The sequence below is a fragment of the Rhodococcus sp. MT28 genome (assembly GCF_058792695.1).
The window spans coordinates 57,672-173,014 of sequence record NZ_JBXAFD010000008.1 but is presented as its reverse complement, the minus strand read 5'-3'; the positions used below and the strand labels follow the sequence as shown (position 1 = coordinate 173,014).

The following is a 115,343-nucleotide window of genomic DNA, read 5'->3' as shown; positions in this document are numbered from 1 at the left end:
TCCTCGGTTCGCGCTCGCGACTCATCCTCGCAATGGCCGGCGAGCACCGTCCCGCGCATTGCCCGAAAGTATCACGATGCCGTCGACGAACGCCCAGATCCAGATTCCGATCGCAAATGGAATTCCGATGAGGAACGCCGACATGAACAGCGCGAAGAACATGCCGAGCAGTTGGCACAATCCGATGCCGACACTTCCGATATAGAGGCGCCCGACTCCACAGATTCCGAAGAAGCCCAGCAAGATCTGCAACAGTCCAGCGGTGGCCTTCGACTTGTCGGAATACGGTTCCCCGGTTACCGGGTGCCGACCGTACGGGGCGTAGGGATCTCCGAACCCGTACATCGATGGAGGCGGCAATGGCTGCTGATATCCGTACGGATTGGGCGCGCCGTAGACCGGTCCCTGACCCTCGGGGAATCCCCCCTGCGAATAGGGACCTGTCACGGCTTGTCTTTCTTCGACAGCTTCACCGCGTCCGACGACTCATCCGACGCTGCCGTGGAGGCGCTTGCCTCACTGGAAGCGGATTCAGCAGCATCGGATTCAGAATCTTCAGCATCGGCCTTCGCCGAATCAGTTTCGGTAACTGGCGCCGCGACTCCTGCTTCGCCGGCAGCTACCGCAGCGACGTAGTCCTTCGACTTCAAATCAGCCGGATCCTCACGACCCTTCTTCGCCAGGAAGAAGTAGGCCAGTGCGGCGAAGAACACGATCCCCGAAGTGAATGTGTTGACGCGAATGCCGGCGATCTCATAGGCGAAATCGTCGCGCATCAGTTCGACGACGAACCGGCCCAGGCAATAGCCCGCGACGTACAGAGCAAACAGACGTCCGTGGCCGATCTTGAATCGGCGGTCGACGAGGACCAGCAGGATCACGATCAGGACGTTCCACACAGCTTCGTAGAGGAACGTCGGGTGAACGACCCGAATGACTTCTCCGTTGGAGACACCTGCCAGTTGATCGAGCTGGCCGGAAGAGTTCACACGCTCGAAGATCTCGAGGCCCCACGGGACGGTGGTCTCGCGACCGTACAACTCCTGGTTGAAGTAGTTGCCGATACGACCGATGGCCTGCGCGAGCAAGATTCCGGGCGCAATCGCATCACCGAGCGCGGACACCGGAATGCCGCGTCGACGGCAGCCGATCCACGCACCGATGCCGCCGAGGAACACTGCTCCCCAGATTCCGAGGCCTCCCTGCCACACCTTGAGTGCGTCGAGTGGCTGACCGTTCTCGCCGAAATAGGCGGGCCAGTCGGTCAAAACGTGGTAGAGCCTGCCACCGATCAGACCGAAGGGAACGGCCCAGATCGCGATGTCGAGAACGGTCCCCTTCTCGCCGCCGCGGGCGACCCAACGACGATCTCCCCACACGATCGCGACGATGATGCCGAGGATGATGAAGAGCGCGTAGGCGCGAAGCGCCACCGGTCCGACGTACCAGACGCCTTGGGGCGGGCTGGGGATATAGGCCAGCAGGTCCACAGTTGAGGTCACGACGCCACGGTAGCCGAGCGGACGCCCTCGGCGAGTTCTTCGGTGAGCGAGCGAACCGCTCCCAGGCCGTTCTCGACCGCGGAGACCAGAGCCGAGCCGACGATGACGGCATCGGCGTATGCCGCGATTTCGGCAGCCTGTGCGCCGGAGCGAACTCCCAATCCGACGCCGACGGGAATGTCGGAATGCGCGCGGATTCGTGCGGTCAGTTCCGGAGCCATCGAAGACACGGCGTCGCGAGCGCCGGTGACACCCATCGTCGAGGCCGCGTAGATGAATCCACTACTCGCATCGAGTGTCATCGCGAGTCGTTCTTCCGTCGAGGACGGAGCGACAAGGAAGATCCGGTCGAGGTGGTGCTCCTCGGATGCTTCCATCCAGGCGCCGGCTTCTTCCGGAATGAGGTTGGGGGTGATCAGTCCGAGCCCGCCGGCGGAAGCGAGGTCTCGTGCGAACTTGTCGACGCCGTACTGCAGTACCGGGTTCCAGTAGGTCATCACGACGGCCTTGCCGCCGACCGAACTGATCTGCTCGATCACGGTGAAGATGTCGCGAAGGCGAACGCCGTTGGTGAGTGCGGTTTCGGCTGCACGCTGGATGGTCGGACCGTCCATGACCGGATCGGAATACGCGACACCGACTTCGATGATGTCGCAGCCGCCGTCGACCATCGCCTTGAACACGTCGATCGATTCGGGAACGGTCGGATAACCGGCAGGCAGGTAACCGACGAGGGCGGCACGCTTGTCAGCCTTGCACGCGGCAAAGGTGGGTGCGAGGCGTGATGGTCGTTCGCTCACTTGTCCGAGCCTTCCGTGTTGTCGTTCTCGTCTGCTGCATCATCCGGAGCGGCTGCCTGACCTGAGGCGCCGTCGAAAAGACCGAACCAGCTTGCGGCGGTGTCCATGTCCTTGTCACCGCGACCGGAGAGATTGACGACGATGATCGCGCCCTCACCGAGTTCTTTGCCCAGTCGGAGTGCGCCGGCGACGGCGTGGGCCGATTCGATGGCCGGGATGATGCCCTCGCGGCGCGAGAGCAGCAGCAGCGCATCCATGGCTTCACTGTCGGTGACGGGTTCGTAGGTCGCACGCCCGATATCGCTCAGGTAAGCGTGCTCGGGTCCGACGCCCGGGTAGTCCAGACCAGCAGAGATCGAGTGCGATTCGATGGTCTGACCGTCTTCGTCCTGGAGCAGGTAGGAGTAGGCACCCTGGAATGCGCCAGGTGTACCGCCGGCGAACGTTGCTGCATGCCTTCCGGTTTCGACACCGTCGCCGGCTGCTTCGTAGCCAACCAGCCGTACCGACAGATCGTCGATGAACGGGTGGAAGATTCCGATTGCGTTGGAGCCGCCTCCGACGCAGGCTGTGACTGCATCGGGCAGGCGGCCGGTCAGTGCCTGAACCTGGACGCGTGTTTCGAGGCCGACCACTCGCTGGAAGTCCCGAACGATGGTGGGGAACGGGTGCGGGCCTGCCGCGGTACCGAAGCAGTAATAGGTGTTGTCCGCGTGGGAAACCCAGTCGCGCAAGGCTTCGTTGATCGCGTCCTTGAGCGTGCGCGAACCGGTCTCGACCGAGACGACCTCCGCGCCGAGAAGTCGCATGCGCGCGACGTTCAGTGCTTGACGTTCGGTGTCGACAGCACCCATGTAGATGACGCACTCGAGACCGAGCAGTGCACAGGCGGTGGCCGATGCCACACCGTGCTGGCCCGCTCCGGTCTCGGCGATGATGCGGGTCTTGCCCATACGCTTTGCCAGCAGAACCTGACCGAGAACGTTGTTGATCTTGTGAGAACCGGTGTGGTTCAGATCTTCACGCTTGAGAAGGATGCGCGCACCGCCGGCGAACTCGCTCATTCGCGTTGCCTCGAAAATCGGCGACGGGCGCCCGGTGTAATCGCGCTGCAAGCGGTCGAGTTCGTTCAAGAACGTGTCGTCCGCTCGAGCCTTTTCGTACTCCGCAGTGACTTCGTCGATAACCGCCATGAGGGCTTCCGGCACATGCCGTCCGCCGTAGACGCCGAAATGGCCTCCGGCGTCGGGATCGTGGGAGCGCTCGGTGAGTCCCGCGCTGGCCGGCGGCAGATTGCCGCCCTTGAATATTGCACCGGAGCCTGGTTCCTGAGTACGTGAAGTCACCCCACCAGTCTGCCCCAACGGTGTCGCTGGTCACCGCCCGGGTGCATCAAAGCACGCCGGGCGGGTGAAGCGATTTATCGAGATGGTTTGGGGCAGGACGGGTGCGCACCTGCATTGACCAGATCTGCGACGGCCTTGCGAGGGTCGCCGCTGGTCACGAGGCCTTCACCGACGAGCACTGCGTCGGCGCCCGCCCCGGCGTACGCCAACAGATCGGCAGTTCCGCGAACACCGGACTCGGCAATCTTGATCGTCTCGGTCGGAAGACCGGGAGCGATGCGACCGAAGGTGTTCTTGTCCACCTCGAGAGTCTTGAGATTGCGGGCGTTCACACCGATCACCTTGGCGCCGGCTTCGAGCGCGCGGTTGGCTTCTTCCTCCGTGTGCACCTCGACGAGGGCAGTCATTCCCAGAGATTCGGTGCGATCGATCAACGAGGCGAGCGCCTGCTGCTCGAGTGCCGCGACGATCAGCAAGATGACGTCGGCGCCGTGAGCGCGAGCCTCGTGAATCTGGTACGGCCCCACGATGAAGTCCTTGCGGAGCACCGGAATGGTGACCGCTTTACGGACTGCGTCCAGGTCGGCCAACGAGCCGTGAAAACGGCGCTCTTCGGTGAGAACACTGATGATGCGTGCGCCACCGGCTTGGTACGCCGCGGCAAGCTCAGCGGGATCGGCAATGTCGGCCAACGCACCCTTTGACGGGCTCGCTCGCTTGACCTCGGCGATGACGCCGATGCTCGATTCCAGAAGTGCTGCTGCAGCATCGAGTGCAGGCGGTGCAGCGGCCGCAGCAGCCTTGACTGCAGCGAAGTCGAGTACGGCTTCGCGGGCGGCGACATCAGCGCGCACCCCGTCGAGAATCGAGTCGAGTACGGTCATCGTGGCCCGAATCCTTTCTGGGCAAGAGCCCGATGTGAGATACGTCATCAGGGTGGTCTCAGCCTAGTGGGACGAAATTTTGCTACTCCGTCGGGGTACCCACGCAGGTGAGGGTTCAGTCTTACTCAGTGGGACGACCCCGGTTTCGCGCCGTTGTCTCCCCCAACTCCGTCGTCCCCGTCAGTCGCTGTCGGGTCCTCTCCGGCGTCGAGCGCATCCCACAACATCCGTTGTGTCACAGGCTCGTCCGATGCAGGTTTGTCTCCCTGACCGAGCTTGGCCGCGGCCTCGCGGCGCGCGGCAGGGTTGTCGTATTTCGACGACAACCCGCCTCGCACTGGAGGTTTGCGCATCAGAAGCACTGCCGCGCCGAGCGCCGCCACCGCTCCGAGCAACGCAAGCAAGGCAGGCAGTACCGAAACAGTCGTCGAGAGATCTTCCGGGTGACCGGACAACTCGGCCAACTCCACCGCTCGGTCCGCAGAGGCTCCGGACACCAACAACTGCACTGCCGGAACCGCTACCGCGATGGCGACGAGGGCAACCAACAGTCCGACTACCCGAAGTGCCCAACCTCGCACCGCAAACGACGCCGCGATCGCCGCCAGAAGCGCGAGCGCGAGCGGAGTCATCGCCGCCGCCCAGGTGCTGCCGTCGAGATCCGTCGTCCTCTCCAGCGTCTTGCCGTCGCTCGAGGTCAGATGAACCCACGTCATTCGTGAGCTGCCCCACAGAGCTGCTGCCGACAACGCCAGCAGAAGCGTTCTCGGCACGGCGGTGCCACGAGACGCGCTTGTAGGCTCCGCTGCACTCGACTCGTTCTCACTCACTGATCGTCACCTCCGATGGTGCGCAGGGTGTGCGCCGACGCAATCGCGCTCAGCACTGCCATCGCCTTGTTGCGGGCCTCGGTGTCCTCGTAGACCGGATCCGAGTCGGCGACGACGCCGGCGCCCGCCTGGACGTATCCGATCCCGTCCTTGATCAATGCCGTTCGGATCGCGATCGCGGTGTCGGCGTCGCCGGCGAAGTCGAGGTAGCCGACGATGCCGCCGTAGATACCGCGCCTGGTCGGTTCCAGTTCTTCGATCAGCTGCATCGCACGGACCTTGGGCGCCCCCGAGAGGGTTCCAGCGGGGAAGCATGCGGTGACGGCGTCGAGAGCGTGCTTTCCCTCGGCCAGATGTCCGGTGACCGTCGATACGAGATGCATCACGTGGCTGTACCGCTCGATGTGCCGGTAGTCGTGCACCTTCACCGTGCCCGGGCGACAGACACGACCCAGATCGTTTCGCCCCAGATCGACGAGCATGAGGTGCTCGGAGTTTTCCTTCTCGTCGGCGAGGAGGTCCTTCTCGAGCAGGATGTCGTCCTCCTCTGTGGCACCGCGCCATCTGGTTCCAGCGATCGGGTGTGTTGTCGCGACGCCCTCGGCGACGGTTACCAGTGCTTCCGGGCTCGAACCGACGATCGAAAACGCCGTCTCTCCATCACCGTTCGGCACGTTGAGCAGATACATGTACGGGCTGGGGTTCGACGCTCGCAGCATCCGGTACACGTCGATCGGCGCTGCAGTGCAATCGATCTCGAATCGCTGCGAGAGAACTACCTGGAATGCCTCGCCCACTTCGATGTCGCCGATCAACTTTTCGACATCGACACCGAAGCTCTCGGTGGTGCGCTGACGACGGTAGTTCGGAGTCGCTTTCGAAAATGTCGACACCGTCGATTTCGCCGGCGCCGCGAGAGCACGAGTCATCGCGTCCAACCTTGCGACTGCGTCGTCGTACGCCGTGTCGACGCGCTCGTCCGTGCCGTCCCAGTTGACGGCATTGGCGATGAGGGTGATCGCCCCTTCGTGGTGATCGACTGCGGCGATGTCGGCGGCAAGCAGCATGACCATTTCGGGGATCTGCAGGTCGTCGACCGCGGAGTCACCCAATCTCTCGAGGCGCCGCACCGCGTCGTAGCCGAGGAATCCGACCATTCCGCCGGTCAGCGGGGGCAGGTCGGGCAGCCGCTCCGAACGAAGCAGCTCGAGGGTGGCACCGAGCGCGTCGATCGGGTCGCCGCCGGCCGGAGCGCCGGCCGGAACGTTGCCGTACCAGGCCGCCTCTCCGTCCACGACGGTCAGTGCAGCCGGACTCCCGACGCCGATGAACGACCACCGCGACCACGAACGACCGTTCTCGGCCGACTCGAGCAAGAAGGTGCCGGGACGATTGCCGGCCAACTTCTCGTACGCCGAGAGCGGAGTTTCGGAGTCCGCCAACACTTTCCGAGTGACCGGAACGACCCGGTGCTCAGCTGCGAGAGCTCGGAACTGCTCCCGGGTCGTGGTGGAATCGGACGCGTCACCGACGATCGCGGTTTCGGATGACCGTGCGGACATGGAGGTGGGCTCGCCGTGCATGGCTCCATCATCCCAGGCTCCCCCATGTGGCCGTCGTGCGCGGGTAACCTCGGCCGAATGAAACCAGGCCAACTCGCTCCCGATTTCTCACTGCCCGACCAGGACGGGACTCCGCGCTCGCTGACGAGCCTGCTCGAGAACGGACCCCTGGTCCTCTTCTTCTACCCGGCAGCCTCGACGCCGGTGTGCACCGCCGAGGCGTGCCACTTCCGTGACCTCGGCAGCGAATTCGCCGCGGTGGGCGCTTCGCGAGCGGGCATCAGCACCGATACGGTCGAAGCTCAGTCCACCTTTGCCACCGCACAATCCTTCGACTACCCCCTACTCGCCGACACCGACGGCAAGGTAGCCGAACAGTTCGGCGTCAAGCGCGGACTCCTGGGCAAGTTGGCTCCGGTCAAACGCTCGACCTTCGTGATCGACACCGACCGCACCGTCCTCAAAGTCATCTCGAGTGAACTACGCGCCAACACCCACGGCGACCAGGCGCTCGAGTTCCTTCGCAATCGAAGCTGACCCACCTGGGCGACCTGATTCTCTGCGCGATTTGAAATCTCTAGGCGACCTGAATCGAGCGCTTCGCAAGCCCCATCCAGAATCCGTCGATCACCTGGGTGGGCACCTGTTCCGGATCGGATGACGCACCGAGCGTGACGAACAACGGGGCGAAGTGCTCGATGGTCGGATGCGCGTACGGCATCCCGGGAGCTTGAGCGCGGAAGTCGATCAAGGAATCGACGTCACCGGCAGCGAACCTCTCCCCTGCCCACGCGTCGAATTCCGCCGACCATCCCGGGGCCTGCGCCTCCGGTGACGGATCGCGCAGGAACGGTAGCCCGTGCGTGGTGAATCCGGATCCCACGATCAGTACACCTTGCTCACGGAGTGGCCGTAGGCGCTGTCCGAGATGGAGCAAACGCTCGGGATCGAGGGTTGGCAGCGAAATTTGCAGTACCGGGATGTCTGCGTCCGGGTACATCACCGTGAGCGGCACGTAGGCACCGTGATCCAGGCCTCGATTCGGCTGCTGAACCACGCGTTCGTTGTCCGGCATCAACGCGGCAACCTGGGCGGCGAGTTCCGGAGCGCCGGGAGAGTTGTACTTCGCGCGGTAGAACCTCTCGGGAAAACCACCGAAGTCGTAGATGAGCGGGGTGCCCGTGGTCGTCGATCCGATCGTCAGCGGTGCTGATTCCCAGTGCGCCGATACGACGAGGATTGCCGTCGGCCGCGGAAGATCGCCGGCCCACGCCCCCAACTGGTCGACCCACAACGCGCTGTCCACCAGCGGCGGAGCACCGTGGCTGAGATACAGCGCAGGCATGGTTGTGGTGGACATACGGACTCCTCGGGATAGACATTCGTCGTAAGTTGAAGGTTCAACTTAATATAGAACTCAACACTTGCGTCCCGCAACTATTCCCCGCAGGATTCTTCTGGACATGCGTCTGAGACGCTGTACACAAGCACGCTCCGTGCACGAAGAATGCTCGACCCGAAGGAGAAGTCACCGATGAGTGAACCGACCGCGCAGCCCGACGCGCAGTCTCAGACGAAGTGGCTCACAGCCGAGCAGCAAGAAGCATGGCTGACACTGATCGCTCTCGTGACACGGTTGCCTGCCGCACTCGACACTCAACTACAACGCGATTCGGCACTCACACACTTCGAATACTTCGTACTCGCGGCACTCTCGGACGCCCCCGACCACAAGCTCCAGTTGTCGGTACTGGCCCAGCGCGCGAACGCGTCCCTGTCCCGCCTCTCGCACGTGATCACGAAGATGGAGAAGGCCGGCTGGGTGAAACGGGAAGTCATTCGTGGCAGCCGCGGCTCCAACGCAGTGCTCACCGACGAGGGAATGGCAAAGGTGGTCGCGGCCGCACCGCCGCACGTCGCCTCAGTTCAAGGTCTCCTCTTCGAGGGCCTCGACGATCGCCAGGTCGCCCAGCTTTCGTCGTTGGGTACAGCAATGCTCACCCAACTGGACAAGGGAATCGCCGCCGGACTCGGCAAGGCCTGACCACATCCCCGAGACGAGCGACTGATGATCAAGACGGCAGCTTCGCGAGGTCGAGAGCAGCCAAGTGACTGAACAGCATGCTCGCTCCGATCGGGTTTCCACCGCCGGGGTACGTAGTCCCGCTGGCCGCTGCCATCGTGTTCCCCGCCGCGTACAACCCGGCAATCGCCGTACCGTCGGCTTTGAGCACCCTCCCGGTCGCGTCGGTCCGTAGACCACCTTTGGTCCCGAGGTCGGAGATGCTGAAAGCGGCAGCGTGAAACGGCCCTTGATCGATCGGTACGAGCGGCGAAGCCCCCTCGGAGAAGGCGCGGTCGTACGCAGTGTCTCCTCGACCGAAGTCCGTGTCGACGCCAGTCGCCGCAAACGCGTTGAATCGCTTCACGGTCTCCACCAGTTCCGCTGCGGGAACATCGATCTGGGCAGCGAGGTCTTCGAGTGTCTGTGCACTCTTCCACAACCCCGCATCCACATACTGCTCCGTCTGTGCCATGGGTACGTTGGGCGCCTTCACCGGCGGCACTGCGCCTTCGCCATTGTCGTAGATCATCCAGTACGGCGTGGTTACTTTCCCTGCCCGCATGTGTTCGATGACGGCGCGACCCAAGCGGTCGTACGGCGCTGATTCGTTGACGAATCGGCGACCGTCGTCGTCCACGAAGATTCCGCCGGTGAACCACAGCGCAAACGCGGAGCGGCCATCCGGATGGGTCAGTCCCGGCGACCACCAGGCCTCTCCCATGAGGTCGGTGTCGGCGCCCGCGGCGATGGCCGCCTGGTGTGCCTTCCCGAGGTTGCCGGGGCAGCCCATCGTGTCGAGAGCGGATCCGGGGACACCGAATTCGGCCCGCAAGGTCTCGTTCTGCTCGAATCCACCGGCGGCGAGGATCACTCCTCTGCGTGCCTGAATGGTTCGACGCCGACCATCTCGGTCGACGACCGCGCCGACGACCGATCCGTCCTCGACGACCAATTCTTCGAGAGTGGTCTTCAGGTGCATGGTGGCGTTCGGGAGTTCCGCAAGAGCCAACAGGAATCGACCGATCAACGACTGGCCGCCGACGAGGTACTTCGGCAACTCCTCCCCCAGACGTTCCGTCGCCAGCGGCGAACGAAGCGAATCACGAAGCGCACCAAGCTTGTTCGCGTTCATCGGCTTGGGAACAATGTGCCGTCCGCTCGCTCGAGCCTTGGGCTCTTCACCGAAGTAGTCGGGCCACGGCAGTATCTGGAACTCGAAGTTCGAGTCCTCTTCGAGGTAGTCGATCAACCCGGCGCCACCTCGAACGTAGGCTTCCTGAACGTCGGCGGGCGTACGATCACCCACCACTGATCGGTAGTACTCCAGCGCATCCTCGATGGTGTCGTCGTCCCCGCCCCGACGAAGAACGGCGTTGCACGGGAACCACATCCCGCCGCCGCCCGAGTACGCCGTTGTTCCGCCATACCTGTCGGTCGCTTCGATCACAATGACGTCGAGGCCTTCGCGGGCTGCCGTGTACGCGCCGGTGAGTCCACCGCCTGACCCCACAGCGAGTACGTCGCACGTCTCGTCCCACTTCGTCATCGTCAGCCTCTCTGATTCTGGGCACAGTTTCCGAACATGTTCTAGAAATCGTTCTAACACATGGACTTAGCGATCGCGGGGGTTCGAAATTCTGTCCCACCGAGCGGGAGCGAGACATGACGCCGAGCGGGAGCGAGACAGAACGCCGAGCGGGAGCGAGAACGAGCAGCGATAGCGCACACTTTGCTCGCACGGGTCTGATCCCGTAGTGTCTGGACACATGTCTGGTAAGACCAAGTTCGAGTCCACTCGTCGACGGCTCACACAGCAGCAAGCCGAAACCGTCGATCGATTGACCGCGGCAGCGATCACGGTCCTGCGCGACAAAGGGTTTGCCGATCTGACTGTACGAATGGTGGCAGCGGAAGCCGGTGTCGCCGCAGCCACGGCATACACCTATTTTTCGTCCAAGAGTCACCTTGTGGCAGAACTGTTCTGGCGCCGACTCGACGCGGTACCGCACGAGCCCTCCCCCGAGGCGGAACGAGAAGCGCAGGTCTGCTCGGTCCTTCGAAGCGTCGCACTCCTCGTTTCCGACGAACCGGAGCTGGCGGCGGCCGTGACCACGGCGATGATGGGCAATGATCCCGACGTCGAACACCTTCGGGGACGTATCGGCAAGAACATCCGCGAGCGGCTCATCGAGGCGCTGGGGCCGTCATACGATCCCGACGTACTCGAAGCACTCGAAATCTCCTGGTCCGGAGCGCTTGTTCGAGCCGGCATGGGTTACGAGTCCTATTCGCAGATCGCAGACCGGCTCGAAGTCACTGCCAGGCTGATCATGGCGGGCCGCGACAACCTTCACTAGATGGGGGTCATGGCACTCACCAGCCATGTGCCGTCGACTCGATCGAGTGTCACCTCGACTCGGCTCGACGTCGACGCTGGTGCCGGCCGCGCGGTACTCGTCGTGATCTGATCGACGAACACGAGCACTTCCGCGCGGTCCGCGGCAACGGAGAGCACACCGACATCGACGACTCGGGCTTTCGTGCTGATTCCCTGCTCCTTCGACTGTGGGGCAACTGTTTTCGATCCGAATTCGGTGAAACTGTCCTGAAACGATCCGCCGGCGCCTTCGGCCGCTCGTGCGAGATCGTCGTCGACGGTATCGCTGTTGTAGCTCAGGAGCTTCTCGACGAGCGTGGGCGCCACACCGATCACCTCGGCACGTGCGGTTTCAGCGTCCCCCGAACGGTGGTGACTCCAGATCGCAGTGCCGCCGACTCCCATCAAGACCAACGCTGCAAGCGCTATGACCATGCGCTTCACGGCACGAACTCCACACTCGACATCAGTACCCGCCCGTCGACGTCCTCGACACCGACGCGCAGACGGTAGGTGCGCGCCGAAGACTCTCCCGCTGAATTGCCGACCTGAGCAGATGCCGCGATCAGCACCACCCCCGAGTTACCGGATTCCGATGCCAAGGCTGCGGTGTCGACACTCCCGTCGGAATCGACGGCAAAATCACGGATGGACGCGACGAACGCAGATTCGCCGGACTTCAGTTCGTCGGCAAAGGTTCCCGTACTCAGCGACTGCAGTGTCTCGAGGTCCTCGTCGACTGTGGCGGAGTGAACGTCGATCAGAGCGAGGGCTCCTGCGACCGCACCGTCGACGTACTCTTGACGCTGGGTCTCGCGCGCCCGGTCGGATCGTACTGCCAGAGCACCGAAGACCACAACGACGCTCAGAGCCGCGAGTGCAATCCAGACCAGGGCAGTGAGTACACCGCGCTTCCCTCCGACCGGATCCAGCACCTCACCTCTCAGCGATTCGTCGGCGTCAGCAACTGTTGCCACGGCTCACCCTCCCCCGGACCGGAGTCAGCCGGAGCCAACTCCGTGTGTTGATAGTCGACTCCGTCAGGCCCGGTGTACAACTCGCCGGGCGCATTGGTCCCCGACGGCACGTAGGCTTCGGGGCTCCGGCAGATCTCCGGTCTCGGTGCTCGTTTGCCCGGTACCTCCATACAGGGAATGTTCCGAGATCCACGAACGGCGAAGACCGAGTTCTGTGGCACTTTGCAGTACAGATCAGCCGGGGTGTCCGGCACACTCGTCTGGGTCGGGTCCCGTCGCTGATCGGCAGGAAGGTAACCGGTCGAGCACGCCGCAGGGTCCTGCGCTTGGAGATGGAAGTTGACGTTCGCGGCGCCGTCCACCTGCCCGCGTTGTACGACGGTTTCCTGTGCCGCGACCAGTGGCGGCAAGATGACGAGCACCTGCTCCAACCCGGCGTTGTACGTCAAAGCCACCTGAGCGGTGCTGGTGAAATTGGCAAGCAGCACAGGCAAAGTGGGTTTGAGGCCTTGAAACAGCAGGTCGGCTTCAGTCGCGAAGCCCGGTCCGGTCTCGAGGATATTGCGCACGGACCCGTCGGCGACCTCCAACTGTCCACTGAGTTGAGCGACGCTGGACGCCCACTGGCGAATCTGATCGCCCGTCACCACCTGGGTCTGCAGGAGCGGATCCAACTGCTGTACGAGCGTCGTAGCCGGCGTTGTGGCAGCGGACATCTGATCGACGAACGAAGTGGTCGAATCCAGCAGACGAGCCAGATCCTCTCCCCTGCCTCCGAAAGCTGCCGCGGACTCGTCGATCACCGATCGCAACTTGTCCTGCGGTACGGATGCGAGCATCGCCTGCGCCTGATCGAGGACCGGTCCGATCTCGGTCGGGATCGTGACAGCGTCGGGGCCGATCACGTCTCCGTCGGTCAGAAAGGGTCCGTCCGCGGTGCTCGGTTGCATGTCGACGTATTGCTCGCCGATTGCCGACACGCTTCGCACCGCTACTGAGAGACCGCTGGAGGGAACGGGAACCGCACTCTCCAAAGATAATTCGGCGCGTACCACTCCCGGAGACAGACGCACCGACCTGACCTGACCGATGGTGTCGCCGCGATAGGTCACGTTCGCGTTCCGATACAGGCCGCCGGCGTCGGGCAGTTCGACTGTCACCGAATAGCGCCCGATGCCGAGCATGGTCGGAACTCTCAGGTACGAGATAGCCGCTGCGCTCATGCCTATCACCGCCAGGATCGCGAAGATCGTCAATTGCCTTCGCACCACCTTCGTGAGAATCATCGTCCACCTCCCTGGGCGGGCTGCGCTGTGCCAAGTGGGCCGGGCTGCCCTGTGCCGAGTGGGGCGGTCAAGGGATCGACCAGTACTCCGTTCTCCACGGGGGTTTGCGGCGCCCCGAACGGAGTGCCGAAGCCGAGCCCCGACTGGAGACGATTACTCGTGAGGTCGATCAGCGCCCACAGATTGGTGTAATCGCCGCGCATTCCGTCGTCGATGGTCGTCTGAGGGAAGGGAAAGGTACTCAGGTTGCCCAAATTGTTGATCAGGTCCGGCCCCGTTTCGACCACCTTCTGCAGCGTCGATTCCAAGGAGCTCAAATTGGCTTTCAGATCGTCGCGGGTCCGGTCGACCAGATCGGTCCCGACGTCCCCGAACCTGCCGACCGCATCGAGGGCGGTGGTCAGGTCGACGCGTTGGGCGCTGAGTTCCGCCAAGGCCGGATCGAGCATCTCCAAGGCCTGACCGAGAACATCTCTCTGGGCCGTGATTTCACCGGCGAAGACGTCGAGATTCTCCATGGTCGTGACCATCGCATCACGTTGGCGGTCGAGTGTTTCGGTCACGGTATCCATCTGACTCAGCAGGTCGCGAGCCGCGTCGGTCCGTCCGCCGAGCGCCGTGTTCAGCTCCGTGGTGATGCTGTGAAGCTGAGCGAGCCCGCCGCCGTTGAGGACCAATGACAGTGCCGTCAACGCTTCCTCGGTGGTGGGATAGACGCCGGCCGACGCGAGGGGGATCACCGATCCCTCCGACAACCGCCCTTCCGGCGCAACATCGGTAGGCGGCGCAAGCGCAACGTGTTTGGACCCGAGCAGACTGGTTTGGCCGATCTTGGCAGTCGCGTTGGCGGGCAGCGACACCGAGCCGTCGAGCGCAACCGTCACCCGTGCGTGCCAGTTGTCGGTCTCGATCGCACTGATACTCCCGACTGTCACGTCGTTGACCATGACCGGAGAGTTCGGACTGATCGACGTGACGTCGGGCATCTCGATCACGACTGCGAAACTCCCCTCACCGCGCCCAGCCGCGCCTGGCAGCGAAACCGAATTCAGCCCGCTCCATTGGCAACCCGCCAGAACCAGCACGATGCTCGCCCCCACACAGACTGTCGCCCACCTCCGGGTAGTCATCGGGGTTCCGTCGACGGCATGAGCAGTCCGGCCAGGTCAGGCGCCGGGGGCATGATCGGAAAGCTCAAGGCGCCAGTCGGTTCCAGATCAGGCTCGCTGTACACCAGTTGGTCCGGAAGAGCCCCGAGCGCCCGGGTCGGATTGATGCTTAGGTCCGGGTAGTTCGCCTTGATCGTGTTGAGCAACGGGCCGAGGTATTCGATGCACAAATCCGCGCCCTTCTTCGAGGTGTCGTTGGCCAGGCCGGCGATTCCGCCGCAGATCAAGTCGATCGGGTTGCCGACGTTCTGGAATGCGGGCACACCCACCATCGCTCCTTGGGCCGGCCGGTAGACGTTGTAGTAGTTCGACAACGCTGTCGGAGCCAGATGCAGTACCTTCTCGAGACCTGCGCGCTTGTCGACCAGTACCTGGGACACGTCGGCCAACTTCGCGATCTGCTCCGTCAAGCCGGTTCGGTTCTGTTCGACGAACCGCTGTACGTCGACGACGGCGGCGTCCAGATCGGCGAGAGCCGGAGCCAATTGCGTCCGGCTCTCGGCGAGCACACTCGAGACATTTGCCAGTCGTCCTTGGAACTGAACGATCTGTTCGTCGCTTGCGGCGAGTGCGGTCGTGAAGGTCTGCAGGCCGCGGATGGTGCCGAACAGATCGGCTCCGCCTTCGTCGAGTGTGCTCATAGCCTCCGAGAGTTCGGTCACCGAGCGCCCCAGCGCTTCCCCGTTGCCGGCCAGTGCGGATCCGGCACCGTCGAGGAAGTTGGCGGCGGGACCGCGATCGTCCCCGACGGGACCCAAAGCATCGGCAGCCCGGCCCAGCTGTTCCTTGATCTGGTCCCACTCGACCGGGACGGCCGTTCTGTCGAGTGGGATCTCCGCACCGTCATTCAGTGCGTCGGCGCCGTCCGTCACCGCCGGCGTCAACTGCACGAAGCGGGCCGAGACCAGCGACTGGGCAACGATCACCGCTTTCGCGTCCTCGGCGACGGGAACCTCGCGCGCCAATTTCAGTTCGACGCGCATTCGATCTCCCTGTGGGGCGATCGCGGTGACGCGGCCGACGTCGACTCCCACGACACGAACGTCGTCACCGACATACAGACCGGTCGTCGAGGTGAAGTAGGCCGTCACGTTGTAGTAGCGCAGATGTTGCACCGCAAGGTATCCCGACACGACGACGATCGCCGCACCGATGACGCTTCCACCAACGACGGCGATTCGACGCCAGTTCACCGGTTTGCGAATTCGTAAGGCACCCATCATCGAACCTCCGGAATCGGTAGCGGCGCAGGTGGTAGCCCGAACATCGCGTTGATCAACGGTTGGGTGTATTGCGCCGGCACCAGGTTCTGAACGTAGGCGTAGTAGAAGGGGCCGCTGGCCACGGTGTCACCGAGCGTGCCCACGTACGTACCGAGACCGTCGATTCCCTGAGAAAGGTTGTCCTTGTTGTTCTGCAGAATTCCGACAACCGTGTCGAGTTTGCCGAGGACCGGCTGCAATTGCGCCTCGTTGTCGTGGACGAGTCCGCTCAGCTGGGTTGACAACGCCGAGATGTTCGTGATCACTTCCCCCAGCGCCGCCTGTCGCCGATCCAGTTCTCCCAACAAGGCGTTGCCGTCGACGAGTAGCGCGTTGACCTGTGGTCCACGCTCGGCCAGCGTCCCGGCGACGTCGTTTGCATCGGACAGCAAGGTGCGCAACATGTCGTCGCGTCTATTGACGCTGTCGGAGATCCGTGCGACACCGTCCAGCGCCGGCCTCAGGTTCGGCGCACTGTCGGACATCACCTGCCCCACTGCGTCGAGCGATTCGGAGAGTTGGTCGAGATCGATGTCCTCGACCGTCGTGGTGAGGTCACCGAGCACGTCGGGCAGCGAGTACGCCGATCTTGTTCGCTCGACCGGGATCTCGCCGCCGACCGCGATCCTTCCCGGACCGTCCAGATCGAGCGATACCGCTCGCTTGCCGAGCAACGACATCGTGGTGACGGCCGCCGATGTGCTTTCTCCCAAACCGATCGAGCCTTCCAGTGTGAAATCCACGCGCGCGAGTCCGTGCTCGACCTCGATCCGATCCACCGTTCCGATCTTCACTCCGGCGGCGTTGACTTCGTCTCCCGGCGCGAGACCGCTGGCGTCGGCGAACACCGCGCTGTACCCGACACCCGATTTCAGGAACTGCAGATTCTGATACTGGAGCGATGCCAATACGACGGCGGCCGTGACGACCAATCCCACGACCCCCACGCGTACGGCCTGGCTCTGTGCCATCTCTCTCATCGTGGTGCGCACCTTCCGGTCGTCTGATCCACCAGGTCGACAGTGAGCGGCGTACCGTCGGCACCGTCGACCTTCAGTGCGATTCCGCACAGATAGAAGTTGAAGAACGACCCGTACGAGCCGACTCGGATCAGCTGCTTGTAGTTCGAGGGCATGGACGCGAGAATCCGATCGAGCTCACTCTGTTGCTCGATCAGCGGATTCAGGCTTGCGTCCAGCTTCGACAGGTTTCCCGCGATGTCCGGGCGAACTCCGGCGAGGAGATCGGCGAAGGTGCCTGATGCGGTGTTCACACTCTCGACGGCAGTCCCGATCATCTCCCGGTCCGCCGCGAGCCCGCTGACCAGCTGTTGTAGGTGATCGAGAGTGTCACTGAACTGACCACCGCGGCTGCGCAATTCGCTGAGCACACCGTCGAGGTTGCCGATCACTCGACCGATCAGTTGGTCGCGGTCTGCGAGAGTGTTCGTAATCGATCCGGTGTGCGCCAGCACCGATGCCACAGTTCCGGACTGGCCTTGAAACACCTCGAGCAAGGACATCGACAACGCGTTGACCTGCTCCGGGTCCAGGGCTTGAAACAGCGGCTTGAAACCACCGAGTAGCGCATCGAGGTCGAGTGCCGGTGCGGTGCGATCGACGGGGATGCTCTCGCCCTCCGGTTGCGGTTCCGCGATCCCCGGATCGTCGAGCAATTCGAGGTATCGATTACCCACCAGATCCTGATATCGAACAGCGGCTCTGGTCGATACGGTCACGGTGTCACCCGTATCCACACTGAAACTCACGTGGGCACGGTGATTCCCACCGAATTCGACGGAGCCGACAGAACCGACCGGCACACCGGCGATGCGCACCTTGTCGCCGGCTCTGAGCCCGGAGGCGTTGACGAACTCCGCCGAGTACGACCTCGCGTCGCCACCTCGCATCTGGCCGAACACGAGGATCAGCCCGGCGTTGACGAGGATCATCACCAGAACAAAAATTCCGAACTTGACGGTGTACCCACGAACTTTCATCGGATCTCCGTCCCGAACAGGTAGCTCATCAGATCCGGAACCGTGTTCATCGGTTGCCCACCATTCGGCTGACGCTCGGGCGCAAACGGATTCACCCCGGTATCGGTCACCAGGTACGGCGCATTGATGTTCGGGTCGCGCAGTGGAAGGCCCATACACTGCGGGCCACCGGTTGCCGCGACCTTCGGGAGGTCGTCGGGATATCGGTACGGTTCGGTTCCGGCGATCAGACCGATCGACATCTTGATTCCTGGTTGTCCGTTGTAGGCGCCGTCGCCGATCTTCTTGCTCTCCTGCAGTCCGTGGAACATGCAGGGAACCACCGGGGAGTATTCCTCGAGCAGTGCGGTGGTCGGCCGCAGTAACGACAGAACGGTGTCGATACCGTCGGCGTTGGCTCCCAGTACATCTTCTCCGGTGCGGGCGACCCCGATCACGTTGAGCAAGAGGAGATCAAGATTCTGCTGCTCGTCGAGAACAGTGGTTCCCGTCGTCGTGAGCGAGTCGAGGGTGTCCATCAAGTCGAGAACAGCGTCGCGGTAGGTCTGTGTGACGGCTGGTAAATCCGTCAACACATGATCGAGAGCCTCACGTGCAGTGTTGAATTCGAGCAAGGAGGAATCTGCTTGCTCGAGTGCGACCCCGAGCCGTTCGCCGCGTCCTTGCAGAGCAGTCGAGAGGGCACCCAATGTCGAATCGAGCTTGCCCGGGTCCACCGTCCGGAGCACGGTGGTGAGTTTCTCGAACACCGTGTTCAGCTCGACAGTCACCCGGGATGCGTCGATCGTCGCCCCGGCGGCAAGTCGCACGCTGCTCGGCTGCTCCGGCGAGGACAGGCTGACGAACTTCGCGCCGAAGGCCGTGTTCGACGTGATCGCTACATCCACGTTTGACGGAATCGATTCGAGCGCTTCGGGATCGATCGACAACGACAGTTGTGCGGTAGCGTCGTCAGTCGGCGTGATGGACTCCACCGAGCCCACGGTCACCCCGGCCATCTTCACCCGCGCGCCCGGATCCATCACGAGCCCCGCGCGCTCCGCGATCACCGTGATCGGGACGCGAGCGACAAACACCTGGTTGAAAGACGCGACCGACAAAGCGATGACCCCGACGATCGCCGCAGCCAAGCCCAGAGCAGCCAACTTGTAGCCGTATCTGTGCACGCAGTCCCCCTAACCGGACAGATTGAAGTTGCCGGAACCGCCGTAGAGCGCGAGTGAGACGAGCAGGGTCACCGCCACGACGCAGATCAGCGAGAGCCGAACCCCGCGGCCCACTGCAGTTCCCACGCCCGACGGTCCCCCGGACGCGTTGTATCCGTAGTACGTGTGGATCAGCATCACCAGTAGTGCCATCACGAGCACTTGAACGAAGGACCATGCGACGTCGACCGGATCGAGGAACGTCGTGAAGTAGTGGTCGTAAAGACCGGAGGACTGACCGAACAGCACGACCGTGGTGAATCGTCCGGCCAGAAATGATCCCACGAGCGCCAGTGAGTACAGCGGCAAGATCGCGATCATCCCTGCGGTGACGCGGGTGCTGACGACGTACGGGACCGAACTGATCGCCATCGATTCGAGGGCGTCGATTTCCTCACTGATGCGCATGGCACCGATCTGCGCGGTCGAACCTGCGCCGATCGTGGCCGACAGGCCGATTCCCGCGATGACCGGCGCAGCGATACGAACATTGATGAAGGCGGAGAAGAATCCGGTGAGCGCTTCGACACCGATATTTCCCAGTGAGCTGAAACCTTGGATCGCAATGGTGCCGCCCGAGGCGAGAGTCAAAAATCCTACGACCGCAACCGTGCCGCCGATCACTGCCAAAGCTCCGGTGCCCATGCTGATCTCGGCTACCAGCCTCAACACTTCTTTCGGGTGTTTGTGAATTGCCCACGGGATGTGAGCGATGGCGCGCGCGAAGAAGACAGCTTGTCGCCCGACGTCGTCGATCGAGCGTGACGTTCGAGCCACCCGCGCCCGCGTGCGTCCGAACTTGCCGATTTGTGCCAGCGAATCCGACAGCGTCACCTCGATCACCCCGCCGTCAATCGGATGCCGACCGCGGTGACGATGGTGTTGACGACGAACAACGCCATGAATGCGTACACCACCGTTTCGTTGACGGCCTCCCCCACGCCTTTCGGCCCACCCCGTACCGACAGTCCGCGATAGCAGGCCACCAATCCCGCCAGCATCCCGAAAAGTGCAGCTTTGACCATCGACAACGCCACCTCGGGCAGGCCGGTCAGCAACGTGATTCCCTCGACGAAGGCGCCAGGGTTCACTCCCTGGAGAAACACCGAGAAGGCGTAACCGCCGGCGATGCCGATGACGCAGACGAGTCCGTTGAGCAGCAAAGCCACCACGGTCGACGCGACCACCCGAGGAATCACCAGCCGAGTGATCGGATCGATCCCGAGCACCTCCATGGCGTCGATCTCTTCACGAATCGTTCTCGATCCCAGATCGGCGGCGATGGCAGTCGCGCCCGCACCTGCCACGATCAGCACCGTCACCACCGGACCGACCTGAGTCACGGCGCCGAGCGCGGCCCCGGCGCCGCTGAGGTCGGCGGCACCGATCTCACGGAGGAGGATGTTGAGCGTGAAACTCACCAGGACCGTGAACGGCACGGCCACCAATACGGTCGGCACGATTGACACCCGGGCGATCATCCAACTCTGCTCGAGAAACTCCTGCATCTGAAAGCGGGTGCGGAACAAGCCCACTGCGACATCGGCGCCCATCCGGTAGAACTGGCCGAGTTCGCGCATCGGGCCCGCAAGTGCAACTCTTCCGCTGTACACGTCAATGCCCCGAAGGACATGACGTGGAGTTGCCGTAGTCGACCTTGAATTCCTTGATCCCGTTGAGCCAACCGGACGAGAGCCTGCTCGGATCGCCGAGCTTGCTGATGTCGGGCATGTGATCGGCGATCTTGCCGAAGATCAGATCGACCTCCATTCTGGCCAGGTTAGCGCCGACGCAGTAGTGCGGCCCGGTTCCTCCGAACGCGAGGTGCGGGTTCGGGTCTCGGGTGATGTCGAAGACGTCGGGTTTCCCGAAGACGGTTTCGTCGAAGTTCGCCGAGCCGTAGAGCAGTACGACGCGCTGCCCCTTCGCAATCGCAGTGCCGGCAATCTGTGTGTCCACCACTGCTGTTCGTTGCATCGACGTCAGTGGCGAAGCCCAGCGGATGATCTCGTCCGCGGCGGTGCGCGGACGCTCGCGCTTGTACAGTTCCCACTGATCCGGATGCTCGAGAAATGCCATCATGCCGAGTGTCGTTGCGTTTCGCGTCGTTTCGTTGCCCGCGACAGCCAACATGATGACGAAGAAACCGAACTGTTCCGAGGTGAGTTTCTGCCCGTCGATGTCGGCATGCACCAAGCGTGAGATGATGTCGTCGAGCGGTTCCTCCCGTCTCGCCTCAGCCAGTTGATAGGCGTATCCCAATATCTGCGCCGACGCCATCCGAGACTCGCCGGCGAGTGACTCGTCGTCGTATCCCGTCATCTGATTCGACCATTCGTACAGCTGACGGCGCCCGTCCTGCGGTACACCGATCAGCTCCGAGATCGCCTGCATGGGTAACTCGCTGGCGACCTGGCTGACAAAATCACCGCTACCTTCCGCCACGGCAGCCGACGCTATGTCTTCTGCCCGCGCTTCCAACCCGGCCCGCATCGCTTCCACCGACCGCGGAGTGAACAAGCGTGCCACCAACTTGCGCAGCTGTGTGTGCTCAGGGGCGTCCTTGTTGATGAGGACGTGTTTCGTCGCCTCCAACTCCTCCGCCGAGATGTTGTCTTCATGCCGCGGAATGCAGCCGTTGACGTTGCTCGAGAACTCCTCGCTGCGCAACGAGACGTCGCGGACGTCTGCGTGGCGGGAGACAACCCAACAACCACCGTCGTGAAATCCGCCGGTACCCGGTTCCTGGGCGTTCCACCAGACCGGAGCGCATCGTCGTAGTTCGGCGAACTCGGCAAGCGGGACGCGCTCGCCGTACAGATGTGGGTCGGTCACGTCGAACCCGTCGGGAAGGTCGATCTCAGGCATTGCAGATGCTCCTTTACGGATGGGTGCCGGGTGCCGGGTGTTGCGTGTGAGCGCTAGTCGATCCGGTGGACCGGGTCGCTGTTCTGTGAGAACTCCTTGGCCCAGCGGTAGTCCGGCTTGCCGCTCGGCGCTCGAACGACCTCGTCGGCGATCCAGAAGGAACGCGGAATCTTGTAGCCGGCGAGGTGACTGCGGGCGTGCTTCTCGATAGATTCGAAATCCGGTTCCACACCGTCGCGGATGCGAAGCACTGCCGCCACCCGATTGCCCCACCGCTCGTCCGGAACACCGATCACTGTCGCGTCGTAGATGTCGGGATGGGCCTTCACCACTGCTTCGACTTCTTCCACGAAGACCTTCTCGCCGCCGGTGTTGACCACCATGTTTCCCCGTCCGAGGAGGGTGACCGAGCCGTCGTCCTCGATCCGCGCCCGGTCTCCGGTCACCACTGCCCGTGCGCCGTTCACCTCGCGGAATATCTCGGCCGACTTCACCGGGTCCTTGTAGTAGCCGAGTGGAACGTTTCCGAGTTTCGCCAGCCATCCTTCGGCGCCCGAGCCCGGCTCCAACACTCGGTTGTCATCGTCGACGACGACCGTGAATCTGTTGGCACCCACTTTGGGTCCGCCACGCTGCTCGAGCCCTTTGGTTGCGAATCCGATTCCGCCGAAGCCTGTTTCGGACGATCCAACCGAATCGGAGATCATCAGATTCGGAAAGACGTCGAAGAACGCATCTTTGACCGATCCGGAGAAGAGCGCAGCGCCAGAGGCGAGCACAGCCAGGCTCGACCCATCCGGTTGCAATTCGTGATGGGCTTCGACCAGTGGACGGCCCATGGCGTCGCCGGTGATGACCATGACCTGCGGCCGATACTCGGCGACGACTTTCCAGACCTGTGCCGCATCGAACTTCGGTTCGAAGATGACGGTGTTTCCGGAGAACAGAGCGTTGAACGTCGGCATCAGTGCCGACGTGTGGATCAGCGGTGGAAGCATGCACCACCGCATCGGTTCGGCTGCCGCGGCGCCACCTCGCGACTGCTGGTACTCGTCGGCGATCGGCTCACCCGAATAGAAGTCGCAACCGCCGGCCAATACGCGCCAGATGTCTTCCTGCCGCCAGACGACGCCTTTCGGTCGTCCGGTTGTTCCGCCGGTGTAGAGAACGTAGACGTCATCGCCGGAACGCTCGGGAAATGCATGTTCACCTGTGCGAAGCGGGGATTGGTTGCCGAGCGCATCCTCGTACGCCACTGCCCCCGGAATCGACGGTTCGTTCCCGAGAGCGAGTTCGTCCGCCGCCTCGATCACGTACTTGACCCGCGGCGTGGCCACCAAGGCCTCGGCGACCCGCTCAGCGAAACCACGATGGAAAACCAACGCCGTGAGATCCGCGTTCTCGTACAGATAAACCAATTCGTCGCTCGTGTAGCGGTAGTTCACCGTGATGGGAACGCCGCGGATCTTGAAGGCCGCGAGGACAGCAACCATCGCCTCGATCGAGTTGTGCAGCTGAATACCGATGTGCGAACCGACACCCAACCCGACGGACTGGAAGTAATGCGCCAATCGGTTGGCCCGCTCGTCGAGCTCACGGTATGTCACCTCCTCGCCGGAAACGATCAGCGCGAGGCGATCGGGCATCACATCGACGGAATGCTCGAACAGGTCTGCAAACGTGTACGCCATAGGTTGAGTCCTTCGGGTTCGGCCGGTCAGACGACGAAGAGAGGCAAGGGGATTCCGCGATCTTCGAATACGAATGCCGCGCCGGTACTGACCTTCGTGATGGCGACTTCGACGCATTCCGGAGCGGGAGCTTCGGTGATGTCGACGGCCAGAAGAAGCCCCGCGGCATCTTCGGCCACCGCTCTCACGGTGAAGTGCGGATTCACGCCGCGGACCAAAGCTTGGAGAGGATCGAGGTGCTCGCTGCCGAGCAAGGTCGGCCAACCGCCGTCTCGGTCGACAAGAGCTTCTCGCGAGATCCGCAGCTCCAGAGCACCGCCGTCCTGTCGAATCTCGCTCTCCACATACTGCTTCGGATTCAGCAAGGGATGCACGGACAGGACCAATGCCAACGATTCCAGCGTCGAAGGAAGCCCGAGCGCATCTCGAATACGCTGTGCCGCAACTCCCGCGATTCCGGTCAATTGCTTTCGCGTGATCTCGCGAGCCTTGTCTTCGTCGGCACGGCGGCGAACCGCTGCCAGAAAGCCCAACGCCAACAGATGATGCTGCACGCAGATCTCCTCTGCGATACGAACCAAGGCTGATCGCGAGAAGTCGGAAAACCTCAGGTCGGACAACAACGGACCCGAGTAGTCCGCCCTACCGTCCCCACCGTGATCGATCGGGCTCAGCTCGACCGTCACCGCGGCGGTGCATCCGATCTGCTCGGTGTGCGCGGTCATCACGGGAGGCGTGTGCGACGGGTCGATGGAAACGGTCCAGGCGCAGTGCGGATGTCGGTCGGCGGGCCTGCGCGGTGGTCGGTGAATCGGCCGGATCTGGGCGCGCGGGTTGGTCGCGATGGCCGTTGCATCGAAAGTCGGATCCTCGATGTCGTGACACATCGAGGTCACGAACTCATCGCCCAACGGCTCGACGTCCATGAGTGCTCCGCAATGGTCGAGCCAGAATTCACCGTGCAGCGGATCGTCGACCCGGTATCGGAAGTCCATGAACTGTGGAGGAGCGCCGATGTCGAGTTGTAATCCTTTGAAGATCGTCACGACGTCGTCGCCCTCGTATCCGAGAGCCCTCTGCATGCGGCGGGTGTACCAGGGGCTGGCCGACTCCCACTCCTCGACGGCCACCTGTGCCATACCCTCGCGTCCGAATTCGACGATCAGATGCGCCATGCCCGAGCGATCGATCAGCTGCCCGCACAGGAGCAACTCGGGCACCAGCACGGCAAGGTCGCGCTGCGAGAGTGCCTCGAAGGAATCGCGCACCGACATCGGACTCACCACAGCGAAACCGGCGCGGTGCCCACCGGATACCAGCCCGGTAGCGGGTCGCCCGAGATCGATCGCTGGATCCGGCCCTGCATCCCCTTCGAGAGAGCGTTGTTGCCGATCATCTCCATGAACAGTGCCGACACGTTCCCGAAGTCGAAGAAGTCACGCTGCCACGACCATTGGAAATCCCCGCCGTAGCGGAACCAACTACCACCGATACCGTAGACGGAGTAGTTGCTACCGTCCTCACGCTTGGCATCGGAAATCTGCTTCCACAAGCCGATCACGTTTCCGCTACGGTCGTCGATCACAAAGTCTTGATACGGATACTCCCAGCCTTCGAGGCCCTTCATCTCGAGACCGAGCGCGACTTCGCGAATCTCCTCGCGCCCCACCGCCATGAAATCCTGCTTGGGGCCGTAGTTCCACCCGTACGTGGCGTCCTCGGTATACATGTCCGCCAACGGTTTCCAATCGCCGGCGGCTTCGGCCTTTTTGTTCGCCTCGATCCAGCGTTGGACCATCTCGTCGAGCTCTGCGCGGTCGAAACCCGTCATCTGAACTTCCTCCCTCGAGCACATGAATTCGCTGCAATCAATCGACAATTCTCAGGGCGCCGGTCGGGCAGTACCTGACCGCCATCTCGGCTTCACCGCGGAGCGACTCGGGTGGGTCCGAGTCCAGAAGACTGACCTTTCCCCGCTTCGGGACGACAAAGATCTCCGGTGCCTCCAGCTCACACGCCGCATGGCCTTGGCACAGGTCGAGGTCGACTTCGACGTGCATGATCACCCCTCACGCCCGGGACGTGTTCGGCGCCGGTACCTCACCGCGCACGGCTGCTGCAACTGGACGACCATCTTGCTGTGGTCGTTTCGGTAGGATTCCGACGGCTGCGCCATCTCGAACTCGAAGTCCCGCAGCAGGATCGAGAAGATCGCTTTGAGCTGCATCTGGGCGAACGCAGCGCCGACGCAGCGATGCCGGCCGGCTCCGAACGGAATCCACGTCCAGCGGTTGACGATGTCCTCTTGATTCGGGTCGATGTACCTCCCGGGATCGAAGGTGTCCGGCCGGGGAAAGTCCTCGGCGATTCGATTGGAGATCGCGGGTGTCGCGGCGACAAGATGGCCCTCTCGGATCTCGAAGCCGCCCACTTCGAAATCTCCACGTGCCACCCGCAACAGGATGATCAACGGCGGATGCAGTCGAAGGGTTTCCTTGACCACAGCCTCGAGAACCGGAATCTGGCGCAGGGCATGAAAACTGATGTCGGCGCCGTCGGAGTACAGATTGTCGAGTTCGTCGACGACGTCCGTCATGGTGTCGGGATGCCGCAACATCTCGATCAACGACCACGCTGCCGTGCCGGAAGTCGTGTGGTGGCCGGCGAACATCATCGAGATGAAGATGCCGGTGATCTCGTCGGCACTGAACCGGAGGTCGCCGTTCTCGTCCTTGACCGAGACCAACACGTCCAACATGTCGCGGTCATCCTTGCCCTGCGGAGGATTCGCGATGCGCCCGTTCATGATGTCCTGTACCAGAGCGACCAACGCCAACCGGGCCTCGTCGCGGCGGCGGAAACTCTCGATCGGCGCGTACGGATCCACGAAAGCCAATGCATCCGTTCCCTGTTCGAGCTCGTGATACAGCTTGGCGAAGCTATCATCCAGTTCGTCGCGGAACTTCTTGCCGATCAGGCACGCCGACGAGGTATAGATGGTCAGCTCGGCGAAGAAGTCGAGCAGATCGATCTCGCCTTCGTCTCCCCACTGCGCGACCATCGCCTCGACTTCGCGGCCGATCGTGGCGGCGTGCCCGCGCATCTGTTCGCCGCGCAGAGCCGAGTTGTGCAGCATCTCTTTACGCCGCTCCGGGCTGGCGTCGAAGACGACGCCTTCACCGAATATCGGCTTCATGAAGGGGTAAGCCGCTTGTTGGTCGAGATCCTCGTCGGTGGAGCGGAAGAAGAACTCGTTTGCCTCGGCTCCGGACAGCAAGATCACTGTGCGGTCGGCAAGTTGAAAGGCGCCGACGTCACCACATTCCTCACGCACCCGGCGCATGAGCGCTATCGGGTCGGTTCGCAGTTCCTCGAGATGCCCGTGCGGGAGATCCCCGCCGGACACCCGCGGCGGCTCTGGCAGTGTTCGCGACGTCTCTTGCACTCCGTGCGTCATGTCGTCTCCTGTGAGTTCGCAGTGGGAAGTTTGTCCAGTGGCGCCTCGGGCTGAACTTCGACGAGCACGATGTGTGCTCCTCGCGGCGCCGACACAACGGCGACGATGGCATTGGCGATGTCCGAGGCGCGCAGAAAGTAACCATGGCGGGCGAACCCCCACTTGCTCCACGATTCCCCGACCGGTCCGATGATCTCCGGCGTCGTGTCCATCCCCATGCCGGTCAGTGTCGGCCCGGGTCGCACGATCGACGCGCGAATGCCTGTTCCCTCGAGCTCCATTCGCATCTGACGCCCCATTGCCTCGAGCCCGGCCTTCGCTGCGTCGTACGCACCCATGAGTGGACGCTGGCGCTCGGCACAATCCGAGCCGATCAGTACGAAGTCACCGCGCTGTCGTTGCCTCATACCGGGGAGAACACGATGCGCCAATCGCTGCGCACCGACGAGGTGAACTTGGATCTGCCGTAGAAACGCCTCAGGATTCATCTCGTCCGCAGCCCCGAATTCGAGGTCTCCGGCACCGGAGACGACGATTTCCGCGGGGCCGTGGACTGCCTCTGCGGCCGAGACGAACCCGTCGACCGAATCACCGTCCGTGACGTCGAGGAAGTGGGCGAACGCTTCACCACCGTTGCTGCGGATCTTCTCGGCGATGGCTTCGCATTCGGCGACTCGACGCGCACCGAGTGCAACCGGATGCCCGAGTTCGGCCAGGGCATACGCGGTGGCTGTGCCGATTCCCGACGACGCACCACTGATCAGTGCCGGCCGGCGAACGGGATTGGGTTCGAAACGAGGCATCAGCGCACCTGCACTTTCACCGGCAGGGCCGCAAAGCCCCGGACATTTGTCGAATGAACACGCTCGATTCCGGACTCGACGACTTCGTAGTCGCTGACCCGACGCCCGAACTCCGCCAGGGCGATCTTGGCTTCGAGCTTGGCAAGGTGGGCACCGAGGCAGAAGTGCACGCCACCACCGAAACTCGCGAGTTTGCCCGACGAACTCCGGCCGATCTGGAAGCTGTCGGCATCGTCGAAGACGTCGGCGTCTCGGTTGGCCGATCCGATCAGGAGCAGGACCTTCTCCCCCGCCGGAATCGTGCGCCCGTGGTATTCGAGGTCGACAACCGAAGTCCGAGCCACGATCTGACTCGACGTGTCGTAGCGAAGAGTCTCTTCCACCCATTCCGAGGCTCGTTCGGGATCGTCGAGGACCGGTGCGATCTGCTCCCGGTGGTGCGAACCCCAGTACAGAGCGTTTCCGAGAAGCTTGGTCGTGGTCTCGTTTCCGGCCACGACCATCAGAAACATGAATCCGAGGATCTCCTGGTCCGAAAGCTTGTCTCCGTCGATCTCGGCGTCGAGCAAGGCCGAGGTCAGATCGTCCGTCCGCGATCGGCGACGCTGCGCGATCATCTCCTTGTAGTAGCCCATCAAACTGATCGAAGCCTCCACCGCAGGTTGCGGCACGTCGAGAACACCCGCCTCTCGATGCACCACCAGATCCGCCTTGCGCCGCAGTTCGGCTCGGTCGGGTTCGGGGACACCCATGAGTTCGGAGATGACGTCCATCGGCAGCTTTCCCGCCACCTCCGTAATCCAGTCGAACTCCCCCGCGCCCAGCGCGGGTATCAGATGTTGCTTCGTCAGTTCGAGTATCCGGCCGTCGAGCTCCGCAACACGCCGCGGTGTGAATCCGCGAGAAACCAACTGGCGCAACCGCATATGGCGGGGATCGTCCATAGCGAGAAACGACATCACATAATGCGCGTGTGGACCGTAGGCTGCGGGGTCGAGTGATACTCCGTTTGCGCTCGAGAGACGCTTGTTGTCCTTGAATCCGTCGACCACGTCCGCATATCGCGACAATGCCCAAAATCCCACGTCCGGATTGTGATACAACGGTGATTCTTCGCGCAGACGCTTGTACGTCGGATACGGATCGTCGTGAAAGTGGTAGTCGTACGGATTGAAGACCACCGGATCGATCAAAGCTTCTGTCATGATTTCTCCAGGATCAGTAGAGCTGAGGCCTCGAGGCGTCCAGCGATTTGCGCGTAGGTTCCGTAGCCGATCCCTGCCCGCAGAAGCGCCCCGGCATAAAGCATTTCGAGCGCTTCCAACACTTCGGGTTCGCCATTCGGATCCAACGCCGAGGCGAGTCGTTGATGGATCTCGAGCCCGATCCGGCCGCGAAGATGTTCCACTTCAGGGTCGGATCCGAGCAGTGCATTGGTCACGGCGGCCGATACCTCCGGTTCGTCCGCGAGAAGCAGCGCGATATTTCGAAGTACAGACAGCACGTGCGCGGTGCGATCCAACCCTGAGCCATCAGGCGCCGACGAGTTCTGAAGTCTTCGCCAGAAAACCTCTGCGACGAGATGCTCCTTGGACGCGAAATACGTGTAAGCGGTCGCAGTTCCCACGCCCGCTTCGGCCGCAACCGAACGGACAGTCAGCCCGGAAAACTCTTGTTTGCGTAGAACTTTCACTGTTGCTTCGGCAAGCCTGGCCACAGTTTCCGCCTGTTTGCCCGTGAGGCGCCTGCGAGTGGATTCGTAGACAATCGATCCCCCGCCACTTGAATCGCCCCGTTTGCTGGACACGTGTCTGGACGTTACTACAGCGTCCTGTCCAGGGCAACGAAATGGGGAAACTTGGAAAATTCACCACGAACAGGCAGCAGCGACGCGAAAAGTTCTACTACAGACCGATCTTCATCCCGGCACCAGCGTCCACGCGCAGTTGCTGGCCGGTGACGAATCGCGACTCGTCCGAGGACAGGTACACGACTGCATGCGAGATGTCCGCGGGTTCGACCCACGGGATCGGCATCGCCTGCATGAACGGGAACGTCACAGCCGCATCCTCGGCGGTCGGATTCTCGAGGTCGGGACGGAACGTCCGGTACATCGGCATGCTCTGCAACATGTCGGTGTTCACATTGGTCGGATGAATCGCGTTGACGCGAATGGAACTCGGCCCGAGGGTCAGCGCCAACGAACTGGTGTAGGCCTGAATCAGCTTCTTGGCCAACCCGTATCCGTCGCCACCCGGACCCTGGAGCGCCTGTTGCCCGTTGAATCCGGTCTGCGGCACCAAACCGGCAACAGAGCCGATCGCGATGATCGAACCCCCTTCGCCGAGGTATTCCATCGACGCGTGCACTGTATTGACGACACCGAGAAAGTTCACATCGAAGGCGTCGACGAAACCGGCGGTCGACACGTGTTTGCCCAGCGGACAGATACCGGCGTTCGCCACGACGACATGCAATCCGCCCAACTGCCCTACCGCCTCGGCAAGTGCTGTTTCAAGTCCGGCGCGATCACGGACGTCGACACGCGCCGTCACCACCTGCTGCCCGGCCTCTTTCACCAGGCGAGCGGTTTCCTCCAGATCGGCTGGACTGGCGAGCGGGTATTCGTTGCTGGCGATGTCTGCGCACAGATCGAAGGCGATGATGTGCGCGCCCTCCCGCGCGAGACGGACGGCGTGACTGCGCCCCTGACCTCGAGCAGCGCCGGTCACCAACACCACTTTTCCGTCAACTCTGTTCATTTCGACCTCTCTCCTGTGGATGTGAAGACGTGGTTGTGAATGTGCGGTGAACCGTAGCGGCGCCGCACCGGACACGAGGCGCTTTTCGTCGAAGCAGATCCGAGACCCTCTCGAGACCGCTGGGCTCTCGAAATCTCTTATGCCCCAAAAACCATTGCCTCAACCACAAGTGTGAACTAGAGTCCAGACACATGTCCAGAAAGAGAGGGTTTGCGCTATGACGCTTCGACCCGCAGACAGTTCTGCACTTCTCGTCGACGGAAAACTGGTTCCCGGATCCGGCGGGACCTTCGAAGTTTTCAACCCGGCGACCGAGGAACTGATCGGCCGTGCGGCCGAAGGCACCGCCGCGGACATGGACGCGGCCATCGCCGCTGCGCGCCGTGCGTTCGACGACACCGAATGGGCACGCGATCAAGGGTTTCGCGCTCGCTGCCTGCGCCAACTGTGCGATGCACTCCAGTCCCACATCGAGGAGTTGCGTGAGATCACCGTCGCCGAGGTCGGCGCACCGGTCATGCTGACGAGCGGTCCGCAACTCGAAGGCCCGATCGAAGATCTTCGCTACTGGGCCGATCTGATCGAAACCTATTCGTGGGAACAAGATCTCGGGCACGCGTCTCCCATGGGGATTCCGACCCATCGCCGACTGCTCAAGGAAGCCGTCGGCGTCGTCGGCGCAATCACACCGTGGAACTTTCCGCACCAGATCAATTTCGCCAAGCTCGGTCCCGCCCTCGCAGCCGGCAACACCATCGTTCTCAAACCCGCGCCGGACACGCCCTGGTGCGCCGCGCTGGTCGCCAAGGTGATTGCAGAAGAAACCGAGATCCCGGCCGGCGTAGTCAACGTCGTGACGTCGACGGATCACTCCCTAGGCGCGCAGCTGTGCAGCGATCCGCGCGTCGATCTCGTGTCCTTCACCGGTTCCACCGCCACCGGACGCACAGTGATGGCCACGGCCGCGCAAACTCTCAAGAAGGTCTTCCTCGAACTCGGGGGTAAGTCCGCATTCATCGTCCTCGACGATGCGGACATCAAAGGTGCATGCTCGGTTGCCGCGTTCTCCGTCTGCGTTCATGCCGGTCAGGGATGCGCGCTCAGTACCAGACTTCTGGTGCCGCGCGCTCGGTACGACGATGCTCTGGCCGCGGCATCTGCCGCGATGGCGGGTATCCGAGCCGGCGACCCCAGCGCGCGCGGAACGGTGTGTGGCCCGGTCATCTCGGCGCTCCAGCGCGCCAGGGTGGAGAGCTACCTCGCCCTCGCGGTCGAAGAGGGCGGCACGATCGTGACGGGTGGGGGCCGTCCCGACGATCGCGAGAGGGGTTTCTTCGTCGAACCCACTCTCATTGCCGGGCTGGACAACTCGTCTCGCGTAGCGCAGGAGGAGATTTTCGGGCCCGTCCTCGTGATCCTTCCGTACGACAACGACGACGACGCTATCCGGATTGCCAACGATTCCCCATACGGCCTGTCCGGGTCGGTGTGGGGCACCGATCCCGATCGCGTCGCGCACGTCGTTGCCGGTGTCAGAACCGGAACGCTGAGCGTCAACGGCGGCGTCTGGTATTCGGCCGACGCACCGTTCGGCGGCTACAAACAATCCGGGATCGGCCGCGAAATGGGCCTCGCGGGTTTCGAGGAATACCTCGAAACCAAGCTCGTCGCTTCACCTTCCTGACATTCCACACCCTCACCCCACACCCTCACCACAGAATGATCACCACGAAAGTAGGTCGACATGGGACGTTTCGACGGTCGCACCGCGATAGTCACCGGAGCAGCGCAGGGTATCGGAGAGGCGTATGCCCGCGCTCTGGCCGCGGAGGGGGCCAACGTGGTCGTGGCGGACCTCAATCGCGAACTCGGTGAAGCAGTCGCCAAGCAGATCAACGCGGACGGCGGAAATGCCGTGTTCAAGGACGTCGACGTCGCCGACGGGGAGTCGACTGCGGCACTCGCCGACTTCACGATCGAGCAGTTCGGCAGCATCGAGCACCTGGTGAACAACGCTGCCATCTACGGCGGAATGAAGATCGATTCCCTGTTGACGGTGGACTGGGACTACTACCGAAAGTTCATGAGCGTCAACATGGACGGCGCATTGCACGTGTGCCGGGCGGTCGTACCTCACATGCGAGCGAAGGGCGGTTCGATCGTCAACCAATCCTCCACAGCAGCCTGGCTGTACTCGAATTACTACGGACTCGCGAAGGCCGGCGTCAACAGCCTGACACAACAACTCGCGACCGAACTCGGCTGGTCGAACATCCGGATCAACGCCATCGCTCCCGGTCCCATCGACACGGAGGCGACTCGAACCGTCACCCCCGGCAACATCGTCAAGGACATGGTGAAGCGAATCCCGTTGCAGCGCATGGGAACGCCGGAGGATCTCGTCGGCATGTGCCTGTTCCTTCTCTCCGACGACGCAGGCTGGGTGACCGGGCAGATCTTCAACGTCGACGGAGGCCAGGTGTACCGGTCATGACGCAATCGGCGCCGAAAGCCAGCGCTTCGAAAACCAGACTGGGATACATCGGCCTAGGCAACATGGGCGCGCCGATGGCGCAGCGCCTCCTGGACTGGCCGGGCGGACTGGTGGTGTGTGATGCCCGCGCAGAAGCGCTCGAACCGTTCACCACTGCGGGCGCGAGCGCAGCATCGAAGCCCGCCGACGTTGCAGCGCAGGCGAGCATCATCTCCGTCACGGTGCTCGACGACGCGCAGGTACGCGAGGTTGTGTGCGGGCCGCACGGGATTCTGTCGACCGCACAGCCAGGCACTGTCGTCGCGATTCACTCCACTGTCTCGGACACCACGGCGGTGGAACTCGCTGACATCTGTCAACAGCGTGGTGTTCTGCTGGTCGACGCGCCGATCAGTGGCGGTGCCGGCGGCGCAGCGCAGGGCAGGCTGGCAGTGATGATCGGCGGCTCCGACGAGGCGTTCGAAGCCGTCCGCGAGCCCTTCGGATCCTGGGCCGAGCTGGTGGTTCACGCCGGTGACGTCGGCGCTGGAACGCGAATGAAGCTCGCACGCAACCTTCTTCACTTCGTCTCGTTCACCGCCACGACCGAGGCCGCGCGACTCGCCGAAGCAGCAGGACTCGATCTCCGCACGCTCGGAAAGGTCGTCAGGCACACCGATGCGATCACTGGTGGCGCGGGCGCGATCATGCTCCGCGACACCACCGCACCGGTCTCGGAGGACGACCCGTGGTTCTCGATACTGCGGCATGTTCGCAATCTCGGGGAGAAGGACTTGGCCTTGGCCATCGACCTCGGTGATCGGCTGAATCTCGACCTGCCGCTCGCGCACCTTGCGCTCGCCGGACTCGGTGCCGGTCTGGGCGTCGGGAATGACAGCGAAGACAGGCCGGCCGAACCTTCAACGGCATCTACTACTCGGGAGCACGCATGAGCGACACCACTCACATGACCGATGCCGGTGGAACCGACGAAAGCCGCATCTCCGAGGCCCGTGCTCGTGGCGTCGCGAAGATGAACGAGGTGTACGGCTGGGAGCTTCCCGCCGACGTTCCCGGCGACTTCTTCGCGGTCACCGCCGACCACCTCTTTGCCGACATCTGGACGCGACCGGGACTGTCGGTACGTGATCGACGACTACTCCTGATCGGTGCCATCACCGCCCAGGGGCAGAACGATGTGGCGAAGATCCAGATCAACGCTGCTCTCCACAACGAGGAGTTGACCGAGCAGCAGTTCGAAGAGGCCGCAATCTTCCTGTGCCACTACGTCGGCTGGCCGCTGGCCACCGGGCTCAACAATGCGCTGATCGCCGTGAAGGCCGACAGACGTAAGGCCGCGCGCGCCAAGGAGAAGGCCGCGGCCGATTCCGCGAAAACGGACACCGACTGACTTTCGGTCGAGATACTGCCATCAGGGCATCGATCACACCCACCGATTCCCCCACCAACCAACCAGAAGAACGAAGGATCCGAATCCATGGCCGAGGCCAGCTCAATCCGTCCGCAGTCCTCCGAAAACATCGAGCAGTGGCACTTCGAGGCTGACGTCGTCGTCGCCGGCTACGGCATTGCCGGAGTGAGTGCTTCGATCGAGGCCGCGCGAGCGGGCGCCGACGTGTTGGTGCTCGAGCGCACGAGCGGCTGGGGCGGCGCTGCGGCGCTGGCAGGCGGATTCATCTATCTGGGCGGCGGGACCCCGTTGCAGCAGGCACTCGGGTTCGAGGACTCCCCCGCCAACATGAAATCGTTCATGATGGCCGCACTCGGTCCCGGCGCCGACGAGGAGAAGATCACCGACTACTGCGAAGGCAGCGTCGAGCACTACAACTGGCTCGTCGACAACGGTGTGCCGTTCAAGAAGAGTTTCTACGGCCAACCCGGCTGGGAAACACCCTTCGACGACGGACTCATGTATTCCGGCGGCGAGAACTCGGCACCGTTCAACACGATCGCGACACCGGCCCCTCGCGGGCACGTTCCACAGATGAGCGGCAAGCGCACCGGGGAGAAGGGCGGTGGTTTCATGTTGATGAAGCCACTGATCGAGACGGCCGAAAGCCTCGGCGTACGAGCAGAATACGACATGCGAGTCCAGCGCCTGGTCGTCGACGGAGATCGAGTGGTCGGCATCATCGCCAAGCAGTACGGCAAGGAAGTGGCAGTTCGAGCACGCACGGGTGTCGTTCTGGCGACGGGAAGCTTCGCCTACAACGAAGCGATGATCCAGTCGTACGCCCCACGGCTGATCGGGCGCCCCGGTGCGGCTATCGAAGAGCACGACGGAAAGTCCATCCAGATGGCGCAGGCTCTCGGGGCCGACCTCGCGCACATGGACGCCACCGAGGTCGCATTCTTCGGCGACCCCCAGTTGATGATCCGCGGCATTCTCGTCAACGGACGCGGCCAGCGCTACGTCAACGAGGACACGTACCCGGGAAGAATCGGCCAGGAGACGCTGCTGCGCAACGAGAATCAGGCCTACCTGATCATCGACGAAGCTTCCTACGAAGAGGGCTGCGCCGCCGACAGTTCCACACCGTTCTTCAGATTCCAGCCCAAGTGGGTGGCCGAGACCGTCGAGGAACTCGAATCCGACATGGGTCTGCCGGAAGGCACCCTCCAGTCGACCGTCGAGGTCTACAACCGCCACGCCGCCCGTGGTGAGGACCCGGTACTGGGAAAGAAGAAGGAGTGGGTCAAGCCGATCGGCTCACCCGTCGCTGCGCTCGATCTTCGCAATTTCACCGCCGGATTCACGCTCGGCGGTCTGCGCACGTCGATCAACTCGGAGGTCATCCACGTCTCCGGCGAACCGATCCCGGGTTTGTTTGCCGCTGGACGCTGCACCGCCGGCGTCTGCGCCGGTGGATACGCCTCCGGAACGTCCCTCGGTGACGGCAGCTTCTACGGGCGACGCGCCGGAGTCAGCGCTGCCAAGGGCTGAGCGTCTCTTCTCAGATGTCAGCGTCCTCGCTGCGACGTTCGAGGAACAACGTGTCACGCCACCGCCCACCCAGTTGAGCGATACGCGACCGAGTGCCGACGACTCGGAATCCGACGGCCTGATGCAAGGCGACGCTTGCCCGGTTCTCCGGGAAAATCGACGACTGCACTGTCCAGATCTCACTGGCGTCGGCGGCTTGCACCTGTCGGCGAAGCAGCAGCTTGCCCACGCCGCGCCCGCGAGCGCCGCTACCGATGTAGATGGAGTTCTCGGCGACCCCGCGGTAGCAATCACGCGAGGACACCGGGCTGAGGCTCGCCCAGCCTTCGACGCGGCCGTCGATCTCGGCCACCCATCGATGATCGGGTAACCATTGCGCGTCGAGCTTCTCGGCGGATGGCACCGAGGTGGTGAACGTCGCGGTTCCGGTGTCGATTCCTTCGCGGTAGATCGAGCGGACGGCATCCCAGTCGCCGGATTCCATGCGGCGCACCACCACGTCATCGGGAAGAACTCCCAGTGTGTCTTCGACCGGACCACGAGCAGCCACGACGGCGGCCGCTGCCATCAGATCGGAGTATGCCGTTCCGGCAACACTGACAACCGAAGTGCCTTCACGCACCGAAGCCTCGACAAAACCGACCTCGATCAAGGCCTCGAGGTGAGCACTCAACGCCGACGGCTCGAGTGATGCGGCGTGTGCAATCGTCTCGACGTCGATCGGACCGCCGGCAGCAAGTCGAAGCACTCGCAGCCGCGTCGGATCACCCAGGCACGCAAACCTGCGCGCAAGTACGTCGGTGTCGAGGGGAGCGAGTGTTTCTGAACTCATGAGGCGACTATAACGCCGCTGACCTGCAGTTCGGTCGGCTAGGTTCGGCAAGAGTGTCCCGGAGTGAGAAACAACTCAGCCACCGACCCCAGGGTTCGCCGGCTAACGCGCACCGATCGACGCGGCAATCATCGACCACGAGTTGTGAAGATCGTCCTGCCAGTAACCCCAAGAGTGAGTGCCAGTTGCCCGGAAATCATAGGTGGCCGGGATGCCCAAGGAGTCGAGCCGCTCGGCCAAACGCTGGGTGCACTGGTTCGTCCCGGCCTCGATGACTCCACCCACGATCACCTGGTTCGCCAGAACGCCGAGGTCGCCGTTGACCATCGGTCCGCCCAGATTCTCGTGTGGGCCGGGCAGGCCCGATCCATTGCTGATGTAGAGGTCGACCCCCCGCAATCTCTCGGCATTGACCACAGGATCGTTGGCTACCCAGCCCGGACCGCCGGGAGGACCCCACATGTTGTCCACGTTGCCGCCGCGGAATCCGACCACGAATCTCACGTAGTCCTGACCGGGTTGAGTACTCGTCTCGGCACACCCGCTGAAAGCACCGACGGCACGGTAAACGGATGGCGCCGCCTCGGCCAGGCTCAGAACCGAGGTACCTGCCATCGACAATCCGGCAACGGCATTCGTACCCGTAGTCCCGAGCGTGGCATCGACGATCGGTGGCAACTCCTGGGTGAGAAATGTGGTCCACTTGTTCAGTCCGAGAACAGGATCGGGCTTCTCCCAGTCGGTGTAGTAGCTGTAGGCACCGCCGATCGGGTTGACGACGTTGACGTTCTTGTCGCCGAAGAAGTCGACGACGTCTGTCCGTGTCTGCCACGTCGCCGTGTCCTCGCCTCCGCCGGCCCCATTGAGTAGATAGAGGGTCGGCCGGGGCGCACTTGTGTCTGCCGGCCGAATCACCTCGAGCGGAATCACCTTGTCCATCGCAGCCGAGTAGACGTACATAGTCAGCTGACGGGCGTTGATCTCCTCGACGTGATCGAGAGCTGAACCGCCTGAAGGGGATGTCGGGGCCGGGTCAGCCGAGGCCAACGCTGCTTCGCCGAACAGTCCCGTCCACGCGACGAGGGCGACGACAAGCATTGCCCGAGTACGTCCGATTCTTCTCATTGCCGCTCCTCGTGCTCGATTGCGGTGCCCGGCAACAGCTCGGTGGCGCTCGCTTCGCGGGCGTGCGGCTTGGTGGCTTGAAGTTGTCATGCCCGTTCGGAGTATCCGGAAAACATCGAGAGCACCCGGGCGAGCACCGGTCCGATGACCGCCATGGCCGGAGGTTCGATCATCTCGTTGTGTTCGCAGCGCACGGGCACCTCCACGATCCGGCCCGTCACGAGTGGGCTCCATTCCTGCGGCGACCTGTCGCGCGGAATCGTGTCGTCTTCTCCGGATGCCAGGAAGATCAGCAGATCTCCTTCGTAGACCTGGGGAACGAACTGGTGCGTGATTCTCTGCGAAGTCTCGTACCCTCGGGCAATCCGTTCGAGGTCCCGACCGTCGACTCCCGTCTCGGGCCCGAGCCTCCGGGCCAACACGGCCGCCGCCTCGTCGAAGGTCAGATCTCGGTCGGTCTCGATCTCGAGGCCGAGTCCTCGCAGTAGATCTCGGACGTCGAGTTCGGCTGACGCAGGGGCATTGCCGTTGTCGGGGTAGCTGTCCATCATCGCCAGTGTGGCGACGTCGCGGCCGGACGATTGCAGTTCGACGGCCATGGCGTGCGCGATGACTCCGCCAAGGGACCACCCGAGTAAGTCGTACGGCCCGTCCGGCGAAACGGCCTCCACCTCTTCGACGTAGCGATGGGCTAACTGTTCGATCGACTGATAGTCACCGTCGTCGCTGAGAGCGGGGAGCTGAAGTCCGTACACGGGTCTGTCCTCGGGCAGATACCGCACCAAGCCGGCATACCCCCAGGACAGGCCGATACCGGGGTGCACACAGAACAGCGGTCGCCCAGTCCCTTTCGTCCGCAGTGGAACAACCACGGCGAGAAGCTCTTCCATACCGGCGTCGGCTGTCGGCATGTCGAGGCGTCGAGCGATTCCAGCGGGTGTCGGGTCGAGGAACATCCACTGAAGCGGGATTCTCCGTCGGAAACGAGAGTGCAGTGCGCTGACGATTCGGGTGGCCACCAGGGAGGACCCGCCCAGGTCGAAGAAGCTGTCGGTAGTGCTCACCCGGTCGACACCCAGAACCTCGACGAACGAGTCGACCACGGCGCGCTCAGTGTCGGTGACCGGCTCGCGGAACTCGGCTGCAGCCGAACCGAATTCGGGTTCCGGTAAGGCCTTTCGGTCGAGCTTGCCCACCGGTGTCATCGGAATCCGATCGAGAAGCACCACTGCCGACGGAACCATGTGCGAGGGTAGTCGGTCGGCTGCGTACGCCCGTATCTCGTCGGTGCCGGTGGCGTCGGCAGCTGACGCACGCACGTACGACACCAGGACCGTTTCACCCGACGGTCCCGTGTGGCCGACAGTCGCGGCGAAGTCCACCGACGGATGGCGTGAGAGAACTGCATCGATTTCCCCGAGTTCGATCCGAAAACCACGGACCTTGACCTGGAAGTCGCTGCGCCCGATGTATTCGAGCGTGTGATGCGCTCCATCGCCGGAGCCAACGATTTTGGCACTGTCACCGCCGGATTCACGCCAACGCACGACATCTCCGGTGCGGTACATCCGGCGCCCCGGCGATCCGTACAAGCAAGCGACAAATCGTTCCGACGTGAGCGACGCCCGATTATGGTACCCACGTGCCATACCTGGGCCGATGATGTACAACTCCCCCGGCACGCCCACCGGGACGGGCTGCAAACGCTCGTCCAGCACCAGGAAGCCGAAACCCACTGCCGGCGAGCCGATGTTCACTCCCGCACCGGGTTTCATCGAATCGCTGACACTCGCCTGCACGGTGGTTTCAGTCGGGCCGTAGCCGTTGTGCAGCCTCCGACCCGGCGCCCATTGCGCGACGACCTCCGGCGGGCAGGCCTCGCCCACCAGATCGAGAACACGGAGCGCCTCGAAACCGTTGTCACCCAACGCCGCCAGCGCGGTCGGTGTAATGGTGGCATGAGTGACCTGCTCGCGCCGGAAAACATCGGCCAATTCGGCGCCACCGTACACAGCAGGCGGAACGATCACGACTTGCGCCGAGGCGCTGAATGCCATCGTCAACTCGAAGATGGAAGCGTCGAAACTCGGCGATGCCAACTGAGAGACATGAGAGTCGTGAGTGACCTCGAACCTCTCACGAGTTTCGGCCGTGAAGCTCGCCAAACCTCGATGAGTAATGTTCACTCCCTTGGGTTTCCCGGTAGATCCCGAGGTGTAGATCAGGTAGGCCGGATGATCGAGGTTCAGTTCACCGGTTCGATCGTCATCGGTGATCGGTTCCGGCGACAGCGCGGCTACCCGCCGGGCGAAGTGTGGGTCGTCGAGTTCCAGCCAGGGAACAACGTCGGGTAGGTGAGTTCGGCTGGTCTGAACAGTCAAACCGAGCGAGGCTCGGCAATCGGCGAGCATGTATTCGACGCGCTCGCGCGGATAGGCCGGATCGACAGGCACAAAAGCCGCTCCGGCTTTGGTCACCGACCAGATCGCCACCACCGATTCGATCGAGCGAGGCATTCCCAGTGCCACGAAGGTCTCCGGGCCCACACCGCGACCGCACAACTCCCGGGCAACACGATTCGACCACTCGTCCAGGTCGCGATAACTGAGCTGCCGGTTCTCGAGCGACAGGGCCACCGAGTCAGGATCGATCGCCACGGCGTCCGCCAACAACTCAGGCCACAATTTCGGAGGTACTTCGGGGAGCCCATGCGCCGGCGTCAACTCGCGACGTTCGAGATCGCCGAGTAGGTCGATGTCACCGATCGGTACCTGCGGATTCCGGGTCACGGCCTCGAGCACACGAACGAACATGTCGGCAAAACCGCCGACCGTACCGGGGTCGAAGAGATCAGTGGCAAAGTCGACGGCTCCGCTCATCCCTCCCGGTTCACCGCGATCGTCGTACTCCTCGGCCAGAAGGAATTCCAGGTCTACCTTCACTACCTCGAGTGCAGGGTCGATCCCGCGGACTTCCAGTCCCGGTAGCTTCAGAATCGGTCGTTTGTTGTTCTGGAATTCCAGCGACACCGAGGAAATCGGTGCATAAGCGCTCGACCGTTTCGGCCCGACCGCGTCCACTACCCGCTCGAAGGGCACGTCGGAATGAGCGAACGCGGCGAGGTCGACTTCGCGGCAATGCTCAACCAACTCGCGGAACGATCGAGCCGGATCCACCTGTGTGCGCAGTGCGAGCGTGCCGACGAACATGCCGACCAGATCATCGAGGGCACGATCTCCCCGGCCGGCGATCGGCGTGCCGATCACGATGTCGTCGGTGCTGCCCAAACGTGCCAGCAAGAGCGCGAGCGCTGCATGCACAGTCATGAATGCAGTGGACTCGTGCTGCCGCGACACGTTCAGAATACGGCGGTGAAGATCATTGCTGATCGAGAAGTGAATCCGCGAGCCGTGAAAACTCTGTTGCGTCGGCCGGTCTCGATCGAGCGGAAGTTCCAAGAGGTCGGGAGCACCTGACAGTGCACGTCGCCAGTAAGCCAACTGCTCACTGATCACCGACCCGGGGTCGTCGACTGAGCCCAGAATCTCCCGTTGCCAGAGCGCAAAGTCGGCGTACTGGACTGGAAGCGGCGTCCACTGGGGATCCCCGCCGTACGCGTGGGCCTCGTATGCAATCATCACGTCTCGGGTCAACGGAGACATCGAGAAGCCGTCAGCCGAGATGTGGTGCACCACTACGGCAAGCACGTGTTCGCGCTCATCGATGGTGAACAACGCTGCCCGCAGGGGAATTCGTGCGGCGACGTCGAAACCGGCCGAGACCATCCGGGCAAGCTCGTCACGGAGATGATGTTCGTCGGTCCCCGATGTCTCGGTCAGTTGCGGCAGCTCGGCGCTCTCGGTGGGCAGGATGTGCTGGACCGGTCCGTCACCGTGGACCGGGAACATCGTTCGCAGCGATTCGTGGCGGGCGATGACATCGGACATCGCTGATCTCAAGGCCGGTTTGTCGAGTTCACCGCTCAACCGCACCACGAGCGGAATGTTGTATGCAGGAGAACTGGTGTCGAGTTGATTGACGAACCACATCCGCTGCTGAGCAAACGACAAGGGGATGTTGTCGGGTCGGGGGCGCGGTCCCAGTCGCTCCGACCCTTCGGCAACCGACTGGCCGATCACCGTAGCCAACTCGGCCACCGTCGGCGTCTCGAACAGATCCCGCACGCCTACGGTAGCTCCGAGCACCGACCGTAGCCTCGCCGCGACCGAAGTGGCGCTCAGAGAATTTCCACCGAGCTCGAAGAAACTGATGTCGGTACCGACTCGTTCGAGGCCGAGCACCTCGCCGAACACGTCCGACACTGCCTGTTCGACCGGGCCGACCGGGGGACGGAAATCCCCTGTGGTCGTCTCGATTTCGGGTCTTGGCAACGCCGAACGGTCGACTTTTCCGACAGCGGTCAACGGAATGTTCTCCAGCACCGTGAGAACGGCAGGCACCATGTGCGAAGGCAAGCGCCGGGCCACGGCGCGAATCAGGATCCTGGTGTCCAGTCGACCCGCCGTGGGCACGACGTACGACACGAGTCGGGTGTCTCCGGTGGGGCCGGAATCGGCAACCGTAACGGCAAAACCGACGTTGGGCTCCGACATCAGCACACTGTCGATCTCACCGAGTTCGACACGGAAGCCTCGAACCTTGACCTGGAAGTCGCTTCGCCCGACGTACTCGACACACATGTTCGCCGTCCATCGCACGATGTCGCCGGTGCGGTACATCCGCGTTCCTGGGTCAGCCGGGTTGGCAACAAAGCGTTCTGCCGTCAACCCCGCCCTTCGGTGATATCCCCGTGCCACGCCTGGTCCGGCCAGGTACAGCTCGCCGGGGACCCCGACGGGAACCGCTTGAAGTCGAGTGTCGAGCACCAGTTCGCTGACGCCCCTGACGGGTCCACCGATGGTGATTGGTTCTCCGGCGGTCATCGGCGGGCTGACGTTGGACATGATCGTTGCTTCGGTCGGTCCGTACGCGTTGTACAAGCGGCGGCCAGGTGCCCAGCGAGCGACGAGGTCGGGCGGGCACGCCTCGCCCCCGAATACGACTTCCGAAAGTTGTTCCAGCCCAGCCGGGTCCACCGATGCCAATGCCGCTGTGGTGACGAACGCGTGCGTGACGGCGTGCTCTGCCAGAAGTTGCGCCAGGTCCTCGCCCCCGTAGATCCCGGGTGGAGCGATAACCATCGTCGCCCCGGCTCCGAAAGCCTGCAGATATTCGAAGAGCGACCCGTCGAAACTCGGAGTGGAGAAGTGCAGCGTGCGTGATTGTGGAGTTGCGCCGTAGCGTTCGAGCTGGTCTCGGGCGAAGTTGTCGAGCCCTCGCTGCGTGACCACGACGCCCTTGGGCACGCCGGTCGACCCCGAGGTGTAGACCACGTAGGCAGCTGAATCCAACCCGATCGGACGGAGTCGGTCGTTGTCGGTCAACGGGCTCCCCGAGAATCCCTCGCACTTCTTCGTGAAATGCGGATCGTCGATAATCAGCCACTCCGCGATATCGGGCAATCGATCTCGGCCCGCGGTGGTGGTCAATCCGAAGCTGACCTTCGAATCGATCAGCATGTGATTGATCCGCTCGTCCGGATAGTCGGGATCGATCGGTACGAACGCAGCGCCTGTCTTGGCGACGGCAAGTATCGACACCACGGACGCGAGAGAACGTGGGACACCGACCGCTACATAGTCCTCGGTTCCCAGGCCGTGCGAGACGAGCATGCGAGCAATGCGATTGGAAAGGATGTCCAGCTCACCGTAGGTCATGCTGCCGTCCGCCGATTCCACGGCCGGTGCGTTCGGATCACGCTGGGCTGCCTCGTCGAAGATCTCCGGGAAGACGCGCGACGACCCGCCGGCCGTGCCACGGACTGGCACCAATTCAGTATGTTCGGAGGCTGCGAGCACCGACACCACAGCCAAGGGACGATTCGGCTGGGTACACGCTTCGAGTACGCGCCGCAGTCGTCCGGCGATCTCTTCGATGTCGACGGCACCGAAAACCTCGGGTATGTACTCGAATTTCAGGCGGAGCCTGGTGTCGACCGATGCTACGAGGCTGAGCGGGTAGTGGGCAGCGTCCTTGGCTTCGACATCGGTGATCCGGACCCCCGCAATATCGGCATCGGACGAAAGCCCCTGACGGTCAACGGGATACGATTCGAAGACAGTCAACGTGTCGAATCCGATCTCCGGCCCCGCGCCTACGTGGATCTCGGAAAGCCCGAGACAGTGGTGATCCGACAGCTCTGCTTGCTCGGCCTGGATCCGCGCGAGGAGTGTGCCGATACTTTCACTCGGGCGCAGCGTGATTCGGACCGGAATTGTGTTGATGAACAGCCCGACCATGGTTTCGATCCCGGTCAGCTCGGGAGGTCGACCCGACACCGTCGCTCCGAACACCACATCGTCTCTCCCGGTCAGTGCAGCAAGGACGATCCCCCACGATGCCTGAACAATCGTGTTGATCGTCAGCCCGAGTTCACGCGCCATTCCGCGAAGTGAGGTTGTGAATTCCTCGTCCAGATCGAACACCCACTCGGCCGCCATGGTGGAGAGTCGACGCGATCGAACCGCTGGAGCCAACAGCGTCGGTCCTTCGACTCCGCTCAGCGTCCTCGCCCACACAGCTCGGGAAGCTTGCTGATCGCGGCGGCTCATCCAGGTCAGATAGTCGCGATACGCGCGCGCGTGAGGCAAGGCCGCCACTTGACCGTCGGCGGCATAGAGCGTCGCCAATTCCCGGATCAGCAGGGGCATGGACCAGCCGTCCAGAAGGATGTGATGATTGGTGAGCACGAGCGTGAACTTTTCGGGGGCGAGAGCGATCAGGGTGAATCGGATCAACGGCGCCCGTGCCATGTCGAACGGGCGCGCTCGGTCCTCGGCCAGCGCTCGATCAATTTCCTGATCTGGTGCACCCGTGAGGTCGATTTCCTGCCACGGCGCTGCCACGTTGCTTCGGACCACCTGGACGGCACGGCCGTCGGCGCTGTGAAGGAAGGCGGTACGCAGGTTCTCATGCCGGCCGAGCAGCGCGTCGGCGGCGCGGCGCAGGCGCTCCGAATCGACTGCGCCGGCTAGATCGAGAGCCACTTGTACGAGGTATGCGTCGACCGATCGTTCGGCCAATTCGGCGTGGAACAACAACCCCGCTTGCAGTGGAGAGAGTGGCCAGACATCGCTCAGGTCGGGACACCGACTTTCGAGGTCGTCGATCGCCTCCTGTCGAAGATCGACCAGATCGAAGTCCGAGGGTGTGAATCCGCCGCCGCCCGCCGCGAACTCTGCGAGTCCGGCCAGTGCGTCGAGCCACCACTGCCCCAGTTGCCGAACGTCGTCCGCACCCAGAATGTCCGGTGGGAACGTCCAGCCGGCAACGAGCTGCGGACCGTCCTCGGTATCGCTGTCGACCGTCATCACGTTGACCTCGAGGACGCTGGCGAGTGGGAGATCGACGGCCGCAACCGTCCGCAGGTCCTCGTCACGGATCGGTACCCATCCCGCTGAAGCGTCGGCGTCGGATCCACCGACGCGTCCGAGGTAGTTGAAGCTGATCTGAGGCACCGGAAGTTGCGAAAGAGTGTGTGCCGTTTCGCGGTTCAGATAGCGCAGCAACCCGAAGCCGATGCCGCGGTCCGGCACCGCCCGGAGTTGTTCCTTGACAGTCTTGGCAGCGACGCCGGCAGCCGGGCCGCCGGCGAAGGCGTCACCCGGATCCACTCCGCTCAGATCGATCCGCACCGGGAAGATCGTCGTGAACCATCCCACCGTGCGAGCAAGATCTGCCCCGGGAACCACCTGTTCCTCGCGTCCGTGCCCCTCTAGACTGATCAATGTCTCCGGATTGTCGATGCCGCGGTCCATGCGCCAGCGGACCATCGCAAGTGCCAAAGCCGTCAACAATCCGTCCTCGACGCTCCCGTGAATCGCCTGCGGAACTGTCGTCGACACGGCCTCGGTCAATCCCGTGGGAACTCGTACTTCGATGTCAATGGTGGCCGAGGCGGTGTCCCTCTTCGTCAGGGCGCGCACACCCAGAGTCGGATCCGGGCCCTCGAGCACCTCTCGCCAATAGTCGATTTCAGCGACCCGATCCGGCTCGCGCGCGGCGTCGACGAGGCCATGTGCCCATCGACGCATCGAGGTTCCGACCGGAGCAAGTGACGGGTCGACGCCTGTCTGCACCTGCGCACAGGCAAGTGCAAGATCGGGGATCAGGATTCGCCAGGAAACACCGTCCGTCACCAGATGGTGCGCTACCAGTAGCAACCGTTTCCGGCTCTGCCGGTCCTTTTGAATCTGTCCGTCGGTGTCGAGCAGGACTGCCTGCACCATCACACCTGCCTCCGGGTCGAGCCGCCCCAGAGCTGCGTCGAGTTCTGTCGAGACCGTCTCCGCGGCAGAACCCCCGAGGCTCCCGTGGCGTACGACGGTCTCCGCCCGCACCGTACCTACAGGCGCAACGTCCATCCGCCGAGCGGATTCAGGATGATGCGTCGCCCGGATGCCTGCGCGGAGGATGTCGTGGTGGTCCAGCACAGCCTGCATGGCCAGTGTCAGCGTGACCTCGTCGAGCGTGGCAGGAACCGAGAGCAGAACAGATTGGGAGTACCGGCGAAAATCTCCACCACGGTCAAGCATCCATTCGACGATCGGCGTCAATTCGATCTCACCGACGCCGCCGCCAGCCAATTCGTCGACGACGACACGGTTGCCAGCCGTTCCGGCCGTCTCGGACAGCGCCGCAACAGTTTTGCGTTCGAACACCTCGCGCGGTGTGATCAGAACTCCGGCAGACCTGGCGCGCGTCACCAACTGGATGGACATGATCGAGTCACCGCCTAGAGTGAAGAACGAATCGTCGACCCCCACCTCCTCGAGTCCCAGAACTTCGGCGAACAGACTCGCAAGGATGTTTTCCGTCGCGGACGCGGGGCCACGACTTACGGTTGCCTGTCGCCCGAAGTCAGGTTCAGGCAATGCATTCCGGTCGAGCTTTCCGTTCACCGTCAGCGGCAAACCCTCGAGAACCGTCACGACAGCGGGGACCATGTGGGGCGCCAACCTCTGTGAGACATACTCGAGCAACGCCGCCGGAGAGATAGTGGCACCGGACTCCGGCACCACGTAGCCCACCAACCGGTCTCTGCGGGCTACCACCGCCGACTGAGACACGCCCACTCCGGAGAGCAGTGCAGCCTCCACCTCGCCGAGTTCGATTCGGTACCCCTTCACCTGCACCTGCAGATCGTTTCGTCCGAGGTACTCCAGCTGCCCGCTGTCGTTCCAGCGCCCCAGGTCACCGGATCGATACATACGCGCACCACTGACCGCGAGGTCGGGAATGAACCGCGCGGACGTCAGACCGAACCGGCCGAGGTATCCGCGTGAAACCTGATCACCGGAGACATACAGTTCACCCACCACACCGGGCGGCACCGGGTGCAACCGCTGATCCAACACATACACACGCAATCCGGGTAACGCCCGACCAATCACCGAGGCCGATCGTTGACGCACCAGCACACGATCGAGCGGTAAATGGCTGACGTGCACAGTGGTCTCCGTGATGCCGTACATGTTGACCAGATCTGGTGACGAAGTCCCGCGACGGGCGTACCAGCGCGTCAACTGTCCGAAGTCGAGCGCTTCTCCGCCGAAGATCACGTAGCGCAATGACAGGGCCGCACCCCCGGTAAGCCGGTCGGCTTCCGCCAATTGATAGAAGGCGGTGGGAGTTTGATTGAGCACCGTGACACGTTCGTGCCGTAGCAATTCGAGGAATGCCTCTGGTGAACGGGCCGTGAAGTAGTCGACCAGTACCAGTCGGCCACCGTGTGCGAGTGCGCCCCACATTTCCCAGACCGAGAAGTCGAATGCCTCCGAATGGAATATCGTCCACACATCGCCGCTGCCGAAGCCGAAGAGCGCTCTGGTGTTTGCCAGCAACGTCACTACGCTGCGGTGAGAAACCTGCACCCCCTTCGGGCGCCCGGTGGACCCCGAGGTGTAGATCACGTAGGCCACCGATTCGGGTCGGAGCGGTAGCAGCCGATCTCGGTCGGTCACCGCAAGCGGAGAAAACCTGTGCAGTGCATCGAGAATCACCGGGTCGTCTACCGCAATCACTGGAATCTCGCTGTCTGCGATTGCGTCACTGTCTCGTATGTAGTCGCCGTCGGCCCGGGTGGTCAACACACACTTCGGCCGGGCGTCACGCAGCACGAAGTCCACCCGGTTTACCGGAGAAGTCGAGTCCACCGGTACGTATCCGCCACCCGCCTTCACCACCGCCAGCAATGCCACCATCAGGTCGATCGAGCGGGCCATCGCGACTGCCACCAAGGTTTCCGGCCCCACCCCCTGCGCCACCAACAGTCGAGCAAGGCGGTTTGCTCGCTCGTCGAGTTCGCGGTACGTAACCGACAATCCGCCGCAGCGCACCGCCACGGCAGCACCGGACGTCCGCGCCGTGCGATCGAAGAGATCCGACAACGAATCCTCGTCTGTTCCGGCGCCAGAGGGCGTGGGCGCAACCAGCAACCCGCTGAGTTCGCCGGCCAGAATCATGTCGATATCACCGACGACCACCGACTGGTTCTCGGTCACGGCGCCGATCACTCTTTCGAAGCGCGCCGCGATGCGCGCCACCGACATTCGATCGAAAATATCTGTTGCATAACGGAAACCGGCGCTGATACCAGCGGGCTCACCGTGCTCGTCGACGTGCTCCATCACACTCAGTTGCAGATCGAATTTCGCAACCGCGAGATCGACGTCGAGCGAGCGAACCGTCAGTTCCGGCAAGTCGAAGCGCAGTCCCGTATCGGTCTGGAATTCGAGGAGTACCTGAAACAGAGGTGAATGCTCGGTGGAACGGTCGGGCGAGAGGTAATCCACCAACCTCTCGAAGGGGATGTCTGCATGGTCCAGAGCACCGAGATCCGTTGACCGCACCGCGGCCAACACCTCGGCAAAGGTTGCTCCGGATGAGACAGGTGTGCGAAGGACGAGCGTGTTGACGAACATCCCGACCACATCGTCGAACACCGATGCACCGCGACCTGCGACCGGAGTCCCGATCACTACGTCGTCCGCTGTAGTGAGCCGTGCCAGCAATACCGCCAGAGCCGCATGCATCACCATGAACAGAGACGAACCGTTCTGGTGTGCGAGTTCGTTCAAAGCTCGATGGATCTCGGGCGAGAAGTCCATCGAAACCACCGCGCCCTCGGCAGACCGTTTCGAGGTTCGTGGTCTATCGAGAGGGAGCGGCAAGACGTCCGGAATACCCGACAGCTTCGCTGTCCAATAATCGAATTCGGCCGAGGGCGAAGTTTCCGGACCAACGTCTGCGTCGACGATCTCACGCTGCCAGAGGGTGTAGTCGGCGTACTGAACCGGCAGCGGCGCCCAGTCCGGGCTCCGACCTTGCGTGCGCGCGGTATATGCACTCATCAGGTCGCGTGCCAGTGGTGCCATCGAGAAGCCGTCTGCGGCGATGTGGTGAACAACGATCGCGAGTACATGCTGCTCCGGTCCGGTTCGGAGTAACCTCACGTGCAGCGGGAACCCTTCGGACACATCGAATCCGATGTCGAAGAACGCGTGCAAGTCCGTGAAAAGCCACTCGCCGGGAATCGGCACGGGGTGGATTCGAGGAGCAGCGACCGCGGGTTCGGCGATCACCTGGTAGGGCCCGTCTGCGGACGCAGGAAAGATCGTTCGAAGAGATTCGTGCCGTTCCACCACATCACCCAGCGCGGCTTGGAGCGCACCCGAATCCAGGAACCCGTCCAGTTGTAGTGCGACGGGGATGTTGTAGAGCGGAGACGACGTGTCGAACTGGTTGACGAACCACATCCGCGATTGCGCGAACGACAGCGGAATACGTTCTGGCCGTGCCCTACTCGTGAGGGGCACACGAGTAGCTTCCTCGGGTCCAGGCTCGCCCGGCGCGGAGTCGATTGGATCTATCGAGGCCGCCAGGTCCGCGACCACGGGGGCGTCGAACAGTGCATTGACCCCCATATTGGTGTGCAATGCGGCGTTGATGCGGGCGATGACTCGAGTGGCGCTGAGGGAATCCCCGCCGAGTTCGAAGAAACTGTCGTCGGCACCCACCTGGTCGAGACCGAGAACGTCGGCAACAGCACGGGCGATTCCGATTTCGGCAGGAGTGGCAGGAATCCGATATGCAGCGCTCGCAAAATCGGTGTCCGGGAGGGCTTTACGGTCCAACTTCCCATGCACCGTCACCGGAAACTCCCCCAACACCACCACCACCGACGGCACCATGAACCCCGGAAGAGACCTCCGCACCCCCTCCAACACCACCACCTCATCGACCACCACCCCCACCTCACCCACCACAAACCCCACCAAAAAATCCCCACCCACACCCGACCGCAACACCACCACCGCACCAGCCACCCCCACCTGAGCAGCCAACACCGCCTCCACCTCACCCAACTCCACCCGCTGCCCCCGCACCTTCACCTGAAAATCCGTGCGCCCCACAAACTCCAACACCCCACCACACCCCCACCGCACCACATCACCCGTCCGATACACCCGAGCACCCACCACCCCCGACACCGGATCCGCCACAAACCGACCCACCGTCAAATCCACACGACCCTCATACCCCCGAGCCACCTGCACCCCACCCACATACAACTCCCCCACCACACCCACCGGAACCGGCCGCAACCGCGAATCCAACACCAACACACGCGTATTCCACACCGGCCGACCAATCGGAACACCCACCCCCACAACACCCTCCACCACATGAAACGTCACATCCACCGACGCCTCCGTCGGCCCGTACAAATTCACCAACTCCGCACCACACACCCCCGCAAACCGCCCCGCCAACACCGACGACAACCCCTCACCCGACACAAACACCCGACGCAAACCCGAACACCCCACCCCCAACTCCCCCACGCTCAACTCCCCCACGAACACCTCCAACATCGACGGCACAAAATGCACCACCGACACCCCCCACCGCTCGATCACACCCACCAAATACACCGGATCACGATGCCCACCCGGATCCGCCACCACCAACCGCGCACCCACCATCAACGGCCAAAACAACTCCCACACCGACACATCGAACGACACCGGCGTCTTCTGCAACACCACATCCCCCACACCCAACGGAAACTCCCCCTGCATCCACAACAACCGATTCACCACCCCCGCATGCGACACCACCACCCCCTTCGGACGACCCGTCGACCCCGACGTGAACATCACATACACCGCATGCTCAGGCAACAACACCCCCAACCGATCCCCCACCCCCACCGGACCACCCGAAAACCCCGAAACATCAACACAACCCACATCAACAAACCCCACCCCCACCGGCAAACACCCACCATCACCAACCCGCGACAACACCACCACCGGATCCACCACACCCACCACAAACCCCACCCGCTCCACCGGCGCACCCACATCCACCGGAACAAACACCCCACCAGCCCGCACCACCGCAAACACCGCCACCAACAACTCCACCGACCGCGACAACGCCACACACACCCGCGACTCCGGACCCACCCCCAACGAAATCAACAACCGCGCAAAACGATTCACCCGAACATCGAACTCACCCCACGACAACACCACCCCACCACACACCAACCCCCCACCACCCACACCAGCAAACCGCCCATCCAACACATCCACCAACGTCAAACCCCCCACCACAACCCCCACACCATCCCAACCACCCACCACCAACCCACGCTCACCGGCGACAAACACGTCGACCTCACCGACCGGTGTATCCGCGTTCGCTGCGAAGGCGGCAAGAATCCGCGACATTCGCTGTGCAATGGTGTCGACCGCGGCGCGGTCGAATGCCGCCGGCTGGTACCGCAGGCTGACCTGCAGCGTCGGTTCCGCGACCGACAGCACGGTGAGCGGGTAATGCGTGGCGTCGCGGGCATTCACAGCGGTGACGCGCATACCGGCAATGTCGGTGTTCCCGCCCATCCCCGAGGTATCGATCGGATACGACTCGAAGACCGACAGTGTGTCGAACAAATTGCCTGTCCCTACGACAGATTGAATCGCGCCGAGTCCGACATAGTGATGATCGAGCAGAGCTATCTGCTCGCTTTGCAGTCGAGCGAGCAGCTGCGTACACGTCTCGTCCGGATCCAGTTGCACTCGGACAGGCAACGTGTTGATCAGCAGCCCCATCATGTTTTCCACACCAGACAACTCGGGTGAGCGGCCCGAAACCGTGACGCCGAAGACTACGTCGTCACGGGAAAGCATCCGAGACAGTAGGACACCCCACGCCGCCTGGATCACCGTGTTCATCGTGATCCCGCTCCGTTGGACCAGCGCACCGAGTCCGTCGCGCACCGAATCGGGTAGATCGACGGCAACCTCTTCGGGCACCAGCTGCTCCGCGATCGGCGTCGAAGGCGCCAACAACGTCGGCTCGTCGACGCCTTCCAAGGCGTCCTCCCACGCCGCGAGCGAGGTCTCCATATCGCGGTGCATCAACCATTCCAGATAGGTGCGGTAGGAGGGAGTCTCGGGAAGATCGGCCGGGGCCCCCTCGACCGAGAGACCGTCGGCCGCGTATCGCATCAACAGTTCGCGAACCAGCAACGGCATCGACCAACCGTCGAGAACGATGTGATGGTTCGTCACCACCAACACACACCTCGTCGGCGAGGTTCGCAGCAACGTCAGCCGAAGAAGTGGCGGCGAAGCGAGGTCGAAGGGTGCACTGCGATCCTCGGCGAGGCGGCGCTCCAGATCTGCGTCGGTTGCCGATCCGCGATCACTCAGGTCGACCTCGGTCCAGGGAATCACGGCATCGTCGACAATCAACTGCACCGGTAGGCCGTTCACGTCGTAGACGAACGCTGCACACAGATTCGGGTGGTTTGCCAATAGTCCGGCAGCAGCGCCGCGCAAACGCTCGGAATCAACCGCTCCTTCGAGCTCGACGAACATCTGCGCTGTGTAGACGTCCGTCGACGTGGCCGCCAGTGAGGCATGGAACATCAGCCCGGCCTGAAGGGGCGACACCGACCAGACATCGTGCAATCCGGGGAAGTCGTTCTCCCAGCGTTCGATCTGTTGTTGGTCCACCGAGACCAGGGGAATGTCCGACGGCGTCAGACCGCCCGCATCAGGTCGCGACGCGTGCACGGTGAGTCCGTCGAGCGCACGACGCCACAGTTCCGCGAACTCCGCGACGTCAGACCTGTCGAGTACTCCGCGGGGAAAGGTGAAAGATGCTGTCAGGCAGGGCCCGTCGACATGGTCCTCAACCGCCGCGTTGATGTCGATCACGGACGCCACAGGCATGGACGGGTTCTGGGTTCCGCCGAGCCTTCGATTGCCCTCCACCGGCAGCCAGTCCTGTGTTCCGTCAGAGGAGCTGATCCGGCCCAGATAGTTGAAACTTATCTGAGGAGAACGGAATCGGCCGAGTGGGTCGCTCTCGCCAGACAGGTACCGCAACATCCCGAATCCGATTCCATGATCGGGGATCGCACGCAAGTACTCTTTGACAGCTTTGACGGCCCGCCCGGCGTCGGCGCCACCGGCCAGTGCGTCGTCGACGTCGATTGCGCCGAGGTCCACGCGCACCGGGTAGAGCGTGGTGAACCAACCAACGGTGCGAGCGAGGTCTGCGCCAGGAACCACCCCTTCCTCGCGGCCGTGTCCTTCAAGAGTGATCAGGGCGGCAGCGGTATCCATACCGCGGCGCCGTCGCCACCCGATCGAGGCCAACGCAACAGCGGTGAGGAGTCCGTCGTTCACGCCGGCGTGGAATGCCGCAGGAACCGTGGTGAGAAGGTTCCTGGTCGCCGAAGGCGAGATGTCCACTGTAACGGTGTCGACCGTGTCGTCGACGTCGATCGTGGGATCGAGTGGGCGCGAACCGATCAACGGGTCATCGCCGTCCAGGATCGTTCTCCACATGTCCAGTTCGACGCTCCGGTCGCCCACGTGCTCGACAAGCCCATGCGCCCATCGCCGGAACGACGTCCCGATCTGTGGCAGTTCGGGAGTGACACCGGCCTGGAGTTGTGCTGTCACCGACGCCAGGTCGGTGACCAGAATGCGCCACGAGACGCCGTCGACAACCAGGTGATGAATCACCACAAGTAGTCGGCCCCGCCTGGTCGACACGTCAGGTTTGTCGGCCAGGTCGAACCAGATCACGCGCACCATGTCAGCCGTGGCGGGATCCAAGCTGTCGGCCACGGCCTCGAGTTCTCCCGACGCCAAGGCCCTGAAACCTTCGTCGTCCACCGAATCGACAGCTACGCGGTGGATCAGTCCTTCGGCCGAGATCGAGCCGGGTGGTAAGACTTCCATGACCCGGTCACTCTCAACCAAGCGAGCTCGAAGCATTCCGTGGCGGTCCAGCAACACCTGGAGACCACGGACAAGGAGGTCCTGGGTGAGATCAGCGGGAGCTGTCAGCAAGAGCGCCTGGGAGAACCGTTTCACTCCGCCGCCACGCAGCCCGCCACTGCTGCGGTCGAGCATCCACTGCGCCACCGGGCTCAGTGGAACAGTTCCGACAGCGGATCCCGGTAGCTCCGCGAGTACATCAGGCCTGTCCTGCTCAAGGTGCGCCGACTCGGCAAGCGCGGCGACGGATTTGTGGTCGAAAACATCTCGGGGTGAGATGATCACACCCGCATTGCGAGCGCGGGCCACCAGTTGGATGGACATGATGCTGTCGCCACCGAGCTCGAAGAACGAATCATGCACTCCTACCGCGTCGAGACCGAGAACCTGCGCGAACAGAGCGGCAAGAAGATTCTCGGTTTCCGTTCGCGGTGGCCGGTCGGGTGTGGCGGCGGACGAGAAATCGGGTGTGGGAAGCGCTGCGCGGTCGAGTTTTCCGTGAACCGTCAGCGGAAGTGCGTCGAGCACCACCACCGCCGCCGGCACCATGTACGACGGCAGGCGCTTGCCTGCATGGGCGAGGACGTCTCGCGGATCGACACTCGCTCCGCGATCGGGAACCACGTAGCCGATCAACCGATCCCTGCCGTCGCCGTTCCAGACGGCCGTCACCGCCTGGGCCACGCGCGGGTGCGTCTGCAGTGCCACCTCGACTTCCCCGAGTTCGATGCGGAACCCACGGACTTTGACTTGGGCATCGGTGCGCCCGAGATACTCCAGCCGTCGGTCGGGCGTCCACCGCACGCGATCGCCCGTGCGATAGATCCGCGTTCCCGGCGCACCGAAGGGATCTGCGACAAACTGCGTGGCGGTCAACGGGTATCGCCGGTGATAGCCGCGAGCGAGAGCCGGCCCGGCAAGATACAACTCCCCCGCGACACCTACCGGTACCGCTCGCAGACGCGAGTCCAGCACTACCTCGCTGAATCCGCGAGTAGGTGTGCCGATAGTGACCGGGTCGTTCGGAGCCAGTGCCGCACTGATGCTCGACACGACAGTTGCCTCGGTAGGACCGTAGGCGTTGAACATCTTTCTGCCCGGCGCCCAGCGGGCCACCAATTCCGGCGGACACGCTTCCCCACCTGTCACGACACAACCGACAGTGGTGAGACCGTCTGGGTCGACGGACGTTAAGGCCGCCGGAGTCACAAAACAATGGGTGACGCGCTCGCGCTCCAGTAACGCCGCCAGTTCCGACCCGCCGTAGACGGTCGGTGGCACGATCACCATCGTGGCTCCAGCACCAACGGCCATCACGAGCTCGAGAACCGACGCGTCGAAACTCGGCGAAGCGAAGTGCAGAGTTCTGGATCGGGTCGTGGCGGCGAAGGTCTCACGCTCCTGGAGCGCGAAGTCGCTCAACCCGCGATGTGTGACCGTCACGCCCTTGGGTATTCCTGTCGACCCCGACGTGTAGATCAGATAGACCGGATTGTCGATGCGAATCGGTGCCTTCCGATCCGCGTCGGTGACTTTCGATGGCGAGTACGCCCGCAGCCGTTCCTCGAAACCGGCATCTTCGAGGACCAGCCACGGCACGAGGCCGGACAATGCCGCGTTGTGAGCGCGAGACGTTATCCCCCACCCTGCACCGGAGTCGCCCAGCATGTGCTCGATACGAGCAGCAGGATGTCCCGGGTCCACGGGAAGGAATGCCGCACCTGTCTTGGCAATGGACCACACCGCCAGAACGGACTCGATGGAGCGTGGGAGACACAACGCCACCACCGATTCGGGACCCACTCCGGATTCGATCAGCATGCGGGCCAATCGGTTCGACTGCGCGTCGAGTTCGAGATAGGTCACTTCACGTTCCTCGAACACCAGCGCGACGGCGCCGGGATCCTGGGCAGTCGCCATATCTGTTGCTGCAGTCAGCAAATCCGGAAGGGTCTGAACAGCGGCGGAAATCTCACCTCGCACGGGTACCAGTTCGGCTGACTCATAGGCGTCGAGGATCTCGATATCTCCGATCCGTGATTGCGGATCCGTGATAACGCGCTCGAGAATCCGTTGCAGGCGGTCGGCGAAGCCCGCTACCGTTTCCTCGTCGAAAATATCTGTGGCATATCCGAATTCGGCGCGAAGACCGTCCGATTCGCCGGCTGCGCCGGCGTTCTGCGTCACCGTCAACTGAAGGTCGAAGTTGATGGTGTCGATCTCGACGCCCACGTCGGTCACCTGCAGGTCGGGGAGTTCGAGTGCAGGCCGTTCGATGTCTTGGAACTCCAACATGACTTGAAACAGGGGCGAGTACGCCGTCGAACGTGAAGGATTCACGATCTCGACGACTCTTTCGAACGGCACGTCCGCGTGAATGAAGGCGCTCAGATCTACGTTTCGGACCTGGTCGAGGAAGTCTCCGAAAGTCGCGCCGCGGTCCACTGCAGTGCGCAAGACCAACGTGTTGACGAACATGCCCACCAGGTCGTCGAGTTCGCGCTCCCCACGCCCGGCGATGGGAGTTCCGACGGCTACGTCGTCCTCATCACTGAGCCTCGCCAGCAGCACTGCCAAGGCTGCGTGCACAACCATGAAGACCGTGGCGTTGTGTTTGCGCGACAGGGCAACCACACCGGCATGCACCTTCGGACCGAACACGAACCTGATCCGTCCGCGTCGAAGCGAACGCACATCACCGCGCGGTCGATCGGTCGGAATGTCGAGAACCTCCGGTGCGCCCGCAAGATTCTCGGCCCAATAGCCGAGCTGTTTCGAGATCAGAGACCGAGAGTCCGATTCCGAGCCCAACCAACCACGTTGCCACAACGCGTAGTCGGCATACTGGATCCCGAGCGGCGCCCACTGCGGTGCCTCACCGTTCACTCGGGAGGAGTATGCGCTCATGAGATCTCGGGCCAGCGGTACCGTCGAGAATCCGTCGGCGGCGATGTGGTGAATCACGATCACCAGGACATGCGAGTGGACCTGGTCATCTCGCCGCAACAAGGTGGCGCGCATCGGGACCTGCTGCGTGACGTCGAAACCATCCGAAGCGATCTGCCGGCTACGCTCGCGCAGCTCTTCCTCTCCCTGCACAAGTATCGGTGCAAGATCCGATACCACCTGTGAGGTGGACATGATCACTTGACGCGGGCCGTCATCGATGAGAGGAAAAACGGTGCGCAAGGACTCGTGCCGCTCGACGACGTCGACAAATGCAGCCTGAAGCGCACTCACGTTCACTGCACCTTCGAGCCTCAACGCGCACGCGACGTTGTAGGCGGCGGACTCGGGGGCGAACTGATTCGCAAACCACATTCGCTCCTGCGCCGGTGAAAGTGGGATATCTGTCGTCATAACCCGCGGCGTCAACGCCGGCTTGGCCCCCTCTCCTCCGCGACACTGCGCCAATTCGGCCAGCGCTGCAACGGTAGAAGCATCGAAAACGTCACGAATGTTGATCCGTTCGCCGAGAACAGAATTCACTCGCGCAACCAACCTGGCCGCACTGAGAGAGTTCCCACCCAGGGCAAAAAAGTCGTCGTTCACGCCCACCGTCGACGTTCCCAGCAGATCATCGAAGATTGCGGCAACCGTCTCCTCGACCGGCGTTCGTGGCGCAACATACTGCAGCGCTTGAGGTTCGAAGTTGACGTCCGGGAGGGCTTTACGGTCCAACTTCCCATGCACCGTCACCGGAAACTCCCCCAACACCACCACCACCACCACCGACGGCACCATGAACCCCGGAAGAGACCTCCGCACCCCCTCCAACACCACCACCTCATCGACCACCACCCCCACCTCACCCACCACAAACCCCACCAAAAAATCCCCACCCACACCCGACCGCAACACCACCACCGCACCAGCCACCCCCACCTGAGCAGCCAACACCGCCTCCACCTCACCCAACTCCACCCGCTGCCCCCGCACCTTCACCTGAAAATCCGTGCGCCCCACAAACTCCAACACCCCACCACACCCCCACCGCACCACATCACCCGTCCGATACACCCGAGCACCCACCACCCCCGACACCGGATCCGCCACAAACCGACCCACCGTCAAATCCACACGACCCTCATACCCCCGAGCCACCTGCACCCCACCCACATACAACTCCCCCACCACACCCACCGGAACCGGCCGCAACCGCGAATCCAACACCAACACACGCGTATTCCACACCGGCCGACCAATCGGAACACCCACCCCCACAACACCCTCCACCACATGAAACGTCACATCCACCGACGCCTCCGTCGGCCCGTACAAATTCACCAACTCCGCACCACACACCCCCGCAAACCGCCCCGCCAACACCGACGACAACCCCTCACCCGACACAAACACCCGACGCAAACCCGAACACCCCACCCCCAACTCCCCCACGCTCAACTCCCCCACGAACACCTCCAACATCGACGGCACAAAATGCACCACCGACACCCCCCACCGCTCGGTCACACCCACCAAATACACCGGATCACGATGCCCACCCGGATCCGCCACCACCAACCGCGCACCCACCATCAACGGCCAAAACAACTCCCACACCGACACATCGAACGACACCGGCGTCTTCTGCAACACCACATCCCCCACACCCAACGGAAACTCCCCCTGCATCCACAACAACCGATTCACCACCCCCGCATGCGACACCACCACCCCCTTCGGACGACCCGTCGACCCCGACGTGAACATCACATACACCGCATGCTCAGGCAACAACACCCCCAACCGATCCCCCACCCCCACCGGACCACCCGAAAACCCCGAAACATCAACACAACCCACATCAACAAACCCCACCCCCACCGGCAAACACCCAACATCACCAACCCGCGACAACACCACCACCGGATCCACCACACCCACCACAAACCCCACCCGCTCCACCGGCGCACCCACATCCACCGGAACAAACACCCCACCAGCCCGCACCACCGCAAACACCGCCACCAACAACTCCACCGACCGCGACAACGCCACACACACCCGCGACTCCGGACCCACCCCCAACGAAATCAACAACCGCGCAAAACGATTCACCCGAACATCGAACTCACCCCACGACAACACCACCCCACCACACACCAACCCCCCACCACCCACACCAGCAAACCGCCCATCCAACACATCCACCAACGTCAAACCCCCCACCACAACCCCCACACCATCCCAACCACCCACCACCAACCCACGCTCGGGCGCGCCCAAAATTTCCGTATCCCCTACTGGCACTGTTGGATTCGACACGACCGACCGGAGGAGGCGGACGAAACGCTCGCCGAACTCGGCGACTGTGGTGCGCTCGAAGATATCGGAGGCATAGGTGAAGGCGGCATCGAAACCCATGGGGACGCCGTCTTTGCCACGCTGCTCGGAGAGCGACAGTTGCAAGTCGAATTTGGCGACACCGACGTCGACTGGAACAACATCGACACCCAGTCCGGGTAGTTCGAGGTGGGGATCTGCGGTGTTCTGGAATTCCAACAGAACCTGGAAGAGCGGTGAGCGAGATGACGAACGCTCCGGCGCAACTGCATCGACGACTCGCTCGAACGGCACCTCGGCTTGTCCGAACGCTGCCAGATCGACTTCGCGAGTTCGTGAAAGGATCTCCTCGAAAGTCGCGGCGGTGTCAACGGTGATTCGCAGGACGACCGTGTTGACGAACATCCCGACCAGATCGTCGAGGACTTGCTCGGCGCGCCCTCCTACCGGAGTCCCGATCGCTATGTCCGGCGAGGCGCTCAGCCGTGCCAACAGAACCGCCAGCACTGCGTGCATCACCATGAACGGTGTCGTGTTGTGATTCCGAGCGAGTTCGAGGAGTTCACTGTGCACGTCTGCGGGCACCGAGAATCGGACCGATTCACCGCGCATGGATCGTTCCGCCGGTCTCGGTCGATCCAGCGGAAGGTCGATCACGTCAGGTAGACCGGCCAGGGTGGACGTCCAGTAGTCCAACTGCTTCGCCTCGAGCGTGTCCGGATCGTCGTCACTGCCGAGCAGTTCGATCTGCCATTGGCTGTAGTCGGCGTACTGCACAGGCAAAGGCGACCAGTCCGGTGCCCGTTTCGCAGCCCGCGCCGCGTAGGCGCGGGTCAGGTCGCGGGCCAGCGGCTCGAGGGATGCTCCGTCCGCCGAAATATGGTGAACCACCAGCGCAAGGACATGATCGTCCGGCGTGACCCGAAAAAGGGAGCCGCGCAGGGGCACGTTCGCGCTCACGTCGAACCCCTCGCGAGCGAGATCGGCGATGCGCCTGTCCAAGGCTTCCTCGTCCACGGATACTTCCCACGCGATCTTCGACGTCACGCGTTCCGAAGGCACTACTACCTGATGGGGGCCGTCGACCGACGCCGGGTAGACGGTACGGAGCGATTCATGCCGATCGACAACATCTCCCACCGCGCGCTGCATCGCAGCGACATCCAAGGCACCTGACAGTCGGACCACCATCGGAATGTTGTAGGCCGGGGACGACGTGTCGAACTGATTGACGAACCACAGGCGTCGTTGTGCCACAGACACCGGAATCTTGTCCCTGTACGAATGTGCCTGCAGGATTGGACGCTTCGAACGCGTGCGATCAACGCGGGATGACTTCGCATCCCGCACGTGACGGGCCAATGATTCGATAGTCGGTGCTTCGAACAAAGTCCGCACCCCGAAATCGATTTCTTCAGCGGCATTTACGCGAGCGATCAGCTTCGTGGCAATCAGTGAGTTCCCGCCCAGATCGAAGAAGTCGTCACCCGCACCCACCGTCTCGAAGCCTAGAACATCGGCAAAAATCTCGGCGAGCACTAGTTCCTCAGCGCCCTCGGGCGGTCGAAAGTCGTCCGACCGAGCATCGAGCCGAGGTGCAGGTAAGGCAGCGCGATCGACCTTTCCCGCCGGAGTTACCGGCAACTCGTCGAGTAGAACAAATGCCGCAGGAACCATGTACGACGGAACACGGCTCGCGACGTACCGCGTCAGCTCGGCCGTCGAGAGCGCACTTCCGCCGGCAGGCACGACGTACGTGGTGATCGTCGCTGTCCCGGAGGGAGCCGCACGCGCCACGGTGACTGCATTCTCGACCTGCGGACACGACCGCACGACGCTGTCGATTTCCCCGAGTTCGATACGAAATCCGCGAACTTTCACCTGGAAGTCACTACGACCGACGTACTCGAGTCCACGGCCACGGCGCCACCGCACCAAATCCCCCGTTCGATACATCCGCTGCCCGGGGAGGCCGAAGGGGTCTGCCACGAATCGTTCTGCGGTCAACGCATACTTCCGGTGATATCCACGTGCGAGCGCGTCTCCCGAGATGTACAGCTCGCCCACAACACCGTCGGGGACGGGGTGCAATCGCTGATCGAGCACGATCTCCTCGAAGCCGCGGAGCGGACCGCCCACTGTGATGTCCTCCGACGACACCATCGGCTCGCCGATGTTCGACATGACGGTGGTCTCGGTCGGCCCGTACGCATTGCACAGCCGTCGGCCGGGAGCCCACCGCTGCACGAGATCCGGCGGACAGGCCTCACCACCGACCACCACTTCGCCGAAGTCCGAAAGGCCCTCGGGCGAAACTGTTCCGAGCGCCGCAGTAGTGACAAAACCATGCGTGACACGCTGGGATTCGAGGAAGTGAGACAACTCGTCACCGCCGTAGATCGTGCTCGGCGCAATCACCATGGTCGCTCCGGCACCGAAAGCCAGAAGATACTCGAAAATCGAGGCGTCGAAACTCGGGGTCGAGAAGTGCAACGTTCGCGCATCCTGGGTCGCACCGAACCGCGAACGCTGTTCGGCAGCAAGCGCTTCCAGTCCACGATGCGAGACCGTCACCCCCTTGGGGAGTCCGGTGGACCCGGACGTGTAGATCACGTATGCGAGATTGTCGGGCCGGATCGGGCGCACCCGATCGACATCGGAGATGGAACGCACGGACAACCGTGCAAGTCGGCCACGGAACTCAGCGTCGTCGATCGCTGACCAGGGAACCGAATCCGGCAAGCGATGAAGTTCCGCGACGACCGTGAGTCCCAGTACGGCGCCGGAATCGGTCAGCATGAAGCGAACACGTTCATCCGGATAGGTCGGATCCACCGGCACGAATGCCGCGCCGGCTTTGCTCACGGCCAACATCGCGACAACCGATTCGATCGAACGCGTCAAACCCAGCGCCACACTGTTTTCCGGACCGATGCCGCGGTCGATCAATTCTCTGGCCAACTTCGACGAACGCTCGTCGAGTTCTCGATACGTCAACTCGGCATCGAGATACGACAGGGCCACGCCGTCGGGGTGTGTGCGCGCCGCACCGTCGAACAAATCGGCCAGGGTGCGATGCGAAGCGCGCGGGTCACCGCGGACAGGCCGTATCGCGGATCGCTCGTCGTCGGACAAGATATCGATGTCGCCGACCATGATTGCCGGATCCGCTGTGACGGATTCCAGGACGCACGCGAACCGCAAACCGAGGCCGCGTACCGTCTCGGCGTCGAACAGGTCGGTGGCAAACGCGAGCCTCACCGAGATTCCGGACGGCGTACCCACCTCGTCGAAAGTCTCGACCGCAGACACTCCGAGATCGAAGCGGCCGATGTCGCGAGGGTGCTCGTCAGCGCCGGCGACGGACTCGAATGTCACCTGTACAACCGGCGCATAGGCGGGTACATCCTCCACGTGCAATGGCTGAACCAACTGCTCGAGCCGTATCTCGCTGTGCGCCCGCGCATTACTGTGGACCTCGACGACGCTGTACAGGAGCGCCGTGAAAGTCGTCACCAGATCGACGCGACTCCGGATGGCGACGATGTTCGCGTCGGATCCCGCGGGCGTACCGATCACAACATCCGAAGCACCGGACAACCGGCTCACCAGGAGAGCAAAGCTCGCATGTAAGACCGCACGAGTGTCCGTCCCGAGATCACTCGCCATCGCCGTGATCCGCGCGTGGGTGTCGGCGGCGATCAGGACCTCAACCTGTGCACTGTCCAGCGATTGCGTTGCAGGCCTGGGTCGATCGAAGGGAAGTTGCAAAAGTTCGGGCGCCCCGGCGAGCTCATGTCTCCAATACTCGAGGTGCCGGACTTCGCGTTGTCGTCGCTCGCCCTCTCGGGCCGTCGGGCCGTGAATGTCTGCGAGTTCGGCACCGGAATCAGACGCGATCAACTCTTCCAGCAAGCCAACAAAGTTCCGGTGGTGCTCGCGTAAACCCGCCTCCTCGTATCGGATCGGGTTTGCCCGGAAGTCGACACGCAGCCTGTCGCCGCTCGGATACACGTTGACCAGAAGGTCTTCCACCGGCCCGGAGGTGACGATGTGATACTCCCCAACCACCTCGCCCAACTGCACCTCCTGGCGAAACAGCATGACGTTGACCATGGGCCCGGCATATGAGTCTTCGCCTTCCAGACCGCTCGTCACGCCTGCGTCCCGACGGATGTCGTCGAGGCTGCAGCGCTGGTGCCGCAATGCACCCATGAGCTCGTGTTGGACCTGGGCGAACAGTTCACCGACGGTGTCGACCGCTGCGACACGGATGAGCAGTGGCGTGACGTTCACCATCATGCCGCCCGAGTCCCGCAGCACCGCCGTAGTCCGTCCGGACATCGGAACATGAATCTGGACAGTCTCTTTCGCCGTCATCCGCGCGAGGTACAACGCGAGCGCAGCGATGACCGGTGCAGCGTGGTTCTCGGATTCGTAGAGAAGGGCACAACTTCGGTCCGACATCAGTGTGCTTTCGAGTCGGCTCTCGGTTTGCGCGGGCCCAGAAGCCTCCGCCAGGCTGGATCCGGCCATGGTGGTATTGCGCTCAGCCCAGTACTCCCGGTCGGCGGCGAATCGATCCGACATTCTGTACCGCTCGTCGATGTCGTACAGCGTGCGCAGCGTCGCGGCACGACTCGGCTGCGAGTCCTTTCTCGCCGCCGAGGCCGAGTACCGATGCGCAATGCGGTTCATCATGGTCATGGCACCGAAACCGTCGAGCGCAACATGATGGATGCGGCTGTACCACAGATAGTGCGCGTCCCCGACACGCAGCACAGCGGTCGCGACGATTCCGTCGACTGCCAGGTCGAGCTGCGTCCGGCAATCTCGGCGCATCCACCCGAGGGCATCCTCGATCGGATCGGGGGACCCACGGAGGTCGACAAGACGGACGGTGATCTCAGATGTCTCGTCCACGTACTGCATCGGTTGACCGTCGATCTCGATCACTTTGAGCAAAGGAGATTGAAACTCGTATGCCACCGCTCGCGTTTCGCGATCCAGCAGTTCGACGTCGAGTTCGCCGCGCAGCTCCACGTAGTGCGCTATCAGAATCGGGACTTCGGGATCGAATTGCTGAGCGAACCAGGTTGCCCGTTGGGCGGCCGAGAGCGGAAAGAGCGTCTCATCAGAAGGGTCGGTCCGACTTACCTCGAAGGGTTTCACAGCGCCCCGCCCCGCATGATCTCCGCGGCCGCCGAGTGCGTAGCCGCGTCCGAATCAACAGCGCGAAAGCAAGAGGCTGATCGCGCCTCTCAAGCAGTCGTACCCAGAATCGGCAAGCGCATGCACCGCCCCACCAGTCGATGTCACGTACGTATCGCTCATGTTTCGCGTGCCCGATATGTACTAAAAGTGTGAATGCGTCTCGTCACCTCGGTAATGTCCCACTCCGAGAAGACACATCCCCCGAGGGGAGCAGGCGCATGGACATCACCACCATTACCGACGTGATACGCCGACCACCGGATCGCCCAGGGGACGTGTGGCGTCCCGGCGACGCCTGGCTCGCGGGAGGAACGTGGCTGTTCTCAGCAGAACAACCCGACACGCGTCGACTGGTCGACCTCACCGCGCTCGGTTGGACACCACTGGAGGTCGGCCCGACTCATTTCGGTGTCGGAGCTACGTGCACCGTTGCCGAACTGTATGCGTTTGTCCCGCCGGACAATTGGCGTGCGAGTCCACTTATTCGCGTCAGCTGCGAGTACTTCCTCTCGTCTTTCAAGGTGTGGAATTCGGCCACCGTAGGCGGCAACATCTGTATGTCGCTTCCGGCCGGACCGATGATCACCCTGGCAGTTGCACTCGAGGCTTCGTTCACACTATGGGCTACCGACGGAACAGTGAGGACCGTCGACGCGTGCGACTTCGTGACCGGTGACCACCAGAATGTCCTGGAGCCGGGCGAAGTCCTTCGGAGCATCGAGTTCCCGGTGCACGCACTCACCAAACGGCACGCCCACCGCCGCTTCAGTCTCACGCACCTCGGCCGTTCGACGATCTTCATGATCGCGACGCAGACTCCTGGCGCCGACGACTTTCACCTCACCATCACCGCCGGCACCACCCATCCGATCCGGCTGACGTTCGACACCATGCCGGACGAGCACTCTCTGCGACGAGCCGTCGACTCCATTTCGGCCGACATTTGGTTCGACGATCCCAACGGAACCCCAGACCACCGCCTCCACCTCGCCCGCCACTACGCCGACGAGCTCCGAAACGAACTCACGGGGAGCCAGTCATGAGCTACACGGTGAACGACCGGCAGTTCCACGAGGAGCCGTTCCCGGGACAGTGTCTCCGGACGTTTCTTCGGCACCTCGGACACCACGGGGTGAAGAAGGGGTGCGACGGCGGGGACTGCGGGGCGTGCACAGTGTGGCTCGACGGAACACCGATACACAGCTGCATCACGCCCGCCTTTCGCGCCGACGGTCGCGCGGTAACCACGATCGAGGGACTCGGCACGCCCGAAGATCTCCATCCGATTCAGCAGCAGTTCCGGGATGCACCCGGCTTTCAGTGTGGGTTCTGCACCGCCGGGATGATCATGACCTCGGCGGCGCTCACCGACGCGCAGAAAGAAGACTTGCCGCGAGCGCTCAAGGGAAACCTGTGCCGCTGCACCGGTTACCGATCCATCGAAGACGCGGTCAACGGTGTCGGTGCTGTCGAAGTTGCCCTCCCGGGACAGGCCGTCGGAACCAGCGTCGGGGCGCCGGCGGCCACCGACGTGGTGACCGGCCGAGCCGAATACACTATGGACACCGCGATCGACGGCATGCTGCACCTGAAAGTGCTGCACTCGCCTCACGCACATGCCCGCATCACCTCCATCGACACCACCGAGGCGCTCGCCGTCCCCGGTGTCCATCGCGTCTACACCTGGAAAGACGTGCCGCGCAAGCTCTTCACCACGGCAATACATACCGACCACCTTGTCGATCCGGACGACACCTACATTCTCGACAACGTCGTGCGGTTCGTGGGTCAGCGTGTAGTGGCCGTCCTCGCCGACTCCGTCGTCGCTGCGGAAGAAGGCCGTCGGAAGGTGAAGGTCGATTACGAGATCCTGCCTTCCGTGTTCGATCCGGAAGAGGCCATGGCCGACGGCGCTCCAGCCCTGCACGGATCCGACGATCCCTTTGTTCGAGATCCCGAGCACAACATCCTGCTCGAACTTCACGGTCATGTGGGCGACGTCGAGGCAGGGTTCGCCGAGGCCGACGTCATCCACGAAGGCACCTACTTCTCGCCGCGGGTTCAGCACGCGCACCTCGAGACGCACGGTTCGATCTCCTGGATGGAAGACGGACGCCTTCACGTTCGCACAAGTTCGCAGTCCCCCTCCATCGCCAAGGTCAAACTCGCCCATCTCTTCGACCTCCGCCCGGATCAGCTACGCGTGTTCTGCAAACGCGTGGGCGGCGGGTTCGGAGGAAAACAGGAAGTGATCAGCGAGGATCTGGTGGCGCTCGCCACCCTCGACACCGGTCGTCCCGTCTGCCTCGAGTTCACCCGAGAAGAAGAGTTCACCACCGCGTCGCCGCGTCATCCGATGAAGCTCACGATCAAGCTCGGTGCCAAGTCGGACGGAACCCTCACAGCCTTTCAGTATCGCAACGTATCGAACACCGGTGCGTACGGAAACCACGGTGGAGAGACACTCTTTGCCGGCGGCGCGGCAGTATCGCTCTACCGCTGCGCCAACAAGAAGTTCGATGCGTATTCCGTGTACACCAATAACGTCCCGAGCGGCGCTCTGCGTGGGTACGGGATGACGCAACCGGCCTTTGCCGTGGAATCGGCCATGACCGAATTGGCCGTCGCGCTGAACATGGATCCGCTCGAACTGCGTCGACGCAATATCGTCCGACCGGGCGATTCGCTGATCGCACTCGAAGACGGCCCAGACGACGTGATCTTCACCGAAGACGGACTGGGGCAATGCATCGATCTGATCGACACCGCGTTGAAGCGGCAACAGGTTCCCTCGCTCGGAGACGATTGGCTGATCGGCACCGGTACCGCCAGTTCACTACATGAGACCGCGCCACCCACCGAGCACATTTCCGAGGCTTGGCTCACCCTCGGCGAAGACTGTGTATACGAACTTGCCATCGGCACAGTCGAATTCGGTGAGGGAACTTCTACGGCCCACGTGCAGATCGCCGCAAATCAGCTGGGCACAACTCCGTCGCGTGTACGAATCATTCAGTCGGACACCGACCGAACCGGTTTCGACACAGGCGCTTTCGCCAGCGCCGGCCTGTTTGTCGCTGGGAACGCGGTACTTCGCGCGTCGAATGCGCTCCGCGATCGCCTACTTGCCTTCGCCGCGCACCACACCGGCGTGTCGATTGACCAGTGCTCGATGGACGACGACAAGATCGTCTGCGGTAGTACTCGATTAACACTGCAAGAGATACTCGAGGCCGCGCGCCCGCGCGGGATCCGATTCACCGAGGCGCGGAAGGCATACGGATCTCCGCGCAGCGTGGTGTCCAACACTCATGGCTTCCGGATTGCCGTCCATCGCATCACCGGCGAGATCCGCATTCTCTACAGCGTCCAAGCCACCGACGCTGGGGTGATCATCAATCCGGCGCAGGTGCGGGGACAGATCGAAGGTGGCGTCGCCCAGGGCATCGGCTTCGCACTCACCGAGAACTTCCACGTAGACGCAAACGGCGCGATGATGAACCCGAATCTACGTAACTACCGGATCCCGACATATGCAGATATCCCACGCACGGAGGTGATCCTCGTCGAGTCATCAGACTCCGTCGGTCCTCTCCGCTCCAAGGGCATGGCGGAGTGCTGCATCAATCCGGTTGCCCCTGCATTGGCGAACGCACTGCAGGATGCAACCGGGTCACGATTCCGGTCGCTACCGCTCACCCCGGAACGCATCTACACAGGCCTGAACCGATGACCGCGCACACGTCGGCGGACAGCGCCGCGACGGTCATCATCGGCCAGCGAGTGCGTGCCGGACTGGAGAAAGAATTCGAGGTATGGCAGAAAGATCTCAACCGGGCGGCCGCAGATTATGCAGGCTTCCTCGGGGCAGAAATCGCGGCTCCGACGCCCACCCAACCTGATTGGGTGATCGTGTACCGATTCGACTCCATCGCTCATGTTCAAGCGTGGATCAACAGCGCGACGAGGCAGGACTACCTCGACAGCGGACGTCAGTTCTTCGACGGCCCGGCCACGCAGCAGGTAGTGAGCGGCGGGATCAGGCCTCCGGACCCACTGCTGACCGTCGTAGTGACGCACCGAGTCGGTGACGACAGCATCGACGAGTTCCTTGCCTGGCAGGATCGCCTTCGGGAGGTGGAGAGTGCTTTCGACGGATTCCGCGGCACCGAACTGTTTCGCCCCGTCGACGGTGTGCAGGATGAATGGACCCTGCTGTATCGCTTCGACAATGCTGCCCACCTCGATACGTGGCTGACTTCCCCTGAGCGACAACAACTCCTCGCCGAGGGCCGCAAGTTTCACGACTTCGAACTGCGAACCGTGGACAATTCGTTCGGCAGTTGGTTTGCCTTCGACGAGAACGGAAACGAGGCCCCTCCACCTTCGGAGACAAAAACCTCGATCGCGGTCTGGGTCGGTCTCTACCCGACTGTCGTCTTGCTTACTTTGGCGCTGTCACCGCTGAAGCTGCCACTCTGGCTCGGATTGTTGATCGGCAATCTGCTGTCGAGCTTCATCATGAGTTTCTTCACGATGCCGTACTACGTGAATCGACTCCTGCGCCGTTGGCTGCGTCCACCTCCGGGGATTCCTGTCGCAAAAACCAACGCACAAGGGGTGGCAATCGTCGCTGCGGTGACCTTGTTCTGGGTGGTCGTCTTCTATCTGGTGACTACTCAGTTCTGGTCGCTGCCCTGAACTCTCCGGAACACGAAAAGCCAGCGCATGTAACGGGGCATGATTCTTCCCCGGTGCATACGCTGGCATTTTCAGTTATGTCCGTTCACGCGGCCGTTGGTGGGCTGTTCCCGCCGATCGGCTGCTGGAACGGATCGATCGACATCGGTGGATAGAACACCGATGTCGATCCGGACCGATCTCCACCCGCCACTCCGTGTGATGCAGCGTCCGATGATGATGACCACACAACAAGACCAGATTATCGAGATCCGTTGGGCCACCATCACCCCAGTGAACAATATGATGAGCATCGCACCACCCCGACGGAGTCCCGCACCCCGGAAACGCACACCCACCATCACGAACCGTCAACGCCCGCCGCTGCGGCACCGTCGCCGTTCTCGCTTCCTTACCGCAGTCGAGCGGAACACCATTCTCATCCAACAAAATCCGCGTGACCGTGCAATCGCAGGCCAACATCCGCGCAGTATCGATACTGATCGGACCCACCCAATCCGCCCACGCAAACCCGAGTTCCTCCGTCGACGGCAGTAGATCCTTCAATGCTTTGAGGTCGGTCATGTCTTTTGCACTGGCGGTGACTGTGATGTGCGGTTTCACTCCGCCCTCGATCGGACCCAGCCCCGCCCGCTCGTACCGCCGCAACAATTCGCAAAACCCGTCCGCCCGTCGTAGCGCCGGCGTACGGGTGTCCTTCACGCCGTCTTTCTCCGGCGTCGGCGCAGACAGGCTCGACAACAACGTGATCAGACGGGCCCCGTTCACCGCATCCAGATCGCCCTTCACGGTCACCCGTCCGTACAACCCTTTCGAGGCGTAGAACTCGTTACGTTCGGAATCCTCGCCGACCGGGACGCCGTCTTCGCGTTTTCCGTACTGCTTCTCGATCCGCCGGATCGCCGCCCGCACCGCATCACAATCGGCGATGTTCTTCGATGCCAACCCGAGCAAGATTCCGCGGGCCTTGTCCACGTCCGCCGGCGTCATGTTCTTGGGTGGATGCTGACAAAACGACGCCACCTGACGGGCTTTCAACGCATCCACATCGCCGCGATGGAATGCATCCGCGACAACAGGTTCGAGCATCAACAACCGCGCCAGACTGACCAACAGGCTGCACTCACCGATCTCCAAATTCGTCGAACCATGCAACCACTGCGCGATCGCCCGAAAACCCTTCCCGACCACAGTCTCCCGGGAAAACATCTCCACGATCAGCAACACCATCCGCGACTGCAACTCGTGCCGGACGCGCACCAGATCCAGAACCTCACTCTTGAGGTCCTCGCCATCCAGCTGCCACGCTTCCCGACTGTCCATACCGAAAGTTTAATCGAACACACTTTCGATAACCAGAGACAAAACGGACAACTTCGAGAACAGGAAGGCTCGAGACCCGTTGATATGAAACTACTTTCAGTAACTCTCAAAACCGGATCATCGGCCGCCGAGCGGCAGAACTCCCCCGCCGACGGGATAGGGCGGCAGCGTTCCCACAAGCGTCGGTGTCAATGTGGTCGCAGACGGATCGGCACGACCGAGAGTGAATTTCCGAACTTCGGCACCCGTTCCGTTGCTGCCGCTGACGAGGAGATCCGCGCCGGTAGTCGTGCTCGTCGTGGCCACTCCGACACCCGAACCTGGACCGGTGAACGGGTCGAAAGCTGCAACCTCCCGAAACGCCACGTCCGTCGAATGGTGATCTGGACTCTCGAGGTACATCTCGGGTGCACCGTCGAGCCTGGATCCACTCGAAAAGACGCGGATTGATCCTTCTCCTCCGAGCATGCCTGCCACTATCGACTTTGCTCCGCCCTCGGCGCCGGCCACCCAACCCGTCGACAGAGACACCCCGTCGCGGTAGCCCTGATCGAATGCCAAAAACTGCGACGTCATTACAGGACCAGCCGTATGACCTGCGTGTTCATCGGAGCCGCCCTGCGCAGCCGCCGTCGGTTCGTACAGGTCGTAGCGGAACGTCTTGATCAACGGCTCCTCGCCCGCACCCGGTGCGGTCACGATGCTCGCTCGACCGGAGTGACTGTCAACCATTCCGGTTGCGAACGTGACTCCGCTACTCGATCCCGGGTACGGCGAGAACGAACCGAATTCTGCGGGTGCGGACCTCTTGTCCGCCGGAAGGTCGGTGGAGTAAATCTTGACCTGCGACTCCATCCCTGGGCCCGAGGCAACGATGATGTTGTCCGCCAGTGCGTTTCCGTCGATATCAACTCCGCCGATGTTCACTCCGCCACGAAAACCCACATCGAAGGGGGCAAATCTTGCCAACTCGTCGGTGAACGGCACGCCGCCGACTGCGTTGTACGCCACCACTTCCGGAGCCGAGCCTGCACCTGTTCCAGCGACCAGATCAAGCACCATGTCTCCGTTCACGTCCGCCATCGCAACACTCGGGGTGCCTTCGAACGACGGGAAGGGCGTCACAGCAGTGATCAGTTTGTCGCCGTTGGCATCGAATATCTGCACCTTGGCGGGCACGCCGGCCGAACCAGGTATCGCGACGGCATATGTCGATACCTCGGGAATCACGTTGACAGTCGCCATCAAACCGTTGTCCTCGTGATTGAGTCGGTGGCAGTGAATCACAAAGGTTCCGGTGTACTCGGTGAACTTCGTTCGCAACGTCACTGACGCAGGCTCGAGAGCATTCTCATTCTCGTCCGTCACCGGAGCGGGCACGTTAACGTTGTCGATTCCCCATGGCTGAACCCCTGTCGTGGTACCTGCGACGGGATCCACAACTTCCGTTACCTGGAAGTCGTTGACGTGAATATGCATCGGGTGTTCGTCGTTGTTGAGGTTCGTGATCTTCCATTCCTCAACGGAATTCAGTCGCGGTTGAATCAGCGGAATGTTGGGGAACGTGTTGTCGGCGAATTCGTAGGTGAAGGCCTTCGGATCACTGTTGCTGGACTTCTCGTTTCCGAACCCACCGGACACTGTGAGGTTGCGGGTCACGTCGGGCGTCATCGCTGCGGTATCCACGAACGAGGTGTAGGTATCGAGCTTCTGTCCGAACTCGAAGGGAGTCGTCTTTCCTTCACCCTCGTCTGGCGTCGCACGGATCAACTGCTGAGTCGGGAACGTGAAGAATCCGTCCGCGTAACTGATCACCGACGGGTCGACGGTGACGGTTCCGAGTTCGGCGGGCGGATTGTCGGTACCGTTGTTGGTGTAGAGAATGCCTGGATTGCTCACCGGCTTCGCACCTTCGAGCGGAGGCATCTCCAGCACCAGATCGCCGGACTCCGGCATCGTCACTGCGATTGCGTATCGCGAGGCCGGCGGAATCACCAGCCTGGTTCCGTCCCCGTCCACGGGTGGCCTGACCTCGTCGAACGGGTTTCCGTCCTGCCCTACGATGGCGAACTTCGGATGGGCGCCGGTTGCGGTTTCCGTCAACGTGACCGGCATGTAGGCAAAGTCGCTGATGTTGGCAAGCACCCAGATCTCGGTCTGCCCCGGCTTCAGTTTCAGCGACGGCTGGAACTGACCGTTCACGGTGTACTGCACATCGCGTTGGTTGTCCGGCAGTGAAGGATCGGCCGGTACAGTCGTCGCTTCACCCACGAAGCTCTGCAGATTGCCTGGAACGAATTGATTCTGTCCACGATGATTGGCCGGGGACAACGGTCCGGTGTACCAGTTGGTGAAATACTGCGCGCCCTCGGTGGTGTCCGAGAAATTCACCGGAGCAAGGCTCGGACGGTACGTGCCGTCGGCTAGTTCCGTACCGGCGGGTGGCGTCAACGTACTGACGAATTGGGGCCAGTTCGCGTCGTTGAGCTGTCGGCCCTTTCCTTTTCGGTCGAATACGAAGTTGTACTGCAGTGCCATATCGCGAATCGGAACGTCGTTTGCCGTCACGACAGGCAGATTGCCGTCCGGCCGGCCGATTTCCAGTAGCCCGGCCAGGCCCATGTACGTCTGCTGGGCGGTGAGGGTGTGCCGGTGACTGTGATACCAGTACAGACCGTTCGGCATCGTCCCCGGAATCGCGTAGTCGTACACGTTTCCCTGGCCGGCTGGAATGTTGAGCAACACGTTGTCCGCATTGCCGTCCGGACTCACGTGCACTCCGTGCGTGTGCAGATTCAGCGGAGCCGACGTCAGCGCCGGCGGATAGATCGGCACGTCCCCGCCCGCCGGTGTGAATGCCGGATCGTAGAAGTCCTGGATCGTGAGATCCTGCAAATCGTTGTCGTAATGAATGATCAATCGCTCTCCGGGATTGACGCGGAGAGTCGGCGCCGGATAGACGTCACTCGCCGAGGTCGATCCGTCCGACGCCGTACCGCGGATGACCTCGTACCCGAAGAGCAGAAAATTCGACACGGGCGCCGAAGCGGTATCGAGCGGAATCACTCCCTGATGAGCGGACAAGCGCACCTCGAGAACACCATCTCGGCTACTCAGTTTCACCGGCTCCCGATAGTCGACGGCGGTTCCGCCAGAGCCGTAATTGCCGCCCACCTCGGGCGCCGATTCACCGGAGGTACACGCGGCCAACGCCATCGTCATGGACACCACTACTGCTGCGGCTAACGACTTTCCTCGCAGTGCGATCACTGGTTTCCCCGTTCCATGGTGGCGTGAGGTACGTCCGATCAGCGCTCACCAGCCTATCGAGAAAACATCGGCTGAACAGGATATTCACGACAAATCGCCCACCTAAGGCCTGCGTGAGTGCTGCACCTTGCAAGCAGTCTCAGCAAACCGATCAGAAATCGAGAAGCACAGCCACGGGACCCGCAATTACGTTGAAACACATGAACACACCACAGAAGTCCACTTCCGACCACACGTCGCCAATCCACACATCAGCAGGGAGCGCCCAGATGACCACCGCGAAATCCGTGATACTCGACGTTCCCGACCTCGCGGCAGCCGAAGCCTTCTACAACGCTCTCGGCGTCGGAGATCGAATCCAGCTACGCGAATCGAACGAACCGACAACAGGGTTTCGTGGGTACACCCTTTCGCTCGTCGTCTCCCAACCGAACATCGTCGACGCCTTCGTCGGCGCAGCACTCGCAGCCGGTGCCACCGCCTTGAAGCCTGTCAAGAAATCCCTCTGGGGATACGGCGGAGTCGTCCAGGCTCCAGACGGTTCGATCTGGAAGATCGCCACGTCGTCGAAGAAGAACGACGGGCCGGCCACCCGCACGATCGACAGCCTCGTGCTGCTGCTCGGCGCCGAAGACGTCAAGGCCAGCAAGCAGTTCTACCTCGACCGCGGACTCGAGGTGTCCAAGAGCTTCGGTCGCAAGTACGTCGAATTCACCAGTGCAGCAAACAATGTGACACTCGCACTGTATGGTCGCCGCGCTTTGGCAAAGGATGCCGGGGTTGCTCCGGAAGGCACCGGATCACACCGTCTGACCGTTGCCGGCGCGTCTGAAACCTTCACAGACCCAGACGGTTTCGCCTGGGAAGCCGCCTGCGCTTGACATCAAGCACAGATCACCGGGAAGGCGGCCGGTATCAGACTTCGGAGTTGGCCGCGTCATGCGCCGGGTACGCATGCACCAAGGCAGTAGCGAGTTTGGGCACCGCGTGAGTGAGCGAATGCTCGGCGCTGTGTGCAATCGCATGAGCTTCGGCAAGTGTTGCCCGGGGATCGATGTCGAGTTCTGCATCGGCATGCAGTCGGTGTCCGATCCACCGCATCTTGAGATCACGAACACTGAGGACTCCAGGTTCGTGCATCAATGCATGCTCTGCGTCGTCCACCAACTCAGGTTCGACGCCGTCCATCAACCTCCGGAAGACGTCTCGCGCTGCAGTCCTGAGCACCGCCACGATGGCAACGGTGATGACAAGGCCGATGATCGGATCTGCCAACGGGAAACCCAGCGCAACTCCCCCCGCCCCCAGAAGGACTGCGAGCGAGGTGAATCCGTCGGTCCGAGCATGCAATCCATCGGCCACCAGGGCCGCTGAACCGATTTGCCTGCCGACCCTGATCCGATACAACGCCACCAATTCGTTTCCGATGAAACCGATCAAACCTGCCGCCGCTACCCAACCGAGGTGCTCGATCTCGACCGGGTTGATCAATCGCCTCACCGCCTCGACACCGGCGATCACTGCCGACAGTGCGATCATGGCGAGCACGAACAGTCCGGCCAAATCCTCCGCACGCCCGAAACCATAGGTATAGCGCCTGGTCGCAGCGCGCCGACCGAGCGCGAAGGCAATCCAGAGTGGGACTGCCGTGAGCGCGTCGGAGAAGTTGTGAATGGTGTCCGCCAGCAGCGCCACCGAACCCGAGATCGCCACGATCGCAACCTGAGCAACTGCGGTGACTCCGAGCGCGACAAGACTGATCTTGACCGCCCGGATGCCGATTGCGCTCGATTCCAATGCGTCGTCGACACTGTCGGCAGCGTCGTGACTGTGCGGCGAGAACACTTCGCGGACTGCCGATCGAAATCCCTTCGGCCCGTGGCCATGGGGGTGGCCGTGGCCGTGGGACGTCTTGGGTTCGTACGTCACGACGCACCTTCTTCTTGATCGGTCCGATCGACGTTCGCCGAGCGCTCCGGGTGTATCTCCCGAAGCTCACCTTCACTACGGTGATGCCCCGGCAATCCGGGTCCGGCATGCTCCGCATTGAAGACCGCGTCCGTAACCAGTTGGCGCACATGGTCGTTCTCCAGGCGATAGAACACCGTCGTACCATCGCGGCGGGTTCGTACCAACCTTGCCATGCGCAATTTCGCCAGGTGCTGCGACACCGAGGGCGCCGGCTTGCCGACGCGTTCCGCCAGTTCGTTCACCGAGCACTCGCGGTCGACCAATGCCCACAAGACCTGCACACGGGTTGCGTCGGCCAGCATGCGGAACACCTCGACGACGAGGTCGACTTGATCATCGGGAAGCTTGCGGCGACAAACACCACTATCTGCGTTCATACGTAGATAGTAGATCATGCTGGACGCCGAAGATGACCTCTCGTCGATTCACCAGTTGTGCAAAGCTTGGCGGCAGAGCCCTTCGCCACTCGCAGACCGGGAGACAACGATGAGTACCGACGATTGGAACGCAGGAATCATTGCGGAATTTCGGGAGAACGAGGGCGAGGTAGGTGGCCCCTTCGAAGGTGCGCCCATGGTGTTGGTCCACCACACAGGACGCAAATCCGGACGCGATTTCGTGAGTCCCATGATGTATCTGGCAGACGAGCAGGATCCGAAGACCATCTACGTTTTTGCATCCAAGGCCGGTGCCCCGACCAATCCCGACTGGTACTACAACCTCGTTGCCACCGACCAGGCAGAGGTCGAGATCGGCACCGAAACATACCCGGTCTCCGTCAGCGAAGTAACCGGCGAGAAGCGTGACCGCATCTACGACGAGCAGGCCAGTCGATACCCGGGATTTGCCGAATACGCGGAGAAGACCGCTGGGAACCGCACAATCCCGGTGGTAGCCCTGACTCGCGCGTAAATCCTGGTAGCACCTCCCAGTCGTTGCCATTCGGAAACGGCTGGGATCGTTTGTACGGAATCAGGTCGCTGAAGAGGCTTTGACCTCACCCTTCGCATGCCGTCCGAGCAGCACGTATCCGACCCAGGATCCGACAACCACTGTCGCCGCGAGCGCCTGTACAAGGCCTTCGATACTCGCCGGATAGAACACGCCGGTGATGTAGTGCGAGATGAATCCGGTGGACGGCAACTCCGCGATCCCGGCCATCCGGCGGGCCCAGTTCTCGAGATTGGTCAGCGGGCAGTCATATCCGACCGCTATCGAACCGGCTCCCCAGACGACTGCAAGTAGGTGGAAACCGATGGTACGACGCCACTTCCACGCCACGAACCCTCCCAGCACCACATAGAGGACAAACCCGAAGTGAACGAACACCGTTACTACTTCGATGAGCCGATACACCATCGTCGTCTCCGCTCGTGGCGCGGAAGTCCCGCAACAACCAGACTAATCCGATGTTAGTCCTCGTAGAGGTGATCTACCCGGTGTATGCAGCGGTCGTGCGAGCAGCGGCGGCTGCAGCCGCATCCGGGTCGTCGCCCGATGCGATCGCAGCTTCGGCCCACAGTTCACTGCTTCCCGCGATGAATGCCTTGGCCTCGTCGCTCGCCGACCACTCGGGTGTCTCGAGTGGCGTCGCGATCCCCAGTTCCACGTGTCGAGCCAGCCCGAGCAGTCCCATGTCCCACCCGACGCCGACGGCACCTGGACCGTACTCGGCCCACCGATCCGGCTCCACGTCCGCGGCGTGTGCGAAGTCGAACAGAATTGCACGACGGCGCTCCTTGGTTCGGGAAAACTTCAGCTCAGGCGCTGCTGTAGATGTACCGCTACCTCTTCTCCAGCGGCGCTCTTGCCGATCGCCTTGCACAGCGCCACGCGCAGCGGAAGCCAGTGCGGTCCGTCGCCGGAGGGCATCAGCGTCGCCTCGAAGGGATGCTCACCATCGAGGGTTCCGAGCACCTTCACAGCGCGTCTGGTTCCCAGAAGTTCCGCCGAGCCGGGCACGGTCAAGAACGTTGCGAACGCACCGTCTTTCTCGATGGGAGCGGTGAACGAGTAATCGAGCGGTTGTGGAGTCTTGTCAGTGGCCATCTCGCGTCACTGCTCAGCAGCGAGCAGGACGTCGGTGTCGAAACACGTGTGAGTGCCGGTGTGGCACGCGGCGCCCTCCTGATCGACGATCAGCAAGACGGAATCGCCGTCACAGTCGAGTCGCACCTCGTGCACGTACTGGGTGTGCCCGGAGGTCTCTCCCTTGACCCAGTACTGCTGCCGCGAGCGCGAATAGTACGTCCCCTTACGGGTTTCCAGTGTTCGCGCGAGCGCTTCGTCGTCCATCCACGCGACCATCAGCACATCACCGGTCGACTTCTCCTGCGCAACCGCGCTGAACAGTCCGGCGTCGTTTCGCTTCAGCTTCGCCGCGATTGCGGGATCAAGACTCATATGACGTTTATACCTTCCACCTGTGACTTCCGTGGAATTCCCCTGCACGGCCGCCCTAGAATGGAAGTTCCTTCGCTTCTCGCTCTGGAAGAAGATCCGACATGAACCATCAACGTCATGACGGTCCGCACCCGGAGTACATCTGCCATCTCGCGAACCCGAGTACCGATCGCGTCCGAACCCGCCACGTCGTTCTCGGCATCGGCCCAGGTGCTACCAGCAAGAATGTACTCAGCTACGCACTGACGCTTGCCGCCAAGGAGGATTCAGCCCTCCACGTCGTTCACTGCATCACGTCCGAGGACCTACCTGTCGAAACCGACTCACCAGAATTCGAAACGCGTCTGCACGACCAGATGGTGTCGCAACGCGAGCAGACAACCTCGGCACTTGCCTCGCACGCCGACACCTGGACGTACGACTGCACCTATGGAGACCCGGCCGGTGTCATTCTCGCAACCGCGGACAAATACGACGCATTTACCATCGTGATCGGATCTCCGCGAAAAGGCGCTGCCTCCGCGGTGAGCCGACTGATGCACATCTCGGTCACTTCCCGACTGAACCGGCAGAACCGTTATCCCGTGATATCGGTTCCGACCGGAGTCAGCTCGGCAAGATAGCCGAACGCGGGACAAGCCCGCCTAGATAATCGAATAGTCCTCGAGCGGAAAGCGTTTCGCTTCGACGAACGCATTCCGTGTAGACGTGGGCCGCAGAATCGCAGCCTCGCCGTGCTGATTGAAGTAATAGCTTCGTGCAGTCTGGCAACTACCGCCGTAGAAGACGGAGTCCGCCAGGTTCTCGGTCATCCGGTCGAGGAACTCGGCGTTGGCAGTTTCGGTGACCTCGAATGTTTCCGCGCCGCGCCGTTTCACCTCGCCGAACAGTCGATCCATGTGCTGCATCTGGGATTCGATCGTCGTGAAGTAGGACAACCCGCTGTACGAGTACGGACTGGCGAGCGTGAGGAAATTGGGGAAATACGGAACCGCGACCCCTTCGTAGGCCTGGAAACGGTTGTCGCGCCACCACTTACCGAGGTTTCGTCCCTCTCGACCGATAACCTCGATGGCTGGAAAATTCACATCCCAGAGGTTGAATCCCGTTGCCAGCACCAAGGTGTCGATCTCGGTCTTGCGACCGTCGGCGGTGACGATTCCGTCGGCAGCGATGTGGTCGATCGGCGTCGTTTCGAGATGCACGTTGTCCTTGGTGAACGTACGGAAGTAGCTGTTGGAAAATGTGGGACGCTTGCACCCGAAGTCGTAGTCCGGTGTGAGTTGTTTGCGAAGGCTGGCGTCGCTGACCTGGGACCGCAGAAACGCACGTGATGCGGCCGCCGCACCCTTGTTCAACAGTTTGACCTGCTTGTAGTGCAGGACCGCGCTGACCATGATCATTTCTAGGATCGACGAACTGACAGCGCGCGCGATTCGCTGGGTGAGCGGAATACGCGAGAACAGCTTCTGCACTGCATTCGGAATGGGGACGTCGATCTTGGGAACCACCCAGATCGGCGTGCGCTGGTAGACGGTCAACTCTGCGGCCTGACGCGCCACCTCGGGGATCAACTGCACAGCGGTGGCGCCGGTTCCGATGATTGCGGTCTTGGTGCCGGACAGATCGTAGGAATCGTCCCAGGCCGTGGTGTGGATGATCTTGCCGGCGAAGTCGTCGATACCGGAGATGTCGGGCCGATGCGGTTGCGAGAGGAAACCCGTCGCAGTCAGGAGGTACTTGGCAGTGATGTCCGGCGCGCCTTCGACGGATACGACCCAGTGCGAGGAATCCTCGTCCCAGCGGGCTCCGTTGACCACGGCACCGAACGTCATGTGCTTCCGCAGATCGTACTTGTCCGCGACGTGGTCGGCGTACTTCTTCAGTTCCGCGCCCGGTGCGAAAAGCCTGGACCAGTTCGGATTGGGCTCGAACGAATACGAGTAGGTGACCGACGCGATGTCGACAGCCAGACCGGGATAGCGGTTGACGTGCCAGGTTCCACCCAGATCGTCCTCGCGCTCGAGGATCGCCAGGTTGTTCAGGCCCAGCCGCTTGAGTTGAATGGCCGCACCCATTCCGCCGAAGCCCGCCCCCACTACTACTGCGTCGTACTGCACTGCCATCGGAGAATCCCTCTCGTGAACTGCACATCAGAAAAACTGCACATCAGAAACTGACACGTCATTCCGTTATTGAGAACGGTATCATTCCTGATGTGACGAAGGCCATGACCAGAGCGGAACGAAAAAAGGCGGAATTGCGCCGCGAGATCATCGACGCATCATTCGAGTGCTTCGCCCAGCGCGGCTATCACGCAACCGGAATTGCCGACATCGCAACAACTCTCGGAATCGGCCACGGGACCTTCTACCGGTACTTCGAGAACAAGCGCGACATCATCGATCACGTCATCGACGACCTCGTCGCAAAGATCATCAGCGCACTGGCCACCGAGAATGCTCCCGACGCCGCCAGCACACTGGACGAGTACCGCGCCCAGGTGGGACGGATCGCCGAGGCGCTCCCCCGCATCTTCTTCGACGACCCCCGCATCCCGCGGGTTCTGCTGTTCGAGACGACGGGCGTCGACGCCGATCTGACGGGCCGGATGCTCGATCTACTCGACCAGTCGGCATCGTTGACCGCGGCGTACCTGCACCACGGAGTCGAATGCGGCTATCTACGCGCCGACCTCGATGTCGACAACACTGCCCACGCCGTCAACGGCATGATGCTGGCAAGTGCGATTCAAGGATTGCGAGCCGGTTCGTCCGTCGACTGCACGGCGTTGAACCAAGCCATCAGCCGCCTCATGTTCGACGGAATCCGCGCCGAGAACGCCTAGCGAACGACGATTCCCTCGGCACGCATCGCATCCTTGACCTCCGGGATGCTCAGATCGCCGAAGTGGAAGACACTTGCTGCGAGAACTGCGTCTGCGCCCGCTTCGACAGCCGGGGCAAAGTGCTTGACCAGGCCGGCACCGCCACTGGCGATCACCGGTACTTGGACTGCCGCCCGGACAGCGCGGATCATCAGAAGGTCGAAGCCCGCTTTGGTGCCGTCGGCATCCATCGAGTTGAGCAGGATCTCCCCCACTCCCAACTCTGCACCACGCTCGGCCCACTCGACAGCGTCGATCCCGGTGCCGCGCTTGCCCCCGTGCGTCGTGACCTCCCACCCCGACGGTGTGTCCGGCTGCCCCTGGGGAACGGTGCGGGCATCGACCGAGAGGACGATGCACTGCGAGCCGAAACGCTCACTCAGTTCCTTCAGCAGTTCCGGGCGCGCAATCGCCGCGGTGTTCACGCTGACCTTGTCGGCACCGGCACGCAGCAGACGATCGACATCCGCGACCGTGCGCACTCCACCGCCGACGGTCAGAGGAATGAAAACCTGCTCGGCAGTGCGACTTACGACGTCGAGCATCGTGCCGCGATCCGACGTGGAGGCGGTCACGTCCAGGAAGGTCAGTTCGTCGGCGCCCTGAGCGTCGTACGCTGCCGCGAGTTCCACCGGATCTCCGGCGTCGCGAAGATTCTCGAAATTGACACCCTTGACCACTCGCCCGGCGTCGACGTCGAGGCACGGAATCACACGAACTGCGAGGGTCATGACTGTGGTCCTCCTGAGGACGAAGCGCGCGGATCACCGAGCGCGTTGAGGATATCGAGAATCTCACCGTGGATGCCCGGAGCGGCAGCGAGCACCGACTCCGATTCTACGGTCCACGGGCGGCCGGCCAGGTCGGTGACCACCCCGCCCGCACCGCGAACGAGCGCGACCCCGGCCGCGTTGTCCCACGCGTTGCGGCCGTAGACGATCGCACCGCCCAGGATGCCGGCCGCGGTGAAGGCCAGATCGACTCCGGTTGAACCGTGTATCCGGATCCGCGAGGACACCTTGCTGATCTCGGCGAGGAGGTCGAGACGGAAACTGCCGGGGATCCGCCCTCGACTGTTGACGTTGAGCGCACCCAAGCCGACGATCGACGACGCCAGATCGGTTGGCTCCAGCGGCGGTACGGCGATTCCATTGACCAACAACGGACCGCCGGCGCGAGTCGCGTACGTGTGACCGATCAATGGAAGCCAGGTCAATCCGAGCACCGGGACACCGTCGTCGAGAAGCGCCAACAACGTTCCGGCAGTGGGCAATCCGGCCGAGTAGTTGAAAGTACCGTCAACGGGGTCGAGAACCCAGACGAGCCCGGAACCGACGTCGGGACCGCCGAATTCCTCGCCGTGCACCTCGATGCCGGTCTGCTCGAACAACTCCGCGGTCAACCGCTTCTCGAGCGCAAGATCGACCTCGGTGGCAAAATCACCCCAGCCCTTGCGGACCGCACTCGGGGCGCCGACACCGGAGACGAACTGATCGTGGACGCCGTCGAGAAGCCGACCCGCAATCGCGAGAAGTTCGTCGAGGTCACGCGTCGGAGTCATCTGGAAAATCTATCCGGAAACTGCTGCCAGTGCTTCGGGGAGAGTGAAGCGACCGGCATACAATGCCTTGCCCACGATCGCGCCCTCGACACCCTGATCAACCAGGCTGGAAATGGCGAGTAGATCCTCGATGGTCGACACACCACCGGAGGCGACGACGTGCGCGTCGGTGACCGCGCAGACCTGGCTGAGAAGTTCGAGATTGGGACCGGTGAGTGTGCCGTCCTTGGAGACGTCGGTGACGACGTAACGAGTGCAGCCGTCACGGTCCAGACGCGCGAGGGTCTCCCACAGATCGCCGCCGTCGGTGACCCAGCCGCGACCACGGGTGCGGTACTGACCGTCGACGAGACGAACATCGAGGCCGACAGCGATCTTGTCGCCGTACTTGGCCAATGCACGCGCACACCACTCGGGATCCTCGATAGCGGCAGTACCGAGATTCACGCGAGCACAGCCGGTGGCCAGTGCGGCTTCCAGGGAAGCGTCGTCGCGGATTCCACCGGACAGTTCCACCTTGACCGTCAGGTCGCCGATGACGCCGGCCAACAGTTCACTGTTGGACCCACGCCCGAAAGCAGCGTCGAGGTCGACAAGATGCACCCATTCGGCACCGTCGTTCTGCCACGCAAGAGCAGCGTCGCGGGGCGACCCGTAACCGGTCTCACTTCCCGCCTCTCCTTGCACGAGGCGAACAGCTTCACCGTTGACGACATCTACAGCAGGCAAAAGGACCAGGCTCACGTGCGGTAACCCTAGTAGGTCAGGACCTCGAACCGTCTTCCGGGTCACCGAACGCTTTTCGGGTCATCCGCTTGGATACGACGCCCATTGCCGCAATCGCAGCGACGACCCCCACGAGACCGAGCACGAGGCCGACGCCCGGCGATGGTTTGAGAACAACGATGACGACGGTTGCGACCGCCAGCGCAGCCACAGCGGCGCCGAGCGAGAACAACGCCAGACGGGCGAGGGAGAAATCGTCACCGCGGTTCGGTCCGGATCCCCCGGTCACAAACTCTGCACCCAGTTGCTCAGCAACTCGGCGCCTGCGTCACCGGATTTCTCGGGGTGGAACTGCGTTGCCGACAACGCACCGTTCTCGACGGCAGCGAGAAACTTTCCGCCGTGATCGGCCCATGTCAGCTTCGGGGGTGCAATGTGCTCGGACGGCGCGAGCTCCCAACTCTGCACACCGTAGGAGTGGACGAAGTAGAAGCGGGTATCGGCGTCTATGCCCTTGAACAGGGTGCTGGACTCCGGCGCCTCCACGGTGTTCCAGCCCATGTGCGGCAAAACCTCTGCTTGCAGCCTCTCGACGGTGCCGGGCCATTCGCCACAGCCCTCCGCCTCGACACCGAATTCGACTCCCCGGTCGAACAGAATCTGCATGCCGACGCAGATGCCCAGCACCGGTCGGCCACCGGCCAGGCGTCTGCCGATGATTCGGTCACCCTGCACTGCACGCAGACCTTCCATGCAGGCCGCGAACGCGCCGACGCCGGGCACCACGAGACCGTCGGCCGCCAGTGCAACCTTCATGTCGTTGGTCACCTCCACCTGCGCCCCGGTGCGCGCCAGTGCGCGAGTGGCCGAATGCAGGTTGCCGGAGCCGTAATCGAGTACAGCAATCGTGGAAGCGCTCATGCCCCAACTCTATCGGGCAACCCTGCTGCCGATCACTTTGCCGCCCGCGGCCAGTGCCGGGAGGAGCGCGACAACTACCGCGGAGACCGCGAACACCCATGCGTAGCCGGCAGTCGTGGCCACGAATCCCAACGCCAGTGCACCGATTCCGGTGCCGGCGTCGTAGCCGATGTTCCAGATCGCGCTGGCGGATCCGAGTTGCCTCGGGCCGGCAGCCTGAAACGCCATGACCAAGGACTCGTTCTGCACCGCCCCGAACCCCAGCCCGAAAAGGACCGCCGCGCAGAACAAGACCGGCGTCGACCCGCCGTCGACGTTGATCGCGAACAGCACCAATCCGATGGTCGACGACGCCAATGCCGGCGCGAGTGTCCGACCACTGCCGAGACGATCGGCGATCAGGCCCGCCGAGTACCGGCCGACCAACATCGACCCACTGGCGGTCGCCAACACCACTCCAGCAACGGCCGCACGCTCCGAGATTGCGATCGGCAGTAGAGACGACAATCCGCCGAACGAGGCGGACACACACGCCAGAGCGAGCACCGGAACCAAGACGGCGAACACACTCAGTCGAACGGATTCCCCGGTCGGCTGGGCGAAGATCTTCGGCAACCCGGCAATGGCCACCAGCGCGAGCGCCGGGATCAGCGCACCGAGGACGAACACCGGTGTCGCCGACCACCGTTCCATGATCGCAAGCCCCAGCGGAAGCCCCGCCATTTGTGACGCTGCGATCGCGATTCCCTGAGCACCGGTGGCACGGCCCAGAATTCGTTTGGGCGCCAACTCCGCCACCAGTGCACTGCCGGCCACCGTCAGCATGCCGAAACCGATGCCACGCACCGCGGAAACCGCCAGGACAGGGCCGGCGTCGGCCGAGATCAACAGCACCAACGACGGTGGGCCGAGGAGCAGACACCCGACCGCCAGCACGCGCCGGTAGCCCTGCGTCCGCAACAACCGAGGCACGAGCAGTTGCGTCAAGACCGTGGCCGCCATGAAGACACCGGTCACCGATCCGGCAAGCGCATCCGATCCGCCGGACTGCGCAACCAGCAACGGCACCACCGGCAACAGCAACGACCAGCCACCGAAAGCTGCTGCCGCCATGATCAGGACACCGATCATGCCCGGTGTGCGAAGCAACCCCGGCGATGGAGCAGGATCTTGCGTCTCAGATACAGTCACTTTTCGCGTCTCAGACACAGTCACTTTTCGCGTCACAGACGCAGTGCGCCCGCTACCGCCGCCAGAACCGCCAACGCCAGAAGGATTCCCGACGCAAGCTTGTTGACCTTGAACATCGAGTAGGCGCCGCCCACGGCAATACCCGCGCCGATGAACAGCAAGTAGGTGAAGAGGACGCTCACAGTGTGCCCTTCGTCGACGGCACGCCGCTCACGCGCGGATCCGGCTCGACCGCCTCACGCAGAGCTCGCGCAACGGCCTTGTACTCCGCCTCGGTGATGTGGTGCTGATCGCGGCCGTACAGAACCCGAACGTGCAGTGCGATACGTGCATTCAATGCGATCGACTCGAACACGTGGCGGTTGATCACCGCGTGATACGGAACGCCCGGGTACCCGCCGATGACGGAATGCACCATGTAGTCGGGCTCACCGGTGTGCACGCAGTACGGGCGACCGGAGACGTCGACCGACGCGTGCGCCAGCGTTTCGTCCATCGGGATGAAGGCGTCACCGAAACGACGGATGCCCTTCTTGTCGCCGAGAGCCTGGCCGAGTGCCTGGCCGAAAACGATCGCGGTGTCCTCGACGGTGTGGTGAGCGTCGATCTCGACGTCGCCCTTCGCCTTGACGTCGAGATCGAAGCTGGCGTGAGTACCCAACGCGTTGAGCATGTGGTCGAAGAACGGAACGCCGGTGGAGATGTCGACGATGCCGGTCCCGTCCAGATTCAGTTCGACGACGATGCTTGATTCCCGAGTTGTTCGTTCGATCCGCGCGATGCGATCGCTCATGCCGTCTCTCCTGAATTCGTGTCGACCAGCTGGGTGCCTGCGATTTCGTCACTGGCCTTGATGAACGCGTCGTTCTCGGCTTCGAGTCCCACGGTGGCCCGCAGATATCCGGGGATGCCGATGTCGCGGATGAGAACCCCGCGGTCGAGGTATTCCTTCCACGCCTGTGCACTGTCGGTGAACTGACCGAACAAGATGAAGTTCGCGTCACTGGGAATCACTCGGAAACCGGTGTCCGCCAGCGCCTTCGACACTCGATCGCGCTCGGCGGACAAGGCGTGCACACTGCCGAGGGTCTCGTCGGCGTGACGCAGGGCGGCACGTGCCGCCGCTTGCGTGACCACCGAGAGGTGATACGGCAAGCGCACCAACAACAGTGCGTCGATGAACGCGGGAGCGGCGGCGAGGTAGCCGAGTCGGCCACCGGCAAACGCGAAAGCCTTGCTCATGGTGCGGGTCACAACCAGCTTGGCCGGGAACTCGTCGATCAGCGTCATCGCGCTGGGGGCAGCGGAGAACTCCGCGTACGCCTCGTCGACGATCACGATGCCCGGCGCCACGTCGAGGATGCGTCGCAGTTCCGCAATGCCGACGCTGTGTCCGGTCGGGTTGTTGGGGCTGGTCACGAACACGACGTCGGGTCGGCGTTCCGCAATCACGGTGACGGCAGCATCCACGTCGAGTGCGAAGTCGTCCCGACGGAAGACCTCGACCCACTCGGTATCGGTACCGTCGGCGATGATCGGGTGCATCGAGTACGAAGGCACAAAACCCATCGCGCTACGTCCCGGACCTGCGAACGCCTGAAGAAGTTGCTGCAGAATCTCGTTCGATCCGTTTGCCGCCCACAGATTGTCGACGGTGACCGGTACACCTGTCTGCTTCGCCAGGTACGCCGCCAGATCCGTCCGCAACGCCACAGCGTCACGGTCGGGGTAGCGGTGCAGTTCCTTCGCGGCTTCGCGCACGGATTCGGCCACATCGTCGATGAGCGCCTGGGTCGGCGGATGCGGGTTCTCGTTCGTGTTGAGCTGAACCGGAACCGTCAACTGCGGTGCGCCGTACGCCGACTTTCCACGCAGGTTCTCGCGAATCGGCAGGGCGTCGACCGAAATCGACTCTCCAGGAGCACTACTCATCGCAGAGCCTCGAATCGCAGACGCACAGCCTCGCCGTGAGCCGGCAGATCCTCCGCATTGGCCAGCGTGATGACATGTCCGGCAACGTCTTTCAGTGCAGACTCGGAGTAGTCGATCACGTGGATTCCACGAAGGAACGTCTGCACACTCAGACCGGAGGAGTGGCGTGCACACCCGGCCGTCGGCAGAACGTGGTTGGAGCCGGCGCAGTAGTCGCCGAGACTGACCGGCGCCCACGGGCCGACGAACACGGCACCAGCGCTGGTGACCTGAGCTGCCACCCCGGTTGCATCCTCGGTCTGGATCTCGAGGTGCTCTGCCGCATACGCATTGACGACGCGCAGACCAGCGGAAACATCAGAAACGAGCACCGTGCCCGACTGGCTACCGGTCAGTGCCGTGGTGACGCGCTCGCGATGCTTGGTGATCTCGAGCTGCGCAGCCAGAGCCTTGTCGACCGCGTCGGCCAAGTCGACGCTGGTCGTGACAAGAACGCTGGCGGCCATCACGTCGTGCTCGGCCTGACTGATGAGGTCGGCGGCAACGTGGACCGGGTCAGCGGTGTGGTCGGCGAGGATCGCGATCTCGGTGGGACCGGCTTCCGCGTCGATGCCGACCAGTCCGCGGCACAGACGCTTGGCGGCAGTGACATAGATGTTGCCGGGACCGGTGATGAGGTCGACCGGGACAAGCTCGGTTCCATCGGTGTCGGTTCCGCCGTAGGTAAGGAGGGCGACGCCCTGCCCGCCGCCGACGGCCCACACCTCGTCGACGCCGAGCATGGCTGCTGCGGCAAGGATGGTCGGGTGCGGCAATCCGCCGAAGTCGGCTTGGGGCGGCGAGGCGACAACAAGTGATCCGACGCCGGCCGTCTGAGCCGGCACGACGTTCATGACAACGCTGGACGGGTACACGGCATTGCCGCCGGGCACGTACAGCCCGACGCGCTCGACCGGAACCCAACGCTCGGTGACCGTGCCACCCGGAACGACCTCGGTGACGGTGTCCTTGCGACGCTGATCGGCGTGCACCTTGCGGGTGCGCTCGATCGCAACCTCGAGGGCTTCCTTGACTGCGGGGTCGAGTTCACGAAGTGCGCGCTCGAGCTCGGCCGCGGGTACACGAACCGAAGCCGGACGAACGCCGTCGAACTTCTCGCCGAATTCGAGGGCGGCTTCTGCCCCGCGATCACGGACGGCTTCGACCATCGGGCGAACCTGATGCAGTACCGCGTCCACATCCACTCCACCTCGGGGAAGCGCGGCGCGAAGTTCGGCCGTGGATGGGGTACGACCACGCAGGTCGGTGCGGGCAAGCATGAGAGTTCCTCTCGTACGCAAACGGGGTGCCTGTGCAAGCGGCAGCAAACCGGTCCGGCATCACAGGCCCTGAACAGCGCGCCTGAAACACAGAACTGATGTCAATTATCCAGGATAGGCGCACCCCGTTTTTCACCGGTCCACCTGCAACGCTCACTGCAGGTCCGGCGCCCGCCGCCGGGCGAGTTCGATCAGCTCGTCCCTTCGAGGTGTTGCCACCGAGATTTCACGGCCGTCATGCAGACGAAAGCGGACCCCGTCGCCGGGAGATGCGAGAATTACCCGCAAACCTGGGCCGGTCATTCGATAACCGATTCCGGAGCCCATCCCGATATGTACTGCAGTGGCAGACACAACTTCGTCCCACCGAAATACCTGACGCAGCCCCGGAGACAGCGCGATCGACACTCGTTCGACGTCTGTGGTGATGATCACGCGCACCTTCCACATGTACGCGGCCAACCCGAAGGACAGGACCGCGGACAACACGGCGCCGACGTAGCCCGCCGAGTCGCGATCCACGATTGCCGCGAACCCGCAGACAATTACCAGGACAATTCCGAGGACGACGCACAATGCGACCGCCGACCGCCGCAGTAGTGGGCTCAGGGGAATGGACTCGTGAAATTCGCGCACAGCACCCCCCGCCTCGATCGCCGACAACCCCACCCCGAGGAATGACACCGGGAACACGACCATCCCATTACTCGCGCTTTTATAACAAACACGTCACGCACAGCTAGGGTCCAAAGTCGTGACAGACAGTGACGTGGCCACGACCGCACCTCCGGCCTTGCCGACCCCTCAGCGATCCAGCGGACCGAACCGAGCACGGATCGTTGCGATTGTCGCATCGATCCTCGGCATAGTTTTGTGCGGATCAGTGCCGTTCCTGCCGATCGAGCAGGACACCGCCGTCGTCAACTGGCCGCAGGCCGGGTCGACGACAAGCGTCGAGGCGCCATTGGTCTCGTACACACCGTTGCGCATGGAGGCATCGATTCCGTGCGCGTCGATCAGTGAGTTGGCCGCCACCGGCGGAACGCTCGTCTCGACTGCTCCCCCGGGTGCCGCCGATGCGCGCCGCTACGGATTTGTTGCCACCGTCTCCCCCGAATCCTCCGACGCTCCCGCTCGGGTCGACGTTGTCCTACGCGATCGAGTGTTGCTCTCGACACCCGTCGCTGATCTGCCGAGTGGATGCGCACTCACGCTCGCCGCCGAGCCGACCCGAACCACCTTCAGTGCCACCGGTTCCGAACCGCGCGTCATCGAGGGCGACAGCCGGCCACAGGTAGTCGGCGTCTTCAGCGACCTCGATTCGGCGGCAGCCGGTTTGAACGTCTCGATCGAGGCGGACTCTCGCTTCACGTCGAGCCCGTCGGTGATCAAGACTCTCGCCATGATTCTCGGGGCACTCACGGCTGTCGTGTCCCTCTTCGCGCTGCACCGCCTCGACAACCGCGACGGCCGGGGCACACGCAAATTTCTGCCCGCCCGATGGTGGAAGTTCACCGTCCTCGACGGCGTCGTCGTCGGAACGCTGGTGCTGTGGCACTTCATCGGCGCTACCACCACCGACGACGGCTACCAGTTCACGATGGCAAGAGCCTCCGAGCAATCGGGCTACATGTCCAACTACTTCCGGTGGTTCGCGGTCCCCGAAACCCCGTTCGGAACGCCGTATTACAACATCCTCGGACTCCTGGCCCACGTCAGCACCGCAAGCCCCTGGGTCCGTCTGCCTGCTCTGTTGGCAGGCATCATCACCTGGCTCGTCATCAGCCGGGAGGTTGCGCCTCGGCTGGGCGCCGCCATTCGCGGAAATCGACTCGCCCTCTGGACCGGCGCGCTTGTCTTCCTCGCTTTCTGGCTTCCGTTCAACAACGGACTGCGCCCCGAACCGATCGTTGCCCTCGGCGTGCTGCTGACCTGGTGCTCGATCGAACGCGCCGTCGCGACGAGACGACTTCTGCCGGTCGCAGTCGCGATCCTGATCGCCGGATTCACCTTGACTGCCGGCCCTTCCGGCCTCATCTGCTTTGCCGCACTCATCGCCGGAATACGCCCGATCATGCGCATCATCATCGAACGTGCGCGCACCACCGGTTACGTCGCGGCTGTCGGGCCACTGCTAGCTGCCGGACTCTCGATTCTCATCCCCGCGTTCGGCGATCAAAGTCTGGCCGCCGTCATCGAGATGCAACGCGTCCACTCGATCTCACCGAATCAGCCCTGGTTCGACGAGTACCTCCGCTATCAGTACCTCTTCAACATCTCCGTCGACGGTTCCCTGACTCGCAGATTCGGTGTGTTCGTCATGGTTCTGTGCCTTGGCGTCTGCACCGCGATGATGCTGCGCAAGGGGGGCCGTATTCCCGGTTTGGCCGCCGGCCCGTCACGCCGCGTCGTGGGGCTGACGATCGGCGCACTGCCACTGCTGATGTTCTCGCCGACCAAGTGGACGCACCACTTCGGAATCTTTGCCGGACTCACCGCCGTTCTGGCGATGATGACGGCCGTCGCCGTGGGAACAAAACTCCTGCGCTCGCCGCGCAATCGGGCCCTCTTCGCGGCGGCCGTCCTGTTCCTCCTCGCGGTGGCATTCACCGGCAGCAACAGCTACTACTACGTGTCCAGCTACAGCGTTCCGTGGTGGGACAAGCCTGTGTCCATCAGCGGACTCGGCGCGAGCACCGTCCTCCTCGGGCTGACGGTGCTGATGCTCGGCGTCGCCGCGTGGTACTTCTTCCGTGAGCCGTACACCGCGGGGAAGGAACCGTCCGCGAAGCACGCTCGACTGCTTGCCATCTCGCCACTGACGGTTGCCGCAGGTGCCATGGTCCTCTTCGAGGTGCTGTCCATGGCCAAGGGCGCGGTCACCCAGTACCCGGCCTATTCGGTGGGCCGTGCAAACGTCGACGCCGTTCTCGGCCAACATTGCGGTCTCGCCAACGACGTTCTGCTCGAGACCGATCCGAACGCCTCGATGCTGACGCCCCTCTCGGGCAGCGTCGCCACAGGACTGTCCGCCGGTGGGGCTACGGGATTCGATCCGAATGGCGTCGCCTCCGACCTTCGAGCAGACAAGGAAGCCACGGCTACCGGCGGCGCGAACACCGTCGACACCTCCGAGGACACCGCCGGCAACTCGGCCGGAACCGGCGGTGGCGCCGGACAGACCGGAGTCAACGGCAGTTCGGTCGCGTTGCCGTTCGGTCTCGACCCGGCGACAACACCCGTCATGGGTAGTTACGGTCAGCCCTCCCCCGGCACTCTGACCAGTGACTGGTACCAACTCCCCGACGTGGGCGAGAACGCCACGCGTGGCGACATCATCTCGATTGCCGCGGCTGGTCGTGTTCGGTCCGTCGACAAGGACGGAATCGTCACCTACGGCCAGAACGTCGAGGTCGAGTACGGCACAGCGCGTGGCGTCGACGATGCCGAAACAGACGCTGTCGAAACACTCGGAAAGATCGCGCCCCTCGACATCGGCCCGGCGCCGTCATGGCGGAACCTGCGTGTGCCGTTGGATCAGATTCCCGTCGAAGCCAACAGCATTCGACTGGTCGTCAGCGACTACGACAGCAAGCCCGACCAATGGGTGGCCGTCACCCCGCCGCGGGTTCCGAAGACCCAGAAGCTCAACGACGTCGTCGGTTCACAGGCGCCCGTCATGCTGGATTGGGCTGTCGGACTGGCATTCCCATGCCAACGCCCCTTCGATCATCGGGTCGGTATCGCGGAGGTCCCCGAGTATCGGATCCTTCCCGACCATTCCGGTGCGCTCGTGACCAGTGCCTGGCAGGACCACTACGGTGGTGGACCGTTGGGGTGGATCGATCTGCTCCTGACCGCGCAGACCATTCCGTCGTATCTCGACAACGACTGGGCTCGCGACTGGGGTTCGATCGAGAAGTACACACCGATCGATCCGAGTGCAGTACCTGCCCAGGTCGACGAAACGACCGTTCAGCGCTCCGGGACGTGGAACCCGGGATCGATGACCATGGTTTTCTGAGCGGAATTTCTGAGCGGCTGGGTCACTGAGTGACACGGTCCAGCCGCGGGCGGATCGGACGAAACGCCTGCGACTGGACACTTGTATGACTTAGTCTCCCAGGCATGGGAGCCCTGTCACGGTCTATCGCGCCTGCGCTGATGGCACTGACGTGCCTGTTCGGGGTGCTGGCCATTCCCGCGCACGCCTCGGCTGAGGTACCGGATGACTTCCTCTGGGGCGTTGCCACCTCCGGGTTCCAATCGGAAGGTTCGTCGCCGGACAGCAACTGGTCTCGATACTCCGATTCCGGACGAACCCACGACAAGATCGGTGACTCGGTCGACTTCCGTCATCGCTACGCCGAGGACATCGACCGGGCGGCCGATCTGGGATCGAAGGTTTTCCGATTCGGCGTCGAGTGGGCGCGAGTTCAGCCCGCCGCCGGGAGCTGGAACGAGACCGAATTCGCCTACTACGACGACGTGGTAGCTCACATCCGCGCGCGGGGCATGACTCCGATGATCACACTCGACCACTGGGTGTATCCGGGATGGGTTGTCGATCAAGGCGGCTGGACAAATCCGAAGACGGAAGCCGATTGGCTGGTCAACGCAGAGAAGGTAGTCGAGCGGTACTCCGGAATCGGGGCGCTCTGGATCACGATCAACGAGCCGACTGTGTACGTTCAGCGCGAATTGACCTACGGCGGAATCGCACTCACCCAGGCGCCGTCGATGTTCGACTCATTGGTCCGAGTCCACCGGGCGATCTACGACCGCATCCATGTTCTCGATCCCGGTGCCCGCGTAAGCAGTAATTTCTCCTTCATTCCCGGCGTGTCCGAGGCGATCGATTCGGTATTCACGGATCGAGTGCGCGACAAGCTCGACTTTCTCGGCATCGACTACTACTACGGTGTGGCCCTGAACAATCCGACTGCCGCGTACGCCGCACTCGACGAGTTCTACAACGTCACGCCGCAGCCCGAAGGCCTCTACGACGCATTGATGCGGTACTCGGGCAAGTATCCGGAACTCCCCCTCTACATCGTCGAGAACGGCATGCCCACCGACAACGGAGCGCCGCGCGCCGACGGTTACACACGCTCGAATCACCTACGCGATCACATCTATTGGATGGAACGCGCCCGAGAAGACGGTGCCGACGTGATCGGCTACAACTACTGGTCCATCACCGACAACTACGAATGGGGTTCGTACCGACCTCGATTCGGCCTCTACACGGTCGATGTTCTCGGCGATCCCACTGCGGCGCGAATCCCGACCGACGGCGTCGACGCCTACCGCCGGATCATTCACGAGAACGGCGTCGGGGCCGACTACGTGCCCGTCATGGCCCCGGCTTTCTGCTCGCTCGTCGATCCTCCCCGCAGCTGTACGGCTACTCGATGAGGGCCGTTTTCCGAAATTCCTCCACTCCTCGTCGTTAGGATGTCCCATGCGAACACTGCGAAATATCGCCGGAACTGCCGCTGCCACCGCTGTCCTGATCCTGGTTGCCGGAGGCGCTGCGACGGCAGCCCCGAACCCGGCCGATTCACCCCGCGAGGCGCAAGCACGCGCCTACATCGACGCCCTCGTCTCCCATGACGTCTCCGATGTTCATTTCGCCCCGGATGCGACCCGCGTCGAAGCCGGACTCAAGACGGGGTTCTCCGGACCACAGATGTCCGCCGACCTCGAACACGGCATCCAATACCGCGTTATCCAGGGCGTCCGAGACCTCGAGATGTCAGAGGCCGGGGACATCGTCTCGACCACCTACCTGCTGGACGCGGGAATCGGCGGCACTCGCCTCATGACCGTGGAGATTCGTGAAACCTTCGAAGTCCGTGACGGTCTCATCCACGACGTCGTCGCCGACATCATCCCGGTGTCTGTGTCGTGACGCGCGCCCGATAGCTACTGGGCGGTGCACCCGAGACTCGGGTGCACATCGCCGCGAAGGCAGCCGGCGTCGAGTATCCGAGTTCAGACGCAACGGCCGTCACACTGGCCCCGGCAGAAAGTTTCGGAAGCGCGTGAAGAATGCAGGCACGCTGCATCCACGACGACGCGCTCATCCCCGTTTCCGAGATCAGCAAGCGGTGCAGTGTCCGTTCACTGACGTGGAGTCGGTCAGCCCACCGCGTGGGCGAGTCATGGATCGACGGGGCTGCGAGATACTGCGCGCACAACGCCCGCAATCCCGGGTGCCGAGGCAGCGGGAGTTCCACAGGTAGGGGCGCAAGATCGCGAAGTTCGTGCAGGATCAGCTGAAATACCGCGGCGCTGCGTCCGTGTGCGGGGAAGTCGTCCTCCACATTCAGCTCGACATCCATGTCGACTGCAGCGACAAGTAACTCACGCAGGAGCGACGATACTGCGACGACTCGGCACCTGACCGGGAACCACGGCGCTGCGGACGGTTCGATGTAGAGGCTTCGCGTGCTGACGCCGTCCATTGTCACGGCATGAGCGACACCGGCGGGAATCATGACCGCATTGGACGGCAGAACCGTCCACTCACCGTCATCGGTTTCGACGTTCATCGCACCGTTCACAGCGAAGAGAAACTGGGCTCGTCGATGTTCGTGGGCGGCCAGCACGTGACCGGGTGGGTAGTCGGTTCCGATTGCGAGAACACCGCGGGGCGAGTGATCGACGTCGTTGATCGAGATGTTGCGCACCGGAGGAACCTACCGAGTCTGTGTCCGATTCACAATGGAACGTGGCGAACCTTCGAATGTGCGCCAACGGAGAAATCGCTACCGTTCATCAAGTGCTTCACTACTCCCTCATCCTGCTCGCTTTCGGCGCCTTGACCGGAGTCACCACCGTTCTTTTCGGATTCGGTGGCGGGTTCGTTACTGTCCCAGTCGTTTACGCTGCATCGACGCTGAGGCCGGACGTCATCGATCCGATGCATGTCGCCGTAGCATCCTCGGCGGCCGTGATGGTGGTCAATTCACTCGGTGCCACAGTCGCATTCAGGAAGTCAGGACGGCTTCGGACGGAGTACATCAGACCTCTGATCGGCCCCGTCGCACTCGGAGCCGGGCTCGGAGCGGTTGCGGCGGGCCACGTAGACGACGGCGTCGTCCGGATTCTGTTTGTGCTCTACCTGCTGGTGACAATCCTGGACAGTCTTCTGCGACAAGGGTTTCTGACACCATCTGAACCTCGCGAACATCTTGACCGTCACGGCGTCCGCGCTGTCGGGATAGGCATCGGTGCCGTCGCAAGTTTCCTCGGAGTCGGCGGGAGCGTCATGACGGTTCCGATGATGCGACGCCGCGGAGTTCCGATGGCCGACGCCGCCGCGAGCGCCAACCCGTTGAGCTTGCCTGTCGCCGTCGTCGCGACTGCGGTGTATGCGGTCTCATCAGGGCACAGTTCAGCCTCGGATCTGTCGGCGGGCAGAGTCGGCGCTGTCGACCTTCTGGCCGTCTGTGCACTACTCGCCGGTTCCCTACCGGCGATCGCGCTGAGCCGACGAATCGTCGGTGCCATACCGGACCGAGTCCATGCCGCCGCCTACATCGCTCTACTCGGCGTCGTCACGGCAGTGATGGTGATTGCTTAGCGAACGGCGTATCGCAGATAGATGACGCCGCCGTCGAAGGTTTTCTCCTCGAGCAGTTGCAGATCAAGCCGGCTTTCCGGGAGAGCTCGCAATCCGCCACCGATATTGACCGGACACAGGAACAGTCTGACTTCATCGACCAAACCCGCCGCGAAAGCACTAACCGCAACCGTCGGTCCACCGATCGAGATATCTTGTACCGCTTCACTCTCGAGCAAACGGATGAAGTCTTCATCGAAGCTCGGGACAATCCTGGTACGTGCGGTCGACACCTCGTTCAGCGTCGTGGAGTACACGATCTTGTCGATTCCACGCCAGATCTGAGCGAACTCGGCGGTCGCCGCCTCGATACCGGCAAACTCGCCCGGAGCCGAAGGTCCTCCTGCCACCGAAGAACGCTCGAGATCCTCGGACGCCATTGTTTCCCAGGGAATCATCGTCTCGTACATCCGGCGCCCGAGCAGGTACGTGCCGACTCCCCTCTCTAGCTCGTTGACGAACGCGTGGACCTGCGCGTCGGGAACCGCCCAGTCGAAGTTCCCCTGCTCATCGGCCACATACCCGTCGATCGAGCAGATCGCCGAGTAGATCAGGCTCACCATCGGTCCACGTGCAGCACGTTGTCGACCGGTTCACGGGCGGCGGGTTTGAACGTCTCGCCGGTGAAGTACGCCGTCGGGATGAGCGCAGCCTGATGGAATCCGGCCGGAATGCCCAGCAGCTCGGCAACTTCCGCTTCACGCTGCAAATGCAATGTCGTCCACGCCGTACCGAGCCCACGTGCCCGCGCGGCCAGCGCGTAACTCCACGCAGCCGGGAGTAGCGAACCCCACAGGCCGGCTTGGTTCCCCTCCGGCAGCGTCTTGCCCGCCTTGATACACGGAATGAGAAGGACCGGCACCTCACCCATGTGCTCACCGAGCCACGCGACGCTGGTGCCCACGCGTTGTTGAATCGGCGCGCGATCGGGATCATCGGCGAAGAGTTTTGCCGCCGAACCGTGAGAGGCAAGGTACTCGTCGGTGACTTCCTTGTAGATCTGCCCGACTGCTGCACGCAGTGCCGGATCGGTCACCACCATCCACTGCCAGCCCTGGCGATTCGAACCGGAGGGCGCTTGCAGGGCGATCTGGAGGCATTCCTTCACCAGGTCCAACGGCACGGGACGGGTCAGATCCAGACGCTTTCGAACGGTCCGCGTTGTGGTCAGCAATTCGTCGGGTGTCAGGTCCAGTACGGGATACGACGTCATCTCCCGATCATTGCACTGTCGCGAGCAGTGAGCAGGACTGTCCGTCTACACTTTTCTGATCCCGTGCGTGCTCGTTGTCGGGAGTATTTCCCGATCAAAGGACTTTCGACATGAGTTGGCACGTCTGGTTGGCGTTCTTCGGAGCAAGTTGGGTGATCAGCCTGTCGCCGGGGGCCGGCGCCATTGCGTCGATGTCGTCGGGACTTGCCTACGGCTTGCGACGCGGATACTGGAACATCTTCGGGCTGCAGTTGGGATTGTTGCTGCAGATCGGAATTGTCGCGGCGGGGGTCGGTGCAATTCTCGCCAGTTCGACCGTGGCCTTTTCCTTGATCAAGTGGTTCGGTGTCGCATACCTCGTCTACCTGGGGATCAGGCAGTGGCGATCGGCGCCCACCGAGGTGGAGACCGACGAGGCAGCCGCGAGCAGCTCCGGTCCGATGATGATGCTTCGCGGATTTCTCGTGAACGCGAGCAATCCGAAGGCCGTCGTTTTCATGCTCGCAGTGCTCCCGCAGTTCCTGGACCCGTCGGCGCCGCTGCTGCCGCAGTATCTGATCATCGCCGCCACGATGTGCGCAGTCGACGTGATCGTGATGACCGGATACACCGGCCTGGCCGCCCGGGTGCTCACCTTGATGCGCTCCCCCAAACAGCAGCGAACCACCAATCGAGTGTTCGCCGGTCTGTTCTTCGGAGCCGCCGGCTTCCTCTCGAGCATCGGGCGTGCAGCGGCTTGATCGGTCACACGGCTCGAGAGATCACAGGCCCGCAATCAAGTTGACGACGGACGCCACGATCACCGAACCGAACAGGTACGACAGCAATGCGTGGCCGAGTGCCATCGCGCGCATGTCCGACGACTTCAAGTTGGTGTCGGAAATCGCGAAGCTCATCCCGACCGTGTACGCCACGTAGGCGAAATCGCTGTACCTCGGCGGTTCTTCCTGATTGAAATCGATTCCGCCGTCGGGGCCGGAGTAGTACAGCCGTGCATATCCGAGGGCGAAGAGCGTGTGGACCGCCAGCCACGAGATCACGACGCTGCCGACTGCAACCGATGCCGCCACTACTTGGTAGTGATGTCCGTCGGGTGCCGCCAGGAGCAAGAACGCGATACCGACCAGGCTCGCGACGGCGGCACCGAGAATCAGCAGGTGCGCGACGTTTCGGGCCGGCTCTTCGCGCGTTGCGTGGCTTGCGGTGAGCGTCGCGTCGAAGGGCCAGACCAGAATCCACGTCCACACCGTGAACACCATCGCCGCCACATCCCAGCCGATCAGAAACGCGAATCGGGGATAGCCGACCAACGCCGTGACGACACCGGCGGCCACACCGAGCAGCAGACCCGTCGACACTCTCAGCGCCGGCCCGGCACCCAGGGCGCTCCGTGGAACCGGGTTGATCGGAAGGTCGTGCGGTCGATCGTTCACGGGCTCAGTCAACCACTGTTAGAAGTGAGACGGTGGTTACGTGACACGGCGACTCAGGCGTTGCACGCACCGACTATCGGCTTGCCGTTGAATCTGTCCAGCACGTACTGCAATCCGACGCCGAAATCCGCTACGGCCGGCGCGAGGTGGTTGTTGCCGCTCCCCGGATTCACCGCAGGCAAAGTGTCGGTGAACAACGTCGCCTCGGCCCCGCGCGCGCACCAGTCCTGAACCAGGCGCCGGGTTTGCTCGTACGGGATGAAATCGTCGTTGAGCGCTCCGTTGACCAGAATCGGCGAGGCCGGGGTTCGCCACCCGATGCGTTGTTCCTCGATCACCTGTTGGATCTCCGGTACCGATTCCACCACGTCGGCGAGTGGTCGTCCGTCTGTGGTCCACGACGCCGTCGACTGCTTCCCGTACTTGGTTCGGGAATCGATGAGGCATTGCCCGGCGACGTCGGCGAGCACGGACCGGCCGTAGTCGTTGAGTCGAGATTCGATCGGCTCTCGGGCGGCGGGATAGCGGTCGAGGACGCCGTTGATCGTGTAACCGATCGCGGCCATCAGGCCGGTACCGTCGATATGACGCAGAACGCTTGCCAGGTCTGCCGGGGGCGCGCTCGCGTAACTCCCGACCAGATTCACCTCAGGCGCGTATTCGGGTGCCAGTTCGGTTGCAGCGGCAGTGGCGCCGCCGCCCTGCGAGTGGCCCCACAGCGCTATCGGATCGTCCTCTCCTGCCTGCGCGAGGGCTCGGGCAGCGCGTGCACCGTCCAACATCGCATGGGCTTCCTCGGCGCGATTGACGTAGGTATGGACGCCGGGTGTTCCGAGTCCGATGTAGTCGGTGACGAATACACGAACGCCCTGGGCGAGGAAAGCGAAAGCAAAAGCTGACTCGTAGTTGACACCGACACTGTCCACACCGGCACCGTAGTTCGACGGATTCCCGGGTTCCGCCAGGCGGAGCTGACCGGCAGTGGGAAACATCCTCGACGGCGCGCACTGATCACCTTGGCCCTGCGTACCCGGACCGATCACCACCGTCGGGCGGGGGCCCGCTCCTGACCACGGGGCAGCCGGCTCCAGGTACGAGCCCGACACAGCAACCTTGGATCCGTGGGTGTCGGTACTCGAATACAGGATCCGGGTCCCCACACCAGGCACTCCGCCGACGGCACCGGCCAGAGCCAGCGGTTCCGTCCGAATCACCGAACCCGGATCACCGACGTCGCCCGGAATCGCGTCGTAGAAATCGTTCACGGGTTCGGCGTTCGACATCGGTGTGAACAGCAGCGAGGTCGGCAACAGCGCCGATACCGCAACGGCCGAAACCTTCAGTGCCGCGAGGACAACCTTCCGGGTGCTCATGGAAATCCAACGTATAGGCCTCAGTCGACGCGCGGACCGGTTTCGATCTGCGGGACTTCAATCGATCGATACCAACTGTCACGCGAGCGGGCCATGCCGCTGGCCCCCCGATCCCCTGGTTTCACGGCCAGAACCTGATGAATCGTAAGCCTGTGCGGCTCCTCGAAACCCAGGGCACTGGCAGCGAGATACAGCAACCAGGTACGCACCCGGGGAGCACCGACCTGTAAGACCGATGCGTCCCAGTTCTCGCGAAGGTTCTGCACCCATGCGCGCAGTGTCAGTGCGTAATGCTCGCGCAACGCTTCGCTGTCACGCGTCTCGAAACCCGAAAGTTCCAGCGCATCAATGGTTTTACTCAACGGAAGGATCTCACCGTCCGGGAAGATGTACCTGTCGATGAAGCTGGGACCGTCATCGACGTTGTCCGACAACGACTTCACCGCGGCGATGGCATGATTGAGCAGACGACCCCGCGGCACGAGCAGGTCGTAGAGTTTTGCCGTGTACACCGGCAAATTGACCAGGCCCACGTGCTCGGACATGCCGATGCTCGAAATCGCGTCGTAAGGGCCGTCGTCGACGTCGCGGTAGTCCTGCACCCGAATCTCGATGCGATCGGTCAAACCCGCGTCAGCAACTCGCCCCTTGGCGTATTCGACCTGCTCGTTGCTCAGCGAGACTCCGACGACGTCAACGCCGTAGTTCTGGGCGGCGTGTAATGCCATCGATCCCCATCCGCAGCCGACGTCGAGCAGTCGCATTCCCGGCTTCAGATCGAGCTTGCGGCAAATCAAGTCCAGCTTCGCGTACTGAGCAGCTTCGAGGGATTCGACACCTTCCGGCCAGTATCCGCACGAATAGACCATGCTCGGCCCGAGGAACAGTTCGTAGAAGCGATTCCCGACGTCGTAGTGATGGGAGACAGTCGCCGAATCGCGTGATCTACTGTGCCGCTTGCCTCGCTTACTACGCATCTCGATCGCCGGGGGTGACGGTGGTGGACCCACCGCTCCCAAGCCGGCGAAAGTACCGGCGGCGCGAACAATCGAGCGCAGCGGCAACGTCGACAAACGATTCTCACCGAGCCGCGTGACCAGTTCCGGAACGTCGAGGAGCGCGAAGATATCGCCGTCTACGTCCAGATCGCCGGAAACGTACGCCCTCGCCAGCCCTAATTCGTTGGGAGAGTAAAGGACCCGCCGTAGGGCACGCCGATTCCGGAAGTGAACCTGCGCAGCGGCGTCCGGTGGCCCTGCCTCCGAACCGTCCCAACATCGCACGCGAACCGGAAGCGGAACCCCGATCACTTCCTCGAACACCGTCAAAATCTTGGCCGCGGCACCAGTCACTGATCAACCCTCCGACAAAGATGGTTAGCCGATGACAGAAAACTTACGCCCGATTCGCGAATCTTTCGCGCCATTTGTCCGAGTTTTGGACAGTGTTCATCGCGGTTTCGGTATTCATCGCCGAGTTCAGGGCTCCACCATTCCGGCGAGGAATTCCACCAGCAGTCTCTTCGTGACCTCACGTGGCAGCGATTCCACTGCCGCGAGGACGGCCGCCATGTCCAAGGGAGAATCGGAAGAGCCCCGAGGATCCAGCCCCGCCGACGTCAACGCTGCCGCGACGGCGTCACTGGGCAACGCAAGAACATCGGCGACGGTGACATCGCCACGTTCGAATGCTCCGGCCAACTCTGCCAGGGCCGGCGGCGCCTCGGCTGCCGCCGAGCCGCGAACGTCGTCGGCACCGAGGACGAGTGCGCTGGTCAACTCGCCGAGCACAGATTCCGTCACCGGGGTGACGGTGAGGTGGGTTGTTCGAGGCAACGTCGTCCCGTCAGGTTGCGTCGACGCCGGCTGCCCTTGAAGGACGAAGCCGCGAGCACCGACAGCGCTCACCCAGCGATGCGGATCCACTCGCCGTTCGAGCGGCACGGAATCGTCGGTAGCGACCGCGAACAGTGGTCCCACCGGCGAGCCCACGACGCGAAGACCCTCGATTGCCTCGACCGTGCCGATCAGTGCACGAGTGGCCCGCTGCGCCCGGGACACCAATTCGGCGTACCCGGATTGCCCGAGGACTTGCGAAATCGCCCAAGCACCGGCAAGAGCAGCAACGGATTTGGAACCGAGAAGCGTGGGATTGACCACCGGGTACCCCGGCCAGTCCGTGAGTCCGAAATACTGCTTGCGATGCAGATCTCGCCCTCGGTGCAGCAGGACCGAAACGCCTTTGGGCGAGTATCCGTACTTGTGGAAGTCGACGGACATGCTGGTGACCCCGGGCACCCGGAAATCCCAGGGTGGCAGATCACCCCACCACGGCAACGCAAGCCCACCGATGCAGGCGTCGACATGCAGTGGAATCGAATGTGCACGAGCAACTTCCGCGACATCGGCGATCGGGTCGAGCGCCGCGAACGGGTAGCTGGGCGCGGAGACGACGATCAAGACCGTGTCTTTCCGAACTGCCGTCGCAATATCTTGTGCGCCGACGCGCCCCGACGTGGGATCTACTGGTACCAGGATCAGTTCCAGTCCGAGCAGGTGAGCTGCCTTGTGGAAAGCGGCATGCGCGGTGGTCGGAAGAACCAGCGAACCCTCACCCGGCGGGAGCCCACGGAAGTCGCGAGCTGCCTTGACGGCCAACACACAACTCTCCGTTCCGCCGCTGGTGACATTGCCGACGACTACGCCTCCGGCGTCTGTATCTGCGGCTGGGTCTGAAGCTCCATGGAGGAACTCGCGTGCGAACGCAACCAACTCACGCTCCATCACCGCGGTGGACGGGAACACCGTCGGGTCGAGACCGTTGACCGGCTGAACCAATCGAGCTGCGTCCGCTGCCAACTCGTCGAGCGCTGCGAGGCCGCTGTCGTACACGTACGACAGAACCCGGCCTCCGTGCGTCGGAGCGTCCTGCTCGCGAAGCGAACGCAACCGACTCAAGATGTCGGCCGCCCTCTTCTCGAGGTTTGCGCTCTCGACGATCTTGCCCTGAAGTTCCTCGGCCCGAGTGGAACTCATCGTTCACCTTTCGTTCTCGTGAGTGGATTCTTGTTCGGTGCGGTAATTCCGCAATACGACCAGGCTGATCGCAACCAGGATCGCCGGCACGACCGAGAAGCCGAGGGCAATTCCGGTCAGCGCCGATTCCGGTTGCACGACAGTCTCGCCCGCAGTTTTCGAGACGAAGCCGGTCACCGCGAGTACACCCAAGAACACCGCGGGTCCCAGGGCAAGGCCTGCGGTTTCCGCGGCGGTCCAGATACCACTGAGCGAACCACCGCGTTGGCGCCCACCGATTCGCGCGTCGTCCTCGATGACGTCCGGAAGCATCGCCAGCGGGAACACCTGCATGCCGGCGTAGCCGACGCCGGCAAGCGCGACGGCACCGTAGATCCACGAACCCGCGTCGACAGCCGCAAGCGTCAACAACGCCGTGGCGACGACGAACAGAACCGAAGACACCACGTAACCGCGAAGCTTTCCGTACCGATGCGAGAACCGGTACCACAACGGCATGACGACGAGAGCTGGTCCGACGAGTGCAACGAACAGACCGGTGAGCGCACCTTCGTTGCCCATCACATAGGTCGCCAGATATTGCGCACCCGCCAACATCACGGCGGTGGCAAGAGCTTGGAGCACGAAGACGCTGACCAGCAATCGGAAAGCGCGGGTACGTCGTATCGCGTCGAACCCGTCCCGGTACTGCGAGAGCAACGAGCCGACCGGCGCGTCCGCGTGAGTCACCGTGTGGCGCGCGGCTCCGCGAACTGCCCAGATCATTGCCCCGCACATAAGCGCCGACACCCCGATCGCCATGACCAGATAACCGCGTGCTCCGCCCCCGGCAGCATCGCGGAGCTCGGGTCCGCCGGCGCCGATGACCAGAATTGTCAGGGCCAACACCGCAATTCGAACCGATACCAACCGAGTGCGCTCGTGGTAATCGCCGGTCAACTCGGTCGGCAACGCGATATATGGAACCTGAAAGAGGCTGTAGGCACTCGCCGCGAGCAGGAAGAAGACGAGCACCCACATCGCCCCGACTCCGGGGCCGGCCGACACCGGGGCCGAAAACGTGAGAATGAAGAGCAACGGCAGTCCCAGAGCGCCTGCGAGCATGAGTGGCACTCGCGTACCGGTTCGATGAGAGCTTCGGTCGCTGATCGACCCGATCAGCGGATCGATCAGGACGTCGGCGATTTTCGGGACAATGACCACAAGCGACGCGAGCGCCGCGGCAACGCCGAGCGTGTCGGTCAGGTAGTACGCCAGTACCAGACCTGGCAGAACACCGAATCCACCCGTACCGACACTTCCCGCTGCGTATCCGGCCACCACACCACGCGAAAGCCTGTCAGGCGATCTACCTTCACGAAGACGTACCGGTTTGTCTGTAGTCACCGTCCACACACTAATGTCACGACTCCGTACCGCGAGGGCAAAAGAATCCCGATGACCAGAAGTCGCTCACTCGGACGGGCCTGGCATGCCAGACTGTGACCCGATTCGCACACGAAACGAAGGTCTGAAGACGATGGTTGACCCACTGCGAGAGATCTGGCCTCCGTACGGAGTCACGATCACGTGTGGGCCCGTCACCTTGCTCCCTGTGCGCGACGATCATTTCCCCGAACTCACTGCGCTGGTCCGAGCCGGCATTCACCCTGCCGAACAGATGCCGTTTCTCGTCCCCTGGACGGTGGGCACTCCCGACGAAGTGTCGCGAAGATTCATCCAATACCACTGGTCGGTCCGCGGAGCGATGACCATGACCGACTGGAAATTCGAAACAGCCATTGTCGTCGACGGAGAAATCGTCGGCTGCCAGGCGTTCGCCGCGACGGACTTTCCCAAAAGTCGTACCGGTGAAACCGGCTCGTGGATCGGACGCGGGTTCCAAGGCCGGGGTGTCGGCACTCTCGCCCGACAGGCAATCTGCGCATTCGCATTCGACTCTTTGGGTGCACGAAGCGTCGTGTCGTCGGCATTCACGGACAACCCCGCCTCGATCACGGTGTCCACCAAAGTCGGGTACCGCGCAGACGGCACAGTAGAGGAGTTGGCTGCCGACGGTCGCATGACCGTGCGTCGTCTCTTCACCCTCAGCCGCGAAGATTTTGTCGCACCGCCGTATCCCGTCGAAGTGACCGGCGTGCGCGCGTTCAAGACGATGCTCGGCATCGACTGAGCGAGCTCCCCGTGCACAGTGAGAACCGAGAGAGCAGCGACAACCGGAAGACCAGCGACAACCGGAAGACCAGTGACAACCGGTAGAACAGACACATGGAACCCTCCGACATGATGGCCGCAGTCACCTCGTCCATGCGCGACCGTACCGGGCGCACCCTCGAAGAATGGGTTGAGGCCGTACGGACGTCCGGGGTCGACCCGCTCGATCAGAACGAAGTGCGCAAGTGGCTGAAAGCAGAGCACGGTGTACCGCAGAATTCGCAGTGGGCAATTGCATTCGAGACTGCCGAACAGTCCGGATGGGTGGAGCCGACCGTCGAGCAATACATCGACCAGCAGTACAGCGGCCCGAAGGCAGCACTGCGGCCGATCTTCGATGCAGCCCGACGTCTGATCGAAGAACTCGGAGCCGATGTTCGGGTCGAAGGCCGCGGAACCTACACACCCTTCGTTCGCGCTCGCCAATTCGCCGCCATCGCAGCGGCCACCAAGGCCCGAGTCGACCTCGGACTACGTTTTGTCGAGGCCCCCGAATCCGAACTTCTTGTCCCGGCCAAAGCTCCCGGGCAGTCGACCCACAAGATCGGGCTCAGCAGCACCGCAGACGTGAACGACGAAGTCGGATTGCTGACAGCGATCGCGTATCAACAGAACGGCCGGTAGGTCGCTCACTCACCGCCACGCAAACGCACCTGCAGGCTGCACGAAAGTCCCTGTCCTCCTTGTCGGAGAACAGGGACTTTCTTCACCGCGGGGGAAGGTCGCTGCGACGTGTCAGCTCAGGCCGAAGAGCGCGCCGATGATGGTCCGAGCAGCCTCGAAGAGCGCGTCGACGGACGGAACACCGATTTCAGAGCTGATGGAAAAAAGGGAACCCAACATACGATCCTCCGGAGATAGTTTCTGAATGGCTTACTGCCACAAGGGAAATGCTACCGATTCCACTTGCGGAACTGAAGCAAGGGGACCACGGGAGTGACAATTCCGGACCAAAGTCCCGGCCCGTTAGATCTACTGCACCCCAGTATGATTGCGATCCTTCGAATCCGAATCGATACCTTCGAGATAGCCGACGAGAACTTGGGCGACCTCCGCCAACACCTCAGTGCTCGACATTTCCGAGTGGGAGCAGTCGACCAGGTACGCCCGCAACGGCCCCACCAGTTCGGACCACCTTTCGACCAGGTGACGATGTTCAGGCAGATCATGCTGCGCCACAAACAGTTCCACTGACCCGAAATAGTGCCGCGGCGTGTGGTCCCGAACGATTCGCGACAGTTTTTCCACCCGACCCACTACGGATTCGAGTACCGTATCGGAAAGGAAATCCATACCGGTCTGCCTTCGGATCTCTGTCGCAACGTCTGTGAAAGTCAGTGCTGCAGTTTCAGTTTCAACCTCGGATAGCCCGATCTGCGCGAATAGTTCGGAAGGTTTCGGAGCCGCTTGTACCGATGGCATCATCTCCGGTAACAGCGCGTCGAGCATGACAACCGAACCGACCAGATCGCCGGCCTCCTCGAGTTGGCTCGCCATCTCGAGCGCGATCGTTCCGCCGGCAGACCAACCGAGTAGATGGTATTCACCCGACGGCTGCACCGTCCGTACGGCATCGACGTACCCCGACGCCAACTCCGCCACCGTGCCTGGCAATTCACCTGCTCCCGTTGCCTGGATGCCGTACACCCGTCGACCCCGCAGCTGACCGACGAGTCCGGCGTAGCACCAGGCAATTCCGCTGACCGGATGCACACAGAACAACGGCGGCCGTTGGTCATCGGGGTCGCCGCCGAGCATGACGACCGTGTCCAGCGGATCCGAACGAAGCGAATCACCCTCGAAGACATCGGCATGAACGAGATCCATCCGAGAGGCAAGCTCCGCCACAGTTCGGTCGGTGAAAATCCATTGAACCGGGAATTCCCTGTTCAGGCTCTCACGCAAGCGCGTAGCCACTCGAACTGCACCCATCGATGTCCCGCCGAGCTCGAAGAAGTCGTCGTAGCGGCCGACCGATTTCGCGCCGGTCACGCCCTCGAATGCCTGTGCCACGTGACGTTCGGTATCCGAGATGGGTCGATCCACACTCGACCCTGGCTGCGGTGAAGGAGCAGGAAGTGCCGCTGCGTCTATCTTCCCCGAAGCGAGCAACGGTACCTCGCCCACTATCGTCACCGACGAAGGCAGCAGGTGCTTCGGCAGCAGGCCGGAGACGAACCCGCGAAGCTCCGATTCCGTCGCCGAACCGTTTTCCGCCAACGTCACATACGAACGGAGCTCAGCGGATCCGTGCCCGTCGTCACAGACAACGGTTACCGAGAAGGCCACTGCTCCATGGCTTGACAGAGCCGCGTCGACCTCCGCCGGTTCAACGCGGACACCCCGCACCTTCACCTGCGCGTCGTTGCGACCCAGGTACTCGAGCGCTCGGTCGTGACGCCTACGACGCACGAGGTCACCCGTGCGATACATCCGAGTCCCCACCGCATGAGGATTGGCAACAAAGCGCTCGGACGTCAGAGCCGGGGAAGCGACGTACCCCCGTGCCACATTCTCACCGGCGAGGAACAGTTCTCCCGCAACGCCATCCGGAACCGGTCGGAGCCTCTGATCGAGAACAAATGCTGTCGTACCAGGGACTGGAGTGCCGACAGTGACGTCCGCGTCAGTGATCCGTGCGGAAATCGATGCCGCGATCGTTGATTCGGTCGGTCCGTATCCGTTGACGATGCGATGTCGGGGTGACCACGCCGACGCAAGGCGCGCAGAGAGCGGCTCCCCCATCGATTCGACGATCAACGATTGCACTGCATCCGGATCGACTGTCGCCAGGACCGTCGGCGTCACGATCAGATGTGTTACGTCGGCGGCTATCAGCAGATTCGTGAGTTCTTCTCCCCCGTAGACGAAGTCGGGAGTCAGAATCAGCGTTCCACACCCTGCAGCCGCGAGAAGGATCTCGATCACCGACGCGTCGAAGGTCGACGACGCCAATTGCAGGACTCGGGGGCCACGCTCGATCTCGGCGATCTCGGCGTGTGCGGTGCAGACGTTCATGATTCCGCGGTGTGAAACCTCCACGCCCTTGGGTCTTCCCGTGGAACCCGACGTGTAGATGACGTAGGCGAGGTTGTCGGGGTGAGCCGGCGTTGCCGATACCTCGGCAGCGCCACCAGCAGTGCGGGATTCGTCCATCGCCACCCACTCGACGCACTCGGGCAAACTCTCGGATGCACCTCCCGCTGTCAAACCGACAACCGAACCGCATTCCTCGACCATCGTCTGCCGGCGCGCTGTCGGCAGCGCCGGATCGAGCGACAGCCACGCTGCGCCTGCACGCGCTACTGCCCACAACGCAACGATCCACAGATGCCCGCGCCCGAGCGCAACGGCCACCACGTCGTCGGGTCCGATTCCTCGGACCACCAACTCGCGTGTCCAGTGCGACGACTCCTCGTGCAGGTCGCGGTAAGTCCAACGTCTGCCGTTCTCTTCCAGCGCTACGCCGTCGGGCGCCTGACGCAGAGCGCGTTCGAAAATGTCGGCAATCGTCAGAGGTTCGACGTGGCGAGGATTCGCAGCAGTCAGCGCCGAGCGTTCGAGTCCGGACAGCAGTTCGATCTCCCCGATCACAATCTCGGGTTCCACGGTCACTGATTCGGCGATACGTCTCACCCGCTGCATGAACAGTTCCGCGGTCGACTCGCGGAACTTGTCCGTCGCATACAGCAATCGAATAGTCAGACTGTCACCGGTGTCGACCAGGTCCCACGTCAAGTCGTAACCGGTCGACGCCCCTGCGTTGTCGATGTCGAAGACGGTAATGCCGTCGATCTGCGGCAACTCCAGCGCTCGCCGATACGCCAGCATGACCGTGAACAGCGGATGCTCGTTCATCCTGCGCGGCGGATCGACCTTCGCAACGACGTCGTCGAACGAGATGTCCGCGTTCGCCATTGCTTCCAGATCGGCACGGCGAACCTCGTCCAGAACAGCAGCGAAGCGATCGGTGGAGTTGATCCTCGTGCGCAATGCGACAGTACCCACCATCATTCCGGCGACGCTCAGCAGCGCCGGATCGTTCCGCAGACTCACAGCTGCTCCCACCACGACGTCGTCCGTGACGCACTCGCGAGCGAGCAGCACGGCAATCACGCTGTGGACGACCATGAATACCGTGACGCCATGCGAACGAGCCAACGCCGACAACGCGTCGTAGGTGGCGCCGTCGAGGACTTCCGTCACCATCTCCTCGGATCGTGAAGACACGGGACTCCGGGGGTTGTCGACGGGTAGAGCCAACACATCCTCGACGCCACAAAGTGCGTCCGACCAATAGTCGAGTTGCCGGTGAGCCATGCTGAGAGAATCCTCGGGGTCACCCAAGCTCTCTCTCGCCCAGAAACTGTAGTCGCCGTAGCTGATCTCCCCCGACGAGCGATCCCAGGGAAGACCTGCCGACCTGGCCTCGAAGGCTGCCACGAAATCGGTCAGGATCGGGCCCATCGACGCTCCGTCGATCGCGATGTGGTGAACAACGATGACCAGGACCGTCAGTCCTGCAGAGTCGACTCCTGCCTTTTCGGTGAACACACGCACACGGAACGGAACATCTCGTTCGAGATCGAACGGCACAGTCGCGAATGCCGAAGCGCTCGCACGGATATCGCCGACGTATACCGCAGTGAGATCGAATGCAACAGAGTCCATTTCAAGTTGTTGCGGACCGAATTCGCCCGGAACACAGACAGTTCGCAATGCGGCATGGTGATCGACGACGTCGCCGAGGGCGCTGCTCAAGACCGAACGATCGATGTCGTCTGCCAGGACCGCTGCAAACGTCAGGTTGTACGCAGTCGATTCCGGCTGAAGCTGATTGATCAGCCAGAGTCGTTGTTGCGAGGGCGCCAACGGGGCCGGCTTGCCGGGATCACGTCGAGTCAGTTCGCGGCGTTTGCCATCGGACGCGCTCGCCGACAGCCACTGAGACATCGCTCGCGGCGACGGATTGTCGAAGACGGCGCGAACAGGCACATCTCGCGCGAAGATCGAGGCGAGTCGACCTGCCACCGCTGCCGCGGCCAACGAATCACCACCTGATTCGAACAGGTTGTGCAGAGCGCCGAAACTTCCGGACACGTGTTCCGACATGACAGCGGTGACGAGTTCCTCCGAAACCGTCACTGCTGCATCGGGCGCCTGGCTCTCGAACACATGGCGCCGCAACGCATCTGCGTCCAGTTTTCCGTTCGTCGTGAGCGGGATCGACTCCAATACGACCACGCGGCCGGGCATCAGATACGCAGGCAACATCGCGGCCAACTCGATTGTCAGCTGATCCGCCTCCACACCATCGCCGACCGCACATGCAACCGCAATGTCGTCGACGAGGACAACCGCCGCAGCCTCGACGCCCGTGCACCGACGCAGAGCTGATTCGATTTCGGCGGGCTCGACGCGGATTCCTCGCACGCTCATCTGACGGTCGGAGCGTCCGACGAATCCGAGCGTGTCATCCGTGCGGCGATGAACCAGATCACCGGTCCGATAACGGCGGTGCCCACCGGGTGCTGCGATGAACGACGTGGCGGTGCCGGCAGGATCTCCGGCATAGCCCATCGCAAGCCCGGGCCCGCTGACGTACAACTCACCGATCCCGGCCCACGGCACCGGACGCAGTCGCGTATCGAGCACCTCTGCACCGATTCCGGCGAGCGGGACTCCGATGGTGACCCGATGATCCACCTCGGCGACAGTGGTGACCACCGTGCATTCCGTCGGTCCGTACGCATTGAGCATTCGCGCGCGGCGACTCCACGCACGCGCGGTGGAAGGTGAGAGCACATCGCCACCGACTGCCACCACCTCGAGCGAATCGAACCGCTCTGGAGCCATCGTGTCGAGTACGGCTGGAGTGGACAACATGTGAGTGACGCCGCGTTCTGCGACGAATTCTTCGAGTGCCCTTCCGCCGAAAGCCTCCCGAGGAGCGACCGCCAAGGTAGCCCCGGCGCCGATCGCCAACATCATCTCGAGGATTGCTGCATCGAACGTCGGTTTGTAACCGTGCAGCACAACCGAGTCCGAGGTCACGCCGTACTTGCGGACAGCATCGTCGGTCAGCAGGCCCAGTCCTCGGTGGGTGACTGCAACGCCTTTCGGTTCACCGGTCGACCCGGACGTGTGAACAACGTACGCGACTGAATCCGGATACTGCCGACCGGGAACAGGGCTGCGATCGGAGAGGACTGTGCGCAGCTGCTTCAGACGTGCCGGTGGCAGGTCGGGGTCGATCGGCACGAATGCCGCTCCCGTTTTCGAGATCGCCAACATTCGGACCAGGTACGCGATAGTCCGCACCGCCGGAATCTCGTACACGGCACCCGGTCCTGCTCCCCGAGCCACCAGTTCCCAGGCTTGGGCATCCGAGGCAGAGTCGAGTTCGGCATACGTCACCGTGCGGTGTCCGTCGTCGAGAGCAATGTTGTTCGGGAATCGCGCCGCGGTGGCGGCGAAGATCTCGGTCAGTGTGCGGGACGAATCGACCTCGGCAGCAGTCCAACTGGGCGCCGCGCCCACCACGAGATCCGAAACGAGTTCTGGTACATCCTCGGCAATCGAGGTGAGCACTCTCGACAGCTGTCGGGTAACCGCGTCGGCGCTCGAAGGATCGAATGCGCTCGCGGCATAGATGAGCGCTCCGGTCAATGAACCGTCGTCAGCGGGTGCGAGCGAGACATGCATGGGGAACTTCGTTGTCGCGGTCTCGATTTCGCGAGCCTCGATCGTGAGGCCGGAAACCTCCACGGCAGGGATCGCGAAGTTCTGCAGACCCAGCGCAATCTGGGGAGTTCGTCCACCGAGCAGCTCACCAACCAACTCGGCAGGAACAGAGCTGTTTTCGAACGCTGCCACATCAGCATCGAAAGCTGCACCCAACAGAAGATCGATCGGCACGTCCCCGTCGATCCGAAGGCGAAGAGGCACCGTATCCACGAACATGCCGACCACGCCGTCGAGCTGAGGCGCCCGCCGTCCGTCGACAGCTGTCGCGATCACGACATCGGGATTTCCACTCAGCTTGGCAAGCACCACCGACAACGCCGCATGAACCACCGCGAACAGCGAGACCTTCAATCGGTCGGCTCGCGCCTGCAGTGCCGAGGTGATGACGGCTGGTATCACGAAGTTCACTCGCTGCGCTAAGGTATCCGGCCCGCCATCGGAGTGATCCACCGTCAGCGGAGACACAGATGTCACACCGTCCAGCGTTCGGCGCCAGAACTGCTCGACGACAGGGGAAACGTCACGTGCTGCCTCCCACGCGGCAAAATCCCCGTACTGGATCGGCAACGGAGACCATTGCGAATCCAGTCCAGCTCGTCGCTTGCCGTACGCGGTCAGCAGGTCGCCGACCACCGTTCGCATCGACACCCCGTCGACTGCGATGTGATGAAAGCTCACTGCCAGAACGTGCCTGACCGGTGACACCTGGAGCAGCATCCAGCGCACCGGCAGGTCTGCCGCTACATCGAAACCACGCGAGCCGAACTCTCGCAGCAGCACCTCGACCTCGATGTCGGCGACCAGCCGCGTTTCCATTGTCACGGAGGTCGGAGGATCCACGACCTGAACCGGTGGAGTGCCCGGATACCGGGTTCTGAGGACATCATGACGACCGACAAGATCCGTTGCTGCCTGACGCAGCGCGGCCGCGTCGAGTTCACCGTCGATCTCGATGCAGATCGGCAGGTTGTACGCGCCGCTCGCCGTGTTTCGCTGATTCAGTACCCACATCGCACGCTGGTTTCGTGACAGGGGTGCGGGCGTGGGGTCGCGGCGCGGTTCCAGTCGGACAAGATCGGTCACCGAGTCGTTCTGCTCGAGCGAATCGAGCCGGGCTGCCAATGCCGCAACTGTTGGATGCTCGAATACGGTCCTGAGCGGAACAACCAGCCCCAGAGTACTACTCAAGAGCGAGGTAACCTCCGCGGCCGACAGCGAGTTGCCCCCGAGCGAGAAGAAGTCTGCGTCGCGGTCGTCCTCATTCCCACCGAGGACGGAACCAAAAGCTCCGGCTACAACACGTTCGGTGGCGGTGGCCGGCCCCTCTGCACGGGAAGCATCCAGTGTCGGCGACGGGAGACGGGCGAAGTCGACCTTGCCGTTCCGCATCGGAAGCTCGCCCTCGATGTCGACGATGGCATGCGGAACCATGTACGTCGGAAGGACTTCTGCGGCGGCAGCGCGAAGTTGACCAGTGTCAACTCTTTCGGCACCTGAACTTCTCACGTAGGCGACCAACAGAGGACTTCCACCTTCGGCCGACCGAACCCCGACGACACAGAAGTCGACGTTCGCGACAGACTGAATGACTGCCTCGATCTCACCCGGTTCGATCCGGACACCGTTGACCTTCACCTGCACGTCGGTTCGCCCGAGATAATGCAGGCGATACGTATTTCCCTCGGATTTGGGGCTTTCCGGCTTCCACATCACCAGGTCGCCCGTCCGGTACATCCGGGCGCCTGAACCGGTTGCCACGAATCGTTCCGCAGTTCGGGCCGGTTGGCTGGCGTAACCGCGAGCGAGCATTCGACCTGAGAGATACAGTTCGCCGGCGACTCCCGGCGGCACCGGTTCGAGTCGATCATCGAGCACGACGGCGTCGACCCCGGCCAGTGGATACCCGATCGATCCGTCGTGAGTGTCACCCGACAGTTGTTCGATCGACAGTGGTTCGGTAGCAAGCGAATACATCGTCGACTCGGCAGGTCCGTATCCGTTGATGACTCGGCGTCCGGCTTGCCAGCGCTTCGCCAACGCGCCGCCGAGTCGCTCGCCCCCGAACATCACCGTGGAAAGGTCCGGCAGCGAAGGATCGCCGATCGAGGCGACGACAGTAGGTGTGGCGCACAGATGAGTAATTCGCTCGCGCCTCAGTGCTGATGCGAGTCCCGAGCCGAACAGTTCTTCGTTCTTCGCCAGAACGAGCGTGGCCCCGGACGCACTCGCGATGAGCACCTCGAGCAACGTCATGTCGAATCCTGGCGCTCCGCGATGGAATACGCGAGAACCTGGCCCAGCCGAGAATCGACCGGGCAGGTCTTCG

General features: G+C 62.6%; 82 protein-coding genes and 1 pseudogene (1 of these 83 only partly in view). 22 read left to right on the top strand and 61 right to left on the bottom strand.

Annotated features, from left to right (window positions below; all coding sequences use genetic code 11):
* Window positions 1-21: 21 nt before the first annotated feature.
* The 7 genes from AC1Q6C_RS26760 to AC1Q6C_RS26730 form a co-directional block, all read right to left on the bottom strand.
* Window positions 22-447, bottom strand: coding sequence for a TM2 domain-containing protein (locus AC1Q6C_RS26760; protein ID WP_007728703.1), 426 nt, complete (start codon window positions 445-447; stop codon window positions 22-24).
* Entirely contained in the window at window positions 444-1,502 is a 1,059-nt protein-coding gene (lgt, locus tag AC1Q6C_RS26755) for a prolipoprotein diacylglyceryl transferase (protein ID WP_172403549.1), read from the bottom strand. Before lgt ends, AC1Q6C_RS26760 begins: the two co-directional genes overlap by 4 nt.
* Window positions 1,499-2,302 carry a tryptophan synthase subunit alpha gene (trpA, locus tag AC1Q6C_RS26750; RefSeq protein WP_003944010.1) on the bottom strand — a complete coding sequence of 268 codons (804 nt, stop codon included), beginning with the start codon at window positions 2,300-2,302 and terminating at the stop codon, window positions 1,499-1,501. Before trpA ends, lgt begins: the two co-directional genes overlap by 4 nt.
* A complete protein-coding gene (gene trpB / locus AC1Q6C_RS26745; RefSeq protein ID WP_007728699.1) occupies window positions 2,299-3,648 on the bottom strand; it encodes a tryptophan synthase subunit beta in 1,350 nt (449 codons plus the stop codon). The genes trpA and trpB overlap by 4 nt, the downstream gene beginning before the upstream one ends.
* A 74-nt stretch (window positions 3,649-3,722) precedes the next feature.
* Window positions 3,723-4,532, bottom strand: coding sequence for an indole-3-glycerol phosphate synthase TrpC (gene trpC, locus AC1Q6C_RS26740; protein WP_003944016.1), 810 nt, complete (start codon window positions 4,530-4,532; stop codon window positions 3,723-3,725).
* A gap of 125 nt (window positions 4,533-4,657) precedes the next feature.
* Window positions 4,658-5,362, bottom strand: coding sequence for a TIGR02234 family membrane protein (locus AC1Q6C_RS26735; protein WP_007728698.1), 705 nt, complete (start codon window positions 5,360-5,362; stop codon window positions 4,658-4,660).
* Window positions 5,359-6,945 (bottom strand): anthranilate synthase component I, encoded by a 1,587-nt coding sequence (locus AC1Q6C_RS26730; protein ID WP_230358732.1) that lies wholly within the window; start codon window positions 6,943-6,945, stop codon window positions 5,359-5,361. Before AC1Q6C_RS26730 ends, AC1Q6C_RS26735 begins: the two co-directional genes overlap by 4 nt.
* Before the next feature lie 57 nt (window positions 6,946-7,002).
* Here AC1Q6C_RS26730 and AC1Q6C_RS26725 point away from each other — a divergent pair, with 57 nt between their 5' ends.
* Window positions 7,003-7,461: a peroxiredoxin gene (locus AC1Q6C_RS26725; protein ID WP_007728696.1), complete on the top strand. Its 459-nt coding sequence runs from the start codon at window positions 7,003-7,005 to the stop codon at window positions 7,459-7,461.
* A 40-nt stretch (window positions 7,462-7,501) separates the two neighbouring features.
* On the opposite strand, the gene AC1Q6C_RS26720 is transcribed toward AC1Q6C_RS26725, so the two are convergent.
* The gene (locus AC1Q6C_RS26720; RefSeq protein WP_003944012.1) at window positions 7,502-8,284 is read right to left on the bottom strand and encodes a dioxygenase family protein; all 783 of its coding nucleotides are present in this window, start codon (window positions 8,282-8,284) and stop codon (window positions 7,502-7,504) included.
* Window positions 8,285-8,458: 174 nt separating this feature from the next.
* On the opposite strand from AC1Q6C_RS26720, the gene AC1Q6C_RS26715 reads away from it, so the two are divergent.
* Window positions 8,459-8,968, top strand: a complete 510-nt coding sequence (locus AC1Q6C_RS26715; protein ID WP_030536759.1) for a MarR family winged helix-turn-helix transcriptional regulator — start codon at window positions 8,459-8,461, stop codon at window positions 8,966-8,968.
* Window positions 8,969-8,996: 28 nt separating this feature from the next.
* Here AC1Q6C_RS26715 and AC1Q6C_RS26710 read toward each other — a convergent pair whose 3' ends face one another.
* Window positions 8,997-10,535, bottom strand: a complete 1,539-nt coding sequence (locus tag AC1Q6C_RS26710; RefSeq protein ID WP_492666904.1) for an FAD-binding protein — start codon at window positions 10,533-10,535, stop codon at window positions 8,997-8,999.
* 220 nt (window positions 10,536-10,755) lie between these two features.
* On the opposite strand from AC1Q6C_RS26710, the gene AC1Q6C_RS26705 reads away from it, so the two are divergent.
* Window positions 10,756-11,346, top strand: a complete 591-nt coding sequence (locus AC1Q6C_RS26705) for a TetR/AcrR family transcriptional regulator (RefSeq protein WP_003943994.1) — start codon at window positions 10,756-10,758, stop codon at window positions 11,344-11,346.
* On the opposite strand, the gene AC1Q6C_RS26700 is transcribed toward AC1Q6C_RS26705, so the two are convergent.
* The 20 genes from AC1Q6C_RS26700 to AC1Q6C_RS26605 form a co-directional block, all read right to left on the bottom strand.
* Window positions 11,343-11,801: a hypothetical protein gene (locus AC1Q6C_RS26700; protein WP_202427395.1), complete on the bottom strand. Its 459-nt coding sequence runs from the start codon at window positions 11,799-11,801 to the stop codon at window positions 11,343-11,345. The two genes, AC1Q6C_RS26705 and AC1Q6C_RS26700, sit on opposite strands and share 4 nt — an antisense overlap.
* A 5-nt stretch (window positions 11,802-11,806) precedes the next feature.
* Window positions 11,807-12,343 carry an Rv1363c family protein gene (locus AC1Q6C_RS26695; protein WP_230358735.1) on the bottom strand — a complete coding sequence of 179 codons (537 nt, stop codon included), beginning with the start codon at window positions 12,341-12,343 and terminating at the stop codon, window positions 11,807-11,809.
* On the bottom strand, window positions 12,310-13,629 hold the full coding sequence (locus tag AC1Q6C_RS26690; RefSeq protein WP_230358736.1) for an MCE family protein: 1,320 nt from the start codon (window positions 13,627-13,629) through the stop codon (window positions 12,310-12,312). The genes AC1Q6C_RS26695 and AC1Q6C_RS26690 overlap by 34 nt, the downstream gene beginning before the upstream one ends.
* Entirely contained in the window at window positions 13,626-14,759 is a 1,134-nt protein-coding gene (locus tag AC1Q6C_RS26685) for an MCE family protein (protein ID WP_230358738.1), read from the bottom strand. The genes AC1Q6C_RS26690 and AC1Q6C_RS26685 overlap by 4 nt, the downstream gene beginning before the upstream one ends.
* Window positions 14,756-16,018: an MCE family protein gene (locus tag AC1Q6C_RS26680; protein ID WP_230358739.1), complete on the bottom strand. Its 1,263-nt coding sequence runs from the start codon at window positions 16,016-16,018 to the stop codon at window positions 14,756-14,758. Before AC1Q6C_RS26680 ends, AC1Q6C_RS26685 begins: the two co-directional genes overlap by 4 nt.
* On the bottom strand, window positions 16,018-17,040 hold the full coding sequence (locus AC1Q6C_RS26675) for an MCE family protein (protein WP_030536766.1): 1,023 nt from the start codon (window positions 17,038-17,040) through the stop codon (window positions 16,018-16,020). Before AC1Q6C_RS26675 ends, AC1Q6C_RS26680 begins: the two co-directional genes overlap by 1 nt.
* The gene (locus AC1Q6C_RS26670) at window positions 17,037-18,059 is read right to left on the bottom strand and encodes an MCE family protein (RefSeq protein WP_007728666.1); all 1,023 of its coding nucleotides are present in this window, start codon (window positions 18,057-18,059) and stop codon (window positions 17,037-17,039) included. Before AC1Q6C_RS26670 ends, AC1Q6C_RS26675 begins: the two co-directional genes overlap by 4 nt.
* A complete protein-coding gene (locus tag AC1Q6C_RS26665; RefSeq protein ID WP_230358741.1) occupies window positions 18,056-19,225 on the bottom strand; it encodes an MCE family protein in 1,170 nt (389 codons plus the stop codon). The genes AC1Q6C_RS26670 and AC1Q6C_RS26665 overlap by 4 nt, the downstream gene beginning before the upstream one ends.
* A 9-nt stretch (window positions 19,226-19,234) precedes the next feature.
* Window positions 19,235-20,107 carry an MlaE family ABC transporter permease gene (locus AC1Q6C_RS26660; RefSeq protein WP_116056645.1) on the bottom strand — a complete coding sequence of 291 codons (873 nt, stop codon included), beginning with the start codon at window positions 20,105-20,107 and terminating at the stop codon, window positions 19,235-19,237.
* The gene (locus AC1Q6C_RS26655; protein ID WP_037131272.1) at window positions 20,104-20,844 is read right to left on the bottom strand and encodes an MlaE family ABC transporter permease; all 741 of its coding nucleotides are present in this window, start codon (window positions 20,842-20,844) and stop codon (window positions 20,104-20,106) included. Before AC1Q6C_RS26655 ends, AC1Q6C_RS26660 begins: the two co-directional genes overlap by 4 nt.
* Window positions 20,845-20,878: 34 nt before the next feature.
* Window positions 20,879-22,132, bottom strand: coding sequence for a cytochrome P450 (locus AC1Q6C_RS26650; RefSeq protein ID WP_492666903.1), 1,254 nt, complete (start codon window positions 22,130-22,132; stop codon window positions 20,879-20,881).
* A 53-nt stretch (window positions 22,133-22,185) separates the two neighbouring features.
* Window positions 22,186-23,823: an acyl-CoA synthetase gene (locus AC1Q6C_RS26645; RefSeq protein WP_116056643.1), complete on the bottom strand. Its 1,638-nt coding sequence runs from the start codon at window positions 23,821-23,823 to the stop codon at window positions 22,186-22,188.
* Window positions 23,824-23,849: 26 nt separating this feature from the next.
* Window positions 23,850-25,097, bottom strand: coding sequence for a hypothetical protein (locus AC1Q6C_RS26640; RefSeq protein ID WP_230358743.1), 1,248 nt, complete (start codon window positions 25,095-25,097; stop codon window positions 23,850-23,852).
* Between the two features lie 5 nt (window positions 25,098-25,102).
* Entirely contained in the window at window positions 25,103-25,654 is a 552-nt protein-coding gene (locus AC1Q6C_RS26635) for a Cif family virulence factor (protein ID WP_007728648.1), read from the bottom strand.
* 37 nt (window positions 25,655-25,691) lie between these two features.
* On the bottom strand, window positions 25,692-25,883 hold the full coding sequence (locus AC1Q6C_RS26630; RefSeq protein ID WP_020907945.1) for a ferredoxin: 192 nt from the start codon (window positions 25,881-25,883) through the stop codon (window positions 25,692-25,694).
* A gap of 2 nt (window positions 25,884-25,885) precedes the next feature.
* The gene (locus AC1Q6C_RS26625) at window positions 25,886-27,280 is read right to left on the bottom strand and encodes a cytochrome P450 (protein WP_007728646.1); all 1,395 of its coding nucleotides are present in this window, start codon (window positions 27,278-27,280) and stop codon (window positions 25,886-25,888) included.
* On the bottom strand, window positions 27,277-28,083 hold the full coding sequence (locus tag AC1Q6C_RS26620) for an SDR family oxidoreductase (RefSeq protein WP_003944110.1): 807 nt from the start codon (window positions 28,081-28,083) through the stop codon (window positions 27,277-27,279). The genes AC1Q6C_RS26625 and AC1Q6C_RS26620 overlap by 4 nt, the downstream gene beginning before the upstream one ends.
* Window positions 28,083-29,288, bottom strand: coding sequence for a cytochrome P450 (locus AC1Q6C_RS26615; protein ID WP_003944019.1), 1,206 nt, complete (start codon window positions 29,286-29,288; stop codon window positions 28,083-28,085). Before AC1Q6C_RS26615 ends, AC1Q6C_RS26620 begins: the two co-directional genes overlap by 1 nt.
* Window positions 29,285-29,851 (bottom strand): TetR/AcrR family transcriptional regulator, encoded by a 567-nt coding sequence (locus AC1Q6C_RS26610; protein WP_024487471.1) that lies wholly within the window; start codon window positions 29,849-29,851, stop codon window positions 29,285-29,287. Before AC1Q6C_RS26610 ends, AC1Q6C_RS26615 begins: the two co-directional genes overlap by 4 nt.
* A gap of 136 nt (window positions 29,852-29,987) precedes the next feature.
* A complete protein-coding gene (locus AC1Q6C_RS26605; protein ID WP_065454976.1) occupies window positions 29,988-30,845 on the bottom strand; it encodes a mycofactocin-coupled SDR family oxidoreductase in 858 nt (285 codons plus the stop codon).
* A gap of 217 nt (window positions 30,846-31,062) precedes the next feature.
* On the opposite strand from AC1Q6C_RS26605, the gene AC1Q6C_RS26600 reads away from it, so the two are divergent.
* The 5 genes from AC1Q6C_RS26600 (at window position 31,063) to AC1Q6C_RS26580 (ending at window position 36,283) form a co-directional block, all read left to right on the top strand.
* Window positions 31,063-32,529 (top strand): aldehyde dehydrogenase, encoded by a 1,467-nt coding sequence (locus AC1Q6C_RS26600; protein WP_230358744.1) that lies wholly within the window; start codon window positions 31,063-31,065, stop codon window positions 32,527-32,529.
* Window positions 32,530-32,589: 60 nt separating this feature from the next.
* Window positions 32,590-33,339 carry an SDR family oxidoreductase gene (locus tag AC1Q6C_RS26595; RefSeq protein WP_063316099.1) on the top strand — a complete coding sequence of 250 codons (750 nt, stop codon included), beginning with the start codon at window positions 32,590-32,592 and terminating at the stop codon, window positions 33,337-33,339.
* The gene (locus AC1Q6C_RS26590) at window positions 33,336-34,271 is read left to right on the top strand and encodes an NAD(P)-dependent oxidoreductase (protein ID WP_230358745.1); all 936 of its coding nucleotides are present in this window, start codon (window positions 33,336-33,338) and stop codon (window positions 34,269-34,271) included. The genes AC1Q6C_RS26595 and AC1Q6C_RS26590 overlap by 4 nt, the downstream gene beginning before the upstream one ends.
* Window positions 34,268-34,729 (top strand): carboxymuconolactone decarboxylase family protein, encoded by a 462-nt coding sequence (locus AC1Q6C_RS26585; RefSeq protein ID WP_080712754.1) that lies wholly within the window; start codon window positions 34,268-34,270, stop codon window positions 34,727-34,729. The genes AC1Q6C_RS26590 and AC1Q6C_RS26585 overlap by 4 nt, the downstream gene beginning before the upstream one ends.
* A gap of 87 nt (window positions 34,730-34,816) precedes the next feature.
* Window positions 34,817-36,283, top strand: a complete 1,467-nt coding sequence (locus tag AC1Q6C_RS26580; RefSeq protein WP_230358746.1) for an FAD-dependent oxidoreductase — start codon at window positions 34,817-34,819, stop codon at window positions 36,281-36,283.
* Between the two features lie 10 nt (window positions 36,284-36,293).
* On the opposite strand, the gene AC1Q6C_RS26575 is transcribed toward AC1Q6C_RS26580, so the two are convergent.
* From AC1Q6C_RS26575 to AC1Q6C_RS26565, 3 genes are all read right to left on the bottom strand, one after another.
* On the bottom strand, window positions 36,294-37,115 hold the full coding sequence (locus AC1Q6C_RS26575) for a helix-turn-helix domain-containing GNAT family N-acetyltransferase (RefSeq protein WP_030536776.1): 822 nt from the start codon (window positions 37,113-37,115) through the stop codon (window positions 36,294-36,296).
* Window positions 37,116-37,217: 102 nt separating this feature from the next.
* Window positions 37,218-38,240 carry an alpha/beta hydrolase gene (locus AC1Q6C_RS26570; RefSeq protein ID WP_003944025.1) on the bottom strand — a complete coding sequence of 341 codons (1,023 nt, stop codon included), beginning with the start codon at window positions 38,238-38,240 and terminating at the stop codon, window positions 37,218-37,220.
* Window positions 38,241-38,326: 86 nt separating this feature from the next.
* Entirely contained in the window at window positions 38,327-65,125 is a 26,799-nt protein-coding gene (locus tag AC1Q6C_RS26565; protein ID WP_492666902.1) for a non-ribosomal peptide synthase/polyketide synthase, read from the bottom strand.
* A 260-nt stretch (window positions 65,126-65,385) separates the two neighbouring features.
* On the opposite strand from AC1Q6C_RS26565, the gene AC1Q6C_RS26560 reads away from it, so the two are divergent.
* Genes AC1Q6C_RS26560 through AC1Q6C_RS26550 form a run of 3 tightly spaced genes read left to right on the top strand, consistent with a single transcriptional unit; the run spans window position 65,386 to window position 69,868 of the window.
* Entirely contained in the window at window positions 65,386-66,210 is an 825-nt protein-coding gene (locus tag AC1Q6C_RS26560) for an FAD binding domain-containing protein (RefSeq protein ID WP_007733027.1), read from the top strand.
* Complete coding sequence (locus tag AC1Q6C_RS26555; RefSeq protein WP_054828039.1) at window positions 66,207-68,900, top strand: molybdopterin-dependent oxidoreductase; 2,694 nt, start codon at window positions 66,207-66,209, stop codon at window positions 68,898-68,900. Before AC1Q6C_RS26560 ends, AC1Q6C_RS26555 begins: the two co-directional genes overlap by 4 nt.
* Entirely contained in the window at window positions 68,897-69,868 is a 972-nt protein-coding gene (locus tag AC1Q6C_RS26550) for an antibiotic biosynthesis monooxygenase (RefSeq protein ID WP_230358748.1), read from the top strand. The genes AC1Q6C_RS26555 and AC1Q6C_RS26550 overlap by 4 nt, the downstream gene beginning before the upstream one ends.
* A gap of 85 nt (window positions 69,869-69,953) precedes the next feature.
* Here AC1Q6C_RS26550 and AC1Q6C_RS26545 read toward each other — a convergent pair.
* A pseudogene (locus AC1Q6C_RS26545) lies at window positions 69,954-71,191 on the bottom strand (HNH endonuclease signature motif containing protein).
* A gap of 117 nt (window positions 71,192-71,308) precedes the next feature.
* Window positions 71,309-74,413, bottom strand: a complete 3,105-nt coding sequence (locus AC1Q6C_RS26540; RefSeq protein ID WP_230359913.1) for a multicopper oxidase family protein — start codon at window positions 74,411-74,413, stop codon at window positions 71,309-71,311.
* 317 nt (window positions 74,414-74,730) lie between these two features.
* On the opposite strand from AC1Q6C_RS26540, the gene AC1Q6C_RS26535 reads away from it, so the two are divergent.
* Entirely contained in the window at window positions 74,731-75,342 is a 612-nt protein-coding gene (locus tag AC1Q6C_RS26535; RefSeq protein ID WP_021333651.1) for a VOC family protein, read from the top strand.
* A gap of 34 nt (window positions 75,343-75,376) precedes the next feature.
* On the opposite strand, the gene AC1Q6C_RS26530 is transcribed toward AC1Q6C_RS26535, so the two are convergent.
* Together AC1Q6C_RS26530 and AC1Q6C_RS26525 are read right to left on the bottom strand one after the other, a co-directional pair.
* The gene (locus AC1Q6C_RS26530; protein ID WP_230358749.1) at window positions 75,377-76,390 is read right to left on the bottom strand and encodes a cation diffusion facilitator family transporter; all 1,014 of its coding nucleotides are present in this window, start codon (window positions 76,388-76,390) and stop codon (window positions 75,377-75,379) included.
* Window positions 76,387-76,809: an ArsR/SmtB family transcription factor gene (locus AC1Q6C_RS26525; RefSeq protein ID WP_003942406.1), complete on the bottom strand. Its 423-nt coding sequence runs from the start codon at window positions 76,807-76,809 to the stop codon at window positions 76,387-76,389. The genes AC1Q6C_RS26530 and AC1Q6C_RS26525 overlap by 4 nt, the downstream gene beginning before the upstream one ends.
* Window positions 76,810-76,918: 109 nt before the next feature.
* Between AC1Q6C_RS26525 and AC1Q6C_RS26520 the strand changes: the two genes are divergently transcribed.
* Window positions 76,919-77,344 carry a nitroreductase/quinone reductase family protein gene (locus tag AC1Q6C_RS26520; protein ID WP_230358750.1) on the top strand — a complete coding sequence of 142 codons (426 nt, stop codon included), beginning with the start codon at window positions 76,919-76,921 and terminating at the stop codon, window positions 77,342-77,344.
* A gap of 60 nt (window positions 77,345-77,404) precedes the next feature.
* On the opposite strand, the gene AC1Q6C_RS26515 is transcribed toward AC1Q6C_RS26520, so the two are convergent.
* The 4 genes from AC1Q6C_RS26515 to hisI form a co-directional block, all read right to left on the bottom strand.
* On the bottom strand, window positions 77,405-77,791 hold the full coding sequence (locus AC1Q6C_RS26515) for a DUF2784 domain-containing protein (RefSeq protein WP_003942402.1): 387 nt from the start codon (window positions 77,789-77,791) through the stop codon (window positions 77,405-77,407).
* Between the two features lie 73 nt (window positions 77,792-77,864).
* Entirely contained in the window at window positions 77,865-78,125 is a 261-nt protein-coding gene (locus AC1Q6C_RS26510) for an SRPBCC family protein (RefSeq protein WP_223304508.1), read from the bottom strand.
* Between the two features lie 62 nt (window positions 78,126-78,187).
* Window positions 78,188-78,481 carry a DUF1905 domain-containing protein gene (locus AC1Q6C_RS26505; protein WP_042449548.1) on the bottom strand — a complete coding sequence of 98 codons (294 nt, stop codon included), beginning with the start codon at window positions 78,479-78,481 and terminating at the stop codon, window positions 78,188-78,190.
* A 6-nt stretch (window positions 78,482-78,487) separates the two neighbouring features.
* The gene (gene hisI / locus AC1Q6C_RS26500; protein WP_003942390.1) at window positions 78,488-78,835 is read right to left on the bottom strand and encodes a phosphoribosyl-AMP cyclohydrolase; all 348 of its coding nucleotides are present in this window, start codon (window positions 78,833-78,835) and stop codon (window positions 78,488-78,490) included.
* A 101-nt stretch (window positions 78,836-78,936) separates the two neighbouring features.
* Between hisI and AC1Q6C_RS26495 the strand changes: the two genes are divergently transcribed.
* Window positions 78,937-79,458, top strand: a complete 522-nt coding sequence (locus AC1Q6C_RS26495; protein WP_230358751.1) for a universal stress protein — start codon at window positions 78,937-78,939, stop codon at window positions 79,456-79,458.
* A gap of 21 nt (window positions 79,459-79,479) precedes the next feature.
* Here the strand turns inward: AC1Q6C_RS26495 and AC1Q6C_RS26490 are convergent, their stop codons facing one another.
* Complete coding sequence (locus tag AC1Q6C_RS26490; protein ID WP_030537063.1) at window positions 79,480-80,961, bottom strand: flavin-containing monooxygenase; 1,482 nt, start codon at window positions 80,959-80,961, stop codon at window positions 79,480-79,482.
* 104 nt (window positions 80,962-81,065) lie between these two features.
* Here AC1Q6C_RS26490 and AC1Q6C_RS26485 point away from each other — a divergent pair, with 104 nt between their 5' ends.
* A complete protein-coding gene (locus AC1Q6C_RS26485) occupies window positions 81,066-81,683 on the top strand; it encodes a TetR/AcrR family transcriptional regulator (RefSeq protein ID WP_030537064.1) in 618 nt (205 codons plus the stop codon).
* Here the strand turns inward: AC1Q6C_RS26485 and hisF are convergent.
* The 11 genes from hisF to AC1Q6C_RS26430 form a co-directional block, all read right to left on the bottom strand.
* Window positions 81,680-82,453, bottom strand: coding sequence for an imidazole glycerol phosphate synthase subunit HisF (gene hisF / locus AC1Q6C_RS26480; protein WP_230358752.1), 774 nt, complete (start codon window positions 82,451-82,453; stop codon window positions 81,680-81,682). The two genes, AC1Q6C_RS26485 and hisF, sit on opposite strands and share 4 nt — an antisense overlap.
* The gene (locus tag AC1Q6C_RS26475) at window positions 82,450-83,283 is read right to left on the bottom strand and encodes an inositol monophosphatase family protein (protein WP_003942414.1); all 834 of its coding nucleotides are present in this window, start codon (window positions 83,281-83,283) and stop codon (window positions 82,450-82,452) included. Before AC1Q6C_RS26475 ends, hisF begins: the two co-directional genes overlap by 4 nt.
* Window positions 83,284-83,292: 9 nt before the next feature.
* Window positions 83,293-84,027, bottom strand: a complete 735-nt coding sequence (gene priA / locus AC1Q6C_RS26470) for a bifunctional 1-(5-phosphoribosyl)-5-((5-phosphoribosylamino)methylideneamino)imidazole-4-carboxamide isomerase/phosphoribosylanthranilate isomerase PriA (RefSeq protein ID WP_003942371.1) — start codon at window positions 84,025-84,027, stop codon at window positions 83,293-83,295.
* A 19-nt stretch (window positions 84,028-84,046) separates the two neighbouring features.
* Window positions 84,047-84,298: a hypothetical protein gene (locus AC1Q6C_RS26465; RefSeq protein ID WP_047272209.1), complete on the bottom strand. Its 252-nt coding sequence runs from the start codon at window positions 84,296-84,298 to the stop codon at window positions 84,047-84,049.
* Complete coding sequence (gene hisH / locus AC1Q6C_RS26460; RefSeq protein WP_003942389.1) at window positions 84,295-84,930, bottom strand: imidazole glycerol phosphate synthase subunit HisH; 636 nt, start codon at window positions 84,928-84,930, stop codon at window positions 84,295-84,297. The genes AC1Q6C_RS26465 and hisH overlap by 4 nt, the downstream gene beginning before the upstream one ends.
* A 9-nt stretch (window positions 84,931-84,939) precedes the next feature.
* Window positions 84,940-86,061, bottom strand: a complete 1,122-nt coding sequence (locus AC1Q6C_RS26455) for an MFS transporter (RefSeq protein ID WP_042923080.1) — start codon at window positions 86,059-86,061, stop codon at window positions 84,940-84,942.
* A 92-nt stretch (window positions 86,062-86,153) separates the two neighbouring features.
* A complete protein-coding gene (locus tag AC1Q6C_RS26450) occupies window positions 86,154-86,303 on the bottom strand; it encodes a hypothetical protein (RefSeq protein ID WP_007732248.1) in 150 nt (49 codons plus the stop codon).
* Window positions 86,300-86,914: an imidazoleglycerol-phosphate dehydratase HisB gene (hisB, locus tag AC1Q6C_RS26445; RefSeq protein WP_209447507.1), complete on the bottom strand. Its 615-nt coding sequence runs from the start codon at window positions 86,912-86,914 to the stop codon at window positions 86,300-86,302. Before hisB ends, AC1Q6C_RS26450 begins: the two co-directional genes overlap by 4 nt.
* The gene (locus AC1Q6C_RS26440; RefSeq protein WP_042449556.1) at window positions 86,911-88,053 is read right to left on the bottom strand and encodes a histidinol-phosphate transaminase; all 1,143 of its coding nucleotides are present in this window, start codon (window positions 88,051-88,053) and stop codon (window positions 86,911-86,913) included. The genes hisB and AC1Q6C_RS26440 overlap by 4 nt, the downstream gene beginning before the upstream one ends.
* The gene (hisD, locus tag AC1Q6C_RS26435) at window positions 88,050-89,372 is read right to left on the bottom strand and encodes a histidinol dehydrogenase (RefSeq protein ID WP_007732254.1); all 1,323 of its coding nucleotides are present in this window, start codon (window positions 89,370-89,372) and stop codon (window positions 88,050-88,052) included. The genes AC1Q6C_RS26440 and hisD overlap by 4 nt, the downstream gene beginning before the upstream one ends.
* Before the next feature lie 153 nt (window positions 89,373-89,525).
* Complete coding sequence (locus AC1Q6C_RS26430) at window positions 89,526-90,008, bottom strand: hypothetical protein (RefSeq protein ID WP_228232679.1); 483 nt, start codon at window positions 90,006-90,008, stop codon at window positions 89,526-89,528.
* Window positions 90,009-90,126: 118 nt separating this feature from the next.
* Here AC1Q6C_RS26430 and AC1Q6C_RS26425 point away from each other — a divergent pair, with 118 nt between their 5' ends.
* The 3 genes from AC1Q6C_RS26425 to AC1Q6C_RS26415 all read left to right on the top strand — a co-directional run bounded on the left by AC1Q6C_RS26425 (window position 90,127) and on the right by AC1Q6C_RS26415 (window position 95,286).
* Complete coding sequence (locus AC1Q6C_RS26425; RefSeq protein WP_412770903.1) at window positions 90,127-93,396, top strand: arabinosyltransferase domain-containing protein; 3,270 nt, start codon at window positions 90,127-90,129, stop codon at window positions 93,394-93,396.
* Window positions 93,397-93,536: 140 nt separating this feature from the next.
* Window positions 93,537-94,790 carry a glycoside hydrolase family 1 protein gene (locus tag AC1Q6C_RS26420; protein WP_118606023.1) on the top strand — a complete coding sequence of 418 codons (1,254 nt, stop codon included), beginning with the start codon at window positions 93,537-93,539 and terminating at the stop codon, window positions 94,788-94,790.
* Window positions 94,791-94,836: 46 nt separating this feature from the next.
* Window positions 94,837-95,286: a DUF8021 domain-containing protein gene (locus AC1Q6C_RS26415; RefSeq protein WP_064444175.1), complete on the top strand. Its 450-nt coding sequence runs from the start codon at window positions 94,837-94,839 to the stop codon at window positions 95,284-95,286.
* Here the strand turns inward: AC1Q6C_RS26415 and AC1Q6C_RS26410 are convergent.
* Window positions 95,264-96,067, bottom strand: a complete 804-nt coding sequence (locus tag AC1Q6C_RS26410; RefSeq protein ID WP_230358756.1) for an AraC family transcriptional regulator — start codon at window positions 96,065-96,067, stop codon at window positions 95,264-95,266. The two genes, AC1Q6C_RS26415 and AC1Q6C_RS26410, sit on opposite strands and share 23 nt — an antisense overlap.
* A gap of 92 nt (window positions 96,068-96,159) precedes the next feature.
* Here AC1Q6C_RS26410 and AC1Q6C_RS26405 point away from each other — a divergent pair, with 92 nt between their 5' ends.
* Complete coding sequence (locus AC1Q6C_RS26405) at window positions 96,160-96,963, top strand: sulfite exporter TauE/SafE family protein (RefSeq protein WP_230358757.1); 804 nt, start codon at window positions 96,160-96,162, stop codon at window positions 96,961-96,963.
* Here the strand turns inward: AC1Q6C_RS26405 and AC1Q6C_RS26400 are convergent.
* Window positions 96,960-97,565: a dihydrofolate reductase family protein gene (locus AC1Q6C_RS26400; RefSeq protein WP_030537073.1), complete on the bottom strand. Its 606-nt coding sequence runs from the start codon at window positions 97,563-97,565 to the stop codon at window positions 96,960-96,962. The genes AC1Q6C_RS26405 and AC1Q6C_RS26400 overlap by 4 nt on opposite strands.
* Window positions 97,559-98,215: a nitroreductase family protein gene (locus AC1Q6C_RS26395; RefSeq protein WP_003942413.1), complete on the bottom strand. Its 657-nt coding sequence runs from the start codon at window positions 98,213-98,215 to the stop codon at window positions 97,559-97,561. Before AC1Q6C_RS26395 ends, AC1Q6C_RS26400 begins: the two co-directional genes overlap by 7 nt.
* 110 nt (window positions 98,216-98,325) lie before the next feature.
* Between AC1Q6C_RS26395 and AC1Q6C_RS26390 the strand changes: the two genes are divergently transcribed.
* Window positions 98,326-98,955, top strand: coding sequence for a LysE family transporter (locus AC1Q6C_RS26390; RefSeq protein ID WP_037130153.1), 630 nt, complete (start codon window positions 98,326-98,328; stop codon window positions 98,953-98,955).
* A 21-nt stretch (window positions 98,956-98,976) separates the two neighbouring features.
* Here the strand turns inward: AC1Q6C_RS26390 and AC1Q6C_RS26385 are convergent, their stop codons facing one another.
* From AC1Q6C_RS26385 to AC1Q6C_RS26365, 5 genes are all read right to left on the bottom strand, one after another.
* A complete protein-coding gene (locus tag AC1Q6C_RS26385; RefSeq protein ID WP_030537075.1) occupies window positions 98,977-99,648 on the bottom strand; it encodes a DUF1345 domain-containing protein in 672 nt (223 codons plus the stop codon).
* Window positions 99,649-99,701: 53 nt separating this feature from the next.
* Window positions 99,702-101,021 carry a lipase family protein gene (locus tag AC1Q6C_RS26380; RefSeq protein WP_230358758.1) on the bottom strand — a complete coding sequence of 440 codons (1,320 nt, stop codon included), beginning with the start codon at window positions 101,019-101,021 and terminating at the stop codon, window positions 99,702-99,704.
* A 20-nt stretch (window positions 101,022-101,041) separates the two neighbouring features.
* Complete coding sequence (locus AC1Q6C_RS26375) at window positions 101,042-102,373, bottom strand: SAM-dependent methyltransferase (protein ID WP_007732273.1); 1,332 nt, start codon at window positions 102,371-102,373, stop codon at window positions 101,042-101,044.
* A 126-nt stretch (window positions 102,374-102,499) separates the two neighbouring features.
* Window positions 102,500-104,056 (bottom strand): pyridoxal phosphate-dependent decarboxylase family protein, encoded by a 1,557-nt coding sequence (locus tag AC1Q6C_RS26370; protein WP_176742016.1) that lies wholly within the window; start codon window positions 104,054-104,056, stop codon window positions 102,500-102,502.
* A gap of 3 nt (window positions 104,057-104,059) precedes the next feature.
* Complete coding sequence (locus AC1Q6C_RS26365; RefSeq protein WP_042925076.1) at window positions 104,060-105,451, bottom strand: MFS transporter; 1,392 nt, start codon at window positions 105,449-105,451, stop codon at window positions 104,060-104,062.
* 124 nt (window positions 105,452-105,575) lie between these two features.
* Between AC1Q6C_RS26365 and AC1Q6C_RS26360 the strand changes: the two genes are divergently transcribed.
* Window positions 105,576-106,229, top strand: a complete 654-nt coding sequence (locus AC1Q6C_RS26360) for a GNAT family N-acetyltransferase (protein ID WP_179090782.1) — start codon at window positions 105,576-105,578, stop codon at window positions 106,227-106,229.
* A gap of 95 nt (window positions 106,230-106,324) precedes the next feature.
* Complete coding sequence (locus AC1Q6C_RS26355; protein ID WP_230358759.1) at window positions 106,325-106,894, top strand: DUF5655 domain-containing protein; 570 nt, start codon at window positions 106,325-106,327, stop codon at window positions 106,892-106,894.
* Between the two features lie 348 nt (window positions 106,895-107,242).
* Here AC1Q6C_RS26355 and AC1Q6C_RS26350 read toward each other — a convergent pair whose 3' ends face one another.
* Window positions 107,243-115,343 carry the 3' portion of an amino acid adenylation domain-containing protein gene (locus AC1Q6C_RS26350; protein WP_492666901.1) on the bottom strand. The gene runs 8,096 nt beyond the window's last position, so only the last 8,101 of its 16,197 coding nucleotides appear in the window; the start codon falls outside the window, past its right edge; it ends in the stop codon at window positions 107,243-107,245.

What these genes read in the sequence shown, in the direction of transcription:
- trpC (WP_003944016.1), bottom strand. Translation starts at nt 4,532, where the DNA reads ATGACCGTACTCGACTCGATTCTCGACGGGGTGCGCGCTGATGTCGCC.
- AC1Q6C_RS26730 (WP_230358732.1), bottom strand. Translation starts at nt 6,945, where the DNA reads ATGCACGGCGAGCCCACCTCCATGTCCGCACGGTCATCCGAAACCGCG.
- AC1Q6C_RS26725 (WP_007728696.1), top strand. Translation starts at nt 7,003, where the DNA reads ATGAAACCAGGCCAACTCGCTCCCGATTTCTCACTGCCCGACCAGGAC.
- AC1Q6C_RS26720 (WP_003944012.1), bottom strand. Translation starts at nt 8,284, where the DNA reads ATGTCCACCACAACCATGCCTGCGCTGTATCTCAGCCACGGTGCTCCG.
- AC1Q6C_RS26715 (WP_030536759.1), top strand. Translation starts at nt 8,459, where the DNA reads ATGAGTGAACCGACCGCGCAGCCCGACGCGCAGTCTCAGACGAAGTGG.
- AC1Q6C_RS26710 (WP_492666904.1), bottom strand. Translation starts at nt 10,535, where the DNA reads ATGACGAAGTGGGACGAGACGTGCGACGTACTCGCTGTGGGGTCAGGC.
- AC1Q6C_RS26705 (WP_003943994.1), top strand. Translation starts at nt 10,756, where the DNA reads ATGTCTGGTAAGACCAAGTTCGAGTCCACTCGTCGACGGCTCACACAG.
- AC1Q6C_RS26700 (WP_202427395.1), bottom strand. Translation starts at nt 11,801, where the DNA reads ATGGTCATAGCGCTTGCAGCGTTGGTCTTGATGGGAGTCGGCGGCACT.
- AC1Q6C_RS26690 (WP_230358736.1), bottom strand. Translation starts at nt 13,629, where the DNA reads ATGATTCTCACGAAGGTGGTGCGAAGGCAATTGACGATCTTCGCGATC.
- AC1Q6C_RS26685 (WP_230358738.1), bottom strand. Translation starts at nt 14,759, where the DNA reads ATGACTACCCGGAGGTGGGCGACAGTCTGTGTGGGGGCGAGCATCGTG.
- AC1Q6C_RS26680 (WP_230358739.1), bottom strand. Translation starts at nt 16,018, where the DNA reads ATGGGTGCCTTACGAATTCGCAAACCGGTGAACTGGCGTCGAATCGCC.
- AC1Q6C_RS26675 (WP_030536766.1), bottom strand. Translation starts at nt 17,040, where the DNA reads ATGAGAGAGATGGCACAGAGCCAGGCCGTACGCGTGGGGGTCGTGGGA.
- AC1Q6C_RS26670 (WP_007728666.1), bottom strand. Translation starts at nt 18,059, where the DNA reads ATGAAAGTTCGTGGGTACACCGTCAAGTTCGGAATTTTTGTTCTGGTG.
- AC1Q6C_RS26655 (WP_037131272.1), bottom strand. Translation starts at nt 20,844, where the DNA reads ATGCGCGAACTCGGCCAGTTCTACCGGATGGGCGCCGATGTCGCAGTG.
- AC1Q6C_RS26650 (WP_492666903.1), bottom strand. Translation starts at nt 22,132, where the DNA reads ATGCCTGAGATCGACCTTCCCGACGGGTTCGACGTGACCGACCCACAT.
- AC1Q6C_RS26645 (WP_116056643.1), bottom strand. Translation starts at nt 23,823, where the DNA reads ATGGCGTACACGTTTGCAGACCTGTTCGAGCATTCCGTCGATGTGATG.
- AC1Q6C_RS26640 (WP_230358743.1), bottom strand. Translation starts at nt 25,097, where the DNA reads ATGTCGGTGCGCGATTCCTTCGAGGCACTCTCGCAGCGCGACCTTGCC.
- AC1Q6C_RS26635 (WP_007728648.1), bottom strand. Translation starts at nt 25,654, where the DNA reads ATGACGGGTTTCGACCGCGCAGAGCTCGACGAGATGGTCCAACGCTGG.
- AC1Q6C_RS26630 (WP_020907945.1), bottom strand. Translation starts at nt 25,883, where the DNA reads ATGCACGTCGAAGTCGACCTCGACCTGTGCCAAGGCCATGCGGCGTGT.
- AC1Q6C_RS26625 (WP_007728646.1), bottom strand. Translation starts at nt 27,280, where the DNA reads ATGACGCACGGAGTGCAAGAGACGTCGCGAACACTGCCAGAGCCGCCG.
- AC1Q6C_RS26620 (WP_003944110.1), bottom strand. Translation starts at nt 28,083, where the DNA reads ATGCCTCGTTTCGAACCCAATCCCGTTCGCCGGCCGGCACTGATCAGT.
- AC1Q6C_RS26615 (WP_003944019.1), bottom strand. Translation starts at nt 29,288, where the DNA reads ATGACAGAAGCTTTGATCGATCCGGTGGTCTTCAATCCGTACGACTAC.
- AC1Q6C_RS26605 (WP_065454976.1), bottom strand. Translation starts at nt 30,845, where the DNA reads ATGAACAGAGTTGACGGAAAAGTGGTGTTGGTGACCGGCGCTGCTCGA.
- AC1Q6C_RS26600 (WP_230358744.1), top strand. Translation starts at nt 31,063, where the DNA reads ATGACGCTTCGACCCGCAGACAGTTCTGCACTTCTCGTCGACGGAAAA.
- AC1Q6C_RS26595 (WP_063316099.1), top strand. Translation starts at nt 32,590, where the DNA reads ATGGGACGTTTCGACGGTCGCACCGCGATAGTCACCGGAGCAGCGCAG.
- AC1Q6C_RS26590 (WP_230358745.1), top strand. Translation starts at nt 33,336, where the DNA reads ATGACGCAATCGGCGCCGAAAGCCAGCGCTTCGAAAACCAGACTGGGA.
- AC1Q6C_RS26585 (WP_080712754.1), top strand. Translation starts at nt 34,268, where the DNA reads ATGAGCGACACCACTCACATGACCGATGCCGGTGGAACCGACGAAAGC.
- AC1Q6C_RS26580 (WP_230358746.1), top strand. Translation starts at nt 34,817, where the DNA reads ATGGCCGAGGCCAGCTCAATCCGTCCGCAGTCCTCCGAAAACATCGAG.
- AC1Q6C_RS26575 (WP_030536776.1), bottom strand. Translation starts at nt 37,115, where the DNA reads ATGAGTTCAGAAACACTCGCTCCCCTCGACACCGACGTACTTGCGCGC.
- AC1Q6C_RS26570 (WP_003944025.1), bottom strand. Translation starts at nt 38,240, where the DNA reads ATGAGAAGAATCGGACGTACTCGGGCAATGCTTGTCGTCGCCCTCGTC.
- AC1Q6C_RS26560 (WP_007733027.1), top strand. Translation starts at nt 65,386, where the DNA reads ATGGACATCACCACCATTACCGACGTGATACGCCGACCACCGGATCGC.
- AC1Q6C_RS26555 (WP_054828039.1), top strand. Translation starts at nt 66,207, where the DNA reads ATGAGCTACACGGTGAACGACCGGCAGTTCCACGAGGAGCCGTTCCCG.
- AC1Q6C_RS26550 (WP_230358748.1), top strand. Translation starts at nt 68,897, where the DNA reads ATGACCGCGCACACGTCGGCGGACAGCGCCGCGACGGTCATCATCGGC.
- AC1Q6C_RS26540 (WP_230359913.1), bottom strand. Translation starts at nt 74,413, where the DNA reads ATGACGATGGCGTTGGCCGCGTGTACCTCCGGTGAATCGGCGCCCGAG.
- AC1Q6C_RS26535 (WP_021333651.1), top strand. Translation starts at nt 74,731, where the DNA reads ATGACCACCGCGAAATCCGTGATACTCGACGTTCCCGACCTCGCGGCA.
- AC1Q6C_RS26525 (WP_003942406.1), bottom strand. Translation starts at nt 76,809, where the DNA reads ATGAACGCAGATAGTGGTGTTTGTCGCCGCAAGCTTCCCGATGATCAA.
- AC1Q6C_RS26520 (WP_230358750.1), top strand. Translation starts at nt 76,919, where the DNA reads ATGAGTACCGACGATTGGAACGCAGGAATCATTGCGGAATTTCGGGAG.
- AC1Q6C_RS26515 (WP_003942402.1), bottom strand. Translation starts at nt 77,791, where the DNA reads ATGGTGTATCGGCTCATCGAAGTAGTAACGGTGTTCGTTCACTTCGGG.
- AC1Q6C_RS26505 (WP_042449548.1), bottom strand. Translation starts at nt 78,481, where the DNA reads ATGGCCACTGACAAGACTCCACAACCGCTCGATTACTCGTTCACCGCT.
- hisI (WP_003942390.1), bottom strand. Translation starts at nt 78,835, where the DNA reads ATGAGTCTTGATCCCGCAATCGCGGCGAAGCTGAAGCGAAACGACGCC.
- AC1Q6C_RS26495 (WP_230358751.1), top strand. Translation starts at nt 78,937, where the DNA reads ATGAACCATCAACGTCATGACGGTCCGCACCCGGAGTACATCTGCCAT.
- AC1Q6C_RS26490 (WP_030537063.1), bottom strand. Translation starts at nt 80,961, where the DNA reads ATGGCAGTGCAGTACGACGCAGTAGTAGTGGGGGCGGGCTTCGGCGGA.
- AC1Q6C_RS26485 (WP_030537064.1), top strand. Translation starts at nt 81,066, where the DNA reads ATGACCAGAGCGGAACGAAAAAAGGCGGAATTGCGCCGCGAGATCATC.
- hisF (WP_230358752.1), bottom strand. Translation starts at nt 82,453, where the DNA reads ATGACCCTCGCAGTTCGTGTGATTCCGTGCCTCGACGTCGACGCCGGG.
- AC1Q6C_RS26475 (WP_003942414.1), bottom strand. Translation starts at nt 83,283, where the DNA reads ATGACTCCGACGCGTGACCTCGACGAACTTCTCGCGATTGCGGGTCGG.
- hisH (WP_003942389.1), bottom strand. Translation starts at nt 84,930, where the DNA reads ATGAGCGCTTCCACGATTGCTGTACTCGATTACGGCTCCGGCAACCTG.
- AC1Q6C_RS26455 (WP_042923080.1), bottom strand. Translation starts at nt 86,061, where the DNA reads ATGATCGGTGTCCTGATCATGGCGGCAGCAGCTTTCGGTGGCTGGTCG.
- hisB (WP_209447507.1), bottom strand. Translation starts at nt 86,914, where the DNA reads ATGAGCGATCGCATCGCGCGGATCGAACGAACAACTCGGGAATCAAGC.
- AC1Q6C_RS26440 (WP_042449556.1), bottom strand. Translation starts at nt 88,053, where the DNA reads ATGAGTAGTGCTCCTGGAGAGTCGATTTCGGTCGACGCCCTGCCGATT.
- hisD (WP_007732254.1), bottom strand. Translation starts at nt 89,372, where the DNA reads ATGCTTGCCCGCACCGACCTGCGTGGTCGTACCCCATCCACGGCCGAA.
- AC1Q6C_RS26420 (WP_118606023.1), top strand. Translation starts at nt 93,537, where the DNA reads ATGGCACTGACGTGCCTGTTCGGGGTGCTGGCCATTCCCGCGCACGCC.
- AC1Q6C_RS26415 (WP_064444175.1), top strand. Translation starts at nt 94,837, where the DNA reads ATGCGAACACTGCGAAATATCGCCGGAACTGCCGCTGCCACCGCTGTC.
- AC1Q6C_RS26400 (WP_030537073.1), bottom strand. Translation starts at nt 97,565, where the DNA reads ATGGTGAGCCTGATCTACTCGGCGATCTGCTCGATCGACGGGTATGTG.
- AC1Q6C_RS26395 (WP_003942413.1), bottom strand. Translation starts at nt 98,215, where the DNA reads ATGACGTCGTATCCCGTACTGGACCTGACACCCGACGAATTGCTGACC.
- AC1Q6C_RS26390 (WP_037130153.1), top strand. Translation starts at nt 98,326, where the DNA reads ATGAGTTGGCACGTCTGGTTGGCGTTCTTCGGAGCAAGTTGGGTGATC.
- AC1Q6C_RS26380 (WP_230358758.1), bottom strand. Translation starts at nt 101,021, where the DNA reads ATGAGCACCCGGAAGGTTGTCCTCGCGGCACTGAAGGTTTCGGCCGTT.
- AC1Q6C_RS26370 (WP_176742016.1), bottom strand. Translation starts at nt 104,056, where the DNA reads ATGAGTTCCACTCGGGCCGAGGAACTTCAGGGCAAGATCGTCGAGAGC.
- AC1Q6C_RS26360 (WP_179090782.1), top strand. Translation starts at nt 105,576, where the DNA reads ATGGTTGACCCACTGCGAGAGATCTGGCCTCCGTACGGAGTCACGATC.
- AC1Q6C_RS26355 (WP_230358759.1), top strand. Translation starts at nt 106,325, where the DNA reads ATGGAACCCTCCGACATGATGGCCGCAGTCACCTCGTCCATGCGCGAC.